The following is a 115343-nucleotide window of genomic DNA, read 5'->3' as shown; positions in this document are numbered from 1 at the left end:
GGTGCGTTTGAAGTCGCTGGCGGCGATATTGTTTTTCGCGAAGACGTAATAGCCAGGGACGAGATAGCCGGAGGTAGAGTTAGGATCGCCATTACCAAAGGTGAGATCTTTGCGTTTGGCGATCAGATCGTCGAGGTTGTTGATCGGGCTGTCCTTGTTGACGATCAGCACGCTCCAGTAACCCGGCGATCCATCGGCGGCGACGGTCTGGGCAAAGACCTGGCCGTTGGCGCGATCCACGGCTTCCATTGCTGACAGGTTACCGTACCAGGCGATGTCGACTTTATTAAAGCGCATACCCTGGATGATCCCGGCGTAGTCCGGCGCGAAGAAAGCGTTCACTTTCACGCCCAGTTTCTTCTCCATATCCTTCAGGAACGGGTCCCATTGGGGTTTCAGGTTTTGCTGTGATTCGGTCGAAATAATGCCAAAGTTCAGCGCTTTTTCCTGCTCTTCGGCAAAGGCGGGACTGAGCAGAGTACTGACGCTGAACATGCTGGTAAACGCCAGCGCGGCAACGGCCTTGTAATTCATGTTTTATCCTCACGTTGTTCCAGGCTATTTCACTTGCCAGCCTGAGTTCGGGCAGTGCTCAACATCCTCACGTACTATGTGTACGCTCCGTTTTTCCGCGCTGGCCGCCTCCAGTCTGTCTGCGCCAATAACGCCTGGTCTTTTTGAATTAAGCAGCCTGCGCGTTCTGTTCGACGCGGTTCATGCTGCGGTAGAGATGGTCAAATCTTTCGTTATCAAAGAGCTGGCTGCTGCCGTCGTAGAAAACGTGTCCCTGACGCAACGCGACAATCCGTTCGCAGTAGCGCAGGGCGTAATCCACCTGATGCAGCGTGACGACGACGGTAATACCGTCGGTCTGGTTGATGTCGCGCAGGGTGTCCATCACGATGCGCGCGGATTCCGGGTCCAGTGAGGCAATCGGCTCGTCGGCGAGGATCACTTTGGCCTGCTGCATCAGCGCCCGGGCAATGGCCACGCGCTGCTGCTGACCGCCGGAGAGCGTAGAGACGCGCTGGTACGCAAAGTGCGCCATCCCGACGCGGGTCAGTGCCTGGAGCGCGCGCTGTTTCTGCGCTGCGCTAAACCAGCTAAAACAGGTGCGCCAGAACGGCGTGCTGCCGAGCGCGCCAATCAGCACGTTCTCCAGCACTGTCAGGCGATTCACCAGATTGAACTGTTGGAAGATGTAACCGGTATGCGTGCGGCTTTTGCGGATATCGCGCGCCAGTCGACCTTCGTGTTGAACGGTGCGACGAAGGAGTTCGACGCGGCTACCTGCTGATTTATCGCCGGTAATCAAACCGCTCAGATGACGTAAAAGGGTGGATTTGCCGGAACCCGACGGCCCCAGCAGAGCGACCATTTCACCGGCACAGATGTTCAGATCAACCGCATGCAGCGCCTGATGCTGATTGAACGTTTTGGAGAGTTTTTCGACGCGAATGATCGTTTCCATGATGCGGCCTCTCTAAAAAAAGTGGCCCTATCGTGGCGGATCAATATGACGTTTGGGTTAAGGGGACGTTACCTGCCGATGAAGAGTTAAGGTGAGTTTGATGACAGAACGGGAGGCATGCCTCCCGTGAGGTTACTCGGTTGGCTGGGGTTGTTTGACGACGTTGATCATCCACGGTACGCCGTAGCGATCGCTGACTTTGCCAAAGCCATGCGCCCAGAAGGTTTCCTGCCAGTCCATTTCGATTTGACCCTCTGCGGCGAGATTGTCAAACCATTGCTTCCCTTCGTTGACATTTTGCGTGTCGAGGACCAGCGTGAAACCTGAATAGTGAGCGTTTCCTGTGGGAATGCTATCGCTCATCATGATGTCGCTATTGGCAATGCGCACGTTGGCATGAGCGATAGCGGTATCGGGGAATGTCATTCCGGACGGGCATCCGTCTTCGCTGTCCTGCGCCGGTTTGGGCATTTCACCGAAGCTGATTTTATAAAGGAGTTCTGCACCCAGCGTCTTTTGATAGTACGCGATGGCGTCGGCACAGTTTCCGGCAAAAGAGATGTAGGGACTTAACGACATAATCTTTACCTCAGGTAAGAGAAGCCAGTTAAGTGTAGTTATCGCAGGCCCGGTAAGCGAAGCGCCACCGGGCAATTTACATCAGTTCTTTTTCACGAATTCTGATTTCAGCTTCATCGGACCAAAGCCATCAATTTTGCAATCGATGTTGTGGTCGCCTTCCACCAGACGAATGTTTTTTACTTTCGTGCCGATTTTCAGCATTGAAGAGCTGCCTTTGACTTTCAGATCTTTCACGACGGTGACGCTGTCGCCGTCAGCCAGCAGATTGCCGTTGGCATCTTTAACGATCAGTTCGTCGCTGTCATGCGCTGGTTCTGCATCGTTCCATTCATGGGCGCATTCCGGGCAGATGTACATGCCGTTATCTTCGTAAGTGTATTCGGAGTTGCATTGTGGGCAGTGGGGTAATGACATGTCGATTTCCTCAAAAGTCAGCAAGGGCAAAAGCGCCCAAAAATGGCAGATTGCCGAAAAAGGACGCAATTATACACAAAATCCTTAACGTTGTCGGGACTACTCTGTTTTTAAGGTAAATACCGTACTGTGACCTAACCTGTCTGCCAGACAGAAAAAAAGCGCTATTATTTTTAAGGGAAATTGCTACCGTTTGTTATTTGAGATAAGGTGACGAGAAATATTCTAACTAATTGGCTGAGCGAGTTTTACTTAGGGTTCGTTTACCTCACCTTGCCCCTTATTTCTGGTAGGTAAAATTAACCAAAATTGGCCTGGGTTTTTATAAATCTGAACTACGATTTTTTACTTTCTTATGCCACTGAGTGTTATTCAAAAAAATAGCAATTAAAATAATAAATTCATTGATATCAATAGATTAATTAATAAATTCTTTTTTCCATACGTAATTATTAAAGCCGAGAATTCACTAATAAACGAAACGGCTAAATAAAAGCAATAAAAATTTGCGTTAAGGAAACATTTTTTATGTACACACAGACAATATATGAATTGAGCCAGGAAGCGGAACGCTTGCTGATGCTCTCTTTAGAACATCTTAAGACCGTAAAAAAAATGCCAACGGCCACTCTGGAGAGCACTTCATCATTAAAGAGTGAGGACGATCTCAACGTTCAGCCCATGCATTTCAGTACCCGGGGTGTCGAGGCCCAGCAGGCCACGCTGAACAATGAGTTGCGAAAAATCTCGCGACTGGAAATGGTGCTGGCGATTGTCGGCACCATGAAAGCGGGAAAATCGACGACGATCAATGCCATTGTCGGCACGGAGGTGCTGCCCAATCGCAACCGTCCAATGACCGCGCTGCCGACACTCATTCGCCATACGCCTGGTCAGAAAGAACCGGTGCTGCATTTTTCCCACGTTGCGCCCATCGATGCGCTGATGAAGACACTGCAAGAGAGCATGCGCGCCTGCGATCGGCAGAATCTGACGCAGGTGCTGGAAATTGATAAAGACATGAACGGCCTCATGCAGCGCATCGAAAGAGGGGAAGCGTTTGAGCGCCATTATCTTGGTGCACAGCCGATCTTTCACTGCCTGAAAAGCCTTAACGATTTGGTGCGCCTGTCGAAAGCGCTGGAGGTCGATTTTCCCTTTTCTGCCTATGCGGCGATTGAACATATTCCGGTGATTGAGGTGGAGTTTGTGCACCTGGCGGGACTGGAGAACTATCCGGGTCAACTGACGTTACTGGACACTCCCGGGCCAAATGAAGCCGGGCAGCCGCATCTGCAAAAAATGCTCAATGAGCAACTGGCTCGCGCCTCCGCCGTTCTGGCGGTGATGGACTATACGCAGTTGAAATCGATTTCCGATGAAGAGGTGCGTCAGGCCATTGCCGCAGTAGGAAAATCGGTGCCGTTGTATGCGTTGGTGAATAAATTCGACCAGAAAGATCGCAACAGCGATGATGAAGAACAGGTGAGGGCGTTGATTTCCGGTACCCTGATGAAGGGTTGTATTAACCCGGCGCAGATTTATCCGGTCTCCTCGATGTGGGGTTATCTGGCCAATCGGGCACGCCATGAGCTGGCAAACCACGGTCATCTCCCGGATCACGAAGAGCAGCGCTGGGTACAGGACTTTGCTGAAGCCGCGCTCGGTCGGCGCTGGCGAAGCGCCGATCTGGATGATATCGAACACCTGCGTCATGCGGCGGATTTGCTGTGGGAAGATTCGTTGTTTGAACAGCCGATTCAGACCTTAATTCATGCCGCCTATGCCAATGCGTCGCTGTATGCGCTGCGTTCCGCCTCGCATAAATTGCTGAATTACGCCCACAGCGCCCGCGAATATCTGGATTTCCGCTATCACTGTCTGACGGTGGCCTTTGACACGCTGCAGCAAAATATCATGCGTCTGGAAGCGGACATGCAGCAACTGAAAGTGAGCCAGGACAGCGTCAGCGACGAGATCCGCCATGAGGTCGGGCTGGCGCTGACGTCGGCCAACGACTTTCTCAACCAGCAGCAGGCCACGATCTTGCGCAACATCGGGACCTTTTTCAGCCGTGAACAGATCCTGAAACTGTCGTGTGGCGATAGCTGGTCGCCGCTGCCGCAGGCGGAGCTTGACGGAGAGGTGTTGGTGCTGCATGACGAAGCGCAGGCGCAGGTGATCCTCAGTAAACTACGTTCCACCTGTGAGGGCGTCCTGCTGGCGGCGCAGGAAAACATCAGCCGCGATCTGGCGATGCGTTTTGAACAACTGGAAGCCACGCTCAGCCGGTCACTGAATGAGGCGATGCGCCCTATCGAAATGCGGGTGAAAGAGGAGTTGAGTCATGCGGGGTTTCGCCCCCGAATCAGCTTTCCGGCCTTTCACGCCTCCATGTTTAACTTCACGACGCGCCAGCTATTCAGCGAGGCGATTGCCCAGCAGGACCGCGTCGAAAGTGACGAACCTCGCGTGAGCGGGGTGCGTGAAACCTTCTCTCGTTGGCTGAATCAGCCGAACTGGGGCTGGAATGATTATGTCGAAGCGAAGACACGCTATCTGATTGATATTAATGCGCTGCATCAGAGTCTGGCGGAGTACGTCAGCCACTTCTGCCAACAAATTCGTAAAGCTTTAGCCGCGCAGGTCGATGTTTCAGTTACGGCAGGTATGGCAACGTTTTTTGCCGATTTCTCATTGTGCCTGGCGGGATTACAGGAGAGCCTGCGCGAGAGTTTGCTGGTTCGTCAGCAGAATGAATCAGCTGTTCAGAGTCTGAGTCAGCAGTTGCAGCACAGTATTGCCACCACCGCCTGGATTTATGAAGACTCTCGCCTGCTCCGTGACGACATTCAAACCCTTTTTGTGGCCGAACACACATGACAAACGCGTTACTGGAAGGCCCCGGACGGACGCTGGAGTGTATCCACCCGAAGTTTATGGTCGATCTGGTTCAGGGAGAAGAACCGAAACGGGCTGACGGCACATTGCAACAGCAGCAGTTTCGCGAGCGCCTGACGCAGGAGATTCTGTCCCAGACGCAGTTGCGGGCGTGGGCGATGGCCGGGATGTTCAGCGAGCATCTGATGATGCGCCTGAAGCTGGTGGAAAAGCTGGCGGGTATGCTCGATCCGGGGCATCTGGCGCTGACGCGGATCGCTGCGCGACTGCAGGTCCTTCAACAGACGGATCTCTCTCGCGGACCGTCCGTCCCAGGACTGGTTCAGCAACTTACCACCCTCAGCGAGTGGTTTCGCCAGCGCAGTGCCTGGAAGGAGAAGGCGCTGAGCCAGCGTGGTCTCACGGTTCAGGCCGGGGAACACAGTGAACAGGTATTTACCCGATGGCTGGCGGGGGCGTATGAAGGATGGTCGCTGCCGGGGCGGTGTTTTATTGCGCTCGAAGAGTTGCGTTGGGGACCGTTTGGCGATGCCTGTCGTCTGGCGAATCCTGACGTGGCGGCGATGCTGAAAGATAATCTCCGGGCGATGGCGACAAACTATCTGGCCCACAGTATCAATGCCGCACCGACGACGCGTCACTATTATCATCAGTGGTTGAGTGCCACCGCGACCGCCGGTTCAGTTGAGTACAGCGACATGCTGAGCTGGTTGGGAGACTGGTGTGAGGCGGATAAACATCCGGTGTGCTGGTCTGTGACGCAGCGCTGGCAGCCGGTTGCGTTGGGTATGCCGCGACTCTGTTCGGCAAAGCGACTGGTGGATGCGATGGTTGAAGAGGTGTTTCCACCCTCTCCCCTCAGGTTTTGAGAGGAGAGGGCTGATGATTAGTGGTGTGCGGATTCCGCTGTCGTTTCTTCCACACCAGCAGGAGCCGGTAGCCTGGCGAAGCGTTTGGCGTAGAGCGCGGTAATAATCGGCACCAGAATCGCCGTGACCACTACGCTGGCAGCGACCAGCGCCGTCGCGGAGGCGGCAACCGGTTCAAACGCCGGGTTGATTTGCGCGATGATCACCGGGTTGGCAACGGCGGCACCTGCCGCAGAGGACGCCGCGACACCTGCAGTACCATTACCACCACCGATCACACGGTCCGCAATAATCAGTGGAATACCGGTGATGACAATGACCGCCACACCCAACAGGATACCCAACAGACCGGTATCAACAATCACACCCAGGTTAATGGTGTTACCCAGCGCAAAACCGAAGAACGGAATCAGTACCGGCGTTGCTTTGCTGAAGAACGCACGCAGATCGTGGTCAAGGTTGCCCAGCGTGAAGCCAATCAGGAACGGCAGTACTGCGCCGATAAAGTGATGCGGTTCAAAGGAGCCCAGACCCGCAGCGCCCAGAATCACCATTGTCATCAGCGGACCGGATTCCAGCGACATCAGAACGAACGCGCCGGACTCTTCTTTCGTACCGTACTGGTTCATCAGGCTGGCATACAGACCGCCGTTGGTCATATCCATCGCGGAAACAATCGCCAGTACGGAAAGACCGGCAAAGAAACCGGTCTGAATACCGGTATCCGGAATAAACGAGGCGGCAATCATTGCCACTACCCACGCCACGGCAATTTTGGTAATGACCAGCGTGCCGGATTTACGCAGAACCGTACCGGTTGCGCGTAAATCAATTGATGCACCAATACAGAAAAACCACACAGCAAGAATTGGTACCGTGCCGGTAATCATGCCTTTTGTAAAGGAACCAAAATAAGCACCGGTATTCGGTGCCAGGGTATTTACAACCGCACCCAGCAGCAATGGAATCAACATCATCCCACCAGGGATGCGTTCAATGGTGGCTTTAATTCTCATAAATGTCCTCACTTCTTGCCCGTGGAACATACGGGTAAGGTGGTAAAAAAAATATTAAAATTCAGAAGGTTGTATCTGAAAAGAAGGCAGGGGAAACCTACATTCTCTTTATGTTCTACGTAGCGATTGCACCGTGTATCGGCGTTTTTCGCTTCCCGGTGGTATTGCAACGACTATTATCTTGCATTCATTGGAATGTTGATTCAATCAAAACGAAACGCTGTTTTAGTTATCTTTGTCACATAATCAATGTAAACATTCCAGCGCGATCTGAATATTTAAAATTACCGTAAAGAAGTTGTGAAAAATGAGAGGGAATTGCCTGGCAGAATAATAATAACTGCAGTGACTTTTTATGAAGCAAGCACAACAAAATAGAGGTCGAAAACGTAAAAAAGAACAACTCTGTGCTTTAAAAAAAGAGACTCAGGATCACCTTATTTACCTCCGTTGACGAAACCTAAACATATATGTGAAGTTGATCACAATTTTAAACACTGGTAGGGTAGATAGCTCATTAACCGCCCAAATCAGGCGTCAACAGGTTCGGTTGTACAGACCTTAACCAGTCCGTGTAAGTAAACCTGCTACGCTTGTTACAGGAGTTGCGTCTGAGCAACCCCGCGCTCGACGGTGACGTTGCGCCCAGTGCGCCAGTGCAGTCGATATGCCGCGAGACAGGGCTTAGTCTACGAGGACAGCTATGCTGAAAAGGAAAAAAGTAAAACCGATTACGCTTCGTGATGTCACGATTATCGATGACGGTAAATTGCGAAAGGCGATTACCGCTGCTTCGTTGGGTAATGCGATGGAGTGGTTTGATTTTGGGGTTTATGGCTTTGTTGCTTACGCATTAGGTAAAGTGTTCTTCCCGGGGGCTGACCCCAGCGTGCAGATGATTGCCGCCCTTGCTACTTTCTCTGTTCCCTTTCTGATTCGTCCGCTCGGTGGTTTGTTCTTCGGTATGCTCGGCGATAAATATGGTCGCCAGAAGATTCTTGCCATCACCATCGTGATTATGTCGATCAGTACCTTCTGTATCGGTCTGATACCGTCCTACGCCTCGATAGGCATTTGGGCACCCATCCTGCTGCTGCTGTGTAAGATGGCGCAGGGCTTCTCCGTCGGCGGTGAGTACACCGGCGCGTCTATTTTTGTGGCCGAATATTCCCCGGACCGTAAACGCGGCTTTATGGGAAGCTGGCTGGACTTCGGCTCCATTGCCGGGTTCGTGCTGGGGGCGGGTGTGGTCGTCCTGATCTCGACGGTGGTCGGAGAAGAGAACTTCCTGGAATGGGGCTGGCGTATTCCGTTCTTTATCGCCCTGCCGTTAGGGATTATCGGACTCTATCTGCGTCATGCGCTGGAAGAGACCCCGGCGTTCCAGCAGCACGTCGATAAGCTGGAACAGGGCGACCGGGAAGGCTTGCAGGACGGACCAAAAGTGTCCTTTAAAGAGATCGCCACTAAGCACTGGCGCAGCCTGTTGGCCTGTATTGGCCTGGTGATTGCTACCAACGTCACCTACTACATGCTGTTGACCTATATGCCGAGCTATCTGTCGCATAACCTGCATTACTCTGAAGATCACGGCGTGCTGATTATCATCGCCATTATGATCGGGATGCTGTTTGTCCAGCCGGTGATGGGACTACTGAGTGACCGTTTTGGTCGTCGTCCATTCGTGATCATGGGTAGCATCGCGCTGTTTGCCCTGGCAATCCCGGCCTTTATTCTGATTAACAGTAATATTATCGGCCTGATTTTTGCCGGTCTGCTGATGCTGGCGGTGATCCTCAACTGCTTCACCGGGGTCATGGCGTCTTCACTGCCAGCTATGTTCCCGACACATATTCGTTACAGTGCGCTGGCGGCGGCATTTAATATTTCGGTACTGATTGCCGGTCTGACGCCAACGCTGGCGGCCTGGCTGGTGGAAAGCTCGCAGAATCTGATGATGCCTGCTTACTACCTGATGGTGATTGCGGTGATTGGTTTCATTACCGGTATCACCATGAAAGAGACCGCGAATCAGCCGCTGAAAGGGGCAACGCCCGCCGCCTCGGATATTCAGGAAGCGAAAGAAATTCTCGGTGAACACTACGATAATATCGAGCAGAAAATTGAGGATATCGATCAGGAGATTGCGGACCTGCAGGCGAAGCGTACGCGCCTGGTGCAGCAGCATCCGCGAATTGACGAGTAAAGCTTAAGGTTTGCTTAATCTCTGACTGGCACACTCTCTTCCATACCCTGGAGGAGAGTGTGATGAAACAGCGTATTTATGAAAGTGTCACGACCGTATTCAGCGTACTGATTGTCAGTAGCTTCCTGTACATTTGGGTCTCAACCTACTAAACCTTCTTCAACAGCACCGAGGCGCGGGTTCCGGTGGTTCCACTGCGATTTTGCAGGAAAAACTGCCCGTGGTGCAGCTGCGTAATGCGGCTGACGATGCTTAACCCCAGACCGATTCCACCGTAACGGCTGTCCATGCGGACGAAGGCTTTGCTGAGTTCGCCGCACTTGCTTTCATCGATCCCCGGTCCTTCATCTTCTACCGCCATTGTCATTGTTGCTTCGTCATCAACGTTCAGCGTAATGGCGATGGTGGTGCCTTCCGGACTGTAGCGATGGGCATTTTCGACCAGATTACGCAGCAGCATCCGCAGCAGCGTCGCGTCGCCCTGAACAGCCGCATCGTCCTGACTGTCAGGCAGCAGGAGTGTCTGTTCGCGCTGTTCCAGCATCGTGCTCAGCTCATCGTAAGACGGCAGGATCACATCTTCCAGCAATCTGACATGCTGATAATTTCCCGATGAAAAAGACTGACCCACGCGGGCGAGTTGTAAAAGCTGCGAGACGCTGTCCATCATTTGATCAAGACGACCCAGCAGCGGCGCGACATCCACGTGATGCGCTTTTGACAGCAGTTCCAGATGCAAACGGACGCCCGATAGCGGTGTTCGCAGTTCGTGCGCCACGTCGGCGGTAAACAGACGCTCGTTTTCGATGGTCGTGGTCAGTCGATTGACCAACTGGTTGAGCGCCGAAACGACCGCTTCAATTTCGACCGTTGAGCTGTGAATGTCGATAGGGGAGAGATTATCCGCCGTGCGGGTTTCTAATTCGTGTTGCAGGTTGGCGAGCGGACGGGTAATGCGGCGAACGGCCTGATAGCAGATGAACAGCGTTAACCCCACCATAAACAGGCTGGGGACGATCAGACTGGCGACCGCCTCGCGGATTTCATGCATGATGTGGCGATCGTTATTGCGGTTATCCCGCAGCGCCTGTTCAAACAGCTGGATCTGCTCAGTGCTTTCATGCCAGAGCCAGAAGGTGCTGATGAGCTGGAAAACCAGCAAAATCATGCCGATGGTGATCATCAGCCGCCGACGTAGGGTCATGGGCTGGCGTAGAAAACGCTTCAGATTCAATTAGCTTTCCTCAGTCGCGGTCGCCACCAGCATGTAGCCAAAGCCGCGCACGGTACGAATACGGGATTTGCCCACTTTATCGCGCAGGTTATGGATATGCACTTCCAGGGTATTGGTGGACGGTTCGTTATCCCAGTTATAGATGTCGTTATAGAGAATTTCCCGGTGCACCGGGCTTCCCGATTTCAGCATCAGACGCGACAGCAACGCGTACTCTTTAGGGGTAAGAATTAACTCCTCTCCCTCTTTCCACACCTGTCGACGGCCCATGTTCAGCGTTAGGTTGCCGACGACCAGTTCACTCTCGCCCTGGTTATTGTGACGACGCAGCAGCGCGCGGATTCGGGCGTGCAGCTCTTCCAGCGCGAAAGGTTTCACCAGATAATCGTCGGCCCCGACGTCCAGCCCGGAAATCTTATCGCCGAGCGTGTCCCGCGCAGTAAGGATCAGCACCGGCAGGGTATATTTTTTCTGCCGGATGCGAGCAAGAAAATGCAGGCCATCTTCGTCAGGCAGGCCGAGGTCCAGCACCACCAGACTGTAATGACCGGTTTCCAGACATTGCTCAGCCGCACGGGCGGTCGACACGCCATCGCAGGCGTACCCTTCGGTTTGTGCCGCCAGAATCAGGCCCTGCAAAAGCAGCGTATCGTCTTCAACAATCAGTATTTTCATTGCGTGGTTCTCCTGCAGGGCTGCAGAATATCATCTGCGGCCTGATATTGCGTGGTCTGTACGCCGGTCAGTCCCAGCATGGTCGAGAAAAGATTGTCCTGCGAGTAATCCTGAGTACGCGCCTGTTTTTGCAGGCAACTGGCATCAACCTGATAGCGCTGCTGATAATCCTCTGACAGCCACAGCAGCATCGGCACATGCTTCTGGGAGTCTGGCGCAATGGCATACGGCAGGCCGTGCAGATAAACGCCGTTTTCACCCAGCGACTCGCCGTGGTCGGAAAGATACACCAGGCTGGTGGTAAATTTATCCTGATGCGCTTTCAGAAGATTAATTGTTTTATCAACAATATAGTCGACATACAGCACGGTATTATCGTACGTGTTCACTAATTGTTCCTGTGAACAGGTCTGGATTTCATTGGTATCGCAGGTTGGGGTAAATTTCCTGAACTGCGGCGGGTAGCGGTTGTAGTAGGTCGGGCCGTGGCTGCCGATGGTATGCAGTACAATCACCCCGTCACCTTGCAGGTTGTTGATGTACTCTTCCAGACCGTGGAACAGAACCTCGTCATAGCATTCGCCGTCGATGCATTCCCCTTTCAGGTTTAACGCCGTCATATTCTGATGCGGCACGCGGTCGCAGGAGCCTTTACAGCCGCCATCGTTGTCATTCCACAGTACGTTAACGCCCGCGCGCTGGATAATATCGAGCATCCCTTCCTGATGCTGCGCCAGCTCTTCGTCGTAATGCTTACGCGGCATGTTAGAGAACATGCATGGTACAGAGACCGCCGTGGCGGTACCACACGACGTGGTGCGCGGGAAGTAAACCACATTATCTTTTGCCAATAGCGGATTGGTTTCGCGGGAGTAGCCGCCGAGCGAGTAGTTTTCGCCACGTGAGGTTTCACCGACGATCAGGATAGTCAGATTTTTGCGCTTCTCTTGCTGCATCACCGGATTACGATGGGCGTCTTCCCCGATGCGTACCAGCGGCAGGTGCGCGAGGCGCTGATGGGAGTACCATGACCAGCTGGCGACAATGCCGTTAGACGGGCTGAGAGCTTTGACCAGTTCTTTATTGTTGCGAAACAGTGAGGCGTAATCTTTATAGAAAAAGGCCGCCACCAGCACGATCAATAACACGGATACCAGCACGTTGGCAGCGCGATACAGCACGCTGCGCAGGACAGGCGTGGTCGGTTTGATTTTAATCCAGCAGGCAACGATGGCCGCCACAATGCCGCTAAGACCGAGCGTGAGCACCATTCGCGGCGTCATCAGGGCGAACGTTTCGGCAGGCGTCGTATCCACCATATTGGCAATCATTGAGCGGTCAATGATGATGCCGTAGGTCATGATGAAATACTGCGCCGACGCGGACATTAGAATAAACAGGCAGGCCAGCAGGCGGTTCAGCCACAGGAAAGAGGCCAGCGTCAGGACAATATTCATGACGCTGAACGCCACGACCGGCATCGACAAGAAGACCAGCACGTTACGCAGGGAATCCAGCGGCAGATCCTGCACAACCTGTTTGTAGAACGCGATGTTCAGACAAACAGACAAATAGAATGAAACCAGTAGTAACCAGGCCAGCAGGCTGAGAAGAGGTCTTTTGACAATGCGCTTTAACATGGTGGAGCTTCCGTAGACTAATTAGCGCAGATCCTCGCAAAGTAAAGTTAAGCCAACCTTAAGAACTTAAGGTTGGCTTCATCGTGTAAAAGAGGGGATTAACTGCGGTTAACCGGCGCATCCAGTGGGAAGGGGTTTTTGTGGATCCGGTTGTAGTTCAGGGCGTACAGCGCGGTGATGATCATCAGGGTCACGAATGACCACATCACCTCTTTCGCGCCGGACCCCACCACTGCCCAGATGCAGTAAATAAAGGCCACAAAGGTTACCAGCAGATAGAGCGGACGCGCTTTGCCGAAGTGTCCGTGACCGAGCAGCAGCAGCGCGGCACAGGTGTACAAATAGGGCACCAGCGTAAAGATGACGGACACTGAAGAGACGAGACCAAACTCTTTCGCGGCGTTCGGCGACATACTGCTGAACTGGAAGATAGTCATCAGAATCCCGACAATAATCAGCCCGGCAACCGGTGTGCCCGCCTTATTTACACGGGCAAAAATCGGTGGGAACAGACCGTCATCGGCGGCGGCTTTTGCAGTCTGTCCGGCCAGCAGCGTCCAGCCGCCCAGCGAACCTAAACAGCCTGCTGCCGCGCAGAAGGAGACAATCGCGCCGGCGGTGTTACCCAGCGCCATACGTGCCGCATCACCGAACGGTGAAGCGGAGACGCGCAGCGCGGCGTTAGGGATCATCCCCATGATGGCGGTGGTGGAGAGCACGTAGCACACAGCCGCGATCAGCACCCCGCCAATGGTGGCAATCGGCACATTGCGTTTCGGGTTTTTGACCACCCCTGCCGCTACCGAGGCACTTTCGACCCCGATGAATGACCACAGGGTGACGTTAAGGGTGCTCTGAATCGCGCCGAAGGTGTTCATGCCGCTCACGTTCCAGGCCGCCATGTAGGTTTCGCCACGGAACCAGAACCAGCCAAACACCGCGATACCGACGATGGGGACCAGCGCCAGCACGGTGGCGACGGCCTGAACGCGGGTGATCATTTTCGGACCGACAATATTGAGCAGAACGAAGATCCACAGCACCACCACGCAGGTCAGGGTCAGCACCAGCGGATCTTTCAGAATGGGGAAGAAGTAGCTCAGGTAACCGACGCCGATAACCACCATCGCGATGTTACCGATCCAGCAGGCCAGCCAGTACAGCACGTTGGTCTGGTAACCGAGGAACGGCCCAAAGCAACGACGAGCATACGCGTAAGAACCGCCGGGACTGGGATCTAAGGACGACATTTTTGCGTAGACCATCGACAGCGCCAGCGCGCCGATAATCGTGACTAACCATCCGTAGATTGCAATCCCGCCGGTGGCGGCCAGGTTCGCAGGGAGCAGGAAAACCCCTGAACCCATGATATTCCCCGACACCATTAAGGTGACGGGGATTAAGCCCACTTTGTGAGCATCAGCATCCGAGGACATAATTAATCTCCTGAAGGGAACAATAAATGATGTCTCATAATACGCCTTCAGGTGTCGGTTGAATTATGTGCGACGTGGGTTATCGCTAATGCTGATATTATCGTAGCTCATTACAAAATGCTCAAAAATCACGCTGCCGTACGGTCTTTAAACTGGCTGACATAATGTAGCGGGGTCATGCCATAATACTCTTTGAACACAGAGATAAAGTAAGATGTACTGTTATAACCACACAGTTCGGAGACCTGGGATATATTCTTGCCATCCATCAGAAGTTGATTAACGGCGTAGCGCATGCGGCAAGTGGTGATGATTTGACTGTAGCTGGTATTTTCGCTTTTGAGTTTCTTCTTTAGCAAACTCGGACTCAGACAGAGACAACGGGCGACCTGATTAAGATTCCACGCTTTATGAATGTCACTCTCGATAATATGGTAAACGCTGTCGCTGACGCGGTTTCGCAACATAAACATCAGCAGGGACAAAAACTTCTTACTGTCGAGAAAGCGGGATAACACGGCGAACAACAGGCAGCGTGTACGTTCTTCTTCGCCAGGGCTGTCGGTATGCGCAATGCTGTGTTGTGCTGCCACCCGGAAGACATCGGGGGTCACACATTCAGCGGTTAATACCGGTGAGGAACTCCGTTGCCAGAGTGGAATATTTGAAAGATCTTTATTTAAAAAGCGAAGATAATCTTTAATTATATCTCGGCTAATATGTGCGACCAGTGCGTTATTAATCGATGAGATATCGATGATATTGTTTTCACAGGCGATGAGTGCCATATGATTCGCTTTTAAATTGATAGCCTCTTTACCGTTTACTCGTAGCCAAACGTCTTTTTCGGTTAACACGACAATGCAAGGATTATTGCTGAAAATTCTCATACCCTAACTCCCGAATATGAACATAAAATATCCTTTCTCGCCAAAGGGGAGAGATAAAGCAGATATTTCGATTTGTATGACGAATGAAGTCCGCATTAAAATAATGGTTTTGTCTGGAAATACAATAGGCGACAGATAATTGCTATGTACAGAAACTTTTACGCGGTGGAAACCATGCATAAGGGATAAAAAAAGCGCGGGGAGCACCCGCGCAAAAAGGTATGACAATGGTAGTTTTTCTCAGCAATACTCAGGAAACGCTCGTCATAACCCTACGGCCTAAACCAGGCTGCGTCAGGGTGGCCATGTCATGACGCAGTCGTCGGAATTGATTTACACTTTCACGCACATTACGTGATAGACGCCATCAATGATTTCAGTGCCTTCGGTTTCATGTTCGAAACCAGGGAAGTGGTGATCCCAGGATTGCAGGGCGCGGAGATAGCCCACCTGCGGACTGTTTTCATCACCGAAGTTCTCGCCGGAAAGCAGCATCGGAATTCCCGGCGGATAAGGGATCACCGAGTTTGCTGCAATGCGATCCGGCAGTTTATCAATGGCCACCATTTCGATGTTGTCGTTAACGATAGCGTTATAGGCTTCACGCGGCGTCATTGCGGCAACCGGCAGGCCGGAATAGGCGGCGTTGAGTTTCGCGCCTGGGTTGTTTTCCCGCAACCAGGCGAACATCCGATCGCCCAGGTCGTGAATGCCCATATTGGCGTAGGTTTCAGGGTGTTCGTCGACCAGTTCCGGCATGACCTGCGCCAGTGGGGTGTTGGCATCGTAGTGATGTTTAAATGAGCACAGGGTGTTGATCAGAGTTCCCCATTTCCCACGGGTGATGCCCATCGAGAACAGGAACATGATCTGGAAATCGGTGGTGCGGGTTGGCACGATTCCGTGACGTCCAAGCCAGGCGGTGACCAGCGCGGCAGGCACCCCCGTCTCTTCCAGTTCGCCGTCGTCACCCATCCCCGGTGCGAGAATGCTGACCTTGATCGGGTCAAGCATGCTCCAGTTATCGGGTAAGTCTTTAAAGCCGTGCCAGGATTCGCCCGGACGCATCACCCAGCAGTTCTGGTCTGTTGCCAGCAGTTTCGCCGGTGCGTCAGCAAAATCGAATGTTTTCCCGGTCTGCGGATCGGTGACCACTTCTTTGTTCCACGGCTTGAAGAACCAGTCGCCGTCGGCGCTGAACTCTTTATACAGACGCGCCATGGCCTGGCGGAAGTCGATGGCTTCGTCGATCACTTCCTGAGTCAGCGACAGGCCGCTGTTGCCGTCCATCATGGACACCGCCACATCGTTGGATGCGCAGATGGCATACAACGGCGAGGTGGTGGCATGCATCATGTACGCCTGATTGAAGCGGGAAAAATTCACCGCGCCGCGACCTTCACGCACATGGATGTAAGACGCCTGAGAGAGGGCGTTCAGCAGTTTGTGCGTAGAGTGGGTGGCAAAAACGGTAGGACCACTGTGATCGCCCGGTTCACCGCGCATCGCATAGTGGTCGGCGTAAATCGGGTTAAAGCGGGCGTAGCCGTACCAGGCTTCGTCGAAGTGAATGCGGTCGGTAGTTTGCGCCAGTAACGCCTGTGCGGATTTCGCGTTATAGCAGACACCGTCGTAGGTACAGTTGGTCACCACGCTATAAGACGGTTTTTGTCCTGTCTTCTCTTTGGTCAGCGGGCTTTCGCTGATTTTTTTCTGTAAGGTTTCCGGCTGCATTTCCTGTGGGTAGATAGGGCCAATGATGCCGTAGCGGTTACGGCTGGGCACCATATACACCGGTTTCGCCCCGGTCAGGATCAACCCCTGTTCAATCGATTTATGGCAGTTACGGTCCAGCACCACCACATCGTTATCGGTCATACAGGCCTGCATGATGGTGCGGTTGGAGCCGGATGTCCCGACCACGACGGACCAGGAACGGTCTGCGCCAAAGACCCGTGCAGCATATTTTTCGCTTTCGCCAAAGGCCCCGGTGTGATCGAGCAGAGACCCCAGCGAAGCACGTTCAATCCCCATGTCGCTGCGGAACAGGTTTTCGCCGTAATAATCATGATAGAAGCGGCCGGCAGGCGTTTTGGTAAAACCAACGCCGCCCTGGTGGCCCGGTGCAGCCCAGGAGTATTCGTGGATATCGCTATATTTCATCAGCGCACTAAACAGCGGCGGCAGCAGTTGCTGACGATAACGGGTCATGGCGGCGACCGCGCGCCCCGCGATAAAGTCAGCGGTGTCTTCGAGGATCCAGGCGAACTCATCGACAAGCTCCAGCATATCGCGGTCCAGCGAGGCGGTGGCTTTCTCTCTGTCACCTAACAGAAAGACCGGCACATTTTGCTGGCGCTCATGAAGCTTACCGATCAGTTCTCTGACATTTTGATGTTCATCAGGCTGTTCCATTTGATAGCTGAACATCAGGCAATCAATGGCTTCGTTTGCCGACAGGATGGCGTAGCCGTCGTCGAAAGACGTGGACTTAATGACGGCAACATTTTGCCGACTTAAGGCGTCTGCCAGACGTTCCACGGCCTTGCCAACCCAGGTGTCCTGATGCAGAAATTCACTTTCAACAATTAATACTTTCATCATCTCTTACCCGGTTGTGGAGGAATCTGTGATGCGGGCAAGTATTATCCTGACTAAAAAAGGTGTAAAGAGGGCGCGAAACGACGGGGATTCATCAATAATTGTTTATAAACAATGGATTAAAGTGATTTGCCAGCCGTTTTTGGCGATGGTTTATCGACAGCTGAATTATTTTTTGAGCTGATAGTGATATCGCCGGAGCCTGTGTATGCCTCCGGCAGATAAATACGTTATGCGTCGGGGGGCGTTAATCCATAGCGCTGCAACTGACGGCTATGCACTCCCGCCAGCAACGTTACCGTAGTCAATGAACCCAGCAACGCGCAGAACATGTCTGACTGGGTATCCCACGGGTCGCCCTGCGTGCCAAGGAAATCGTCCGCGCCCTGTCCCATCGCCAGCGCGGCCCACCATTCAATTAACTCATAGGTGGCACTAATCGCCAGCGCCACGCAGCAAACCAGAAATGCCAGCATCTTACCGCTGCGAACACTCTTTGTGCGTAGCAGAATTTCGCGCGCCACCAGTGCCGGAACCAGGCCCTGGAAGAAATGGCCGAGCTTATCATACGGATTTCGGCTTAAGCCCAGCCACTCCTGCACTTCAAAGCCCACAGGGACTTTGGCATAGGTGTACATACCGCCCACCATCAGGATGATGGCGTGGAAAAAAATCAGGGTATAAAGCAGAGGAGTGAGCGGGTAGCGCTTTGCGGTTGTCAGCAGCAGCGGTATCACAATAATGACCGGCGTAACTTCCATCAGCCAGGTGGTTTTCTCACCTGCCGAGAAGCCAGTGTAGATCAGGATAAGCGTCAGGATCAGTGCGCCGATATTCAGCAGGGTGGGGTTTAATGTGCGGATCATGGTGATTTCGCAAGTGATGGAAAAGGCTACTATTCACCGAAGTGGTCGAAAATTCAATGCCAGCCATGACGGGAAAAGGTGGCCCGGGGGGATCACCGGACTGCCTTCAAACGTTGAGAGCAGTCCGGTGCCGGGCCGAAGAGGTTATTTCGTGCAGTTAGCGCACTGCTTGTTCACTATCTGCTGGAAGAAATCATTGCCTTTGTCATCGACCAGGATGAACGCCGGGAAATCTTCCACTTCAATTTTCCAGATCGCTTCCATACCCAGTTCCGGATACTCAACGCATTCCAGATGCTTGATACTCTGTTGCGCCAGGACCGCTGCCGGGCCGCCAATGCTGCCCAGATAGAAGCCGCCGTGTTTATGGCAGGCATCGGTCACCTGTTGGCTGCGATTGCCTTTTGCCAGCATGATCATGCTGCCGCCGTGCGATTGCAGTAGATCAACATAGGAGTCCATGCGGCCTGCGGTGGTCGGTCCTAATGAGCCTGACGGATAGCCCGCCGGTGTTTTTGCCGGACCGGCGTAGTAGATCGGATGATCTTTAATGTACTGCGGCAACCCTTCGCCAGAGTCGATACGTTCTTTCAGCTTCGCATGCGCAATATCACGACCGACGATAATGGTTCCGGTCAGCGACAGACGGGTGGAAACCGGGTACTGTGAAAGCTGTGCCAGGATCTCTTTCATCGGGCGGTTGAGGTCAACTTTCACCACTTCGCCTTCACCGGCCTGACGCAACGCTTCCGGGATGTACTGACCTGGGTTGTGCTCCAGTTTTTCGATCCAAATCCCTTCGCGGTTGATTTTGGCTTTGATGTTACGATCCGCCGAGCAGGAAACGCCCATGCCGACCGGACAGGAGGCACCGTGACGCGGCAGGCGGATCACGCGGATATCGTGGGCGAAATATTTACCGCCAAACTGCGCGCCAAGACCGAGTTTTTGTGCCTCTTCCAGCAGTTCCTGTTCCAGTTGTGTATCACGGAACGCCTGACCATGCTCGTTGCCTTCGGTCGGCAGCGCATCGTAGTAATGCGTGCTGGCGAGCTTCACGGTTTTCAGCGTGCTTTCTGCGGAAGTACCGCCAATCACAAAGGCGATATGGTACGGCGGGCAGGCTGCTGTTCCCAGCGTCCGCATCTTCTCAACGAGGAAGTTTTTCAGCTTGCCCGGGGTGAGCAACGCTTTGGTTTCCTGGTACAGGTAAGTTTTGTTGGCGGAACCGCCGCCTTTCGCTACGCACAGGAATTTATACTCATCACCATCGACGGTGTAGAGGTCGATCTGTGCCGGCAGGTTGGTACCGGTATTCACCTCTTTGTACATATCCAGCGCGGCGTTTTGCGAATAGCGCAGATTGTCTTCGATATAGGTGTTGTACACCCCTTTTGACAGCGCCGCTTCATCACCGCCACCAGTCCAGACACGCTGGCCTTTTTTCCCCATGATAATCGCCGTGCCGGTATCCTGACAGGTCGGCAGAATGCCTTTGGCGGCGATTTCAGAGTTTCTCAGGAATTGCAGGGCAACGTATTTATCGTTTTCGCTGGCTTCGGGGTCATGAAGAATGGAGGCGACTTGTTGCTGATGTTCGGGGCGGAGCATGAAGGAGGCATCGTGAAAGGCTTGTTGCGCCAGCAGCGTCAGGGCTTGCGGCTCAACCTTCAGTATGGACTCACCTTCAAACTCACTCACGCTGACATAATCGGAAGTGAGCAGGTAGTACTCTGTTTCGTCTTTCCCCATCGGGAAAGGTGCCTGATAGAAGAACGCTTTATTTGACATGTGCTTCCAGCCTATTGATTTCTTTTAATATCATAAGTGACGTGCCGCCCGGTGACGGACGGCACGCGGGAGACCTTTACAGGAATCCGTACATGGCAGCAAAGATCCAGCCAAAGACGCAGGAGACGCTCACGCCAATCAAACCCGGGAGAATAAAGCTGTGGTTGATGACGAAGCGACCAATGCGGGTGGTACCTGAACGGTCGAACTGAATGGCGGCCAGATCGCTCGGATAGGTCGGCAGAATGTAGTAGCCGTAGCACGCCGGGGCAGACGCCACGATGTAGGCCGGGTCAACGCCAATCGCCAGCGCGACCGGAACGATAGCCGCCAGCGCCGCTGCCTGAGAGTTAACGAATTTAGACACCAGCAGCAGAACAATCGCATAGGCCCACGGATACTCTTTCACCATGTTACCCAGCACACCTTCGATTTCTGTCATGTGCGCGCCGAACATGGTTTCCGCCATCCAGGCGATACCGTACACCGCCACAATCGCGATCATACCTGAACGGAAGACTTCGTTTTTAGAGATTGAAGCGGGATTGGTTTTGGTCAGAATAATAATCAACGCGCCGGTCAGCAGCATGAACATCTGGATAACCAGCACCATCGACAGCGCTTTGCCACCGAATGAAGGGCGAAGTTCAGAGAAGGCACCCAGGATAGCGACGACAGCAATGGCGGCAAGGAAGATCCACATCGCCAGCCAGTTGCTTTTCGGCAGTTTTTTGTCCAGCAGCGTAGCGGTATCGCCATACACGTAGTGATGGTTTTCCGGTACGGAGATGAATTTCTGGAAGTCTTCATCTTTATCCAGATCTTTACCACGGAACCAGCTGAAAATACCGATAGCCAGAATACCAATCAGCGTGGACGGGATAGTGATCGCCAGCAGGTCGAGGAATTCGAGGTGTTTGCCTTCAAACGTCACATTACCCAGCATGGCAACCAGAGAAACCACCGCCACCGATACCGGACTTGCAATGATCCCCATTTGCGCGCCGATGGAGCTGGCGGCCATCGGACGTTCCGGGCGGATGTTATTTTTAATCGCCACGTCGTAAATGATGGGCAGAATCGTGTAGACCACGTGGCCGGTACCGCACAGGATAGTCAGGGTACAGGTCACAAACGGGGCAACGATAGAGACATATTTCGGGTTGCGGCGCAGCAGTTTCTCTGCGATCTGCAACATCACATCCAGACCGCCTGAGGCCTGTAGCGTTGCTGAGGCCGCGACCACGGCGATGATCACCAGCATGACGTCAACCGGTGGTTTACCCGGCTGGAGGTGGAAAACGAACACCAGAATGACCAGGCCGATACCGCCTAACAAACCCAGCGCGATACCGCCCTTTCTGGCACCATAAAACAAACATATTAATATTATGAGAAGTTGTATACTAAATAGCATTTATTTACCCTCGCGATAAAACCAGTCAATTTTGATAAATGGATCACAGCCATGTTCTGTTTTTTGTGTAATGGGCGCAGAGCCTGGCTAATATTCGTTTCGTCTGAAAGTGCGATTAGTTTTTAAACATCGAATAACGTTATTCCTAAGGACAGGAAAACTCTTATCGTTTTTTTCAGGCTGTTTTCAGAGAGCACGACTCTCTGGCGATGGGCAGTGTTGAAAAAGAAGAGCAGAGGCAGGTTCGGGCTACTTTTTGTATCTTTATGAAAAACATGAACATATCATCTGCTCACAGAGTGTGCTTATCCTTAAGATGTAGCATGAGCTCCGTTGCTACCGTTTATCGTTTTTGTTAATCCGTCCGGTTATTTCCAGACTACTCCTTTGTGATTAAAAATACACACTCTGCGCAGGGGATAATACTTTATTAACTTTTGTTAGCGTTTTTGAAATTAAAAACAATGGCGTGTCGGATAATAATAACGCATTGAAAAATGTGGAATGATGCAATTATATTTGATCTGGCACAATTTCTGAATTTGCAGGAAGTAACCTTAACCTTTTTATTTTTTCATTATTGTAATAATTGTTACCAATATATAACGAAATAATGCAAGGTTAAGATTTATCTTCTACTGACAATATTGCTTAAGTAAAGAATAATGTTCTGCCTGAATACGGTAACGGTAAACCGGCCTGCCCGTAACGCCATAATGGATGCTGGTAACCAGAATATGACAGTTGACCAGCCAGATAAGATATTTGCGGCAGGAGACGCGAGAAATATTCACCGCATTTGCCAGTTCATCGGTTGAAAACTCATAATCCTGATGTGCATCGATCCACTGACACAGCGTGCGCAGCGTCTGCGGCGTCAACCCTTTCGGCAGGCGGCGGGTGTCCTGCTCACTGGACGCATTGCCGTGAATCAGTTGGTCCAGCTCTGACTGCTCATAATACTGGTGCTTATCCATGTCCCTTTTCTTTTGCAGCCAGCTGGTGAGGGCTTCCTCAAAGCGTGAGGCCTGAAACGGCTTGATTAAGTAATCTACAACGCCGTAGTGCAACGAATCCTTGATCGTCATGGCATCGGCGGCAGAAGAGATGACAATGACATCGCTTTTGCAGCCAGCGGCATGCAGAAGCGGTAGCAGGTCCAGCCCGTTCTCTTTCTGCATGTAAATATCCAGCAGAATCAGGTCAATCTGAACATCGCTATTAAAAATAACCTCTTTGGCTTTTTCCAGCGTTGAGGCGGTTCCGCAGCACTGAAAACCGGGGATCTGTGCGACATAGCGGCGGTTTAACTCCGCGACCATGGCGTCGTCATCGATAATAAAGACATTGATCATGTGCTGGCCCTCTCCCCATCCCAGGGTATTTGTACAAAAAATTGTGTGAAAACGCCAGGTTCGGATTCCACAAAAATATTGCCACCAAGACTTTCAACTTGTTGTTTAACAAGCGCTAAACCAACGCCGCGTTCAGTTCCTTTAGACGAGACGCCTTTATCAAAAATAGCGTCAAGGCGGTGCGGTTCAATGCCGGGACCATCGTCACTGACTTCACAATGTAGCCAACCATTGCGATAGTATAAGGAGACGCTGATCTCACCTCCTGACTGCTGTGCTAACGCGTCGATCGCGTTTTCAATCAGATTTCCGAGCGCGGTAATCAATACCGCAATTTGATCTTCATTGCCGCTGTCCGGTACCTGGCTGTCATGGCTAATCACCAGTTTGTGCCCTGAATCGGATGTGCGATTAATCTTACTAAGTAAAAAGCCAGCAATGACCGGCGATCTAATTTTGCCTAACAGTGAGCCGATCTCTTCCTGATAGTTGTTTGCCGTCTTAATAATATAGTCTTCAAGCTGCTTATAACTCTTCAGATGTAACAATCCCAGAATCACATGTAATTTATTCATGAATTCGTGGGATCGTTCACGGAGTGAGTCGGCATAGTTCACCATGCCATCCAGTCGCTGCATCAACTGGCGAACTTCCGTTTTGTCCCTGAAGGTGGAGATCGCGCCAATAATCTTGCCGTCGCTGCGAACCGGGACGGTATTAATGAGCAGCAACCGATCTTTGATGTTGATCTCTTCGTCGCGGTGCGACGTACCGTCGCGCAGCACTTCGCTGAGATCTACCACCTGCGACCATGCATGGCTGAGCGTGGAAAACTGGGGGTCATCCTGTGACTTACGGTAGTTCAGCAACTCCTGGGCGGCCTCGTTGATTAACGTCACTTCGCCTTTGTCGTCAACGGCGATGACCCCCTCTTTGATTGATTGCAGCATCGCCTGGCGCTGTTCAAACAGGGTAGAAATTTCATACGGTTCCAGGCCAAACAGGATGCGTTTGAGCACTTTCACCAGCACCCATGTTCCCAGCAGGCCAACCAGCACGCCAAAAAGTACGGACCAGAGGATGCTGCCGCGACTGTCGTTAATCTGTTCGGTCACCCGACTCAGTTCCAGGCCGATCGCCACCACCCCAATCTGGTGGTGATTGTCGTCATAAATGGGGGTGAAAACGCGCAGCGCCTGGGCGAGAAAGCCCCGGTTGATGGCGATATTCTCTTTGCCATCCAGTGCCAGCAAAATATCGTCGCCCTTAAACGGTTGTCCGATGCGCTGGGCTTCCGGATGAGAGTAACGCAGGCTTTTCATGTCGGTGACAACAATGAACAGCATATCGTTTCGCTTGCGCACCGCTTCGGCAATCGCCTGAATCCCGCTATCCTCGGGTTTTTTCATCAACCCCGCACGGATCTCCGGCGAGTCTGCCAGCGTCCGGGCAACGGCCAGCGCTTTGTCTGCTAACGCATCACGCGTCATGTGGCTGATTTGTGAGAAGTAGAACAGATGGACGACCAGCAAGACAGAAAACAACACGGCGCTGACCATCAGTATCACCGTCGTACCGAGTTTCATCGGCCGTTCACGTAGCTTGCGACAAGGCAGGGAGTGTCTCATGGTGGTCCCGGGTTCACAGTTCGTGTGGATATTATCCCTATTGGGACGCGTAATTCAAAGGTGGCAGGGAAATTCACTGGGGCAGGTGTCCCATTATCGGATCATTATTACGCAGGTCGGATCAGCAGCCTGCGGCAATATAATCGCCGTTGGCGCTAATCGGGATCACCGTTAAGAACAGAATTGTGGCAAACAGGATCAGCACCACACCGCCGACTATTTTCGCTGCAGGCGCAAGCCATTTCAGAGCGGGATGTCCTGTACCGAACCATGTGAGTGTCTGATTTCGGGCATAACGTACCGCCAGAGACAGTCCCATGATCGACAGCGCAGTGCCAAAGGACATGGTCATCACCGCTGCAATGCCCCAGGTGACGATACCGAGAGCATTGGAAAACAGCAGGATCATGATTGCCCCGCTGCATGGTCGGGCGCCGATGGCGAGAATCACCCCCAGCCGGGTTTTCCAGTTACCGTCCACCAGCGTCTGCCCGACGCCGTGATGTCCGCAGCCGCACTTCTCGTCATGGCTGTGCAAGGGAGTAAATCGGGTGAAGGTTATCGGGCGTATGGATTTAAGTGCCTGATAAATGAGAAACGCGCCGAATCCGGCGATCAGCGCAGCGCTGATTTTTTCAACGTACCATCGGCTGGTGCTTAAATCGCCGGCTGCCAGGTTAAAGCCAATCGCGAGGATAAACACAAACAGGATCGCACTGACTCCTTGCATCATGCTGCCAATAAAAGGCACGACCCGAGCAGCCAGCAGGCTTTCCTTATTGGTACTCAGATAGGTCGTCACGATGAACTTTCCGTGTCCCGGTCCGATGGCATGCAGTACGCCGTACAGAAACGCCCCCGTCAGTAACCAGAAACCGCCGCTGTACTGATGATTATTCAACTGAAGCAGATACATCACCAGATAGCGATGCAGGGTGATTTGCGTCGCCAGACACCACTGAATAAACGCCCCCCAGTGCAGATGTAGTGTATAGCCGATCCCAAACAGTGTCAGCGTCAGGAGTCCTGCCAGCGACAGGCGCAGAGAGGGATGGCGTCCGGATACGATCATGATTCAGTCTGGCTATGGGGATGATGAAACAGTATAGCCCGTTTACGGTAAGAACTCAGTTCACGCAGAAGGCTTTCTTCTTTTTGTATAACAAAAAATCATATTATTGCTAAATTAGCATAAAAAGTAATATGTTCCTGAACGCCAGGAATATTCATTTTGACCAGGAATACTCTTTTTGGCATACGTTCCAAAAATAAGAATTTTGTTGCGCTTGCCTGACGGAATATATAAGCGCAATATAATTAACTATACAATGATTATGCTGTTGTTCTGTTTTTATCTCTTATATGTTTACAAAAATGTCATCTTCAGTTAAATCACTGCTTTTTATCAGATAAAAAATGATAAGAGTGTCATGGTTTTACCACTTTATTTTTCCATAAAAGCGCGTTTGATCATAATCAACCATCAGCCGTGTTTAGCCCTATATGATTACTTATTAATAATAACTATGGATGCAATGTGAGAAAAAAAGATGGAAATAAAAAAGTGGCTAAACACAACGCTGTCCCGACGGGATGCGGTGACAGGTACCGCAAAAATAGGTGCCGCTGTTGCACTCAGTAACGCGATTACGTTGCCTTTCTCTACCACCGCGCAGGCTGAAACGACCGACGCTCCTGCGCAAGGCGGCAATGGCGAAACCGTTCGCCACAGTGCCTGCCTGGTCAACTGTGGCAGCCGTTGCCCGCTGAAAGTGATCGTTAAAGATGACCGCATCGTGCGTATTGAACCGGAAGACGCAAAAGACGACGCGGTATTTGGCGAACATCAGATTCGTCCGTGTTTGCGCGGTCGTTCCAGTCGCTGGCGGGTATATAGTCCGGACCGGATTAAATATCCGATGAAACGCGTAGGTAAACGTGGCGAAGGGAAATTCAAACGTATTTCCTGGGATGAAGCGACAGCATTTATCGCTGCAGAATTAAAACGCGTGACGGAAAAATATGGCCGTGAGGCAATTTATTATAATTATCAGTCGGGCGCTTATTATCATACCCAGGGCACGCCTGCCTGGAAACGTCTGCTAAATCTTACCGGCGGCTATTTAAATTATCATAACACCTATTCCACGGCGCAAATTGCCACCGCAACGCCCTATACTCACGGCGTGTATGTCGGAAGTCACTTTACGCAAATTGCGCATTCCGATCTGGTGGTGCTGTTTGGTCTGAATTTGTCTGAAACGCGCATGTCTGGCGGCGGACAGGTGGAAGAGTTACGTCGTGCGCTGGAAGCCTCGAAAGCGCGGGTGATTATTATCGATCCGCGTTATACCGACTCGGTAGTTACCGAGCATGCCGAGTGGCTGCCGATTCGCCCGACGACCGATGCCGCGTTGGTGGCTGGTATCGCCCATACGTTGATTACCGAACAGTTGATCAATGAAGCCGAGGTGAATAAGTACTGCGTGGGCTATGACAGCAGCACGCTGCCTGAAGGCGCTGCGCCGAATGCCAGCTATAAAGACTACGTGATTGGTAAAGGTGATGACGGTATCGCTAAAACGCCGGAATGGGCGGCGGAGATCACGGGGCTTCCGGCGACGCGCATTCGCCAACTGGCGCGCGAAATCGCTTCGGCTCGTGCCTGTTACATTTGTCAGGGCTGGGGGCCGCAGCGTCACGCTAACGGCGAGCAAACCGTGCGCGCCATTCAGACGTTACCCGCACTGACCGGCCACTTTGGCCTGCCGGGCACCAATAACGGTAACTGGCCTTATGGCACCCCGTATGGCGTACCGCTGTTACCGATTTTGACCAACCCGATCAAGACCTCCATTCCGTGCTATCTCTGGACGGATGCGATTCAACGCCCGGAAATGATGACGGCCACCACGATGGGGGTGAAGGGGGCGGATAAACTGAAAACCGGCATCAAGCTGTTCTTCAACCAGGCCGGTAACACGCTGCTGAATCAGCACGGTGAAACCAACCGCACGCGCAAAATTCTCGCGGATGAAAGCTTGTGCGAAACCATTATCGTCATTGAAAACCACATGACGCCGAGCGCGAAGTACGCCGATCTCCTGCTGCCGGAAACCAGCTATCTCGAAGCGGAAGATCTGGTGGACAGCTCTTATGCCACGGGGTCTCACAACTTCATGATCGCCTTGCAGAAAACGGTCACGCCGATGTGGGAAGTACGTAGCACCTACGATATTTGTGCTGATATCGCCGGGCATCTGGGGCTGCGTGAGCAGTACACCGAAGGGCGGACACAGGCGCAGTGGGCAGAAATGCACTATCAGCAGATCCGCGAGAAACGTCCGTACCTGCCGGAATGGTCGGTGGCGAAAGAGATGGGGGTCATTGACCAGCGCATCGCAACCGACAAACAGAGCCTGGCGTTTGCTGATTTCCGTGCCGATGCCGTGGCCAATCCGCTGACCACGCCATCCGGCAAGATTGAGATCTACTCGCAGGCGCTGGCCGATCTCGCGAAAGCGTGGACGCTGCCGGAAGGCGATCGCATCCCGGCGGTACCGGAGTTCTGCGCGGTGACAGAGTCGCATCTGAACAAAGCGCTGACCGCGAAGTATCCGCTGCAGTTAAGCGGTTTTCACACCAAAGGCCATACCCACTCAACCTATACCAACGTGTTGATGCTGCATGAAGCGGTACCGGATGAAGTGTGGATCAACCCAATAGATGCCAGCGCACGCCAGTTGAACTCTGGCGATCTGGTGCATGTGTTCAACGATCGCGGCGTGGTGGCGATTCCCTGCAAGGTGACCCAGCGGATTCTGCCGGGTGTGGTGGCGATGCCACAGGGGGCGTGGACCCGTCTGGATAGCAACGGTGTGGACGTTGGCGGGTGCATCAATACCCTGACCAGTCATCTGCCGTCGCCGTTGGCGAAAGGGAACCCGCAGCATACCAACCTGGTTGAAATCAAACGCGCTTAAGGAGTGATCCGCAATGAAACAGTATGGCTTTTATGTTGACTCCTCGCGCTGCTCAGGCTGTAAAACCTGCCAGGTAAGCTGTAAGGATAATAAAGATCTGGACGTCGGCCCGAAATTCCGCCGGGTCTATGAATACGGCGGCGGAAGCTGGGTGAAAGAAGGAGAAAGCTGGCACAACGACACCTTTACCTACTACCTCTCTATCGCCTGTAACCACTGTGATGAGCCAGTCTGCGTATCAGGCTGCCCGACCGGCGCGATGCACAAGCGTGAAGAAGACGGTCTGGTGCTGGTCGATGACAGTATCTGCGTGGGCTGCCGCTATTGCGAGATGCGCTGCCCGTATGGCGCGCCGCAGTTTGATGCTAAGGCCAAAGTCATGCGTAAATGCGACGGCTGTCTCGACCGACTGGAGCAGAATCTGCGCCCTATCTGTGTGGATTCTTGCCCACAGCGAGCGCTGGATTTCGGCCCAATCGATGAACTGCGCGCGAAATACGGTAGCGAGAACGACATTGCGCCACTACCCGCCGCGTCGTTTACCCATCCTAACCTCATCATTAAGCCGCATCCGAAGGCCAAACCTACGGGCGATAAGGAAGGGGCCATTATGAACATGGGGGAGGTGCGCCATGCATGAGTTACCGCTGGTCTTTTTTACCGTCTTTACCCAAAGCGCAGTGGGGGCATTTATTCTGCTGCTGATTGGCGGCACCCTGGGGCAGATCGAGGCGCGGCGGATGGCCGTCGGCCTGTTCTGTGTCATGTGTCTGTTTGGGGTTGGGGTGCTGCTGGGGGTAATCCACGTCGGACAACCGCTGCGTGCGCTGAATATGCTGCTGCGCGTGGGTCATTCGCCGATGAGCAACGAAATTGTACTGTCGGCAGTGTTTGCCACGCTTGGCGGGCTGGGTTCTCTCGGTCTGCTGCTTAACCGTGGCGCGACTGCGCTGTGTAAAGCGCTGGTATGGCTGGCGGCGGTGGTGGGCGTGGTCTTTATTCTGGCGATCCCGCAAATCTACCAGTTGCCGACGGTGGTTACCTGGCGCACCTCGTATACGACGGTGATGATGGTGCTGACGCCGCTGATTGGCGGCGGCATTCTGGCCGGGCTGTTCGGGCTGCGTCTGGGCCTGTTGGTGAGCGTACTGGCGATACTCGTAAGTTTCTGCCTGCGACCGGGGTATGTGTCGACGCTGATGAGTGCGGACGACGCGTTAACGGCGGCGCAAACCAGTTGGTTTACCGCACAAGCGGCGCTGCTGGCGCTAGGCATTGTTGGGGTGGTGACCTGGGCGCGGTTGAAGTCCAGTGTCACGGTTCTGGCGATGACCGCCGTGGTCGTCATCGTGGCTGAGCTAGTGGGCAGGATTGCGTTCTACAATCTGTGGACGTTACCGATGTAACCTGTGAGCGGCTTCGGCCGCTCTGTTTTCAGGAGGAGCCAGAGATGACCCCCGATGCTGTATTACCGAGGATCCTCGGTGCACTGTTTTATTACTCTCCCGGACGACCGGAGGTGAAAGCGCTGTTCGACAGTCTGCCCATGCTGCCCGATCTGTATCCGTGGCGCGATCCGGTGCAGATTGCCAGGCTGTGTGCTGACTGGCCGCTGCCGGATGATGAAGAACTGGCGTGGCAATTTTCCGTGCTGTTCGAAGGGCAAGGGGATATGCCCGCGCCGCCATGGGGTTCCGTCTGGCTGGAGCGCGATAATCTGCTGATGGGCGATACCACCGCGGAATACCGCGCGTTTTTACAGTCGCAGGGAATGGCATTTGACTCGCGCCAGAGCGAACCCGAAGATCAGTTTGGCCTGATGCTGTTAGCCAGTAGTGCGCTGCTGGAGGCCGGTAAAGACGCGGCGGTAAATCAATTATTCGCAGTGCATCTGCTGCCGTGGGGATATCGCTATCTGGAACGCGTGCAGGACAGCGCGGTGAGCCCGTTCTATGCGCGTCTTGCCGCCGTAACGGCGTGTTATCTGCAGGAGATGGAGCAGCAACGCGCGCTACAACCTGCGGTGAAACGGCTGTACTTCGGATGAACAAGTCAGAGAAATATTATCAGGCGCTGATGACGCATCGGCACGTCAGTCGGCGTGGGCTATTTCGCGCGTTTGTCAGTGCGGCAAAGCACACTGCGCCGGAGGGGGTATCGGTGCCTCAACTTGCGCATTCGTTGCCACCGGGAGCCGTGCCTGATGCGCAGTTCATCGCGCAATGTACCCGATGCAACCAGTGTATCGATGCATGCCCGATGGGGATTCTGACCCGTCACGAAGACGGCTACCCGCAACTGGCTATTGATTATGCCAGTTGCGATGGCTGTGGGGCGTGCATTGCCGCATGCCCGAGTGACGCGCTGTGCGTACAGGCGCGTTTTGATACAGGCCTGCGGCCAACGTTCAGCGCTGCCTGCGTTAATCCAGTGCGCTCGTGTAACCAGTGTGTTGAGGCATGCCCCGAACTGGCCTGTACCCTCGGCGCGACGGGGATCCCTGTGCTGGACAGCGAGCGTTGTACCGGCTGCGGTGAATGCCGGGTACAGTGTCATGTTGATGCCGTCAGTCTGAAATAATCCTTCCGCCCGAATTTGCGAGACGGCTTCCCGTTTTGATCTTTTCCTCCTTTATAGGCTTTGAATCCTCTGTCATTGCGAGTTTCTGAGTGTAACGTTCAGCTCCGTGAGTTCTTTGCTAACAATGCAACTACATTGCAATGCGTTTGCATTGTTTTTCTGGCGAGCCTACAATGCGTTTAAAATTTGTACACAGTAACGCAAAGGGATAAATATGTTCGCCTATGTTCGATCTGAAGACATTGCCATTGAAGCGGATTCTAAATTGACGGAACGACATCAAACGACTATCCCTGCGTCGATCAGGGACGCTTTACATCTTCGCAGTGGTGATCGTATTCATTACACATTGCTTTCCACGGGTGAAGTACTGCTTTCAAAATACAGTGAAGCAACGGAGGACGGTGTGATGCGATCATTCCTGGACTTCTTATCACAGGATGTGGCGAATAACCCACAAACGCTGAAGAAGCTGGATTTATCCCGTGGCTATGAACTGGTTGATGGTATCGACGTCAATCTTGATGATGAAATCAGCGACGAAGACTGAAAAAATGGATTTTCCCACATGGCTGAACGGGTGGACGATCTACGCTCATCCCTGTTTTATCGATCAATACAACGCGCTGGTCGCACGTGTTGAAGACCTTAAGCACAGGTTTCCAGATCCCATTGTTTTCCAGAAGAAGAAAGAGACCAAGGTGCTGGCGCATTTATTGAAATCCATTGCCAACATTACCCACGAACCCCGAGCTTCTGTTTACCGGCCTGGTGACAGTATAGGGAAAGCTTATACAGACTGGTCGAGAGCGAAGTTTGGTGGAGGACGGTATCGCTTATTTTTCCGTTATAGTCTCGAGAGTAAGATCATTGTCATCGCATGGGTGAATGATGAAGGGCCATTGCGCACCTACGGCAGCAAGACCGATGCCTATAAGATTTTCGGGAAAATGCTTGATGAGGGGAATCCACCCGACGACTGGCTAAGTTTGCTTCAGGCTTGTCAAAACGACGGGAAGGAACATCTTTGAGCTCTACTGTTGATATTTTCACCTTAACTATTCCAATAATTTACTGAATCATTATTTTATTTCCGGTATTATCGGGAATTATCCTAATCTCTTCTCCGCTTTTGAATTCTATATCCGCTAAAACCCGTCATGTATTTCGGATTTATCACACCACTTCGCGAGATATAAATCCACCTTTCCTTTCTCTGCGAGTTAACAATGCGTATCTATCCCGCAGCAAATGTAGTGCTTTGTGTGGAAATTTTGATTTGGTAGCATTTTCATCAGTTCAAAGGAGTGGTGGTAATTAATATTATTGCATTTTTAATTATTGCCAGGACATTTCCAGAACAAAACCAAGAGTTGATTACAGCAGGACGAAATAACGAATGCGACGTGATGACTCTTTATTTCTCAGGATATTGGTACAAACAGGAAATTGTTATGAAAATGAATAAAGTTGCTATGGCTGTTGCGTTCAGCGCCGCTCTGGGTTCTATGTCTGTTTTAGCTGACACAACGAACGGTGTGATTGAATTCCAGGGTGAACTGGTAAATACCGCCTGTGGTCTGGCACCAGGTTCAAGCCCGGTGACCGTTGATTTTGGTCAGATTCCTGTTTCTGCACTGGCTAACGGTGCTCGCGCCGGAAACGTACACCAGAACATCGAACTGCAGCACTGCGACATCACGGTAGCGCAAACTGCAGAAGTGACTTACACCCCGACCAGCACCAACCCAACTGACGCCACTCTGGCGGCCTTTACTTCAGGCACCGCGTCTGGTGCGGGTATCGGCCTGCGTGACAGCGCCAGCCAGGATGTGGTGTGGGGCACTGCAACAACACCTGTCCAGCTGGTTAATGGCACCAACACCATTCCGTTTGTGGCCTATGTGAAAGCAGAAAGCGCAAGCGCAACCGTGGCTGCTGGTTCCTTCCAGTCCACCGTGAACTTCGAGATTGCGTACCAGTAATTGACCTGAAGTGATGAGTGCGGGGCGTGTTCCCGCACTTTCTCCATCGTAGACCAGGGAGGGACAAAGTGAAAATAAACAATACGCTCCTCATTGCCGTCTATTTTTGCGCTCTGGTCGGGTCGGCTTCGGTTTCAGCATCCACCGTCACGCCGGGTAAATTAGCCATGAGCGGTGAACTGATTGAGGCGGCATGCAGCCTTGACCCGAACAGTCGGGATATAGAGGTTGAGTTTGGTAATGTTTCTGCCAGCCTGATTAATCGTAATGATGAAGGCAATATTACGCGGCCAGTGTTGATACGCCTGACAGGATGTTCCGTGGTGAAACGAGGCAACGATGGTTCACTTTATCCTTATGCTTCGGTCACTTTTATGGGCAATGCGGCGGCATCCGATCCCACCACATTATTAGTCAGTGGTGACGCCGATGGCTTTGGTATTCGTCTACGTGACAGTCAGGGTGAAATATTAACGCTGGGTCAACCCTCTCAGGAATATGAACTGAGCGAGACCGATAACGTTTTAAAATTTTCCGCATCGCTGGTACCGGTTCAAAAATATATAAAAGCGGGCGAGTTTACTGCCGTTGCGCAGTTTTTTATGGATTACCACTAACAGCATAACAATAACCTGGCAGGAAGCAGGACGTTTTTAACGGATTTATTCGGGATGAAAATCATGTCGGTAAAAATAAAAACCCCTATAACGATGATTGCTCTTCTGGTAATGAATAGCTGCTATGCAGCGACAACCAGTGCTGAGGAGAGCGTTGAGTTTAATACCGATGTCCTGGATGCAGCGGAGCGCACGCAGATTGATCTGTCGCGTTTTGCAACCGACAACTATGTCACGCCTGGTGATTATTTGTTGGATATCCGTATTAACGGTCAGCCGGTCGGTCAGGAGAAAATTCGTTATATCGAGGCTCCTGAAGGCAAGCGCACGTTGCCGTGCATCAGCGGCGACCTGCTGGACAAACTGGCGCTGAAAGATGAGGCCCGCGCGCAAGTCACCCAGCTCTATGAGAACTGCTATTCCCTGCAAAGTCTGCCAGGGGCGAAATTAAGCAACTATGCTGGCGTGCTTGAAATTACCGTGCCGCAGGCGTGGATGAAGTATAACGATCCGAACTGGACGCCGCCTGAGCGCTGGGATGAAGGGATCGCGGGTCTTCTGTTTGATTACAGCCTCAACGGGCAACTTACCCGCCAGTTTAACGGCCAGGAAAACTACAGCGCGGTTTCAGGCTATGGTCAGGCGGGCGCGAACATCGGCGGCTGGCGTGTGCGCGGTGAATATCAGACCAGCTATTACAGCCAGAACCATCAATTCGATTTCGACTGGAATCAGATCTACGCCTACCGTCCTTTGCCGATGATGGCGGCGAAACTGACGCTGGGTGAGATCTACCTGAATTCGCAGGTTTTCGATACCGTGCGTTTTACCGGGGTCAACCTTGCCAGCGATGAGCGGATGCTGCCACCGGCGTTACAGGGCTATGCCCCTGAAATTCATGGTATCGCCCGTACCAACGCCAAAGTGACCGTCAGCCAGAGTGGGCGCGTCATCTATGAAACGACCGTACCCGCCGGGCCGTTCAACATTCAGGATTTGCGCAGTTCAGTGCGCGGCACGCTCGATGTACGCGTCGAAGAACAGGACGGCTCGGTCTCCACTTTCCAGGTGAACACCGCCAATATTCCGTATCTCACGCGTCCGGGCTACGTTCGTTACAACATCTCAGGCGGTACGCCGTCCCGTTACAACCATAAAATGCAGGGCCCAACGTTCCTTTCCGGCGATTTCTCCTGGGGGGTCAGTAACGCGTGGTCGCTGTATGGCGGCTTACAGTCTTCAGGTGAAGAGTACACCGCGGCGTCGTTGGGTATCGGGCGCGATCTCTATGCGTTTGGCGCTATTTCCATTGACGCCACCGAGTCGTGGAGCCGTGAGCCAGACGGCAACCGGCTGAAAGGAACCTCTTACAAGCTGAGCTACGCAAAAACCTTCGACGAATACAACAGCTCCATTACCTTTGCGGGCTACCGCTTCTCGCAGGAAGACTTCCGCACAATGGCGCAGTATCTCGATGAACGCTATCAGGGATACGACCACATCGGGCGCGAAAAAGAGCTCTATACCATCACCGGGAATAAAACCTTCTGGGCTGGCGAAGCAGGGAAGGCGACGACCGTCTTCCTGACCTGGACGCACCAGAACTACTGGGATAAGCGTAGCCAGGATCGTTACGGCATGTCGGTGGGGCGCGCCTTCCGCATTGGCGACATCAACGGTATCACCGCCAACCTTTCCGCTTACCGTACCGATTACAAAGGGCGCAAAGACGATTCGATCTCCTTCTCGCTGTCGGTGCCGATTGGCGACAACAAATGGGCGGGTCTGGATATCCAGACCAACAACGGCAAAACCAGTCCGATGGCGTCCTACACCGACAACAGTGATTACAACAACTTGTGGCGTATTCGTGCCGGTGCCAGCCAGAGCGGTAACGCCAGCGTTGACGGTTATTACCAGCATCGTTCGCAACTGGCGGAAATCAATACCAATGCCAGCTATCAGCAGAGCCAGTATATGGCGCTGAGCACGACACTGCGCGGTGGCTTCACGGCAACCCGCCACGGTGCCGCGATGCATAACAGCGGCGCAACGATCAACACGGCGCGCGTTATGGTGGATACCAATGGCATTGGCGGCGTGCCGCTTAACGGCAAGAAGTCGCGGACTAACGGCTACGGCATTGCCGTGGTGCCGGATGTGGTGAGCTACAACAGTTTTGACACCCGCGTGGACGTGGATGCGATGGACAGCGACATCGAACCGTCAAAAGCCATCAGCACGACAACCCTGACGGAAGGCGCGATTGGCTATCAGGCCTTCGGTATGGCGAAGGGGATGAAGATGATGGGGACGCTACGCCTCACGGATGGCAGCGTCCCGCCATTCGGCGCGGAAATTTACAACACCGATGGCGTAAGCGTCGCGATGGTGCTGGAAGACGGGCAAGCCTGGCTTGCGGGAGTCAATGCGAACGAAACGCTGAACGTGATGTGGGGCGGTAAACAGCAATGTCAGGTGACGATCCCGCCAGGCGCAAACAACGGATCGGCGAACACGCTTCTGCCGTGTCGTTAATCCCGACAGAACGAGTTATCTCACTGTAATAAAAGGCCAAAAATGAGCAAGAAAAGACATAACGGATATCTGATGGCGGCGTGGGCGCTGAGCATGATTGGCGGCTACGCGCAGGCGGGGGTCTCTCTGGATCGGACCCGCGTCATTATTACGGAGAAAGAGGCCTCATCGAGCGCCAATCTGTCCAATACCAGCCCGGATATTCCCTTCCTCGCCCAGTCGTGGGTCGAGGATGAAAAGGGCAACAAGATTACCTCGCCGCTGATTGTGTTACCGCCGCTACAGCGAATCAACGGAGGGCAGAAAGGGATCGCGCGCGTCACCAAAACCGCCGGGATCGAAAAGCTGCCGCAGGACAGAGAAAGCCTGTTCTACCTCAATGTCCGGGAGATCCCGCCGAAGCCGGATAAACCGAATACGCTGCAACTGGCCATGCAGTCGCGCATCAAGCTGTTTTACCGCCCGGCGGCGGTGATCCCGAAGACCCGGAGTGAAATCTGGCAGGACCAGGTGGTGTTCCAGAAAAACGGCAACCAGATGACGGTACAGAATCCAACGCCTTACTACGTCACGATCCTTGGGTTGTCCAAAGGGGCCGGACAGAAGATCACCCAATTCCCGGGGATCATGATCGCGCCCAAATCGAGCCAGCAGTTTGCGGTAACGGACGGAAATGTCAGCCAGTTTTCCATGATGTACGTGAACGACTATGGCGGACACCCGGAGCTGAAGTTTCGTTGCGATGGCAACACCTGCAAAGCGCTTCCACCGGCGCAGCAGGGCTAACCAGGAGGAACCTGACAATGCAAAATCCTTTATTCACGGTGGCCCTCCTTGCGATGGGCGTGGCGTTTCAGTGCGGGGCGGATGTGCCCGCGCAGCCACAGCATAGCGCTCAGGAACATGTCAGCGAAGATAGCGGCATTGTCCGGTTTCACGGCACCGTGTTTGCCTCTCCCTGTGTGCTGATGACACAAGGGCGTATTCAGGATGTCGAGATGGGCGAGATCAGCGCGCAGAATTTTCGCCAGGCGGGCGATCGCAGTGAGCCGGTACGCTTCAAATTGTATCTGAAGGACTGCCTGAAAGGGGCGTCGCAGTCGCGAGGGAGTCTGGCGTCCAGAACCACCGGGAATGACTGGCGTGCCTACAGCACCGGGGAGCAGGTGGTGCAACTGACGTTCGTTGGTGAATCCGATCTTAATAACGGCCAGCTATTACGCACCAGCGGTACGACCCAGGGAGCCGGCGTGCGCCTGCTCGATAAAAACGGGAATGCGCTGGATGTCGGGCAGACCCATGCGCCCTGGCTGGTGAACTCTGGTGATAGTGAACTGAATTTTATGGCGGCGCTGGAATCCACGGGGTTGCATGTGAGCGCGGGTGACTTTAGCAGCCTAGTCCGCCTGAAGATGGAGTACTTGTAATGAAACTGTCAGGCCTGTTCCGCCGCAAATGGCCGGTCTTACTGGCACTCAGCACGCTCGGCTTACCGGGCGCGGCGTGGTCCGCACTGGACGGTGAAATTGAACCGGTGAATGGGACCTATGACTATCTGATTAATATCAGCAATCATGATATTACCTCCAACCAGGCAGGGGCGACCATTACTGACGAGTTTAATCTGGCAGGGATGTTCCAGGGGCGTGCGTACTGTACACAGTCAATGGTGGATCAGCCGGTGTATTACATGTCTCAGGCGACGTTGACGCAGTCCGGAATGACGCCGGGTTACCTCAAACTTAATGACTATATGGACGTTAAAATTGAGATCTACATCGGCGGGAATCTGCAAGATTATAAAACAGTACCGTTTGATAACATCTCAAACGACGCCAATCAGAACTACTGTAACCCGCCCAGCACGATCCTTGACAACCAGTTTACCTCCGGTGCAAAGGGGAAAGTGACCTTTATGATCACCAAACCGATTATCAACGGGGTGAACCTGCAAGGATCTGAGATTGCAAAACTCTTTGGTCGCCTGGGGCCGGGCGCAATGGGGCAAACGCCGCTTTCCCGCATCACCATCGCTTCCGGTGTCATCACCGTGCCGGATAAATGTATCGTCAATCAGGGGACGCCGATCGTCGTTGACTTCGGCAACATACCGGGGATCGGTAGCCGACTGAATGGCATCAATTACAGCAAAAACGTACCGATTCATGTGAAGTGCGAGGGCGGCAGTTTTGCCCAGGGGGCACTGAATATCAAATTGGGGATCCAGCAGGCTAATCCTGCGTTTGACGATGGTAAATACCTGAGTACGCAGGGGACAACGGATCGTTCCGAGCTGGGCATTGCGCTGCGCGATCGTCAGGGCAACCCGGTGGCACCCAATACCTTCTATAACGTGCCGGGGTTTGCCAATAACGAAGGCGACTGGAACCTGACTGCCGCGCCGGTGGCGAAATATACCACCTCCGTCATTCCGGAAGGTGAGTTCCATGCATCTGCAACGGTTGTGGCTGAATTCCAGTAAGGAGGGAATATGCATCGCATAACAATGGTCTTTGCCGGTTTATTGACGGCGCTCGCTCCGGCCCCGGTGTGGGCGCTGGGGGAGTTGCTGGGTGGCGATCTCAGTTTCACCGGCGTGGTGATGGCCTACCCGTGCAGCATTGCGCCTGATTCAGAGCGGGTGCCAGTCGATTTCGGGAAAGTATCGACCAAATCACTGTATATCAACGGAAAAACAGTGCCGGTTCCGTTCACGATCAAATTAGAGGATTGCACGCCGAGCGTCTTTGATTCCGTGACGGTGACGTTCAGCGGTACTGCCAATGGCAATCTGGCGGACCGACTGGCGATCAGCGCCACATCACCGGGTAACGCGGGTGGCGTGGGGATCGGTCTTCTGGAGGAAGACGATACGCCTGTGCGCCTGAATGTGGCGACCCGTCCGGCCGCGATCAGCGACACCACTTTACGGCTTAACTTCCAGGCATTTGTGGAGGCTGAACCGGATGCCTTAGCAAACGGCACCCTGACCACCGGACCTTTTACCGCCACAGCGAATTACACATTGAACTATCAGTAGCGTCATCAAAAGGATATTGAGGCATGGTGTATCAGTGTTTTCTTTACAACAAAGATCTCTTTTTTTCGCAAGGAATCAAAACAGTGATTGCCAGTTTGCTTGCGGAGAAAACGGATGTTTTATATTCCTTAACGGATGATTACACGCAATTGATTAAGCAGTTACAGACTCGCGTGAATGATGACTGCTGCCTGTGGATCCTCTGCGATTTGGACAGCCTGCCGAGTGAGCGGATTCGCGCGCTGCAGCTCATGAATAATTTCTATCAGCGTGAAAACAAGAATCTGATCATTTTATTAAGCGAGCACAACATGCCGCTGTTTTTCACGTTATATGAGCTGTTGCCAAACGCGCACTGGTTATTGAAAAGCGAGAATCTCGCCAATATCCCCCCTTTTTTTCAGGAATTATTGGACCAACGACGCCAGGGATGCTGCTTTAGCTATTCATTAGTGAATTACACCCGCAGAAGACTGCACCACCGGGAAATGAATTATACGATTTCCGGCAATGAATGGTGGCTGATGGAAGAGATATTCAAAGGGAAATCGCTGTCGCAAATTTCCGGTGAAGTGAATATTGATGTCCGACGCCTGAGCTATATCAAACGGCACTTAATGAAACGACTGAATATTAGAAACAACATTGCGTTATTCACGGTGTTCAAGGGAATTATGCCGTGTGACCCGTGAACTGTCTTTTCGGCAGTGGTATTTGCCGAGCGATCGGTGCAAGTGATTGCACCCCATTAAACCCTAAGTAAGGAAAACAGAGATGAAAAAATTAACTGCGATCGAAGTGGCTAACGTGGTGGGCGGAACCTGTAAAACCTGCGAAACCACGTATCAGAACGTCACTATTGGTGGTGTGACCTCCTGTAAGGAACTGACAACCTGCACGGATAAGCACGGTACGACCACGTCAATGAAAGATGCGAACGCCAGCAAGTGTGGTGGGGTTCCGAACCGCTAATCATTGGCTATGACCTGGAGGTACCCGCGCCTCCAGGTTTATCTTTTCCGCTGCGAGAATACTATGGCGACCCAATTTAAACGCATCACTATTATCAGCTATTCGCTGTGTTTGATCGTCATCTCTTCGTTGATGACGGTGCTTTGTTATCACATTTTTGTCTTTAATACCTTTGCCACGGATAACTCACAAACACAGGCTTTTCGTGAAGTCAGCACAGAACAAATTGCTCAGAGTCCGATTAAAGACGCGCGCAGTATTATCGAGGTGATGTCTTACGGTTGCCATTATTGTGCGGCTAACGAAGAAAATCTGGCGGAATTTTCCCGGACCCTGCCGCCGGGCAGTGTATTTACCGCGATTCATATTACCAGTGAAGACAGCGGTCTTGCTGCTTACGCGCCGATTTTCGCCACGCTGGAAGAGATGGGGATTGAAAAGAACGTTCGCGACAGCGCCTATAACGCCGTTATTACCCGTAATGTCGACCTCACCGATGAGAAGGCATTGAATGCCTGGCTGGTCAAAAACAATATTGATGTGGATAAATTTAATACTCTGCGTCAGAGCGATGCGGTTAAAAACCGTCTCAGCACGATGGCGGCCATTACCGCGCATTATGATATTAACGCGACGCCGATGTTTATTATCAATAAACGCTACGTGGTCGCCCAGGACAGTGAATTTCCTCAATTTGCGCAGCGCATGCTGCAATTGCTGAAAGAGGATAAATAACCGCGGTGGTCAGATTTTTTATTATCTGGAGCGTATTTAGTTTTAAAAACAGTGCGGGTTGGCTGTATGACGCGAAGCGTAATTTTTCTCAGGGAACACTGATTCTGTTGCGAAAAATGGTGCGTTATCTACCGCTGCCCGCATTACTGACCGTGGCGAAAGGACTCTGCGCGCTGCGGTTGCTGGGGCGCTCTTATCGCTTACGCAATGCGGTGGCAAACGAAAACACCCGCTGCCTGATCGGGCAAACCGGCCGGGTGAACGCGGCCTGGATCGCGGTGCGTCGCCGCCTGCTGGAAGAGGCCGCAACATGGGGACAAAACCCGGCGCTACTCCAGCAGATCCGTGCCTGTGCGGCAGAACTTGATGCCGTAGTCGCACCGCTGCATCAGCAGAACATTCCTTACATTCTGGCGCCGTTACATACGGTGTCGGACGTGCTGGCGGCGATGGTCGGTGCCTGCGTCACGCCGGGTAAAGCCTGCGTGGTGGTCTCTTCCAGCGCCGAACTCTACAACGCGCAGACCCGTGCCCTGGGCGGTATCGACCTCTCCTATTGCTCCATCCATCAGCAGAACAAAACGCTGGCCGGCAGCCTGATGGAGCTCATCACCGATGTCGCTACCGGACGGCAGAACATGATTATTTTTCCCGATATCTCGCCGGACTACACCCTACAGGCCGAAGGGGCGCTGGCGGCGAAACTGCCGTGTCGTTTATTCGGCCGTAGCGCGAAGTTACACAATGGCGTGGTGCGCCTTTCCGGAGTGATTACGGCGCAGGTGGTGTTTTATCACCTCAGCTACCACAACGGTCTGCACATTCATATTCGTCCGCCGGTGAGCAGTCAGAATGTCGCCCGCGAACTGCCTGACATTATTGAATCCACGCTGCGCGAATATCCGCAGGAGTGGCTCCTTTGGCACAGCCATTCTCTCTTCTTTATTAATCACTGATGATAAAAATGACGACCACGATCCCGAATCTGATCTTTCAGGAAGAGACCAACGAGTGCGGCCTGGCGTGCGTGGCAATGCTGGCACAGACGCAGGGGCAGCCTGTTTCGCTGGCCACATTGCGCGAGTGGTTTCCGGCCTCTGACCACGGAACCTCACTGGATACGCTGATGAGCATTCTGGCGCGGCTGGGTATTGCGACGACGCCGGTCCTGTTTGAGCACGATGAGCTGAGCGACCTGCCGCTGCCGGCCATTTTGCATTATGGTGCAAGTCACTATGTCCTGCTGGCCTGGCGCAAAGGCAACCACGTGTGCGTGATGAACCCGGCGATTGGTGAGCAGTGGTTACCGTTTGCCGCGCTTAAGCAGGAGATCAGCGGCTATGCCCTGATTGTCGAACCTGAGCAGGCCGTTGCCGCAGACCCTGATTTGCCGTTGTCGACAACCGCGCAGAGCGCGCCGCGCGCGATGAGCATGCAGGAAACTGCGGCGGTACCGGGGATCTATCGGCTGATGCTGCTGACCTTCCTCGTCTCGCTGACGCTATTTCTGATGCCGACGATGGTGAGCAACGCCATCAACCAGGCCTTCTCCAGCGTGGAGAGCAGCGACTTTCCCTACGGCTGGTTTATCCTGGCGTTTGTCGCCTCCTCACTGATGGCGCTGGGCGTGCGGGTGATTAGCGAACGCTTTATCAAACGCTTTGTGCTGATTCACAGCGGTGTGGGGTTTTCCCGCCTGCTCCACAACCCACTGCGTTTTTTCGAAAAACGGGCGCCGGGGGAGATCTTCAGCCGCTTCACGGCCTGGCAGATTGGCCTGTTGCAAAAGATTGAGCTGGATAACGGCCTGCGCTCCGACTGGGTGATCTGTACGATCGCGCTGGCGATCATGTTCTGGATTGCGCCCGTGCTGGCGGCGATCTCCGCCGTCGGCGTTACGGTAATGGGGGGCATCAGCGTCTGGGCGGTGATCCGTGACCGCTGGTTCACCCAGCAATTGCAGCTGAAAAGCGCCACCCTGAATGATTTTTTCATGGAGACCATTCAGGGCATTTTGACCGTCAAAACTGCCGGACTGGAAGGGCAGCGCCAGGGACAATTCGCCGGTTTCAGTCGCGATCTGTTTTCGTGTCTGCAACGCCAGAAGGTCTATCAGCAGGTGAAAGAGGGGCTGTATCAACTCACCGGAAGCCTGGAGATGGTGGTGTTTATGCTGGTGGTTCTGCCGATGGTGCACAGCAAACTGATCTCGCTGGGCGATTTTTTTGCCTATAGCTTCCTGCGGCAAATATTCACCTCCTACGTCACGCGGATCTTCTACGCCATCATTCAGAAATCGCAATTGAACGTGATCGACACCCGCGCCCATGCGCTGTTTGCGCCACGAGACGAGGCGAAGCCCGCTTCGTTTGCGATGCAACTTCCCACCGATACCGCGCCGGATCTGACGTTTGCGTCGTTGTGCTATGGCTACGATCCCGCCAGGCCGGTGCTGTCGTCGGTTTCGCTGTCGCTACGCGCGGGCGATCAGATTGCAATTGTCGGTGAATCTGGTGCGGGTAAGAGCACTTTACTCCGTCTGATTGCCGGCCTGTTTTCTCCGCAGGCGGGGGGCTGTTATGCCGCAGATGCGGCACTCCCTTCGCAACAACTGGCGCAGTTTGTCTGCCTGCAAAGTCAGGAGGATATTCTGTTTAACGCCTCGGTTCGCGAAAACATTACGTTGTTCGACGCGCACTACCGCGAACGCGACCGTGGGCGGATTGAGGCATTGCTGGAATCCCTCGCGCTGGGTGAGGTGGTACGCGGATTACCGGGCGGTATCGACGCCCTGATCCGCGAAAGCCATGCGGCGCTGTCGCTCGGCCAGCGTCAGCGGTTATTGCTGGCGCGTGCGCTGTACAGCTCACGTCCGGTGTTGTTGCTTGACGAACCGACCGCCAATCTTGACGACGACACCGCGGCCATTGTCATGGAGACGATTCACGCTCATTGCCAGAAAGCCGGTAAGTCACTGATTGTGGTCACCCACAGCGACGCGATTCTGTCGCGGTTCCAGCGGGTTTATCAACTGAACGACGGCACGCTCAGCCCACTGGAGGTCAACGTATGACGCCGAAATCGCGTTGGCTGCTGATCGGCGGTGCAGTAGCGCTGGCCGTTGCGATCGGTGTCACCTGGGCGTCGCTGGCTTCGACCTCGCCGCAGGAGAGTTTACCGCTGGAGACCATTGGCACGGGCGATATCGAAAAGGTGGTGCTGGTGACGGGGGTTCTGAAACCGGCGGTGCAGGTTAACGTTGGTGCGCAGGTCAACGGACAATTGCGCAAGCTGTATGTGCGCCAGGGCGAGAAGGTGCAAAAAGGACAACTGCTGGCGGAAATTGACCCCACGTTGCAGGAGTCGGATCTCAACAACACGCGCGCGCAACTGGCCAGCGCTAAAGCGCAAAAGCTGTCGGCGCAGGCGACGCTGTTACGTTATCGCCAGGAACTGAACCGCCAGCGCATGATGCTGCGTGACGGCTCTGCCGTGCGCAGTGAATACGAGCAGGCGAAGGCGCAATACGATGCGCAGGTGCAGCAAATTGACGTGAGCGATGCGCAGATTGTGCAGGCGGAGATGGCGGTGAAAACGGCGCAGGCCAATCTCAGCTATACCCGCATTGTGGCGCCCATCGACGGCGAAGTGCTGGGTATCGTCACCCGGGAAGGGCAGACCATCGTCTCCTCGCAAACGGCGCCGACCATTCTGGTGCTGGCGAACCTCGACACCATGCAGGTGCAAACGCGTATCTCCGAAGCCGACGTGCAAAAAATCCGTCCCGGTCAGCCGCTGCGCTTTTATGTCATCGCCAATCCGGATAAACGCTACGTCAGTACGATGGGCTTCGTGCAGCCTGCGCCGCAGGAAGCGCTGGAAGCGCCCGGCGAGAACGGCATGGGCGGTAATCAACAGGCGATGGCGGTGTACTACACCGGTACCTTTGAAGTGCCTAACGCTGAGCGCGAGCTCAAAACGTCGATGACGGCGCAGGTCTTTATTCAGATTGCCGAAGCAAAAAACGTATTGCGCGTGCCGGTCGCGGCGCTCGGGCAGGCGCTGGATACCGAGCGTTACACCATCACGACCGTTGAAAACGGGAAAACGCGCACCCGCACCATCCGCATTGGGATAAATGACCGGCAATACGCCGAAGTGCTGGAGGGATTGCAGGTCGGCGATCGCGTGGTGCTGGCGCAGGACACGGTGCGAGGATAGCGGATGGAACCGATTATCGTCTTACGCCAGGTTTGCCGGACATTCCGCGCGGGAAGCGAGACGCTTGCGGTGCTGAGCGACATTTCACTGACCCTCCACAGCGGTGAGATGGTGGCGATTGTGGGCGCTTCGGGTTCGGGGAAGTCCACGCTGATGAACATCATCGGTTGCCTGGACAAACCTTCTTCCGGCGAGGTGTTGATCAACGGAACGCCGGTACATGATGCCGACAGCCTGCACCTGGCCGATCTGCGCAGTCGTTATCTGGGGTTTATATTTCAGCGCTATCACCTGATGCCGTATCTGACGGCGGAAGAGAACATCGCCATTCCCGCGCTGTACACCGCAATGTCAGCGCAAGAGCGCAATGCACGCACCCAGCGTCTTGCACGTCAGCTTGGCCTGGAAAACCGACTCCAGCACCGCCCCGCCCAGCTTTCGGGGGGGCAACAGCAGCGCGTGAGCATCTGCCGGGCGCTGATCAACGGTGCGCATATCATCCTCGCGGATGAGCCCACCGGCGCACTCGATAGCGTCAGCGGCAAGGCGCTAATGGACGTGCTGCATCAGCTGCATGCGGCTGGGCACACGGTCATCATCGTCACCCACGACCGCGACGTTGCCCGGCAGGCGCAGCGAATGATTGAGATCAGCGACGGGCGAATTATTCGCGACGTTCAGCACGCCGCCGTTCGTCGGCCGATTACGCTGCCGGAGCAGGATAACGGACGCGCCTCGCTGGGCCGCCGTCTTCATGAAGCGGTCCGCATGGCCTGGCGTTCGCTGCTCGGACACCGGATGCGCGCGTTTCTCTCCATGTTGGGGATCATCATCGGCATTGCGTCGGTGGTGTCGTCGATGGCGGTAGGCGAAGGCGCACGGCAGGCGATCATGAGCGAGATTGGCAAACTGGGAAGTACCACGCTGGAGATCCATCCCGGCACAGGGTGGGGCAGCAAGCGCCCGGATATGGAGCGCGCATTGTCGATGGACGATGTGCGCAGTTTACAGGCGTTGCCGTGGATCATGGGCGTCTCGCCGGTGGTCAGCAGCACAACGCTCGCGGTTCGCAAAGGGCTCGACTCCTCCATGATGCTCTCCGGCGTGTCACAGGACTTTTTTGCCCTGCAAGGGCTGCGCTTTGTGCAGGGAAATGGCTTTACCGCACGCGACGTCGCGGAAGGCGAACCGGTGTTGATTCTCGATGAGACCGGGCGCGATACGCTGTTCCCCGGTGGCGAAAATCCGCTTGACGAGATAGTCCAGATTGGCGGCGCGCCGTGGCGGGTGATCGGCGTGGCGATACGACCCGGCCCGAAAGTGGTGGGCGGGTTTATGACCGCCTGGGTTCCGCATACGTCATTACAGCAGCGACTCACCGGCGAAAAACCGCTGGAATCGTTGATTCTGCGTTTTCAACCGCGGCTGGAACCGCATGAGGCGGCGCTGCGGGCGGAACGTCATCTGCTGCGGGAACATGGCCGGAAGGACTTTTTTATCCAGACCGACGATCAGCTGGCGAATGCGTTGCAAAAGACCTCTGACTCGATGTCGTTGTTGATTACCGCCATTGCGGCGATCTCCCTGCTGGTGGGCGGCGTCGGAGTGATGAACATCATGCTGGTGTCGGTGACAGAGCGGACGCATGAAATCGGCATCCGCTTGTCGGTGGGGGCGCGTCCCTCGGACATCATGAACCAGTTTCTGATTGAGGCCGTGATGATCTGCGCCCTCGGCGGCCTGTTGGGCGTGTTCGGTTCGTGGGTGGCGGGGCATCTTTTCGCCCTTGCGACCGATGCGTTCTCAATGGTGTTCACTGCGTTTCCAGTGCTGATGGCCTGTGGGTTTTCTGCCCTGATCGGCCTGACGTTTGGCTATTTTCCGGCGCGCAGGGCGGCTCGCCTCAACCCAACCGAGGCGCTGGCCCGCGAATGAAAAGACTGCTTGTGTTGCTCGCACTTTTATTGCTCGCGGGTTGTGGCTCACTGACCCGCAGCGACTACCAGCGTCCGCTGTTGTCTTTGCCCACCCAATGGGGGCCTGCTACCGACACGGTGTCGGAATACGGTTGGCAGCGTTTTGGCGATCCCCGACTGTCGCGGGTGATTGAACAGGTGCTGGAAAGCAATAACGATCTCGCGGCGGCGGCCATCACCGTGCAACAGGCGCGTGTGGCGGCAGGGTTAACTGACACCAATATGACCCCCGATGTGGCGGTCAGCGGTTCTGCCAGTAACAGCAAAAACACACGCCGGGGAACATCCGCGCAGGAAAACTACAGCAGCGGCATCACCATCGGCTGGGAACTGGATCTGTGGGGAAAACTGGCGCGGGCCCGTGAGCAAAGCGAGTGGGAAGCGGTGGCGAGCGAGCAGGATTATCACGCGACGGTACTCACCACGATGGGCACCACCGCCCAGTTGTACTGGCGTATCGCACTGTATAACCAGCAGATTCGCAATCAGCGTGACGGTCTGGCGATTTCGCAACAGACCGTGCAGCAGGTGACGTCATGGTTTAACGCCGGGAAGGTCGGCCAGCTCGATGTGTTGCAGGCGCAGCAGGCCCTGCTGGAACGAGAGAATCAGTGGCGAACGCTGGTTCAGCAACGTCAGAATACGCGCAATGCGCTGGCGCTGTTGCTCAACAGACCGGCAGAACAGCATGCCGATGAATCACCCGCGCTGGATGCAAACCAGCAGGTGCCGATTGCGCAAAAAACACCGCTACGGGTGATTGCGCAGCGGCCGGACATTCAGGCAGCGGAGTCGCGTCTGCGCGCGGCCCTTGCGGGTTACGACGCCTCAAGGCTGCAGTTTTATCCCGCACTTTCGCTTGATGCCTCACTGAATGCCGGCAGTCAGATCTTCAGCCAATGGTTCAGCGATCCGATCCGCACGATTGGCGGCACGCTGGCGTTGCCGTTTATCCAGTGGAACACCCAACAACTCACCGTGAAGCAAGCGGATCTTGCGGTTAAACAGGCGGCAATCGCCTTTCGCTCGACGGCCTACGCCGCGCTCGCCGAAGTGGATGAGGCGATGGAAAACCGCCTGAGTGCTGATGAACAGCGCGCACGACTTCACCAGTCGCTGATCCTCAGTCAGCGGCGTTTAACCCTGACGGAAAGCCGCTATCGCGCGGGCGCCGTGGATTTTCAGACGTTGTTGAACGCGCAGGACGATCTGTTGACGTTAGAGAACGCCCTCGCACAAACCCAATACGACTACCTCTACGCCACGTTGCAGCTCTGGCTGGCGCAAGGGGGTGGCGAAACGCAATACAGGATGATGCAACATGAAGCCGAATAATGAATTTAAGCGGGTCGTCGTTACCGGGTATGGCGCCGTGACCCCACTTGGCGCGACGGCTGATGAGAGCTGGCAGGCGATGATGGATAACCGTCTGGGCTATCGCTACGTCGATAAAACGGCGCAGAATATCAACACCCATTTTCTCGGGCTGGTGGATAACGAGCCGAGCCTGGCAGGTGTTCCTGCAGTGATTCGTCGTCGGCTGCCACGCTTTGCCCGGCTGACCGTTGGCGCGGCACGTCAGGCTATGACGATGGCCTTTGGCGTCAGGCCGCCGCAGGAATACTACTGCACGCTCGACTGCGGCGTGATCATGGGAACCGGCTGGGGAGGACTGGACGAAAGCTACGACGCACAAAGTGAGTTTGCGGCCGCGGGCGTCGCTTCACCGTTTAACTGTTTTTACTCGATGCCCAGCGTCACCACCGCAGCATGCAGCCAGTTCTGGGGACTCAATGGTTACCAGAATACGGTGGTTGCCGCCTGCGCGACGGGGACGATCGCTATTGGCGACGCTTACGAGGTGATCCGCAGCGGCAGGGCAAAGATGATGCTGGCCGGCGCCGGAGAATCTCTCACCAGCCACTGCGCGGTGTGGAACATTGACGTGCTGGGCGCACTGAGTAAGGAGGCGTCGGATCCGCAGCGCGCCAGCTGTCCGTTCAGCGCCCATCGTAGCGGTTTTGTGTTATCGGAAGGGGCGGCGGTGCTGTGTCTGGAAGAGCGCGAAGGGGCACTGGCACGCGGCGCGACGATCCTCGGCGAGATTACCGGCTACGCCAACTTCTCCGACGCCTGGGATTTCACCTCGCCGGCGGAAGACTGTCTTGCCCGCGTGCAAACCATCACCCATGCGCTGCAACAGGCGGAGCTGGAACCGGAGCAACTCGACTACATCAACGCGCACGGTACCTCGACGCCGCTGAACGATATCAATGAAACGCAGTCGCTAAAAATGGCGCTGGGGGACGCGGTGTGGTCCATTCCGGTTTCCAGTACGAAATCGTACTCCGGGCACTTAATTTCCGCGGCGGGCACCTTCGAGAGCATTGTCTGTCTGCAAGCTATCGCCAACGGCATCATTCCCGCGACGGCCAATTTCCAGCAAGCGGATGAATGCTGCGATCTGGATTATGTGGTTGAGGGCCATCGTGCGGGCAATGTCCGTCGCACGCTAAACCTGAGCTTCGGCTTTGGTGGCGCGAATGCGGCGTTGATTCTGGAGAAGCACGTATGATGCCGCTTCATTATGGTCAACAGGATGCCCGGCGCTGGGCCGCGTTTTCGGGCGATTACAACCCGGTACACTTTGACGAGGCGTGGGTGAAAGCGCGGGGCGGAAGCGGACTCAGCGTACATGGCATGCGCGCCTTGCTGGACGTAAAGCGGTTTATCAGTCCGCCGGTCGATGACGCCCCGTTTCTGAAATGTACCGTGCGTCTGCGTCGGCCGCTGTGGCGGGATACCGCCTATCGACTGACGCGCGATGCGACTAAGCGGGTTGCGGCGTCGGTGCGGGAGTTTTCTGCCGAAGAGACCTGCCTTTCTTGCCAGATCACGCCGGAGAACCACCTGCCACTCGTCGATGGCGAAAGCCAATGGGTTCTGGATTCGTCGGCGCTGGCCGCGCTGCACCGGACGTTTCTGCCGCTGTTGCCCGACGCTCAGCAATGGCATTTTCTCGACGCCCTGTTGTTTCGTCATCTTCTCCTGGATACCGCGCTGTTATGCCAGCAGGCGATTGCCGACATACTGCCGACGTGTCGGACGCTGGATGCGCTGTTTTCTCACTTTCCTGTTGTACAGACCCATCAGGAAGTCATTTTCGACAGTCATCTGCTGGCCCCCTGGCGAGCAGAGTCGCTACCGGAACATCTAGAGATCGACACCTTGCCGGCCCTGGTGGTTGGCGACCTTGCGAATGGCGCGGTGGTGGTGCGAATCGCCGCGCGAACCTGTTATCAACATCACTACATTAGCAATGCCGTAACGCTTAAAGTCGGCGCGCTGACAAAAGGAAAATCAAATGAGCCAGCATGAAATGATCTACGACAAAATCAGTGAAATGATCTGTGACGCCAAAGACCTGGCGCCGGAGGCGCTGACACCAGAGACGACGCTGCCTGAGCTGGAGCTGGACAGTCTCGACTACGTTGAACTGATGGTACTGGCGAAGCGTGAATTTAACGTCACGCTCAACCCTGAAATGTTTATGAAAAATCCAACCATGACGCTTCGCGAACTCAGCCAGCGTATTGCGCAGGAAATGGCAGATTGATATGGCAAAGAAATGGATGCTCATCACCGGCGGTAGCCGGGGAATCGGCCAGGCGCTGGTGAGTCACCTGTTGCCTGAATGGAACATTGTCTTTACCGGTCGCAATGAGGCCGGGATCGCCCGCACGCTGGACATCGCGCAAAGCCAGAGTACGTCGACCTGGGTGAAGGGCATTCGCTGCGACGGCAGCGATGAAGCCTGCGTCGAGCAGTTAGCCATGTCTCTGCTCGAGGCGCATGGCGCGCCTGCCGCTATCATCCATAACGCCGGTATGACCAATGACGCGCTGCACATCCACCAGAACGCGCGAGACTGGCAGGAGGTGCTGGGAAACAATCTGGTCGCGGTGGTGAACTGGAATCGCATCCTGCTGCCCGCCATGATGACCCAGGGCAGTGGCTCGATTGTGTTTATGTCATCCGTGACGGCCATAAAAGGCAACAGCGGGCAGACGGCCTATGCCGCCAGCAAGGCGGCGATGATTGGCCTGACGCATTCGCTGGCGCGAGAAGTGGGGCGTTTTGGCATTCGGGTGAATTGTCTGGCTCCGGGGTTGATTGAAGGTGAGATGGTTCAGGCTATTCCGGAAGCCCGATTGAAAACCATGCGGCAGAATATTCCTCTGCGTCGCCTCGGACGCACGCAGGACGTCGCCCGCGCGGTTGCGTTTCTGACCGGGGAAGGGAGTAGCTATCTTACCGGTCAGACGCTGGTGCTGGACGGTGGTTTGTCCGCCTGATAAGCAAGAACCGCGAGAATAGCATCTCGCGGTTCAGGTCAGGCCTAGCTGGTTAATTCTCTGGACCAGGGCGCGTCGCTCTTTGACCGACTCCTGAAAAATTTGCAGTAAAACCTCGCTATTTTGCCGCACAATGTCCGCCAGTTCAGGGGCGATTTCTGCAGTTTCCCCGACGCGTACTTTAAATTCCGATGACAGCGTGACGCCCTGCAGCAACGACGCCAGCCAGATGCTGGCCTTCAGAATCCTCACTTCAAGAGGATGGGTGGCTTGTGCAACCCCTGTCTTTTGAATTTGACACCAGCGGGCAATATCCCGAATGGCTTCAATTGGATAGAGTTCACCCCAGATAGCATTATCTTCCCCGGTATGTGCCGGAGCGGCGCACAGCGCCAGAGACGTCAGATTATGCAACAAGCCACCTATTTCGATTTTCAGGCACTGGACCGGGGGGATTCCCATTTCTCGAGCCAGGTAACCGGAGATACGGCCGACAACCAGGGAGTGCTGGACGCCGTTCTGGCTGAACCCATCAATAATAAACGCCAGCATGTTGGCGATATCGCGAAAGTTATGCAAAGAGATGGAGTCGTTATGGATGCGGGGGATGTCCTGGATATAATCGTCGAACTCTGTGGATTTAATTTTTAACCAGAAGTGTTCGCAATTTGCTACTTTTCTGAAAGCATTGATAAATTCGGGGTTATATAAAATATGTTCGCCGCCAACAATGATATTAATAATTTCCTCTTTTGCCGATAATATATCGCTAGCACGGTAAAGGGCGATTAAAACATCCAGACGATCCGCCAGATAAACGACATGGCTCTCTCTGGGCACTTTTTCACCGTTAACGTAGTCGCCTTTTCCATTGTCCCAGTGGGTGTGGTGATAGCGAACAATCGAACTTAACGGATTCAGTAAAGGAACGCTCGCCAGTAATTCAGCACCAACGGCCGCATGGTTATTGAGTTCATTATCGTAATAGCTGAGGGGTTGAAGGCGCGATTCCTCGTTCAGCCCTCCAATATCATGAAGCAGGGCCGCCAGCAGCGTTTTCCTGCACTGTGCAGGTGTGAACCGCGATTCCCTGGCCAGGTGCCAGGCGATGAATGCCGTTCTGACATGATGCAGGTTAAGCCTGGGGTTAATCATGTCTATTATTTTTGAGATGCAAGCCAGTGATTCTATTAATTTTATATTCATATAATGAGACATTTAACTTTCGCTGTGCTTCGTTAAAGAAAACCACGCTAATTAATCTCGTTTGCAACCATATTGCGGGAATACGTGGTTACCAAATAGTATGACATTATTATTGACTTTTTTTAGGAAAATTATTTTGTCGTCAGGACCTTTGCCAAACAACAAACTATTAGCAATCTCATCATCAACATTATCAGTATTATCATGTATGGTTTTGACACTCATTATCTTATACAGATGCGCATTGGCATTGTATGTTTCATATTTCATTTTGAGCGTGCGCGAGATTAAATACTTTTTTTCATTATGTGTGAGCAGCCCGTCAATATTGATAAGAAGTTGATCATCCGTCATGTGGACAAAAATTAGCCCTTCGGCGCGAATGTTGTCGCTGTTGATACTCTGGATAACAGAAAACTGTGACTCGCATGAGAAAACCGGGGGCCGGGTAAAACAGTAAACCGCGCCGATCAATAACAGGCCGACACCGATCAAAAGAAAAATGGCTTGTTTAGGCATTATTTTTTTCTCTGTAATAAAAACTCATGCAGCTGTCTTTATCACATTTAATGAGTAACAATTGCACAATATCACCCAGGTCTCCTTGTACCTGTTGCTTGTAAACGTACAACTCCTTTTGCTCTGAGCAATCGAATGGTTGTGGGACAAAATCAAAGCTCTTTGTCACCTCTCGTAATGAGAGTGAGGAGGGCATAAAAATGACGCACTGACCCTCAACCAGTTTTTGTATATCGGTGTCGGCTCTGAATGAACCTGGATTTATTATGAGCAGAAGGAAGGCAATTGCCAGAGCGATAATGCGGGTAAAGCGCTTAAGACAGCGTTTCTGTGGTTCAACTGGCGGAGCCTCCGGCTCCTTTTCTTCAAGGAATGGCGTGCGATACTCACGATCGTTATTGATAATGGCATCTTCCGCTATTTTGAAACCAATACGAGGAACCGTGACAATGATTTCTTTTGCGATACCCAGATCGCTCAGGTTTCTGCGCAATGTGGAGATATATTGATTTAGATTACTATTTGACGCTCTGGCGCCATATTTATCAAAAACCGTCTGAAAGATTTCATTTCTCGAAAGGATATCGCCTTGATGATTGAGCAATTCAGCCAACAAGCGTGTAGAGGTTTGGGATAATTCAACGCAATCCCCAGTCAACAGGTTAACGAGAGACGCATCCTCTGTGTCAAAAGTGATAAATCCCTCAATGTCGAACCTCATGTTCATCTCCACCCTAGACCCTGCTTTCCTCTAACATACAGTCATCTCTCAATAAAACGACATGAATATTAGATAAAAATCCTGTATTTGCGTTCATTTCAAGCTAATGTTGCTGGTTGAATCAGGTGGACGCATACTGCTAACACCTTCAAAATCCAGGAGTCTGCAATGAAACTCTCGCTGCGTTCATATAACCCGGGTACAGCACATCCAGGCTACAACGTACCTCATGACAATCTGCAGATGTTAGCGGCGGAAATGGGAATAAGTGACCTGCCGATGATCAGGGGGCCGGAACAATTTTTTATTCTCAATCTATTAAAAGATCACAGTACTCAGGGCCTGTCGACCAGAGAACTTGCCGATCTGTGTGGCATTTCAATTTATAAAGTCAGACACTTACTTCTTCCGCTGGAGAAATATGGCCAGGTTATAAGAAATAAAATGCAAAAGCACCATCAGTGGTTTTTGTCAAAGGACTCTACAGATATTGATTGGCATTCTAACAAGGGGTATTTTCATTTGCAACAATGAGTGAAAAGTCAATTAGATAGTCCTGATAATATGAAAAATACTGGGTATTATCTCGCGAACCATTAGGAAAAATCCCAATAAAATATTAATGTTCGCATGCTGTCACTATTGCCTTTTGTCCATTTTGTTTATACTTGTGCAGAGTGGACGCTTGATCCGTATTTACCAGTAAGTACAAGCGTAGCACTAAGCACTTTTTAAGCCGCATTACATTTTTGAATGGTTTGCTTATCAGTTGCCCTTGAAATCTGGTTTCAATGGGCAACTATTTCTCGTTAATGATCTTTATATCCTGCCAGAGATTATTGCATCTGACTCTACTGGTATCCGGCCTTTGTCCTGATGAGTTTGTACACACTAGCGATCATGGTTAGCATGTTTTTTCACGAGGAACCGCGCATACCGTTGTAGATATATTCTCTTTTGTCTTTTTTGTTCTGGCCTGAAATAAAACGGAAGGTGACAATCACCTCTGTATTAACCATGAGATTGGTTGCTTAGGTGAGATCGTTCGGTGGCTGGCACGAAATTAAACGGTATCATCGCATCTCTATCTTAATGAGATCAGCGTTACGCGTGCTTAATACTTTATGCCCATCGCTACAGAGGAGGACAACACCCTGTCGGGCGCGGACGGTCTGTCGGGGATACACGAAATCCTTAATCTGCGCATTAAAACTCGCTGAGCAGGTGTGCGGCAAAAAACAGACTGATTTTATCCCGGAAGCAATCCGCACTGCTGTCGGAGAAGCGCTGATCGAGAAGCGTATCATTACGGCTGATCCGCAGACCGATCAGGCATTTCGCACTCGCCTGGATCAGGCACCTGATTCGCCTCACGTCGGTAATATTTGTACTCCGTTCTGCTGCGGTGTGGATTTTATAGATAACCGGTTGAAATTGCTGTGAATGAAAAAATCAGGTTACCGGTGTCTCCCGTACTTTGATTTGTTGCGTCGGCGATTCGAAGGTAATGGTTTACCACTCGCTGGCCTCAAGCGTGGTGATGACGAACATCCATCTGGCCGCTTTCGCCGTAATGCGATCGATACGATCCCTGTTGTGGTATTGGCAAGGGTTAGGGAAGATCAATCTCTGCGTTCTCTGGGAATCGGGTCAACGTTGGTGGGTAATGCCGGACTGTAGGTGATTCATGTAGAAGAAACTATAAGGATCTGCGGGATACAAGTTTATGACGTATACTGGGAGAGTCCATTACACCCCATTGAAGTTATGACCCAGAAATTCAGTGAAAAGTTTATCGTTTTTCATAAGTGCGACATCGTGCGCAGTGCGTTTATTAGAAGGTTTATTTGTAATGGTCAGATATTTGAATAGGTTATCGAAATAGTCATTGCACATGAGCATCCCGTTTAATACGAAAAATATCTAGAATTTCTTCGGTAGAGAGTTAACTTCGAGTAACACTCCCTTTATTATTTTTATATATCCACCGGCTTTCAACTGCTTGAGGATATACATTACTCGACTGCGAGACAGCCCAGTGCGGTCGATAATAAATGTCGACGTTACAATTCCAACCCGCTGTTCTAACGTGTACTTGATTAATTCCTGTAGTTGTTTGCTGATGAGTTCATAAGCATCTTTTCCTAGTATGGATTTGTCCCTATAAGAGTAATAGCCAATACGTCTTGAAAGCAGTTCAGCAACAGACTCCCACAAATTAAGCTCACTAATTAGTGCTCGAACTTTGTCATTAGGCAGCACATAGGCTACTGTTTTCCCACTCCCTTTAATAACGATATCAATGGGGTTAAACATCAGAGCAAAACCAAACATGAAAGGGGCATTTATCACTCCGACAACAATGTTATCTCCTTTTCGAAACACATTGATGGTTCCTTCGGTGACGTAATAGATATTCTTATCATTCGTTGCATCAACAACAAACTGTGCCCGATTATACAACCGCTTTTCACCATGACGTATCATTAACTCAAAAAGTGGGTTTGAATGCTTATCATTAGCGGGCGAAGTATTCATGTTTACTCCAGTCAAAAACATAGCGTCATAAACATGGTTCCCATGTTTTCATATCGAGTTTAGTGTAATAAAAAAAAAGATTCCATAGTCATTGTTTAGTTGATATGACAGGAGGCGTTCGGGTTTGCATATCTTACTCAGGGATATAAAATGGTAAACTCAACGACCGCCGACAGAGTGCCTGATGTGAGCGTCCCGTCTAAAGGTACAATCTTTGCTTTCATCGGAAACGATGCTCTGCCTGTTTCGGGATCAACGACCTGGCTTAAAACACGCCCGTTACTGATCAAAGTATCATCAGTTTTGCTTCTTATTTCTACCGCAACATTTGCAGCTGTCCCTTTGTTTTATATGTATTGGTTATTCGTACCTGCGGCTTCGCCAGCGAATTGTAGGGAAACACTCGGCATCCCTACATTACAATTCAGATCGATACTAAATTCCTGTGCAGGTGTTGAGTTTACCTGCTTCGCATCGACTTCGCTAAAGTCAACATAGATATCTTTATCACCAATAACAGTGCAGCCGTTCTGATATAACCTGACATGAAAATTAAGGTTGAATGAGCCTACTGCATATACGTATGCAGAACACAGCAGCAGCAAAGCAACCAAATATTTATAAATAAACATATAGCTCCCGCTAGTTATAAAAAACTGATACCGTCACCGTTGGACTATATTCCCCTGGCGTAAGTACACTGCCATCAAAATAAAGCTCTACTGAAAAGGGTAACGTAACACTGAGCACATTAGTCAGATTTGCAAAGTCAACCAATTGAAACATATCAGAGAAATTGATATAACCGTTGCGAGTTTTATCTAAAATTTTCAGATACATCCCATTAAATCTCACTTTGTCACCATCAGTTTCCGCAGTGGTGGTATAAAGGGCCGTCAGATTGAATGGGTCGTTACAACTACGCGAAACGGTGATTGAAAAATCTTTTTTATCTTTAAATTGATCCGGCGAGGTCGTATCGGGCAAAAGGATATTACCGAAATCGATAATTGTTGGCGTGACATTTATATTTGCACTGCAGCCTATAAAGCGAATTTTTCTCAATCCTGTGATTTGAAAACGATAGTTACCACTGACGTTCAAACCACCGACGCCATCAAGCTGAAAAACATTGAATGTGTCACTCCCTTGATAGGTTCCTGAAGCAGATCCCTTTTTCCTGACCTTGACATAATAATCGATTGTATAAAAGCTACTGTGGTTGGCTTTACATTCAGATGTCGTGCCACCGCCCGGGCAGCTAACCGTCCAGCCCGGTATATGCCACTTGCTTCCCTGGCTTATATCGTCAAAATCCTGGCCATTAACCACGACCCCCAGCTGTATACCTGCGCCGACAGTCGATTTTAGTGGGTTAGTATATAAATAAACGTCTTCATCGTGATCGCCGTTATCTGACCAGCATTGAATTTGTAAATGAAAGAGTGGTGAACGCCATGCCATACTACCATCAGGGTCAGTTTTAGGTATTGCCACAGACCCTACCGCCTTGCTTGCAGTCTGGCTTTGTGATGCCGCATCCACACATTTTATGGCCAAAGCCTCTCTGGACATTATCAACAATAAGAACGAGAAAACGATAAGTAGTAGTCGATAATATTTTAAGTTATTCATGTAGTTATTACTCACACGTTGCAGTTATCTTGTACATATTTCCGGCGGAAGGTTGACCGACCAGATTGTAATGAGACTTGCAGTTATTTTTTGCATCATTGCCCCATCTCACTAACAAACTTCCTTTTTCGCTTTTCAAACCACTGATATAAACCTGCCCAAGATCCCCAACAATAAAACTCTGTTCATCGGAATTATCGCTCCCGACTAAATTTACCATTGCGCCAAATGGCACATACCCTGAGCTATTTTTCAAAGTTACTAATGCCTTATAGCCATAATGAGAATTAAACCTGGCTTTGACAACAGCACCTTTGGTTGGCGTGACGGTAACACCATTATCTTCAACTTCAACATTATCCGAGAAAGTGCCTGGATCGAGAGAAATATCATTTTTACGATATGGACTAAGGCTATTCATTACCGCATAACCAAACCGATCAATTCCAGAACCGGCCTGATTATAAATACCAGCACCCTTAGCTCCTTTCGCTTCAACAATAGCAATAGTTTCACCCAGCGGTTGAGATAAAGTCACACCGCCACTGTGGATTACCACACCACCCGATATACCGTAATTTATTTGCTGTGAGTCCGGGCTATAGTTATAACCCAGATTTGTTTCCGCCAACGCGCCTCTGTAATCGGCCATGAAGCTTCCAGAATAACTTTCCCGGTCTTTTGTTTGTTGTATATTCCAGGTAAGGTTTTTTCTTCCAATGCAGAACCGCTAAGACCTATAGTCTGTGTTGCGCCGCCATGCTCGCTGTTATTTAAGTTATAACTTGCCCATGTATCAGGCAAAAATCTTGACAACGGGATATTAACATTGAGCATCAATGAGTTTTCGTTATACGTCGTTCCGTCGCCGTTATTGGCTGTAGTATTTTTGTTTAAGCTATAGACTATAGAATAAGTAACGCCTGAGAATGAATTATTATAACTGAATGAATATGATTTAAGTTTTTCATCATTATTCCAGTATTTTTCTTGTACCGCGTTGCCTGTTATACTGCCAAGATTCTCTCCCAAGGATTGTGTTAAGCTGATTTCAGCTCGGTCACGGCGGCGATTCGGCATTGCATCTTCATTGCCATATGACTCAAGCACTTCTTGCAAATTATAAAAACCTTCCGTCGAGTAGCGGTAACCGGCAATGGCAAAGTTGGTGCCTGTATCGACAAAATCCTTACTGTAACGCACACGGAATGACCGTCCGGATTCACTACGTGAGTCATTTAGTTCTGATTTTGCAGCAATAACATCTACTGAAATAGCACCAATGATTCCTAAATTACGCCCAAGGCCGATTGCAAGAGAATTATAATATTTCGCATTCTGCACACCACCGTATATAGTTATTCCCCACGGCAAACCATAAATTGCAGTCCCTTGCACGAACGGTGTTTTTTCTACATCAGAATTAGATGGACGGTATTGTCCAGCGGTAACACTGTATTTCAAGCTTTTTTCACGTTGCAACAGGGGCAAAGATGCATAAGGAACAACAAATTCCTGTGTGCTCCCGTCCTGCTCTTTCACTGTCACAGTCAGATCGCCCCCCTGTCCTGTCGGATAGAGATCGTTAATTTCAAATGATCCCGCAGGAACATAACTTTGATAAATAATGTATCCATTTTGCTTGATCATAACCTGAGCATTACTTTTCGCGATGCCGCGCACAACGGGGGCATATCCACGCAAGGAATCAGGTTTCATATCTTCATCTGTTGCCAATTGCGTCCCGCGAAATGCGACACTATCAAATATATCGGATGGGGTGTTGCTATCGCCCATAGTCAATTGGCTACTAAGAAACTTTATATCACGCTGAACATAGGTATAAACACTATCAACCTGAGTCCCATTGACATCATCATGATTTATAGAACTGTAATTTCTGAAACGCCATGGGCCGATATTTATTCCAGGTAGAATGCGTGCATACTGACTGTTCGTTGTGCCACCGGCATCATTTTTCGTCTCATCGCCAGAAATACTGTAATTCAATAAAAAGGCAGGAATACCTTCATCCCATAATGAGGGGTCTACAAATCCGCGCACTTTTTGAGACAATGCAGCCTGAGGAATACTCAACTGTAATTCCTGGCTTGATAAATCATAGTTAGCTGAAGCTTGAGATATGACCTTAAAATTTACACAACCATCAGTTTCTTTTAGTTCTGGAAAATTTGCGACAAGGACACCTAAATTTTTTAGAAAGTCCATGCTCAGGCAAGGCGTTAGTTCCCCATCTTCGCCATTGGAAAAATTAATATCTTTTGAGGCAAAGAAATCATTATTCAAAATGATATCAACGCGATACTTCCCTGCGCGTTGCATTCCATTTTCAAATGATGACAAATCAACCCCTTTGATCTCTGGTCTATTATTTTCTAATAGCGCAGAATTAAAGTGGTCGCGAGGCAAAACATTAAATGGATAACCTAATGATACTAAGGCAACCAACAATGCCAACCTCTTCATTCGAGGGCTAGATCCTTGCAAGCAGTTCATTAGATAGTCCATTATTATATTTTGGAATTAAATTCTTTACTCAGGCCGCCATAATCATTTATTAATTTAAACGATATAGCGCCATTTTTCATTGGACCAGGAAGCGTAAAGTTTGCGCTAGAGTTTGGTGCAACATATGATGCTGATTTGATCGCGCTACCATTGAGCTTAATCTCTCCAAAGTTCATATAAAATGGAGATGGATTTTTTACACTTAATTGATTCCCACTGATATTCCATTGCAGATTTTCAGCAAAACTTTCAGGCTCTATACCTTTTAATTTTTGGGGTCGGTAAATCAATTTCATTTTACTTTTAACAACAACCTGTAACACATTACTGGACGTTTCCGATGATGAAGGTATTGCTTTTACATTGAAATAAAACATTGATTCCTGATTTTCAGGCAAGGAACTTTCTGTATAGACAATCCGCATCATGCTTTTCTTGCCAGCATTCAGTCGATACAGGGGCGGTGTGACAATAAAAGGCACTTCCTTTGTGACATTCTCTACATTATCCACCCAGGTCTGAATCAAATAAGGATGATTGTCAGGATTGGATACAGTAATGGACGCATCTTTTTTTGTCGCATCATAAATGATACGAGTACCGCCTATAACAACCCCAGCATGAGCAGAGGAAGCCAGGAAATAGCCACCTAAAATAGCTATGATAGAGATAATTGAACGATTCATAATGATATCTTATATAATATTATAAATAGCACGTGAAAATTACTCCACGTGCTAATTAGTCAATACTCCACCAATTAGTTGTAGTTAAGAGTAAATTGAACACTGGAGTTTGCCGGACCGGCAGTAACAGCTGCGGCCACCTGCTTATAACGAGCATACATCGGCATGGTAAGCTCAGTTTTACCCGCCTCTAAAGCGTATGAATCGCTATCGGCAAACAGTGGAACGGCGTTTTTACTCTTATCTAACAGCTCAATCGCAATGCCTGTTGCAACGCCGTCTTCCTCGGTAAGAGCAAGAACACTATTATCGCCAGCGTACGCAGTACCATCAAACTTAACGGTAATGCCATTTATACCAGTTGCAGGACAGTCCTTCACTTTTAAGTCAAACTCAGTCGCTGAAGCGTATGTACCCGTTCCGGTAAAAACAGTTTTACTCACTTTACCGAGATCAACATTCATTGTGTTATTTGCGCCGATATCAACCGTACAGGCTGTACCAATAATTTCACCGGTGAAATTAACAGTACCATCGTTGTTAGCCTGGGCTGTTGACATCCCCATAACAACAGACATACTCATAACCGCAACTGCAAAAAACTTATTACTCATTTTTAAATCCTTCTATCCTTAGACGCATGTCTTTTATTAACCTTTTAAAACCACTTTGCTGAGCCCAGAAGGTTAGCTGGAGTAATATTAATTCTATGTGGCTCTAATCCGAATAGTAAATGTGTCCTAATTAGTATGCCCACTCCTATATAGGACTTCATTAATTAGTTATTCGTATGCTAAAAAGACTAATCGCAATAAAATTATATCATTGAACAATTCATCTGTAGTCGTTGCGCCGAGCTACAATCCGCACCACCAGGGGCAATCCCCCCTCGTTAGCGAGGCTTTTTGTCTCTAAGCAACCAATACTTAAGTCATACTAACGTATAAATGTGATGTATTAATTTTTATTTGCAAAGTCTTTGGATATAGGCAGAAAATGCGATTTCGTCACTTCAAAGCGGTCATTTAGTAAGCTTTTTTTATTGTGAGTAACAATGGCTGTTGCATGTCATTATTTTCAGAAAACTGAAACTGTCCGAAAAATGGTGTGGAAAAAATAGAGGAGTCAGTTATCATTGTCAGGTCTGCTTTTTCTCATTTCAGAGAATCTATCTCTACAATACATATAGACAGGGCGTTATAGATAATAGTGTCGCCAGCGGACACTCCTTCAGGAAATTAGTCTGACTTTTATTATCAATGAGTTGGATAGTTGGGACATGAAGTTCAGCCAGAAAAGCATCTTATTGGTATGATATTCACGCAGAATCTTGAATGTCATAATCTGAATTTACGTATAATTATTACATTAATCCTGTTTGATTTTGAGTTAGTGCAGAACAAAATATAACTTTATATGCGTCCAGATAATCTGGATGGGTCATTATTCTTTTTATTGCGTTTTCCCCATGATTGATCTTTTGATTACGATTTTCACCCGACATTACTCTATAGCTCAAGATGGTATAAAAACGCCACAAAGAAAAGTAATATTAATATCGTCATCACTCAGCGATTTATTATAACCCCCGATCTGCAAAACCAGTCGTTATTGCGCTGTCAGCGTATAGCGCTCGCGCAGGATTTGGCCGGGAATTCAAAAAATGCATGGAACTAAAGCGGGTTTGTTTACAGGCTTATCAGAGAGTATGGATGTCTTTGACAGCAAAGAACATTTGCAGAAATGGCGTGAAATCCAGCAAACAAATAACGTGTTGCAACGACCAGAAATCTACCGTAGCCAGAAAAGAAAAAAGCCCCGCTTTTCAGCGAGGCCTTATGAATAGTGGTGCCCGGACTCGGAATCGAACCAAGGACACGGGGATTTTCAATCCCCTGCTCTACCGACTGAGCTATCCGGGCAACGGGGCGCATTAAACCGTAATCATGCACGACAGTCAACCTAATTTAGGGAAAAGCTGTTCAACTGCTTAAGTTTGCGGCAATCTGTGCGTTTCTGCGTTCAGTTTGCACAAATCTTCCAGACAGATGCGTTCTGAACAGGCAATGCTGGCAGCGAGAGGAGGGCAGTATGGCAAACGACTGGCTTGAGCTGCGACAACATGCCGATACCGGTATTGAGACAATCAAAGCCCATTTTGAAGGGCATGCATTTGACCCGCACTGGCACGATAGCTTTCTGGTCGGTATTACCCTTTCCGGTACGCAGCAATTTCACTGTCGGCGTGAGCGTCACCACAGCCAACCAGGTGATGCTTTTTTGCTGGAGCCGGGTGAGATTCATGATGGCGATGCGCCGGTGGCCGGTGGGTTTACCTATCTCACCTTTTATCTGGATGAGCAGTGGCTGACAAAAACGTTGCAGGGCCTTTATGACACCACGCCGGACAGCTATTCCCTGCATTTCAGCCGGACGTTGTCGCGTGAGCCGCAGCTGGTGCGCGCCATTGGCGAAACGTTTAACGCCTTGCATACCGAAGAGCTGCGTATTGTGCAACAAAGTACGATGGATCATCTTCTTTCACAGCTCACCACCCATTGCCACTGGCGAAAGCGCCTCCCTTCGCAGATACAGAGCGCGGCGATCGCCCATCGCGCCCGGGATTATCTGCATGCGCATATGGGTGACAACATTGGCCTTTCCGATCTGGCGCGTGAGACCGGAACGGATCGTTTTACGCTGACGCGCAGCTTTAAACGCGAGTTTCACCTCGCTCCACACGCATGGTTGATTCAGCTACGGCTGGCAAAGGCACGTCAGATGCTGGCGAAGGGCGCGCTGCCGGTTAATGTCGCAGCAGCGTTGGGATTTGCCGATCAAAGCCATCTGGGGCGCTGGTTCCAGCGTGCGTATCGTATTTCGCCTGCGCATTACCGTCGCTTGTGCACATACCTTCCAGACGTTTACAGGAAATAGCGTCACAGTCAGAAGCTCAACTAAAAAGGAGTCTGCCTGTGAGTATCGCGCCGTTTTTGCTGTTTGCGTTTGTCGCCTCTATCACCCCCGGTCCCACCAATATCCTCATCCTGGCGAACAGTCAGCATCATGGCGTGAAAGCGACACTACCTGCGTTGGTCAGCGGTTGTGTGGCGGCGAGCATGATTGTGTTGATTTCTGGGGCCGGGGCTGGGGAGATATTGCATCAACATCCGCTGGTGCGGCAGGTGATGAGCTGGGCAGGCGTAGCGTGGCTAAGCTGGATGAGCTGGCAGTTATTCAGCGCTCCGGCTACGAATCTGTCCGGAAAACCATCTCATCGCTTTACCGCGCGCGCCGCGGCGCTGCTGCAGATAGTAAACCCGAAAACGTGGATGATGGCGTTGGCGGTGGTGAGTCTGTTTGCGCCGACCGGGAGTCACGCACTGCGCGATATTGCATTGATGGCGCTGTGGTTTTTGCTCATCTCTATCGGATGTTTACTGTGTTGGGCGTGGCTGGGAAAGGCGGTAAACCGAGTGTTTCGCACCACCGTGGCGATGGTGCGTTTTCAGCGTGTGATGGCGTTGTGTTTGTTGATCTCTGCGTGGGTGGGAGTGTTTGCTTAGGTCAGCGCCCCGCCCTGGCGGCACTGGGCAAAGCGCAGAATGTCTTCTGCCAGACGATGCGCAGTCTCCACATCCGCATGGCTGCGATTGACCAGCATACGGCTCAGACAGCCTTCCAGCACCAGTTCCATCTGTTTAGCCACCATTGCCGGATCGTCAATCTCCAGCGTGGTCAGCAGTTCGTGAGTGAAATCGTGCGCCGCGCTTTTTTGCTGATCTGCCAGTTGATGAATGGGGTGCGACGGATCGGGATAAAACGTACAGGCGGCGATAAACAGGCAGCCCGGGTAACGATTGTTACTCACGCACTCTGCCAGCGCCGTGTAGCGGGCCAGCAGCTTTTGCTCGGCACTCAGGGTGTCATCCAGCAATAGCTGGCGACGCCAGATATCCACCTGTTGGCTGAGATAGCGCAGCGCGTCATACAGAATGGCCTCTTTGTCCGGCCAGAAACGCTGCATTTCATCGAGCGGATAATCTACGCGCTCGGCCACCATCTCCAGTGTGGTGTTCGCAATCCCATGGATCTCGAGTAATTTTAGGGCTTCTCCCAGGACATCTTCACGTTGCACGGTCATTCCTCCGTCTTTACCTCTGAAAGTGTCGCTCACGGTTGGCGATCGCGCAAATGCGCACTAAACGTCGCCGCATCCATAAAGCCCGTCACCCGTGCCTGCGGGTGTTCCTGACCTTGCGTATCGAAGAACAGGATGGTTGGCAGTCCTAATACCTGCAAATGCTTCAACAGCGCCACATCCTGTGCGTTATTGGCGGTGACGTTAGCCTGTAACAGTACCGTATCGCCCAGCGCCTGTTTTACCTGTGGATGGCTGAAGGTGTACTTTTCAAACTCTTTACAGGCGACGCACCAGTCGGCGTACAGGTCCAGCATCACCGGTTTGCCTTTCGCCTCGGCCAGCGCCTGTTTGAGTTCCTCAACGCTTGCCACCGGTTTGAAGTCCAGATGTGCCTGTGTCTGGGTCACCGTCGTGCCAAACGCCCAGTCCTGGAGCGGACGCACGCTGACCAGCGCCGCCGCCAGCAGGATTATCTGCACGATGCGCATCCAGCTACGCGTTGCTTGCAGGCTGGTAATGAACGCCCAGCCAAAGAAGGCCACGCCCAACAGCGACCACAGGCGTAAGCCCCACGTATCGCCGATGATGCGCTCCAGCAAAAAGACCGGCAGCGCGAGAATAACAAAGCCAAACGCCGTTTTGACCTGCGCCATCCACGGGCCGCTTTTCGGCAGCAGACGGTTACCAAAGACGGTGACCAGCATCAGCGGCAGCCCCATCCCTAGTGCATAGAGATACAGCGTACCGCCGCCGAGCCACAGATTCCCGCTCTGAGCGATATACAACAAAATGGCGCTCAGCGGTGCGGTGGTACACGGCGAACAAATCAGCCCGGCAATCGCGCCCATCACAAACACGCCACCCGCAGAACCGCCTTGCTGACGGTTACTCATCAGCGTGAGGCGCGTTTGCAGCGACGATGGCAGTTGCAGGGTGAACAGGCCGAACATCGACAGGGCGAGCAGGGTAAAGACCACTGCCAGGCCGATTAAGACATACGGATGCTGAAGAGCCGCCTGGAACTGCAATCCGGCGGCGGCCACCACCAGCCCCAGCGCGGTATAGGTCAGCGCCATCCCCTGTACGTAGATGAATGTCAGCAGCAGTGCGCGTCCGGTGGAAAGACGCTGTTTACCGCCCAGTACGATGCCGGAAATCAGTGGATACATCGGCAGTACGCAGGGGGTAAAAGCGATGCCAATACCGATCAGCAGCGCCCACAGGGCGGAGAAGGGGAGCTGGGCTGGCGCTTGCTCCGGCTGCGGCGGTTGCTGTATTGCTGCTGGCGCCACTGGTTTCGGCTTCGCGCTGGCGGTCACTTCACTTAGCGGCACGGTTTTGCTTTCCGGCGGATAACAGAAACCCGCATCGGCACAGCCCTGATACGTGACCGTTAGCGTGGCGCCAGACTGCGCCTGGTTGACGGTAACCGGAATGGTGAGCGTATTGCGATAGATTTCGCTTTTCCCGTAGAACTCATCTTCATGCCAGACGCCCGCTGGCAGCGTCACTTCCGCGATTTCCGCCCGTGCAGGGGTAATACTGATCTGCTTGCGATACAGGTAATACCCGTCTTTCACCTGCCAGGTGAGATTAAGATCGTGTTGGTTTTGCTGAAAGTCAAAGGCAAAGGCCTGGTCAGCAGGGACAAAATTCGAGCGACCCGGCGCGTCGAAAAGTCCGGCAAAAGTCGATGTGCTGCAAAAAAGCAGGATCAGCGTAAGGATGCGTTGAGCCATGAGAGGTAATCACTGTCTCCGTGGGTAACGGGTAAAACCAGAAGCTCGGGCGTTTGATACGGGTGATGAGACTTCAGGCAATCGAGTAAGGCGTCCTGGTGTGCCACCGAGGTTTTTAAGATCATCTGGACTTCGTATTCCTGCTCCAGTTTTCCTTCCCAGTAATACAGCGAGGTGGCACCGGGAATAATCGTGGCGCAGGCCGCCAGTTTTTCTGCCAGCACTTTGGCCGCCAGATCCTGGGCGGTGGCTTCATCCGGCGCGGTACAGAGTACAACAACGGCATCGGAGAGGGCGATATCCTGACGACTCACATCATGCATAAACACCTCGAATGAACAGAATGACCGGCAAAAGAGTGGTCACTATACAACGGACGAGGGAAGGATGTTAGATAAAGGGGAGGGAAATGCGGGGCGTGAACACGCCCCGCAGGTAACACTTACAGCATGAAACTGCCCAGCAGGAAGCCGAAGCAAACCGCCAGTAACACACCCAGCGTACCAGGGATGAAGAACGGGTGGTTAAAGACAAATTTACCGATACGCGTTGTCCCGGTGTCATCCATCTGTACCGCCGCAACCAGCGTTGGGTAAGTAGGCAGAATGAACAGACCAGAAACCGCAGCGAAAGACGCAACGGCAGTCAGCGGAGAAACGTTCAGCGCCAGCGCCATCGGCATCAGTGCTTTAGCGGTTGCTGCCTGAGAGTACAGCAGTGCAGAAGCAAAGAAGAAGATGACAGCCAGCAGCCACGGATGGCCCTGAATCACTTCACCTGCAGTGTCTTTGATCCAGTCAATGTTGTGAGACACGAACGTGTCACCCAGCCATGCAACGCCCAGAATACAAATACAGGCGCTCATACCGGCTTTGAAGGTGCTGGAGTTGAGGATGGCGTCGGTTTCCACTTTGCACATGATCGTGGTCAGCGTCGCGACGCTCAGCATGATGATCAGGATAGCGTTGGTGGTGTTCATCAGCGGTTTCTCAACCAGACCGAGGCTCGGGCTGTTGATGATCGCATAAACCACTACGCACACTACGCCCAGCAGGAACAGCCAGACGGAGTTCTTCGCCATAGGTTTGATTTCGATCTGCTTCTCACCGCGCAGCTCAATCAAACCCTCTTCCAGACGTTTACGGTATACCGGATCGTCAGAGAGCCTGGAGTTGAACAGCATGGTCACGAGGAAGGACATTACCAGCACCGCCAGCAGCGTGGACGGAATGACCACAGACAGCAGGTGGATGTAGCTAATGCCATGGCCTTCCATGACCGAAGACATGTAGACGACCGCAGCAGAGATAGGCGATGCAGTGATCGCTATCTGAGCGGAAACCACCGCGGTGGAGAGCGGACGGCAAGGCTTGATGCCCTGTTCCTTCGCCACTTCAGCGATAACCGGCAGCGTTGCCAGGGAGATGTTCCCGGTGCCTGCAAAAATAGTCAGGAAATAGGTCACGATCGGTGCAAGGATCGTGATGTATTTCGGATTCCGACGCAGCAGTTTTTCTGTCTGGTTAACCAGATAGTCCAGACCGCCCGCAACCTGCATCGCGGAGATAGCAGCGATAACCGCCATGATGATGGAAATCACATCGAACGGAATGTTACCCGGTTTCACGCCGATAGCGGCAAGAACCAGAACACCCAGTCCACCTGCAAATCCAATCCCGATGCCCCCAAGTCTGGCGCCCAAAAAGATTGCCAGCAAAACAATGATAAGTTCGACAACTATCATATTAGCCTTCCTTGTTGTTTAACAAGTTGATATTAAATTGTTGTTATTTAGTAACTTCTTATAAGAAAAAAGGCACGTCATCTGACGTGCCCTCCATGGTACTACCCTGTACGATTACTGTTCGTTTTCATCAGTATAGCGTTTTGCTTTATAAGCCGGGTGCATCAGGTTCTGTGCGGAGAAAATATCGTCCAGCTCAGCTTCAGTCAACAGACCGCGCTCCAGCACCACTTCACGTACGCTCTTACCGGTTTCGGCACAAATCTTACCGACGATGTCGCCGTTGTGGTGGCCGATGAACGGGTTGAGGTAGGTGACGATGCCGATAGAGTTGTAGACATACCCTTCGCACACTTCTTTGTTAGCGGTAATACCGTTAACACATTTCTCCAGCAGGTTGTAGCAGGCGTTGCTCAGGATGTGAATCGATTCAAACATCGCCTGACCAATCACTGGCTCCATCACGTTCAGCTGCAGCTGACCGGCTTCAGACGCCATGGTGACGGTGATGTCGTTACCGATGACTTTGAAGCACACCTGGTTGACGACTTCCGGTACAACCGGGTTCACTTTCGCTGGCATGATAGAAGAGCCCGCCTGCAGTTCCGGCAGGTTGATCTCATTCAGGCCGGCACGTGGGCCAGAGGAGAGCAAGCGCAGGTCGTTACAGATTTTGGACATCTTCACCGCCAGGCGTTTCAGCGCGCCGTGTACCATCACGTAAGCGCCGCAGTCAGAGGTCGCTTCGATCAGGTCTTCAGCAGGAACGCAGGCAAAGCCAGTGACTTCCGCCAGTTTCTGTACTGCCAGCGGAGAGTACTCTTTCGGGGTATTCAGACCGGTACCGATAGCCGTTGCGCCGAGGTTAACCTCCAGCAGCAGTTCAGCGGTACGCTCGATGTTTTTCACTTCTTCTTTCAGCAGTACGCTGAAAGCACGGAATTCCTGACCCAGGGTCATCGGAACTGCATCCTGCAACTGGGTACGACCCATTTTCAGGATGTCCTGGAATTCGACAGCTTTACGCTCAAAGCCTTCACGCAGTTGGTTGATAGCATCGACCAGTTTTACGATAGAAGCGTAAACGGCGATGCGGAAACCGGTTGGGTAGGCGTCGTTAGTAGACTGACATTTGTTCACGTGGTCGTTCGGGTTCAGGTACTGATATTCACCTTTCTGGTGACCCATCAGCTCCAGCCCGATATTGGCCAGCACTTCGTTGGTATTCATGTTGACGGAGGTGCCTGCACCGCCCTGGTAAACGTCTACCGGGAACTGGTCCATGCATTTGCCGTTATTCAGGACTTCATCACATGCAGCAATGATGGCGTTCGCTACACTTTTAGGGATGGTCTGCAACTCTTTGTTTGCCAGAGCAGCGGCCTTCTTAACCATTACCATGCCGCGCACAAATTCAGGGATATCACTGATTTTGTTGTTGCTGATGTAGAAGTTTTCAATCGCTCTCAGAGTGTGAACACCATAGTAGGCTTCGGCTGGAACTTCCCTGGTACCCAACAGATCTTCTTCGATACGAATGTTGTTTAACATGTGAACCTTCTTTATTTAAAGCTGCCAATGAATGCACTAAACACACAGAATATATGTGGTTTCGATTGTTTCTTGACCGACGATTATCCCCTACATCGGTCTGGTCAACGAGATCATATTCTGCTTCAGAAATTGTGCCGTAATCTGGATCACTTTAAGTGTGGTAAATTACTCCTTAATTATTATTTTGTGAAATAGGTCACCGCTTTAGGATTATCTCTAAAAATAAGTGTACAAATAGCTTGAAATTTTGCGAACTACCCCTACATCCGACTAATGCGAATCGCAACTATTTTCGGGCTGACGTGGGCATCACGGCGGTCGTTTGAGGAGAATCCTTTTGCGCTGGATACCGTTACTTGCAGTCTTTCTCTATGTTTATATTGAGATTTCTATCTTTATTCAGGTTGCCCATGTGATGGGTGTACTGATGACGCTCATACTGGTGATTTTCACCTCGGTCATCGGGATGTCGCTGGTACGCAACCAGGGATTTAAGAACTTTTTGCTGATGCAGCAGAAAATGGCGGCAGGAGAGAGCCCGGCTGAAGAGATGATCAAGAGTGTTTCGCTGATCATCGCGGGTCTGTTGCTGTTGTTGCCCGGCTTTTTCACCGACTTCCTCGGCCTTCTTCTTTTATTACCACCGGTGCAGAAGCATCTGACGATGAAGCTGATGCCGCATTTGCGTTTTTCCCGGATGCCGGATGGCGGCTTTAGCGCCGGAACCGGCGGTGGCGACACCTTTGACGGTGAGTTCCAGCGCAAAGATGAAGAACGTGACCGTATCGAACACAAGGATGATCGTCGCGACTGATTCCCGTAGGCCCGGTAAGCGTAAGCGCCACCGGGCATTTTCGTGGAACCGGCCTATAAGTGATGTTCAACCTTTTTTCGTTGTGGCAAAAACAGCCACAGTATCGCCAACATAATCAGCGCATACAGACTCTTCCAGCCGACCATTGCCAGTAACAGAAGGCATAGTAATCCGCCCACCATTGCCAGCGCGCGATACCGCCCTTTCAACAGGCGACACCCTGCCAGCATGCACAACAGATAGATCATGATAAAGATGCCGTTGGCATAGACGATGAGCGCATCGAGATTGATCTCTAACGCATAAATGCACAGCGTACTGACTACGCAGCAGCCCAGCACGGCATTGAGCGCGTTGCGTGGAATATGACGGGAGGAGAGGCGGGCCAGATAATGGTCCGGTTTATATTGCGCCTGTGACCACACCAGACGGGCAAAACTCTGAATATAAATATTGAGGCTGGCAAAGCAGGCCAGATAACCGATCACACAGGCTACCCACAGCGCCTGAACGCCAAACAATTGCACGACAATTTCCGGTAATGAGGCCGCCGCTGCCATCGTTTCGCCATAGGCATCAAAGTGCAGAACCACAACGGTGCAGGCCCAATAGACCGAACCGGCCAGCAGCAGACCCATCATCAGTGCGCGAGGGAAATCCCGTTCGGGGTCTTTGAATTCTGAGGCCAGATGGGCGAACGCTTCCAGACCGACGAAGCACCAGAACATCACCGACAGCGCGGAGAATAACCCCGACATTTCAATATCGGCTGGCGCAGGGAAAGGGATTTCTGCTGGTGTGAGATCGCCAGCCCACCAGATAGCGACAATCAGCGCCACGATCAGACCGGCAATCACCGTTTGCAGGTTTGCGCTGGAGCTCGCGCCGCGTGAACCGATAAACCACACCAGCGCCAGTGTACCCAGTTCGGCCAGCAATAGTTGCCAGCCGTGCCAGCCAAACATCGCCTGACCAAACCCGGCGGCAATGTGCAGCGCAGCAGGAAGACCCACGGGAATGACGGACAAAAACAGCCAGCCGGTGACCCGTTCAAGATGTGGGCCAAACGCCATGCCGACGAAATGTGCGACGCCGCCTGCGCTGGGGTAATGTCGGCCTAGCAGGGCAAACACAATCGCAACGGGAAACACCAGCACAATCAAAACTGGCCAGGCCCACAGGCTGTTGTTGCCTGCTACCAGTGCCGCCAGGGCCGGGACGGCAAACACGCCTGTTCCCAATAATGATGTCGACAACAGGCCAATACCCTGAGCCAATCCAAGCTCTTGTTTCAGTCCACTCATGAGTTGTTATCCGTTTGCGCCTGAATGCCAGGCCACTGCGCAGGTTTTCGATGTTATCACAATCAGATTTGCTTATGACGCCAGCGATTAAATAGGCGAGAAATGTGAGGTAAGTAGGGTTTTTACAGGATTTTTTGCTGATCAGAATTTTTTTTCACATTGCCCCTTGAAGGGGCAAAAACCCATCCCCATCTCTCTGGTCACTAGCCGGGAACCTTAGCGGGCCGGCGTCACCCATAACTGATAATGACTTTCTCAAAGGAGAGCTATCAATGAGTATTCGTCCGTTACATGATCGCGTGATCGTTAAACGTAAAGAAGTTGAGTCCAAATCTGCTGGCGGCATCGTTCTGACCGGTTCTGCAGCGGGTAAATCAACTCGTGGCGAAATCATCGCTGTCGGTAAGGGTCGCATCCTGGATAACGGTACCGTGCAACCGCTGGACGTGAAAGTCGGCGACATCGTGATTTTCAACGATGGTTACGGTGTGAAATCTGAGAAGATCGACAATGAAGAAGTGTTGATCATGTCTGAAAGCGACATCCTGGCAATTGTTGAAGCGTAATCCGCGAACGACACTGAACATACGAATTTAAGGGAAAGAGAAAATGGCAGCTAAAGACGTAAAATTCGGTAACGACGCTCGTGTGAAAATGCTGCGCGGCGTAAACGTACTGGCAGACGCAGTGAAAGTCACCCTCGGTCCGAAAGGCCGTAACGTCGTTCTGGACAAATCCTTCGGTGCACCGACCATCACTAAAGATGGTGTTTCCGTAGCACGTGAAATCGAACTGGAAGACAAGTTCGAAAACATGGGCGCGCAGATGGTGAAAGAAGTCGCCTCTAAAGCGAATGACGCAGCAGGCGACGGTACCACCACTGCGACCGTACTGGCTCAGTCCATCATCACCGAAGGGCTGAAAGCCGTTGCTGCGGGTATGAACCCGATGGACCTGAAGCGTGGTATCGACAAAGCGGTTGCGGCTGCGGTTGAAGAACTGAAAGCGCTGTCCGTACCGTGCTCCGACTCTAAAGCCATTGCTCAGGTGGGTACCATCTCTGCTAACTCCGACGAAACCGTAGGTAAACTGATCGCAGAAGCGATGGACAAAGTCGGTAAAGAAGGCGTGATTACCGTGGAAGACGGTACCGGTCTGCAGGACGAACTGGACGTCGTTGAAGGTATGCAGTTCGACCGTGGCTACCTGTCACCGTACTTCATCAACAAGCCGGAAACTGGTGCAGTAGAACTGGAAAGCCCGTTCATCCTGCTGGCTGACAAGAAAATCTCCAACATCCGCGAAATGCTGCCGGTTCTGGAAGCCGTTGCGAAAGCAGGCAAACCGCTGCTGATCATCGCTGAAGATGTGGAAGGCGAAGCGCTGGCAACGCTGGTGGTTAACACCATGCGCGGCATCGTGAAAGTGGCTGCGGTTAAAGCTCCTGGTTTCGGCGATCGTCGTAAAGCGATGCTGCAGGATATCGCGACTCTGACTGGCGGTACCGTGATCTCTGAAGAGATCGGTATGGAGCTGGAAAAAGCAACGCTGGAAGACCTGGGTCAGGCAAAACGCGTTGTGATCAACAAAGACACCACCACCATCATCGATGGCGTGGGTGACGAAGCGGCAATCCAGGGTCGTGTGACTCAGATTCGTCAGCAGATCGAAGAAGCCACCTCCGACTACGACCGCGAAAAACTGCAGGAGCGCGTAGCGAAACTGGCAGGCGGCGTGGCAGTCATCAAAGTTGGTGCTGCGACTGAAGTTGAAATGAAAGAGAAAAAAGCCCGCGTTGAAGATGCCCTGCACGCGACCCGTGCTGCGGTAGAAGAAGGCGTGGTTGCCGGTGGTGGCGTGGCGCTGATTCGCGTAGCCTCCAAAATCGCTGGCCTGAAAGGTCAGAACGAAGATCAGAACGTCGGTATCAAAGTTGCGCTGCGCGCAATGGAATCTCCGCTGCGTCAGATCGTTCTGAACTGCGGCGAAGAACCGTCTGTTGTCGCTAACACCGTGAAAGCGGGTGATGGCAACTACGGTTACAACGCAGCGACCGAAGAATACGGCAACATGATCGATATGGGTATCCTGGATCCAACCAAAGTCACCCGTTCTGCTCTGCAGTACGCGGCTTCTGTGGCTGGCCTGATGATTACCACCGAGTGCATGGTAACCGACCTGCCGAAAGGCGACGCGCCTGACTTAGGTGCTGCTGGTGGTATGGGCGGCATGGGTGGTATGGGCGGCATGATGTAATCGCCTACACCCTGCATCCTTCAGGCTGCAGGGTGTTAATCTCCCAGAAATGAGAAACCCTCGGGCAGAAATGCTCGGGGGTTTTTCTTTTGGTCATCTTTTTAGTATAAGATTCAGTGACGGACAAAACGTCCAGCTCATTGATTATGGGGAATAACATGCACGTGAAATATTTAGCAGGGATCGTCGGTGCCGCGCTACTGATGGCGGGTTGTAGCTCCAGCAACGAACTGAGTTCCGCAGGGCAAAGTGTTCGCTTTGTGGAAGAGAAGCCAGGCGCTGAATGTCAGTTGATTGGCACGGCCACCGGGAAGCAAAGCAACTGGCTTTCAGGTCAGCACGGTGAAGAAGGCGGTTCTATGCGTGGTGCGGCAAATGACCTGCGCAACCAGGCAGCAGCGATGGGCGGCAACGTGATTTATGGCGTCAGCAGCCCGAGCCAGGGCATGTTATCCAGCTTTGTCCCGACGGCCAGTGAGATGATTGGCCAGGTTTATAAGTGCCCTAATTGATTACACTTCATCCTTCAACCAGCCTCTTTGTTGGCTGCGCTGTGAAACCCCAGTCACATAGTTATCTATGCTCCTGGGGATTTCTTCGCTTGCCGCCGCGATTCTGATTGAATGATTTTGTGTAATGACTCGAAGTTATGTCGTAGGCCTGATAAGCGCAGCGCCATCAGGCGTGCTGTGTTGCGGCGTTAACGGACTGAATCCGTAAATGATGTAGCGCGCGCAGGCATTGCTCCTGGGTCAGCGTCTGCGCTTTATCCGCCGTCAGCGTTCTGACAAAAGCCTGACACGATTTACCTGCCAGTTTTTTCAGCCTCGGGCTAAAGTCGAGTACACGACGGGAAATGGCTTCCGCCTCTTTACTACCCGATGGAACGCGGGTTTTCACGACAGCGCCGCAGAACCGTTCCTTTCCTGTTTCATCCGTAAAACGATAAAGTACCGCAAGATAATGCGTGAAAAGCGCGTGTTTCCACTCTGACTGCGTGTAGGCGTCGTATTCCAGTCGCTCATGGTCCAGACAGTCCGCATCGTACAGCGGCAAAAAATCCAGCAACGAGGAGATCCTCAGTGCCAGTTCCCGCATACCCGCGTTCTCTATCGCCCGAATAATGGCATACACCAAAGTATCAATCTGCAATTCGTTCACCCGCAGGTCGCAGGTTGTGCCATCGTGAAGTGTGAAGGTCAGTGTGATGTTGTCACCACTCGCGTCAGTTAAGGCGACGGCGGTGACACGGCGATGAATATCCGCATGTCGAAGTTCGTTTTCCACCATCGCGGGAATGTTTTCCTGCATTTTCTTGCTGATAGCATCGCGCGTTTTTTCGTAGTGCTGACGTTCGGCAGCGTTCAGTTGCTGTTTCTGGTACAGACGACTTTCCACGGCAATCAGCAGATCGCGTAATTCCAGCGCAGGTAGAAAAAACAGCGATTCCTTGTTCCTTAGCTCTTTAATTTTCAGCGCCAGCGCGATGAATTCGTTCGCTTTACGAATAACACCCGTATTCACTCCTTTGATACTGATAGCCATAACGGTTCTCCCTCACCAATAATAAATTCAGCGATTAGTTGCGACTTATACATATGATTTTTAAATATATAGTTCGCAAGGTATCGCTAAAATAGCATACAGAATGGGGGAATCCGGGGTTTTGGTGACAGGTGTCCGGATACGGACACCTGATTGCGAGGTTATTGTTGACGCAGTTGTAAATCCAGTGGCGTTTTACTCGGTTCGCCGCCAATTTCCCGCGCCAGTTTGGGCACCATATAACCCGAGACCAGGGTGAGCAGTTCACGCACAATCTGGCGCGCGTCATCATCCGTCACCATGAAATGCGCCGCCCCTTGCACTTTATCCAGCACGTGCAGGTAATAGGGCATGACGCCCGCATCAAACAGCGCATTACTGAGGGTCGCCAGCGTCTGCGCGTTATCATTGACGCCACGCAACAGGACGCTCTGATTGAGCAGCGTAACGCCTGCGATGCGTAGTTTCGCCATTGCTTGTCGAAACGCGTCATCCACCTCGTTAGCGTGGTTAATGTGATTCACCAGCAGGATCTGCAGCGAAGAACGGGTGAAGCGGGCAACCAGCCCCTCCGTAATCCTCGCAGGGATGACGATGGGCAGGCGACTGTGAATACGCAGACGTTTGATATGGGGAATGGCTTCCAGTTGTGTGAGCAGCCAGTCCAGCTCATGATCTTTGGCCATCAGCGGATCGCCGCCGGAGAAAATGATCTCATCCAGCTCGGTATGCGCGCTAATGTAGTCCAGCGCCGTCTGCCAGTTTCGCTTATTTCCCTGATTTTCGGCGTACGGAAAGTGGCGACGGAAGCAATAGCGACAATTTACCGCACAGCCGCCTTTCACCAGCAGCAGCGCCCGGTTACGGTATTTATGCAGCAGTCCCGGTACGACGCTATGCTGTTCTTCCAGCGGATCGGTGGAGAAACCCGGCGCGGTAATAAACTCATCTTCGGAGGTAAGTACCTGACGTAAAAGCGGATCGTCAGGATTGCCTTTTTCCATACGTGCGATAAATGCACGCGGCACGCGCAGGGCGAACAGCCGTTTGGCGTCGCGTCCAGCCAACAGTTTTTCATCTGCGTCTATATTCAAAAGACGCAGGAGTTCATCGGGATTGGTCACAACATCGGCAAGTTGCGATAACCAATCTTCTCTGGATGGGGTATTTAGGGTTACAATATGCGCCATTTTGTGGCTTAGCTACCAGTTAACAATTTTCAGAGGGCCTTATGGCAACGTACTATAGCAACGATTTTCGTGCTGGTCTTAAAATCATGTTGGACGGCGAACCTTATGCGGTTGAAGCCAGCGAATTCGTTAAACCAGGTAAAGGTCAGGCTTTTGCTCGCGTGAAACTGCGTCGTCTGCTGACCGGTACTCGCGTTGAGAAAACCTTCAAGTCGACTGACTCTGCTGAAGGCGCTGACGTTGTAGATATGAACCTGACTTACCTGTACAACGACGGCGAGTTCTGGCACTTCATGAACAACGAAACCTTCGAGCAGCTTTCCGCAGATGCTAAAGCGATTGGCGATAGCGGAAAATGGTTGCTGGATCAGGCTGAGTGCATCGTGACCCTGTGGAACGGTCAGCCTATCTCCGTGACGCCGCCGAACTTTGTTGAACTGGAAATCGTTGATACCGATCCGGGTCTGAAAGGCGATACCGCTGGTACAGGTGGCAAGCCGGCAACGCTGTCTACTGGCGCCGTAGTTAAAGTGCCTCTGTTCGTTCAGATTGGCGAAGTGATTAAAGTGGATACGCGTTCAGGCGAATACGTTTCCCGCGTTAAATAATCCGCGCGTTTAGCTCATTATGGTGCAGCAGCTTTGCTGCGCCATTGTTTATCCAGGGCAGGAATGATGAAACGTCTTCTCGGTCTTGTAACACTGATTCTTCTCACCACCTCGTTGCTGGCGGGCTGCAATACCGCGCGCGGCTTTGGTGAGGATATTAAGCACCTCGGCAATTCCATTTCTCACGCGGCCAGTTAATTTTCTTCTCATCGTCCTAAAAAGCGTCTATCTCCCGGCATTGTTCGGGATCTTGTCTATGATTAAGTGGCACTACACAAATAACATTGGCTAGAAAAGGAAGACGTTATGGTTAAAAAGACAATTGCAGCGATCTTTTCTGTGTTAGTACTTTCCTCCGTGTTGACTGCGTGTAACACCACACGTGGTGTGGGCGAAGACATCTCCGACGGCGGCAACGCTATTTCAGGCGCAGCAACCAAAGCTCAGCAGTAACGGTGAAAACGGTACGGCAGTGTTGTCGTGCCGTTAATTTTTCAGCTCGGCTGGCGCAAGAAACGGCGAAAAGCGATTATCCATGTGTAACTTCATGCGGATATTGCGTTTGTAGGTGTACACCGTTTTGCCATGAATACTGAGCGCACAGGCAATCGCGTTGTTACTCGCCCCCTCCATCCACATCGTCAGTACTTTCTCTTCCTGTGGTGTAAGCAGCGTCGAGGCATTGCCGGGCGCTTCCGATACCGAGCCGCTCAGCAGGGCGTTGTGGATATTTTCAGCCAGTATCGCCAGAGAGACCTGCTTGGTTAATGACGCACAGACAGGATAGCGCTGCGTCTCTACCATCACGCCTCCTGACTCCAGTAATATCAACGGACTGCTGCCGCAGGCGAGGAAAAATGGGGCAATGGACTCGGCCGACAGGGTGTCGTTGAGAAACCCGTATAAGTCCGCAATAACCAGGTGAGGTTTCCACTGTTGGATGTGCTCTTTAACCAGTAAGAGATTATTGAGCCCAGAGACCAGAAACGACGTATTAAAGAGTTCGGAATGATTAAGCCATGCCTCGATCCCTGTGCGGGTGAAGTGGCAACGGTCAATCACTAATATTTTCAACATAGCGTTTTCGCATTCAGAAGTAAGGCAAATGGCTTCCTGACTTCAGAAAGCGTCCCATCATAGAGAAGTCGGATGAGTGCTGAATGCGCAAAATACGCAGCGAAATGCGCCTAATTCAAGCTTTTAGGTGCGGAAAGATAAAAATGTTGAAATTCACCGCCGCTCGGGCAAGAATGTTTTTTCCACCTTCAGCTTTGCAGGACGACCTGCGAACGCTTCTTTCATCGGGGACGGCCCCATTTCTCTGGAGCCTGATATGTCCTGGATAATCTTATTAATCGCCGGTCTGCTTGAAGTCGTTTGGGCGGTGGGGCTGAAATATACCCACGGTTTTAGTCGCCTGACACCGAGTATCATCACCATTGCCGCGATGATCGTCAGTATGGCGCTCCTTGCGTGGGCGATGAAAACGCTACCCGTGGGTACCGCGTATGCCGTGTGGACAGGGATTGGCGCCGTCGGTGCCGCCATCACAGGTATTCTGCTGCTGGGCGAATCGGCCAATCCCATGCGTCTGGCAAGTCTGGCGTTAATCGTTGTCGGTATTATTGGTCTGAAATTAAGCACCCACTAACCGCCGGGCTGCTTCACCCAGATAAGTTTATTGACATCAAACCCTTCCCGGGTCGCGACGGCCAGCATCTGCTGCTTCATTTCGTCAGAAATGGTTGGCGTGCGGGCGAGTATCCACAAGTAGTCGCGATCCGGGCCGCAGACCAGCGCGTGTCGGTACTCTCTGTCGAGCGCGATAACGTTATACCCGCCGTAGAAAGGCCCAAAGAACGAAACCTTCAGCGCTGCGCGGCTTGGGTCACCGGTAAAATAGGCTTTTCCTTCACTTTGCTGCCATCTGTTCCTGTCCGGATTCCAGCCTTTATTGATGACAGTAAGGCCACCGTCATCGCGCTGGCTATAAGTCGCCGTGACCTTCTCCAGTCCGCGTTCAAAGCGATGATCAAAGCGGGCAATTTCGTACCAGGTTCCGAGGTAGCGTTTGGCATCGAAGTTATTCACCACGGTAACGCCCTGTGGCGGGGTTGGGGTACTACAGGAGACCACCAGAAACGCAGCGGTTACAGCGGCAACGATGGGGAGCAGGCGCATAGTTTTATCCTTAGGGTGTTTTTTCCTAAGTGTAGAACCTGGTGGGGGAAATAATGGCGGGAATGATAAAAACGCCCTCTTATCAGCAGACAAGAGGGCGGATGACGTTAGACGGACAGAATGCCAATCGCCGTGACGACGGTCAGGATGGCTGCCAGACCGTAGAACACCCATTTGCCAGCCGGCACATGGATTTTCAGGTCATGCATCGCGTGGTGCATACGGTGTAAGCCACACCACAGCGGCAGGACAATCATCAGGAACAGGAAAGCACGGCCGATAAAGCTCTGAGCAAACGCCAGAACACGCTCATAGCTCAGGGCATCGCCCGGGAACAGACCCAGCGGCAGCAGAATCCCCACCAGCAGAACCATCACTGGCGCGATAATCGCACCCCACATACCGCCTGCGCCAAACAGACCCCAGAATACGGGTTCGTCAGAACGTTTTGGATTTGGATTAATCATCCCGGACTCCTTACCAGAACAGGGCAACAAACAGTATGACTACGGTCGCCACCACAGTAACTGCCCAGAGACCTTTGATGATCGGCTCTGGCCCCATTTTTTCGTCTTTTACGATGATGTTGGCGGCTTTCGGCGCCAGCTCAAACCAGGTTTTGGTGTGCAGCAGTGCTGCCGCCAGGGCGATCACGTTGAGGATCACCACCACCGGGTTTTGCAGAAAACCGACGAAGCCCGCCCAGGATTCGACACCATGCTTCAGTGCGAACAGGCCGAAAATCAGCTCAATGCTGAACCAGACTGCCGGAACGGCTGTGCCTTCGCGCAGCATGTAAAAGCGATAAAACGGCAATTTTTTCCACCAGGTGGACGTCATCGGCCGCACATAGGGTTTGCGTTTAGTCGTCATGTTGCACTCCTTAGCGTGGTTTCAGGGTAGCGATAAGAAAGTCTTTCGAGCTTTCTACTTTACCCTGCTGAATGGCAGCCGCCGGATCGACGTGCTTCGGACAAACTTCGGAGCAGTAGCCCACGAAAGTACAGGTCCATACGCCGTTCGGGCTGTTCAACTGTGCCATACGCTCCTTCTTACCGTGGTCGCGGCTATCTTCGTTGTAACGATGCGCCAGGGTAATTGCAGCCGGTCCGATGAACTCAGGGTTCAGGCCGAACTGCGGACATGCGGCATAGCACAGACCACAGTTGATGCAACCAGAGAACTGGTGATACTTCGCCATCTGCGCCGGGCTCTGGATATTTGGTCCCTGATCCGGCGTACGCGGGTTACCGATGATGTACGGCTTAATTGCTTCCAGACTTTCGATAAAGTGCGTCATATCGACGACCAGATCGCGCTCAATCGGGAAGTTACCCAGCGCTTCCACCTTAATACCGTTGGTGTAATCACGCAGGAAGGTTTTGCACGCCAGTTTCGGCACGTTGTTGACCATCATGCCGCAGGAGCCGCAGATCGCCATACGGCAGGACCAGCGATAGCTCAGGTCTGGTGCCAGGTTATCTTTGATGTAGCCCAGCGCATCCAGCAGTGACGTGGTTTCATCATAAGGCACTTCATAGAAAGCACTGTGCGGCGCGGTGTCGGTCTCAGGGTTATAACGCACCACCTCAACTTTCAGGTTTTTCATCTCAGCCATTAGCCTTCTCCTTCTTATCGGCTGCTTCCGCTTCGCCACCGTAAACACGTTTTGCCGGCGGCAGCGTGGTGATTTTCACGTCGCTATAGTCGAGGCGAGTCGTGCCATCAGCATCGCGGAAGGCGAGAGTATGTTTGAGGAAGTTGACGTCGTCACGTTCGGTGCAACCTTCGTCCAGACGTTGGTGTGCGCCGCGTGATTCCTTACGCGCCAGCGCGGAATGCGCCATACACTCAGCGACGTTCAGGCCGTGACCCAGCTCGATGGTGTACAGCAGATCGGTATTGAATACGCTGGAGGTGTCAGTGATGCGAACGCGCTTGAAGCGCTCCTGCAGTTCGGCCAGCTTATCCACGGTTTTCTGCATGAGTTCCGGTGTACGGTAAATACCGCAACCTTCTTCCATCGAAAGCCCCATTTCGTCGCGGATCTTCGACCAGTTCTCGTTACCTTCCTGGTTGACCAGGTCTTTCAGACGTTGTTCAACGCCAGCAACCTGTGCGTCAAGGGCGGCGTCGTTAGCAGTGCCCGCCGTTGCTGCACGCTCCATCGCCTGCTCGCCTGCCAGACGACCAAAGACCACCAGCTCAGCCAGAGAGTTAGAGCCCAGACGGTTCGCGCCGTGCAGACCCACAGAAGAACATTCGCCGACGGCAAACAGACCTTTGATGCGGGTTTCGCAGTTCTGATCGGTTTCGATACCGCCCATGGTGTAGTGCGCGGTCGGACGCACCGGAATCGGTTCTTTCACTGGATCGACGCCCACATAAGCTTTCGCCAGTTCACAGATGAACGGCAGACGTTCCAGCAGTTTCTTCTCGCCCAGATGACGCAGGTCGAGATGTACAACATCGCCACGCGGCGTGGAGATGGTGTTGCCTTTACGCCATTCGTGCCAGAAAGCCTGAGAAACTTTGTCGCGCGGACCGAGTTCCATATATTTGTTTTTCGGCTCGCCCAGCGGAGTTTCCGGACCCATGCCGTAATCCTGCAGATAACGGTAGCCGTTTTTGTTGACCAGAATACCGCCTTCACCACGACAGCCTTCCGTCATCAGAATACCGGAGCCCGGCAGACCGGTCGGGTGATACTGAACAAATTCCATGTCACGCAGTGGAACGCCGTGGCTCAGCGCCATGCCCATGCCGTCACCGGTCACGATGCCGCCGTTGGTGTTATAGCGATACACACGGCCTGCGCCGCCTGTCGCCATTACTACCGCGTTAGCACGAATCTGTACCAGCGTGCCTTCCATCATGTTCATCGCCACCAGGCCGCGAGCATGACCATCATCGACCAGGATATCCAGGACGAAGTGTTCGTCAAAGCGTTGGATCTGCGGGAACTGCAGAGAAGTCTGGAACAGGGTATGCAGCATATGGAAGCCGGTTTTATCCGCAGCAAACCAGGTACGCTCAATTTTCATCCCGCCAAAGCGACGAACGTTGACGCTGCCGTCTTCGCGACGACTCCACGGGCAGCCCCATTGTTCCAGTTGGGTCATTTCGGTAGGACAGTGGTGGACAAAATAATCCACGACATCCTGTTCACACAGCCAGTCTCCGCCCGCTACCGTATCGTGAAAATGGTAGTCGAAGCTGTCATGATCCTGGGCGACAGCAGCTGAGCCCCCTTCAGCAGCCACGGTGTGACTGCGCATTGGGTACACTTTTGAAATCAGTGCGATTTTTGCATTAGGATTTGCCTGCGCTGCGGCAATTGCAGCGCGTAATCCCGCGCCACCGGCGCCTATAATGGCAAGATCGGCTTGAAAGGTTTGCACGACATTCCTCCAGATTATTGTAATTTCGCCACCACATATTTCGGGTAAAACCCCTGAAACAGGTGGGGTGCGAATGCGTTTCCACTGCTCCTTTATAGGTACAACAGTATAGTCTCTGCGATGAGTGGGAAATTTGACGTGTTCGATTTTTTTAGCGTGTCAGAGGCCGGAATTATCAGTGATCTTGATTAATTTAATTACTAAACCATCGCTTTACGGTTTTTTAACTCTTCAGCCGTGTCGGAGTATTCCTGAGCAAAATTTGTTTCATTGCCGCGTTACGAGTAGACTTCGTGCCCTTGTCTTAAACTGGAGAAAGAACCATGAGCGAAACGGCAACCTGGCAGCCGAGCGCGTCCATACCTAACCTGTTAAAACGCGCGGCAATTATGACGGAAATTCGTCGTTTCTTTGCCGATCGCGGCGTGCTGGAGGTTGAGACGCCCTGCATGAGCCAGGCGACGGTCACAGACATTCATCTGTTCCCGTTCGAAACGCGTTTCGTCGGCCCCGGTCACTCTCAAGGGATGAACCTCTATTTAATGACCAGCCCGGAATATCACATGAAGCGTCTGCTGGTGGCAGGGTGTGGTCCGGTCTTTCAGCTGTGCCGTAGCTTCCGTAATGAAGAGATGGGGCGTCATCACAACCCCGAATTTACTATGCTCGAGTGGTATCGTCCCCATTACGACATGTACCGGTTGATGAACGAAGTGGATGATTTGCTGCAGCAGGTGCTGGAATGCCCGGCGGCGGAGAGCCTCTCTTATCAGCAAGCGTTCCAGCGTCATCTGGAGATTGATCCGCTGTCTGCGGATAAAACGCAGCTGCGTGAAGTTGCCGCAAAGCTGGATTTAAGCAACATTGCCGATACGGAAGAAGATCGCGATACCTTACTGCAACTGCTGTTTGCGATGGGCGTTGAACCGCACATTGGTAAAGAGAAACCGACGTTTGTGTATCACTTCCCGGCAAGCCAGGCATCACTGGCGCAGATCAGTACGGAAGATCACCGTGTAGCGGAACGTTTCGAGGTCTACTTCAAAGGTATTGAGCTGGCGAATGGTTTCCATGAGTTGACGGATGCGCGTGAACAGCAGCAACGTTTTGAACAGGATAACCGTAAGCGTGCCGCGCGCGGACTGCCGCAGCAGCCGATCGATAACAATCTGATTGAGGCGTTGAAAGTTGGCATGCCGGACTGTTCTGGCGTCGCACTGGGTGTGGATCGTCTGGTTATGCTGGCGCTGGGCGCAGAAAGCCTCGCGGAAGTGATCGCGTTTACTGTTGATCGCGCATAACTTGTTCAATCAAAAAAGCAAAGCGGCGTGTTTTTTCTCGCCGCTTTAAAGAATGCTTTTCAGTTAATATTTAACGCCCACATTTTATTTTTGTAACTTCTACCTTAAGGTTTCAACGTTAAGTCGCTGTAGATGGTTAGTATGAACGACTTCATCATATATTTATTTTGCACGAGATATTTATTTAACCATTAGATGGATATTAATTGCAGAAGCTATATTTTTCTTTATATATAACGCGCTGTGTGAATATATAAACGGCATTATATATTTTATTGTTTTTATAGATGGTTTGAATTTTTTATTGGAATAATATTGTGTTAGGCTGACATGCGTTTTTATAATTGTGATGTCTATCTCATCCTGAGCAGTGACGAAAGAGTTATTGTCTTTTCAATAGTGAGGTCTATCATGGGATTGTTATCGTGATCAGTTCGCCTCCTTTTTGTGATATTGATGAATATGGTTTCCCTCATTGGAATGGTTGGGATTTTTTCCGTTGGTATGCGTTGCCTACTAATTGGCATTTTATGACAGGAAAAGCATATCTTTGGTATTACAAAACAGCCTGGTTAGTACATCATCGGAATAAAATTAAACAATATGCTTATGAAGCGCGAATACCTGAATTACTCCTTGCGGGTGTTGCGGTTGCTGAAGTAGGGGGAACTCCGGAGAGATTCAAAGGTGTTGGCGTTCTGCAATTCAGACAAGTAATTGAAGAGATCCTGGGAAAGAACAACAATGAGTTGTCCAATGCAACATCTATTGGTTCTATCGCGATCCAGATAGGCGTCGCTGCCAGAACAATCGGTATTCACCCAAACACGCTTTCGCATTTTCAGCAATCTAAGTTATCACAATGCTTACTCGATGACAGTTTTAACATTCGTGTTGTAGCATTCCATTTACATGACCTTATTCTCTATGATAATCCAGATACTGATACTCTTCACCTGACTGATGAGCAAATTATATTAGCGAGGTCCAGATATAATCGCGGAATTATACGGGCCAAAGAAGATATTATTCTCTCGATTAGAAAATCACCGGGCTCTGCAGAACGTGAATATAGTGAATGTGGCCGACGAATTATGGAAAAGAAAGATATTCTACAAAAGATTTTGCGAGGAAATTAAATGAACTGGAAAGCTTTTGTTTTGAATTTTATAGGAGGCATGGTTTGTATTTTATTGATAACCATGTTATCAACGCAAAGTAAGGAATGGTTTATCGATGGAAGGGGAATTAAAAACATCTGTGATGTCATGATGTATATTGAAAATGACGACATTGGCGCAGCTGGAATGATAATAACACTACCCATCTTTATCCCTATCCTCTATGTGATTATATGGAAAAAACATCGCAGTATTTGGCAATATTTTGTTGTGTTAACTCTGCTGAGTTTTTGGTTATGGCGTTTTATTATTCGATATCATTTATGCCTCTAAAAAGTAGAGATTGGCTGATGGAATACAACCAACCTCTGCTGATACACGTACAAACGATTTACAAACTCCCCGCCGGACGACTTCTTCTGCCGGCAGAACTGAGCGTTTTTCCTGTTTGTCGGCCATTCAAACTTTCCAGACGCATCTGGAATGGCGGGAACGGCATATCGATACCGTGCTCGCGGAAGCCTGCCAGAATCAACTGGTGGATTTCATGGCGCAGCGGCATGCGATGACCCATCTCGGCGGCATAGATACGCAGTTCGAAGATCTGAATCCCCTGTTGTAAGTCCACAAGGAAGACTTCTGGCGCCGGGTTATCGATGACTAACGAGCAGCGGTGTGCGGCGGTTAGCAGGATTTGCGTCACCTCTTCGCTGTTCACATCGGATGGGGCCGGAATGGTCAGCACCACGCGTGTCACGGAATCAGACAGCGACCAGTTGATGAACTGCTCGGTGATAAACGCTTTGTTCGGCACGATGATCTCTTTGCGGTCCCAGTCGCTGATGGTCGTCGCGCGGGTATTGATCTTCGTTACGCTGCCTGTCAGATCGCGAATGGTCACGGTGTCACCAATACGAATCGGCTTTTCAAACAGGATGATCAGGCCGGAGATAAAGTTGGCGAAAATTTCCTGCAAACCAAAGCCCAGACCGACGCCGAGTGCCGCCACCAGCCATTGCAGTTTCGCCCACTCAATCCCGATCATCGAGAAGCCCACCAGACCGCCAATTAACATCAACAGGTACTTGGTGATGGTGGTAATGGCATAGCCGGTACCCGGCGTGAGATCGAGGTGTTGGAGCAACGCCAGCTCGAGAAGCGCAGGCAGATTACGCACCAGTTGGGTGGTGATGATAAACACCAGAATCGCGATCAGCACCGCGCCCAGCGTAATGGGTTCTAAACTTTCAACCCCTTGCACCGTCGAGGTGACGTCCCACAGCGAGATGTTTTCGAGGAAGCCGAATGCGGAGTGAATTTCCGACCACAGCACAATGACCGACAGCAGGGCGATCAGCATCAGGATGGAGCGCACCAGACGGAGCGACTGGGCGCTGATAGCATCAAGATCGACTTCGCTCTCATCAACGTCGATGGTCCCTTCCAGACTGGTTGAATGAGCCGGCTCTTCTTCGCCACGGGCGCGCTGGGCCAGCATTTCCGCACGGCGGTGCTTGGCACGGTCAAAGGCCAGTCTGCGACGCTGAATCAGCATCCAGCGGCGAATGACGTGATAAATCACCAACAGCAGGAACCAGATGGCGACGGAGGTTTCCAGTCGCGCCAGCAGCGCCTGTGACGTCGCCAGATAGCCCACGGCGGCAGCCAGTATCGCCACCACCGGCGCGCCTATCATCAGGTTCCACAGCATGCTGTTCACGATATTGTCGCCGCTGCCTTCTTTATCGAGATAGAGCGGGATCCCGGCTTTTTTCAGGCTCAGGGTGACCAGTGCCAGCGCGCCGCAAATCAGCATAAAGCACAGGCGACCGAGCGAGCCAGAAAACTCCCGATCGTTGAGGTTATCAAACATGATGAGCGCCATAATCAGCGGCACGATAAGCCCGATACTCATCAGATAATAACGCATCGCACGTGACACGCGTTCGCGCGGCCAGCCAAAGTGGGCGATAAACAGGCCATTGGGCCGGGCAAATGTCGCGCAAATCATCACGACCCACAGCAGCGGCACCGTCGCCGTGACGCCATCGCCTATCGCGACGGCAAGCGGATAAGGCCAGGCCTCGCGCAGTCCGTATCCCAGCGTCATCCACAGTACTGGCAGCGGCGAGGCCACCAGTATCGACCAGAATACGGTACGCAGCGTCAGCCAGAAGTGATCCTGCGTCACCTTGCCCACTCGGGCGGCAGAACGCTCCAGAAAACGGGTAAAGTGGCGACGCGAGTAAATGCTGAACCCGACCAGAATCAACGCGCCAAACAGCGGCAGCAGGGTATCTCTGCTGGTCAGCATCATCACGCTGGCCTGACCTAACTGGCTGAAGGTGTCGAGTGAGATCAGCCGACGCAGATCCTGCACGATATCTATCGGCCAGGAGAATGACATTGGACGAACGTCTGAGGTCCAGAACAGATAGCGGTGGGTCGCTTCGTTCACCTCTTTCAACGCATCTTCAAGCTGGCTATTGGAGACCTTCAGCTTGGTCAGTTCAAGGATCAGCGTGTCGCCGCCCTGTAACAGCGAATTCAGCAGCTCACGTTGGGTGCGCAGTTGCGCCTCAAGAATACGGTTTTGTTCGGCGGTGAGCGGCTGCCCGTCCGCCTGATGGAGCTGGCGCAGCTGAGGCTGCTTATTGAGCTGATCTTCATAGCGCAGACGCTGGACGCGCAGTTGCGCCATTTCAGTATCCAACTGCTGGGGTTTGGGCATTTCCGGCAGACGTGCCACCTGGGCGCGTAACGCTTCACCCAACAGGTTAGACGAGCCTAACCATTGCGACTGTTCACGCAGCGTCGTCAACGCCTGACGTACCTGCTGAGTCTGGCTGGCGGCCTGACGTTGCTGAGAGGCGACGAGATCCATGCGCTGCGCCTGCTGATTCAGCGCGGCTGACAGTTCCCGGTTCACTTTGAACTGGGCGACAATATCCGGCGGTAAATCAGCGCTGTTCTCCGCCAGTAACTCGGTACTTTCCAGCGCCCGTTCGGCTTCACGCTGGCGCTGGCTGTTGAGCTGATTGCGCAGTGCCTGTAAATACGCATCCAGTTGCTGGCTCTGTTTTTCCGCCAGTTCCGAGCGCATACGAGCCAGTTCCTGACGGTTGTTGGCCGACAACTGCGCCAGCTCCAGCTCATCAACCAGCGCTTTCAGGCGAGCGGATTCAGCCTGCATGCTGAAATTTTGCGCCTGGTTGAGCGGGGTGTTGCCGGTGGCGCTGCCAATACGGCGTTCAATTTCGTTGAGCTGTCGGCGGGCATCGGTTTGCTGCTGAGGCAGTTGGCTTAATGAGTCGGCAATCTCACGGGCGCGTTCCTGCTCCTGCTGGGCCTGACGGCTTTTTTCCAGCAACTGGCTACTGACCTGGAGAATTTCCTGATTCAGCGCATCAGTCGTCATGCCCGGCGATACGCTGCGGGGTTCATCGCGCAGATTGGTTAACTGCGCGCGCAGGCTGGCGGACATTTTCGGGAAATTATCGATAACCTGCTGATATTGCTGAGCCCGCTCGAGAGAACCTTTACGTTCCTCGAGCGCGTTCAACGCAGACTGAAGGGCTTCAACAACATCAGGCTGAGCAGGCTTTGCGGATTTCGCCTGCTCCAGTTCCTGAGTGATTTGTTTGGCGTCGGGGGCGGTTGCAGCGTACGCCCCCTGGCTGAGGCACCAGGCCATCAGAAACGCGATAATCAGGCGCACAGCAACGTCCTTCTACTATTAGGTTTCGTCTTTCTTATCGTCGACCAGCGGACTGGCGTCGTGTTCAGCTTTGATCTCTTCATCTGGTAATGGTGCAGGCTCGGCGTCGACTGGCACAACGAATGTCTCTGTGGAGATCGCCAGCGGCTGACCAATTTTGGTCACAGAGAGGCTCTCAAGCTGCTCGACCAGATTCACTTTACCTGGCGCAAACAGGTTGATCACCGTGGAGCCCAGTTTAAAGCGACCCATTTCCTGACCCTTCAGCAGCGCCACGGAGCCTTCGCTTTCTCCGGCAGGCCAGGTCCAGCGTTTGATCACGCCCTCGCGCGGCGGCGTGATGGTTCCCGCCCAGACGGTTTCGATACTGCCAACAATCGTAGCACCGACCAGAATTTGCGCCATTGGGCCAAACTCCGTATCGAACAGGCAGATAACACGCTCATTACGGGCAAACAGGTTCGGGACGTTCTGGGCCGTCAGATGATTAACCGAGAACAGATCGCCCGGAACATAAATCATCTCACGCAGAATGCCGTTACATGGCATGTGCACGCGGTGGTAATCACGCGGTGACAGATAGGTGGTCACAAACGACCCGTTACGGAAAAGATCCGCCATCAGGTAGTTACCAGCCAGCAGGGCTTCCAGGCTGTAGTTGTGGCCTTTGGCCTGCAGGATCTTATCTTCTTCGATAGCGCCTAACTGGCTGATGACACCGTCAGCCGGCATGACCAGTACGTTCGGATCGGTATTCAACGGGCGAACGTCGTCACGCAGTGGGCGGACAAAGAAATCATTGAATGAGCGGTAGCTGGCGGTATCTGGCTTCTGCGCTTCTTTCATATCGACCTTGTAGTACTTCACGAACAGATCGATAACCAGCTTAGTCAGCCATCCCGCTCGTTTGCTCGCGCCCCAGCCCGCCAGGCGAGTGAGCCATAGTTTCGGCAGAATGTATTGTAGCGAAAGTTTAAATGAGTTTAACAAGGTAGCCTCCAGGCTATTGTTTTATCGTTCCTGACCCGGCGTTGATGCCGGATCCTGAAAAAGGGGGACGATTCTAGCGATGCTTAGCTTAGTTGTCAGTCATCGGTATCAGAAAAGTTTTTACGCGTTTTTACCTGCGACATGCTTTCGAGAATACGGTGATAATTTTCGAAACGGGTTTCCGCAATTTTCCCGTCCTCTACGGCGGCACGAATGGCGCAGCCTGGGTCAGTGTCGTGCTTACAGTCACGATATTTGCACAGCCCCAGATAGTCATGAAATTCGACAAAGCCATGGGTGATTTGTTCCGGCTCCAGGTGCCACAGGCCGAATTCACGCACGCCAGGGGAATCGATGACGTCGCCGCCATGTGGGAAGTGGTAGAGGCGGGCCGCGGTGGTAGTGTGCTGTCCCAGACCGGAGTTGTCAGAGACATCGTTGGTGAGAATGGCTTCCTGCAGACCGAGCAATGCGTTGAGCAGGCTGGATTTGCCAACGCCGGACTGACCGGCAAAGATGCTGATGCGCCCGGTCAACGCTTCTTCCAGCGGTTTCAGACCATCCTGAGTGTGGCTGGAGACCATCAGCACGCGATAACCGATATGACGATAGATATCCATCTGCTCATTCACAAACGCCATGCTTTCGTCATCCAGCAGATCGATTTTGTTGAGCACGATGATCGGCTCAACCTGCAATGTCTCACAGGCCACCAGATACCTGTCGATAATATTGAGTGACAGCTCCGGTAAAATTGCGGAGACAATGACAATCTGGTCGATATTGGCGGCAATGGGTTTTACGCCATCGTAGAAGTCCGGGCGCGTCAATACCGAGGTACGTTCATGCACCGCCTCGACGATGCCTTTGACGTTGACCCCTTCCGCAGCCGCTTTGCCGGGACGCCAGACCACACGGTCGCCGGTCACTAGCGAGCGTATCGTCCGGCGAATGTTGCAGCGGTGAATTTCACCGTCGGCAGATTCGACGTCGGCATGCATGCCAAAACGGCTAATGACGATCCCTTCAGCGGTCTCGCCAAACAGGATGTCATCGTAGTCTGGCTTCTCCTTAGACGTTTTAAGACGACGCTGGTGATTAGCGTTCACGCGGCGCTGTTGGCCTTTGGAGAGTTTATTTTTACTCAATCGTACTGGCTCCTGGTCGCCCATGTTGGGCAAAACATCTATGATACACACAATTCTAGTTGAGAGTAGTCACACAGAATGTGACGTATGAAGGGTGGAAAATAGCATGAGTGCCAATGAAAACAACTTGATTTGGATTGATCTGGAGATGACCGGTCTGGATCCCGAGCGCGATCGCATAATTGAAATCGCCACACTGGTCACCGATGCCAACCTGAATATTCTGGCTGAAGGGCCAACGATTGCTGTTCATCAGTCTGATGAACAGCTGGCGCTGATGGATGACTGGAACGTGCGTACCCATACCGGGAGCGGGCTGGTGGAGCGAGTGAAGGCGAGCACAATGGGTGAACGTGAAGCGGAACTGGCGACGATTGAATTTTTGCAAGCGTGGGTGCCAGCGGGTAAGTCGCCAATCTGCGGGAACAGCATCGGACAGGATCGCCGTTTTTTGTTTAAGTACATGCCAGAACTGGAAGCGTATTTCCATTACCGCTACCTGGATGTCAGCACGCTGAAAGAGCTGGCTCGTCGCTGGAAACCCGAAATTCTGGACGGTTTGAGCAAGGAAGGAACGCACAAGGCGATGGATGATATCCGCGAGTCGGTGGCGGAACTGGCTTACTATCGTGAGAATTTTATTAAGCTTTAAAAGGTGGCTATGCCGGGTGGCGGCTTTACCTTACCCGGCCTACAGTTTACATCCGGGAAGCTTGCGTATACCGAAGATTGCCGCTAAATTACTCGCTTTGCTGATAAAATCGTCACTCAAACAAAATTCACAAAAAATTGCGTTTGAAGGGGTTGCAGGAGAAAGGATTTCTCGTATAATGCGCCTCCCGTAACGACAGAGAATTATGCGTTACGGCAGCAACAAATTTTAATCAAAGCATTTCATGTTGCAGCAAGGCAGCCAACACAGCAGCAACATGAATGACGAAGATTAAGCGGGAATAGCTCAGTTGGTAGAGCACGACCTTGCCAAGGTCGGGGTCGCGAGTTCGAGTCTCGTTTCCCGCTCCAAAATTTGAAAGTGCTTCTTAGCACAGACCACCCAATCGCAGAATTTCGAAGTGCGACAGCAGTTTGAAAGACGAAGATTAAGCGGGAATAGCTCAGTTGGTAGAGCACGACCTTGCCAAGGTCGGGGTCGCGAGTTCGAGTCTCGTTTCCCGCTCCAAAATTTGAAAGTGTTTCTTAGCACAGACCACCCAATCGCAGGATTTCGAATTGCGACAGCAGTTTGAAAGACGAAGATTAAGCGGGAATAGCTCAGTTGGTAGAGCACGACCTTGCCAAGGTCGGGGTCGCGAGTTCGAGTCTCGTTTCCCGCTCCAAATTCTTATCTTCAGAAAATCAACCACAGTGCGTTTATGCGTTGGGGTCGTTTCGTTTTGTATCTGTCATACTCTTGTGAACAGAGTTATCCACAGCTTCGGATTTTTCTACGGAATATTCAAATACTTCGCTAAGTGAATAGTTTCTTTATAACTATCTGAAATCAAAGTTTAAATTAAGATTACAAATTGTTAATGCGATCACTTGACGATTTTTTCGTTCTTGAATAGCAATGTGTTTTTATTTTTATGCACAGCCTGTGGACGATTCAGGCGTCCCGTGGAAGTCCCTTTTCGATAGCATTAACCAGTCGCCTTTGCTTTGGTGATTGCACCTCGATCACGTCGGCGTTTCGCTTCGCGATCTGCTGCGCGACGGCCCACTCAATGTGTTCATCAAGAAGTGGGTGCTCACTCCGGCGGCTTTCCAGTGCGGAAAGGGCGGCGTCACTCCAGGGCGCATTACCGAGTGCTACCGCAATATTACGCAGCCAGCGCAGATGACCAATACGACGAATGGCTGACCCTTCTGTGACTTTTAAAAACCAGGCTTCATTTCTGGCGAACAGCTCAATCAACTCGGGCGCATGAAGCGGCTTACGGGGACTGAAATCGTCTTCGTCAGTCAGCTGCGAGTAGCGATTCCATGGGCAAATCAACTGGCAGTCATCACAACCGTAGATCCGGTTGCCCATCAATGGTCGCAATGCTTCAGGGATTACGCCTTCCAGTTCGATGGTGAGGTAGGAGATGCAGCGACGTGCATCCACCGTGTAGGGGGCGACAATCGCCCCGGTCGGACAGGTGGTGATGCAGGCGACGCACTTTCCGCATCCTTCCTCCACGGGAGCATCAACCGGCAGGGGCAAATCAATCAGTAACTCACCAAGAAAGAAAAACGACCCGGCCTCACGGTTGAGGATTAGTGAGTGCTTACCTGTCCATCCCAGACCGGCTTTTTCTGCCAGCGGGCGCTCAAGTATGGGCGCAGAGTCGACAAAAGGTCTAAAATTCAGCGAGACACAGTGCTGCTGAATCCTCTCACCCAGCTTTTTGAGGCGGTTGCGTAAAAGCTTATGGTAGTCGCGGCCCAGGGCATAGCGACTGATGTAACCCTGCGAGGGATTTTTCAGCGTCCGGGCAAACGCGGCGTGGGCGGGAAGATAGTTCATGCGCACGCTGATGACGCGAAGTGTGCCAGGCAGTAGCTCATGAGGACGCGCGCGCATCATGCCGTGGCGCGCCATCCAGTCCATTTCGCCGTGGTATTGTTTGTCCAGCCACGCCTGCAGTTTGGGTTCGGACTCGCTCAGGTCAGTATCGGTAATACCGACCTGCTGAAAGCCCAGTTCCAGCCCCCACTGCTTAATATTTTGCGTTAACTGATTGAGATTGAGGGGCTCTGACATGACGGACCATACAATGAAGAAAAACCCCATCAGTATACCACACTCCATCTGGCCCGCCGATGACATCAAACGGCTGGAGCGAGAAGCTGCTGACACGCTGGGGCTCACGTTGTTCGAACTGATGTTGCGAGCGGGCGAGGCGGTGTTTGACGTGGCGCGCGAGTCCCGGCCTTATGCCCGACGCTGGTTGGTGCTCTGCGGTCACGGTAACAATGGTGGCGATGGCTATGTGGTGGCGAGGCTGGCGAAAGCAGCAGGGATTCTGGTCACCCTGGTAGCGCTGGAAAGCGATAAGCCGCTGCCCGAGGAGGCCGCACAGGCGCGGGAAGCCTGGCTGAATGCAGGAGGTGTGATCCATTCCCCGGCGATTGCCTGGCCGGAAAATATCGACCTGATTATTGATGCGCTTCTGGGGATCGGGTTAACCCAGGCGCCGCGCGAGCCGTTGTCTGAATTAATCGAACGGGCAAACGCCCACCCTGCGCCTGTTGTCTCAATAGACATTCCTTCCGGGTTGCTGGCACAAACGGGCGCGACGCCCGGTGCGGTCATCCGGGCCGAACGCACGGTCACCTTTATCGTCCTGAAACCCGGTCTGCTGACGGGGAAAGCCCGGGATGTGACCGGGCGCCTTCATTTTAATTCGCTGGGACTGGACGACTGGCTGACAGGGCAGGACGCGCCGATTCAACGCTTTGACGCCTCACAACTTGCGCACTGGCTCTCTCCGCGTCGTGCAACGTCGCATAAAGGCGATCACGGTCGACTGGTGGTGATCGGCGGCGATCACGGCACGGCGGGGGCGATTCGACTGGCCGGTGAAGCGGCGCTGCGCGCCGGAGCGGGGCTGGTACGCGTGCTGACGCGCAGCGAAAATATCGCCCCACTGCTGACCGCTCGTCCCGAACTGATGGTGCATGAACTGACGCCGCAGTCCCTTGACGAAAGCCTCGCATGGGCGGATGTCATCATCATTGGCCCTGGGCTCGGGCAGGCGGAGTGGGGGAAGAAAGCGCTGCAAAAAGTCGAGAATTTCCGTAAACCGATGGTCTGGGACGCCGATGCGTTGAACCTGCTGGCAATCAATCCCGATAAACGTCACAATCGCGTCATCACACCGCATCCGGGAGAAGCCGCGCGGTTACTGGGGTGTTCTGTCGCAGAAATTGAAAGTGATCGCTTACATTCTGCACAGCGTCTGGTAAAACGTTACGGAGGCGTTGCGGTGTTGAAAGGGGCGGGAACGGTGGTTGCCGCACAACCGGAGGCGTTGGGAATTGCTGATGTCGGCAACGCAGGCATGGCCAGCGGCGGCATGGGCGATGTGCTTTCCGGTATTATTGGCGCATTGCTCGGACAGAAGTTTACCCCGTATGATGCAGCCTGTGCTGGCTGCGTGGCTCACGGTGCGGCGGCCGATGTTCTGGCGGCGCGTGCCGGTATGCGCGGCATGTTGGCAACCGATCTTTTTTCCACGCTACAGCGTATTGTTAACCCTGATGTGATTGACGTTTATCATGATGAATCGAGTAATTCCGCTACCTGACGAACAGGCAACATTAGACCTGGGACAACGGGTAGCCAAGGCCTGCAACGGCGCGACCGTGATCTATCTCTACGGTGATTTAGGCGCGGGTAAAACCACCTTTAGTCGGGGATTCCTGCAGGCGTTAGGCCATTCCGGTAATGTAAAAAGTCCAACCTATACGCTGGTCGAACCCTATTCTCTCGATAACCTGATGGTCTATCACTTCGATCTGTATCGTCTTGCCGATCCCGAGGAGCTCGAATTTATGGGGATCCGCGATTATTTTGCCAACGATGCCATTTGCCTGGTGGAATGGCCGCAACAGGGTAAAGGTGTACTCCCGGACCCGGATGTCGAAATACACATAGATTACCAGGCGCAAGGTCGTGAGGCGCGCATCCGTGCTGTCTCCTCATCAGGTGATTCGTTGCTGGCGCGTTTAGCCGGTTAACCTTAAAGGTGGCGGGATGATTTATCGTATCAGAAATGGGTTGGTGGCCATGCTGGTTCTGCTGTGCGCGCAGGCCGGAGCCGCCAGCCTCTCCGATATCCAGGTCTCCAACGGCGATCGACAGGCGCGTATTACGCTCAGTTTTATTGGCGATCCCGATTATGCCTTTTCCCATGAAGGCAAACGTACCGTTGCGCTGGATATTAAGCAAACGGGGGTCATTCAGGGTCTTCCGCTGATGTTCAGCGGTAATAACCTGGTGAAGACCATTCGTTCCGGCACGGCGAAAGATCCACAGTCACTACGACTGATGGTGGATTTAACCGAAAACGGGAAAACCGAGGCGGTAAAACGGCAGAATGGCGGAAACTACACGGTAGTCTTTACCATTAACGCCGATACGCCTCCGCCACCTCCCCCCGCTCCAGTCGTTGCTAAACGCGTCGAAACGCCGGTGGTGGCGCCGCGTCCGACTGAACCTGCGCGAAATCCGTTTAAAACCAGCAACGATCGCACCACCGCCGTGATCAGCAGCAATACGGCGACGCGCCCGGCGGCCAGAGCGACATCCAGCAATGGTGACAAAGTGGTGATCGCCATTGATGCCGGGCACGGTGGGCAGGATCCCGGCGCGATCGGCCCCGGCGGTACGCGAGAGAAAAATGTCACTATCGCGGTGGCCCGTAAACTGCGCACGCTGCTTAATGATGATCCGATGTTTAAAGGCGTGTTAACCCGTGACGGGGATTATTTTATCTCTGTGATGGGGCGCTCTGACGTGGCGCGTAAGCAAAACGCCAACTTCCTGGTGTCGATTCACGCCGATGCCGCGCCCAACCGCAGCGCTACGGGTGCCTCCGTGTGGGTGCTGTCGAACCGGCGCGCCAACAGCGAAATGGCGAACTGGCTTGAAGAACATGAAAAACAGTCGGAGCTGTTGGGCGGCGCGGGGGATGTGCTGGCAAACAGCCAGGCCGATCCGTACCTAAGTCAGGCGGTGCTGGATTTGCAGTTCGGCCATTCCCAACGCGTAGGGTATGATGTGGCAACCAACATGTTAGGCCAGCTCGAACGGATTGGGTCACTGCATAAACGGCGGCCAGAACATGCCAGCCTGGGCGTTCTGCGTTCGCCAGATATTCCCTCGGTGCTGGTGGAAACCGGGTTTATCAGTAATCACAGTGAAGAACGTCTGTTGGCGAGCGATGCGTATCAGCAACAACTGGCCGATGCGATTTACAAAGGGCTGCGTAACTACTTCCAGGCGCATCCGATGCAGTCGGCCCCGCAGGGAAGTGCGGCGCAAACCGCGAGCGCTGCTACGCCGGGTGAGTCGTTGATCAACTAAGGAATTTGCATGCCGATTCAGGTGTTACCGCCACAACTGGCGAACCAGATTGCCGCAGGTGAGGTGGTTGAGCGACCTGCATCGGTGGTCAAAGAGCTGGTGGAAAACAGCCTTGATGCCGGGGCAACGCGTATCGATATTGATATCGAGCGCGGCGGCGCGAAGCTGATCCGTATCCGTGACAATGGTTGCGGGATCAGGAAAGACGAACTGGCGCTGGCGCTGGCGCGGCACGCCACCAGTAAAATTGCCTCTCTTGACGATCTGGAAGCGATCATTAGCCTGGGTTTTCGCGGCGAAGCGCTGGCGAGTATCAGCTCGGTATCTCGCCTGACTCTCACGTCACGCACCGCAGAGCAACAGGAAGCCTGGCAAGCCTACGCCGAAGGGCGCGACATGGAGGTAACAGTCAAACCGGCCGCGCATCCGGTAGGCACCACGCTGGAAGTCCTCGATCTGTTCTACAACACCCCGGCCCGGCGCAAGTTTATGCGCACCGAGAAAACCGAATTCAATCATATTGACGAGATCATCCGGCGCATTGCGCTGGCGCGTTTTGATGTGACGATCAATTTGTCGCACAACGGCAAAATGGTACGTCAGTACCGCGCGGTGGCGAAAGAGGGGCCGCAAGAGCGTCGTCTGGGCGCCATTTGTGGTACGCCGTTTCTTGAGCATGCGCTGGCGATTGAGTGGCAGCATGGCGATCTGACCTTACGCGGCTGGGTCGCCGATCCCAATCACACCACGACGGCGCTGGCGGAAATACAGTACTGCTACGTCAACGGACGCATGATGCGCGACAGGTTGATCAACCACGCTATTCGTCAGGCCTGTGAAGATAAGCTGGGCGCCGATCAACAGCCCGCATTTGTGCTGTACCTTGAGATTGACCCGCATCAGGTGGATGTCAACGTGCACCCGGCCAAGCATGAAGTGCGTTTTCATCAGTCGCGCCTGGTCCATGACTTTATCTACCAGGGCGTGCTGAGCGTGCTGCAACAGCAGCTTGAATCGCCATTGCCGCTGGAAGCAGAAGGCGAACCCGCGCCCCGGCACGTTCCGGAAAACCGTGTGGCCGCAGGGCGTAACCATTTTGCTGAGCCGGCGCAGGCCCGCGAACCTACGGCACCGCGCTACGCTTCCACACCGACAGCGGGCAGCAGCGCGCCGCGCCCAACGGCGGCAAGCTGGCCGCATGCCCAGCCGGGCTACCAGAAACAGCAGGGCGAGGTGTATCGCCAGCTCCTGCAAACGCCGACACATGCGACAAAATCATCGCCTGCGCCGGAGCCAGCTGTGTCAGCACTGTCGGGACACAGTCAGAGCTTTGGCCGTGTGCTCACGATTGTGGGCAACGACTGCGCGCTGCTGGAGCGCGATGGGAGTATTCACCTGCTGGCGCTGCCCGTGGCAGAACGCTGGCTGCGTCAGGCGCAGCTTTCGCTGGGAGAGGGGCAGGTTTGCGCTCAGCCGTTGCTGATCCCGCTGCGGCTAAAAGTGTCTGCAGAGGAAAAGGCCGCGCTGGAAAATGCGCAGGGCGCACTGGTGGAATTGGGGATTGAATTTCAGGCAGATGCCCAGCATGTGACCATTCGGGCGGTGCCTTTACCCTTACGCCAACAAAATTTACAAATCTTGATTCCTGAACTGATAGGCTACCTGACGCAACAGTCAGCGCGTGAACCTGGTAATCTGGCGCAGTGGATTGCGCGTAATTTGATGAGTGAGCATACGCAGTGGACAATGGCTCAGGCCATTACCCTGCTGGCTGATGTGGAGCGGCTTTGCCCGCAGCTCGTGAAGGCACCGCCGGGTGGTCTGTTACAACCTGTTGATTTACATACGGCGATGAATGCCCTGAAACATGAGTGATATCAGTAAGGCGAGCCTGCCAAAGGCAATTTTTTTGATGGGGCCTACGGCCTCGGGTAAAACGGCGCTAGCGATTGAATTGCGTAAAGTTTTGCCAGTAGAGTTGATAAGCGTCGATTCCGCCCTTATTTACAAAGGGATGGATATCGGGACGGCGAAGCCGGACGCTGAAGAGTTAAAGGCGGCTCCGCACCGATTGCTGGATATTCGCGATCCGTCGCAGGCGTATTCTGCTGCGGATTTCCGCCGCGATGCGCTGGCGGAGATGAGCGAGATCACTGCGGCGGGGCGTATTCCGCTGTTAGTGGGCGGTACGATGTTGTATTTCAAGGCATTGCTGGAAGGTCTTTCGCCGTTACCGTCGGCAGACCCGCAGGTCAGGGCCAGAATTGAGCAACAGGCGGCAGAGCAAGGGTGGGATGCGTTGCACCAACAGCTTCAGACAATCGATCCGGTTGCGGCTGCGCGTATTCATCCAAATGATCCGCAAAGACTTTCCCGGGCACTGGAAGTTTTTTTCATTTCGGGTAAAACTTTAACGGAACTGACGCAAACGTCAGGTGATGCTTTACCGTACCAGGTGCATCAGTTTGCCATCGCCCCAGCGAGCCGTGAGCTGTTGCATCAACGCATCGAGCAGCGTTTTCATCAGATGTTGGCTTCAGGATTTGAAGCAGAAGTTCGGGCGCTTTTTGCCCGTGGAGATTTGCATACGGACTTGCCTTCCATTCGTTGTGTGGGATACCGCCAGATGTGGTCATACCTTGAAGGCGAAATATCATACGATGAAATGGTTTATAGAGGTGTTTGCGCCACGAGGCAGTTGGCAAAGCGCCAGGTAACCTGGTTACGCGGTTGGGAAGGAGTGCACTGGCTTGACAGTGAGAAACCTGAGCAGGCGCGGAAAGAAGTATTACAGGTTGTTGGTGCTATCGCGAACTGAATGTGTACAATTAAGGCGTATCGTGCGCAATTTTCAGAATCGAAAGATTCAAAGTACAAATAAGCATATAAGGAAAAGAGAGAATGGCTAAGGGGCAATCTTTACAAGATCCGTTCCTGAACGCACTGCGTCGGGAACGTGTTCCAGTTTCTATTTATTTGGTGAATGGTATTAAGCTGCAAGGTCAAATCGAGTCTTTTGATCAGTTTGTGATCCTGTTGAAAAACACGGTCAGTCAGATGGTTTATAAGCACGCGATTTCTACTGTTGTCCCGTCTCGCCCGGTTTCTCATCATAGTAACAATGCCGGTGGCGGTACCAGCAGTAACTATCATCACGGTAGCGGCGCGCAGGGTTCTGCGACGCAACAGGACAGCGAAGAGACCGAATAAGGTTTTTGGCTGTTTTACACACGGGGAGCCAGAATTTCTGCGTTCCCCGCTGATCTATATCGAGGGGTTGACGCTTGTTTGACCGTTATGACGCCGGTGAGCAGGCGGTACTGGTACACATCTATTTTTCGCAAGACAAAGATATGGAAGACCTCCAGGAGTTTGAATCTCTGGTCTCTTCCGCCGGTGTCGAAGCAATGCAGGTGATTACCGGTAGCCGTAAAGCACCGCACCCGAAGTACTTTGTTGGTGAAGGTAAAGCCGTTGAAATTGCGGAAGCCGTAAAAGCGACAGGCGCTGCCGTCGTATTATTCGATCATGCATTGAGCCCGGCCCAGGAACGTAACCTGGAGCGCCTGTGTGAGTGTCGTGTTATCGACCGCACTGGCCTTATCTTAGATATTTTTGCGCAGCGTGCACGTACCCATGAGGGGAAATTGCAGGTTGAACTGGCGCAGTTGCGCCATCTGGCTACGCGTCTTGTCCGTGGCTGGACCCACCTTGAAAGACAGAAAGGCGGGATTGGTTTGCGCGGTCCGGGTGAAACCCAACTCGAAACCGACCGCCGTTTATTGCGAAACCGTATATTGCAGATCCAGTCGCGCCTGGAAAAAGTTGAAAAGCAACGTGAGCAGGGGCGACAGTCGCGCATTAAGGCGGATGTCCCGACCGTCTCGCTGGTGGGATATACCAACGCCGGAAAATCCACCCTTTTCAATCAGATAACCGAAGCCAGGGTCTATGCGGCAGATCAACTGTTTGCGACCCTGGATCCGACGCTGCGTCGCATTGACGTGGCGGATGTCGGGGAGACCGTGCTGGCGGATACCGTTGGGTTTATCCGTCATCTTCCGCACGATCTGGTTGCGGCGTTTAAAGCGACCCTCCAGGAAACGCGTCAGGCGACACTGTTGCTGCATGTGGTTGATGCAGCGGATGTGCGCGTGCAGGAAAACATCGACGCAGTGGATACGGTTCTCGAAGAGATCGATGCTCACGAGATCCCGTCCCTGATGGTGATGAACAAGATCGATATGCTGGATGACTTTGAACCGCGTATCGACCGGGATGAAGAGAACAAACCGATTCGTGTCTGGCTTTCCGCGCAGACAGGGGTTGGGATACCACAGCTTTTTCAGGCTTTGACGGAGCGACTTTCCGGCGAGGTGGCGCAGCATACGTTGCGTTTGCCGCCGCAGGAAGGGCGTCTGAGAAGCCGTTTTTATCAGCTTCAGGCAATAGAAAAAGAGTGGATGGAGGATGACGGTAGCGTAAGTCTGCAAGTTCGCCTGCCGATCGTTGACTGGCGTCGCCTCTGTAAACAAGAACCGACTTTGGAAGACTATGTTGTCTGATCTGACGGATATGGCCTGAAGATTTTTTCGCCTCTGTACCTTGTGGAGGTTGAGCGGCAGGAAGGCGGCAAGTCCTGAAATTCTCTGGAGCATAGTCAACTATGTGACGGGAGCTGAGGGATGTAGCCAACGCATCTGCCGCGCAAAAAACACAGGTATAGCATCGCATAACAAATATGGAGCACAAACATGGCGTGGAATCAGCCCGGTAATAACGGACAAGACCGCGACCCGTGGGGAAGCAGCAAACCAGGCGGCAACTCTGAGGGAAATGGAAACAAAGGTGGTCGCGAGCAGGGGCCACCTGATCTCGATGACATCTTTCGCAAGCTGAGTAAAAAACTCGGTGGACTGGGAGGCGGTAAAGGTACTGGCTCTGGTGGCGGAAGCTCATCACAAGGCCCGCGCCCGCATCTGGGCGGACGTGTCGTCTCCATCGCGGCGGCAGCTATCGTCATTATCTGGGCGGCGAGCGGTTTCTACACCATCAAAGAAGCAGAGCGCGGCGTGGTGACACGCTTTGGTAAGTTCAGCCATCTGGTTGAACCGGGCCTGAACTGGAAGCCGACGTTTATCGACGAGGTGACGCCGGTGAACGTGGAAGCCGTCCGCGAACTGGCCGCTTCCGGTGTGATGCTGACGTCAGATGAGAACGTGGTGCGCGTTGAGATGAACGTGCAGTACCGCATCACCGATCCGCAAAAATATCTGTTTAGCGTAACCAGCGCGGATGACAGTCTGCGTCAGGCGACCGACAGCGCCCTGCGCGGCGTGATCGGTAAATACACCATGGACCGTATCCTGACCGAAGGGCGTACCGTTATTCGTAGCGATACCCAGCGTGAACTGGAAGAGACCATTCGTCCGTATAACATGGGTATTACCCTGCTGGACGTCAACTTCCAGGCTGCACGTCCGCCGGAAGAGGTGAAAGCGGCGTTTGACGATGCCATTGCTGCCCGTGAGAACGAACAGCAGTACATCCGTGAAGCGGAAGCGTATACCAACGAAGTTCAGCCGCGTGCGAACGGTCAGGCACAGCGTATCCTTGAAGAGGCGCGTGCTTACAGAACGCAAACCATCCTGGAAGCGCAGGGTGAAGTGGCGCGCTTTGCGAAAATCCTTCCGGAATATAAAGCGGCGCCAGAGATTACCCGCGAGCGTCTGTATATCGAGACGATGGAAAAAGTGTTGAGCCATACCCGTAAAGTGTTGGTTAACGACAAAGGTGGCAATCTGATGGTTCTGCCATTGGATCAGATGCTGAAAGGCGCGAGCGCGCCGGCGGCAAAGAGCGATAGCGGTTCGAACCTGCTGCGTCTGCCCTCCACGTCATCTTCCAGCAGCAGCGGAGCAAGCAACACCTCGTCCACCAGTCAGGGCGATATTATGGACCAACGCCGCGCTAACGCGCAGCGTAACGACTACCAGCGTCAGGGGGAATAACGATGCGTAAGTCAGTTATTGCGATTATCATCATCGTGCTGGTAGTGCTGTACACCTCAATTTTCGTGGTGAAAGAAGGCGAGCGCGGAATTAAGTTCCAGTTCAGCAGCGTCGTGCGTGATGCCGACAAAAAACCATTGATTTATGAGCCGGGTCTGCACTTTAAGGTACCGTTTATTCAGTCGGTGAAAATGCTCGACGCGCGTATCCAGACGATGGATAACCAGGCCGATCGCTTTGTCACCAAAGAGAAGAAAGACCTGATTGTCGACTCTTACATCAAATGGCGCATCAGCGATTTCAGCCGTTACTTCCTGGCGACAGGCGGCGGCGATATTTCTCAGGCTGAAGTTCTGTTGAAACGTAAGTTCTCTGACCGTTTGCGTTCTGAGATTGGTCGTCTGGATGTGAAAGACATTGTGACCGACTCCCGTGGTCGTCTGACCCTGGAAGTGCGTGACGCCCTGAACTCTGGCTCTGCCGGAACCGAAGACGAAGTGGCGACCCCGGCAGCGGATAACGCGATTGCCGAAGCCGCTGAACGTGTTCAGGCTGAAACCAACGGCAATGTGCCGGTGATCAACCCGAACAGTATGGCCGCATTGGGTATCGAAGTGGTCGACGTGCGGATCAAGCAGATCAACCTGCCGACCGAAGTGTCTGAAGCGATCTATAACCGTATGCGCGCTGAGCGTGAAGCGGTAGCGCGTCGTCACCGTTCACAAGGTCAGGAAGAAGCGGAAAAACTGCGCGCGACAGCCGACTATGAAGTGACCAAAACGCTGGCGGAAGCTGAGCGTCAGGGGCGTATCATGCGCGGTGAAGGGGATGCAGAAGCGGCGAAGCTGTTTGCCGATGCGTTCAGCCAGGATCCTGACTTCTACGCCTTTATTCGTAGCCTGCGTGCTTACGAGAAGAGCTTCGAAGGCAATCAGGATGTCATGGTCATGAGCCCGGACAGCGATTTCTTCCGCTACATGAAGACACCGAATACCGCAACGCGATAATATCGTCGCAACGGTTTTAGGTTAGACGCATAAAACCACCGCATCCCTGAGGATGCCGGTGGTTTTCTTTTTATAAAGGACGTCCGATGAACTCAACAATCTGGCTCGCGCTTGCGCTGGTTTTAGTGCTTGAAGGTTTAGGTCCGATGCTTTACCCGCGAGCATGGAAGAAGATGATTTCTGCCATGACGCAGTTGCCTGAAAATACTTTACGTCGTTTTGGTGGTGGACTTGTGGTTGCGGGCATTGTGGTCTACTACATGTTGAGGAAAACGATTGGCTGATCAAAAAACGTGCGAATTTAGCTAATTTTTGCATGCAAAAAGTGCTGTATATCTGAAAAAGCGATGGTAGAATCCATTTTTAAGCAAACGGTGATTTTGAAAAATGGGTAACAACGTCGTCGTACTGGGCACCCAATGGGGTGACGAAGGTAAAGGAAAGATCGTCGATCTTCTGACTGAACGGGCTAAATATGTTGTACGCTACCAGGGCGGTCACAACGCAGGCCATACTCTCGTAATCAACGGTGAAAAAACCGTCCTCCATCTTATTCCATCAGGTATTCTCCGCGAGAACGTCATCAGCATCATCGGTAACGGTGTTGTGCTGTCTCCGGCTGCGCTGATGAAAGAGATGAAAGGACTGGAAGATCGTGGTGTTCCTGTTCGCGAGCGTCTGCTGTTGTCTGAAGCATGCCCGCTGATTCTGGACTACCACGTTGCGCTAGATAACGCGCGTGAGAAAGCACGTGGCGCGAAAGCGATCGGGACTACCGGTCGTGGTATCGGGCCGGCTTACGAAGACAAAGTCGCCCGTCGCGGTCTGCGCGTTGGCGATCTGTTCGACAAAGCCACCTTCGCTGAAAAACTGAAAGAAGTGATGGAATATCACAACTTCCAGCTGGTTAACTTCTACAAAGTTGACGCGGTTGACTACCAGAAAGTGCTGGATGATGTGATGGCGATTGCCGACATCCTGACCTCGATGGTTGTTGATGTGTCCGATCTGCTGGACCAGGCGCGCAAGCGTGGCGATTTCGTCATGTTCGAAGGCGCGCAGGGTACGCTGCTGGATATTGACCACGGTACCTATCCGTACGTAACGTCCTCTAACACCACTGCGGGTGGTGTGGCAACAGGTTCTGGCCTGGGGCCGCGTTATGTGGATTACGTGCTGGGTATCATCAAGGCTTACTCCACGCGTGTGGGTGCGGGTCCGTTCCCGACTGAGCTGTTTGATGACATCGGTGAGTTCCTGTGCAAACAGGGTAACGAATACGGTGCTACCACGGGGCGTCGTCGTCGTACTGGCTGGCTGGACTCCGTTGCTGTGCGTCGTGCAGTACAGATCAACTCCCTGTCGGGCTTCTGCCTGACCAAACTGGACGTACTGGACGGTTTGAAAGAGGTGAAAATCTGTGTCGCTTATCGTATGCCGGATGGCCGTGAAGTGACCACAACACCGCTGGCGGCTGACGATTGGGAAGGTATCGAGCCGATTTACGAAACCATGCCGGGCTGGTCTGAGTCCACCTTCGGCGTGAAAGAGCGTAGCGGTTTGCCACAGGCAGCGCTGAACTACATTAAGCGTATCGAAGAACTGACCGGTGTGCCGATTGATATTATTTCGACTGGCCCGGATCGTACTGAGACCATGATTCTGCGTGACCCGTTCGACGCATAATTTTGGTTCGTGGCGCAGTGCCTGATGGCGCTGCGCTTATCAGGCCTACAAAGTGTAGTTGGCCGGACAAGATGCCAGGCGTCGTCATCCGGCTTAATCGTGCGTTAAATCCTCGCTTTTTTCCTTCCGAACTGAAATAAATTAGCGGCCTGGCTAGTGGCTGGTTTATCATCAATATAAATAAGATGTATCCCGATTCCCCCTTTTCCCTGAGGTTGATGTGCAGTTAACGAGTTTCACCGATTACGGACTACGAGCGCTAATCTATATGGCATCACTCCCGGAAGGTCGCATGACCAGTATTTCGGAAGTGACAGACGTCTACGGCGTTTCCCGTAATCATATGGTCAAAATAATCAATCAACTTAGTCGGGCGGGCTTTGTAACTGCTATTCGGGGAAAAAATGGCGGGATCCGTTTAGGCAAAGCCGCGAATACCATTCGAATTGGCGATGTCGTGCGCGAACTCGAACCGCTGTCGCTGGTGAATTGTAGCAGCGAGTTTTGCCACATCACCCCTGCCTGTCGACTCAAACAGGCGCTTTCTAAGGCCGTGCAAAGTTTTCTAACGGAGCTGGATAACTACACGCTGGCCGATTTGGTTGAAGAGAATCAACCGCTTTATAAATTATTGCTGGTGGAATAGTGAAGTCCAAAGCATTTCGCGTCGTATCGCGGCGGCAACTGAGTGACAAATTCGTCAGGAACGAATTTGAACAGCCGCAGGCTGGCCTTCGGTGAGAGACTGGGATGTCTCTCATAAATCCCCAGGAGCTTACAAAAGTAAGCGACTGGGGAGAGCAAAGGCAGCCAACAAAGAGACGGCGTGAAAGACGACGGAATTCCACCGGAGCTGACAATGGAGGAACCTCAATGTCACAAGATCCTTTCCAGGAACGCGAAGCTGAAAAGTACGAAAATCCTATCCCAAGCCGGGAATTTATCCTCGAACATTTAACTAAACGCGAAAAACCGGCCAGCCGCGATGAGCTGGCTGTGGAACTGAACATAAAAGGCGAAGAGCAGCAGGAAGCCCTGCGTCGCCGCCTGCGCGCGATGGAGCGTGACGGACAACTGGTCTTCACCCGTCGGCAGTGTTATGCGCTGCCGGAACGCCTCGATCTGCTGAAAGGTACCGTTATTGGCCACCGTGATGGCTATGGCTTTCTGCGCGTCGAAGGGCGTAAAGACGATTTGTATCTCTCCAGCGAGCAGATGAAAACCTGCATTCATGGCGATCAGGTATTGGCGCAACCGCTGGGCGCGGATCGTAAAGGCCGCCGTGAAGCGCGTATTGTGCGCGTTCTGGTGCCAAAAACCAGCCAGATTGTCGGTCGTTACTTTACTGAAGCGGGCGTGGGTTTTGTGGTTCCTGACGACAGCCGTCTGAGCTTCGATATTCTGATCCCGCCTGAAGATATCATGGGCGCGCGCATGGGCTTTGTGGTGGTGGTTGAACTCACCCAGCGCCCGACCCGCCGCACCAAAGCGGTAGGGAAAATCGTCGAAGTGCTGGGCGACAACATGGGAACCGGTATGGCCGTCGATATGGCGCTGCGAACCCATGAAATCCCGTATATCTGGCCAGCCGCCGTTGAGAAACAAGTTGCCGGTCTGAAAGAAGAGGTGCCTGAAGAGGCAAAAGTCGGGCGTGTGGATTTACGCGATTTGCCGCTGGTCACCATCGACGGCGAAGATGCCCGCGACTTTGACGATGCGGTCTATTGCGAGAAGAAACGCGGTGGCGGCTGGCGTTTATGGGTGGCGATTGCTGACGTGAGCTATTACGTGCGTCCGCCGACGCCGCTGGATCAGGAAGCGCGTAATCGCGGGACGTCCGTGTACTTCCCGTCGCAGGTGGTACCGATGCTACCGGAGGTGCTCTCCAACGGCCTGTGCTCACTGAACCCGCAGGTTGACCGCCTGTGCATGGTCTGCGAAATGACCATCTCTACCAAAGGCCGTCTGACGGGATATAAATTCTACGAAGCGGTGATGAGCTCACATGCGCGTCTGACCTACACCAAGGTCTGGCACATGTTGCAGGGCGATCAGGAGTTGCGCGAGCAGTATGCGCCGCTGGTTAAGCATATCGAAGAGTTACACAACCTCTACAAAGTGTTGGATAAAGCTCGTGAAGAGCGCGGCGGCATCTCGTTTGAGAGTGAAGAAGCGAAGTTCATTTTCAACGCGGAACGCCGTATTGAGCGAATTGAGCAGACCCAGCGTAACGATGCGCACAAGCTGATCGAAGAGTGCATGATTCTGGCGAATATCTCGGCGGCGCGTTTCGTTGAGAAAGCTCAGGAGCCTGCGCTGTTCCGTATACACGACAAACCGACGACTGAGGCGATCACTTCCTTCCGTTCTGTTCTGGCGGAGCTGGGGCTGGAACTGCCTGGCGGTAATAAGCCGGAGCCGCGCGATTACGCGGAACTGCTGGAATCGGTTGCCGATCGCCCTGACGCCGAAATGCTGCAAACGATGCTGCTGCGTTCGATGAAGCAGGCGATTTACGATCCGGAAAACCGCGGTCACTTTGGTCTGGCGCTGCAGTCGTATGCGCACTTTACCTCGCCGATCCGTCGTTACCCGGATCTCTCCCTGCACCGCGCCATTAAGTATCTGTTGGCGAAAGAGCAGGGCCATAAAGGTAACACCACCGAAACGGGTGGCTACCATTATTCGATGGAAGAGATGCTGCAACTGGGTCAGCACTGTTCGATGGCTGAGCGCCGTGCGGATGAAGCAACCCGTGACGTCGCTGACTGGCTGAAGTGCGACTTCATGCTGGATCAGGTCGGCAACGTCTTTAAAGGCGTGATTGCCAGCGTCACCGGCTTTGGCTTCTTTGTGCGTCTGGACGAACTGTTCATCGATGGCCTGGTCCACGTTTCTTCGCTCGACAACGACTACTACCGTTTTGACCAGGTTGGGCAGCGCCTGACCGGCGAATCCAGCGGCCAGACTTATCGTCTTGGCGATCGCGTGGAAGTGAAAGTCGAAGCTGTAAATATGGATGAGCGCAAGATTGATTTCAGCCTGATTTCCAGCGAGCGTGCGCCGCGTAACGAAGGTAAAACGGCGCGTGAAAGAGCGAAGAAAGGCGATGCGGGTAAAAAAACCGGCCGCCGTCGTCAGGTTGGTAAGAAAGCCAATTTCGAGCCTGACAGCGCTTTCCGTGGCGAGAAGAAACAAAAACCAAAGGCGGCGAAGAAAGAGGCCAGAAAAGCGAAAAAGCCTTCTGAGAAAACGCAAAAAATAGCGGCGGCGACAAAAGCAAAGCGTGCCGCTAAAAAGAAAACGGCACAGTAAGCCGGACAGTGTAAGCCGGGGAAGCATTGCGTCACCCGGCATGATTAACTATTAACGAGTGATTTCATGAGTGAAATGATTTACGGCATCCATGCGGTGCAGGCCCTGCTGGAGCGTGCTCCTGAACGTTTTCAGGATGTCTTTATTCTCAAAGGCCGTGAAGATAAACGCCTGCTGCCGCTGATCCATGCTCTGGAAGCACAGGGCGTGGTCATCCAACTGGCAAACCGTCAGTTTCTGGATGAGAAAAGCGAAGGAGCCGTCCATCAGGGCATTATCGCTCGCGTGAAGCCGGGTCGTCAGTATCAGGAAAACGATCTACCGGATCTGATTGCTTCGCTGGATCAACCGTTCCTGCTGATCCTTGATGGCGTGACCGATCCGCATAACCTCGGTGCCTGTCTGCGTAGCGCCGATGCCGCTGGCGTTAATGCGGTGATCGTGCCGAAAGATCGTTCTGCGCAGTTGAATGCCACGGCGAAGAAAGTCGCCTGCGGTGCAGCGGAAAGCGTCCCGTTGATTCGGGTGACTAACCTGGCGCGTACCATGCGTATGTTGCAGGAAGAGAATATCTGGATTGTCGGCACGGCGGGTGAAGCTGACCATACTCTCTATCAGAGCAAAATGACCGGCCGTATGGCGCTGGTGATGGGGGCGGAAGGTGAGGGGATGCGTCGCCTGACGCGTGAACATTGCGATGAGCTGATCAGCATTCCAATGGCCGGAAGCGTCTCTTCGCTCAACGTTTCTGTCGCGACAGGCATCTGTCTGTTCGAGGCTGTGCGGCAGCGCAGCTAATAGACGATTTCTGAAGCCATCCAGCAGGATGGCTTTTTTGTGCCCTCCTTTCCAGGCATTCTCCCCTCAGACTGACCATACTTATTGAGATGCCATTGAAGGAGGGAAACACAATGCACAGGCAAACTCACACCGTTTTTAATCAGCCGTTACCCCTGAATAACAGCAATCTGTTCCTGTCTGATGGCGCGCTCTGCGAGGCCGTAGCGCGTGAGGGGGCAGGCTGGGACAGCGAACTTCTCGCCAGTATCGGTCAACAACTTGGCACTGCGGAATCGCTGGAGCTGGGACGGCTGGCGAATACCTGGCCGCCAGAATTGCTACGTTACGATCCCCAGGGGCAGCGTCTGGACGACGTTCGCTTCCATCCCGCGTGGCATCTGTTGATGCAGGGACTGTGTGCCAACCGTATCCACAATCTGCCCTGGGTAGAGGCGGCGCGAGACGGATCGTTTGTCGCCCGGGCAGCCCGCTTTGTCCTGCATGCGCAGGTGGAGGCCGGCACGTTATGCCCCATCACCATGACTTTTGCCGCGACACCGCTATTGCAGCAAATGTTGCCCGCCGTATTTGCCGACTGGCAAACGCCGCTACACAGCGATCGCTATGATTCGCATCTTGCGCCGGGGGGCCAAAAACGTGGCCTGTTGATCGGCATGGGGATGACGGAAAAACAGGGCGGTTCTGATGTATTGAGCAACACCACCCGCGCCGAGCGTCTGGCGGATGGGTCGTACCGGCTGGTGGGGCATAAATGGTTTTTCTCTGTGCCGCAAAGTGATGCCCATCTGGTGCTGGCACAGGCAAAAGGTGGCCTCTCCTGTTTCTTCGTCCCGCGCTTTTTACCTGACGGCCAGCGCAATGCGATCCGCCTTGAACGGCTGAAAGACAAGCTGGGGAATCGTTCCAATGCCAGCGCGGAAGTCGAGTTTCAGGATGCCATCGGCTGGCTTCTTGGTGATGAGGGAGAGGGCGTTCGTCATATCCTGAAGATGGGTGGTCTGACGCGTTTTGACTGTGCGCTCGGCAGTCACGGACTGATGCGCCGCGCCTTCTCGGTGGCGATTTACCACGCGCACCAGCGTCAGGTGTCCGGCAAGCCGCTGATTGAGCAACCGATGATGCGTCAGGTGCTTAGTCGTATGGCGCTCCAGTTGGAAGGACAAACCGCATTATTGTTTCGTCTGGCCCATGCCTGGGATCGGCGTAGCGATGCCAAAGAGCGACTCTGGGCGCGTCTGTTCACGCCTGCGGCAAAATTTGCTGTTTGTAAAGGCGGCATTCCGTTCGTGGCGGAGGCAATGGAAGTGCTTGGCGGCGTAGGGTATTGCGAAGAGAGCGAACTGCCGCGACTGTACCGGGAAATGCCGGTCAATAGTATCTGGGAGGGATCCGGTAACGTCATGTGTCTCGACGTCTTGCGGGTTATCAACAAGCAAGCCGGGGTCGATGAGATGCTGAGTGAGGCATTCTCTGAGGTCAGGGGGCAGGACAGGCATTTTGATCGCGCGGTACGCCAGCTTTTGCCGCGACTTCGCAAACCTTCCGAAGAACTGGGTCGTGAGATCACCCAGCAGATTTTCCTGTTGGGATGCGGAATGGAAATGTTACGGCACGCATCACCGCCTGTTGCCCAGGCCTGGTGTCAGATGATGCTGGATACGCGCGGCGGAATGCGGTTATCAGAACGGGTACAGGACGCGTTGCTGCTGCGGGCGACGGGGGGATTGCGCTGATACGTTGCCGGATGCGTTTACGCCATCCGGCAATCTGTTATGCGTAGAGTATGGCTTGTACGCGCCAGTTATCGGGCTGCTGCTCTTCATACATCTGAATAATGCGATACCACGATGCGCCTTGTTCATCGGCTTTTAACGCGACAATACGCTCCACATCCTGTGGGTTTCCGGAAATATTACTGACAGAGATCAGGCCAATTTCATTGAGGCCAGTCACGCAATCCGCACTCGCGAATTCAGCAGACTGCGCCGTCGTACTCACCAGTCCGGCAGTTAACAGCAGTGAGGATAAGGCAAGAGATTGTTTCATCGTCAGCTCCATTTTACGTTTCCCCGCAATGCGCAGGGCATTCCATCGCCGAAATAAACGTCCAGCCTCCTGCTGTCGGTTTATTGTGCACAGGTAAACGTATAGAGGCGTAAAGCTACGTGAAATTGGCTTAAATTCCATCAATGATTATTTACGATATAAGACGGCCTGTGAGTACCACTGACCCGTCACGATAGTTTCATCAACCATGACAATAACGTAATAATCGGCTTTCGCTGCGGCGGCTTTCGCTCTGACTTCATCAACTGCATCATCCGGAGAGCCTCTGACCAGAGAGGTCACGGTTCCCATTCGCTGCAACCCTTGTGTCTGGTCGCGACGAATTTCCTGCGGATGATCGGCGACGGGCGGTGCTGGCTGTGGCGTTCCCTGAAGAATGCTACATCCACTTAACAGCATCACCAACATCAAAGAGGTAAACCGACGCATCACTCTATCTCGTTTCCTGATAGCCATAGTGTAGTGCCTTATTAATTTCCCTTTGGGGGAATGTTCCCAAAATGTTACCTTCCGCGCGATTTTCGAATGAAAATGTCGTGAAAGCGTAATCCAGTTCTCAACATTATGAATCGTTGTTGAATACGTCACCTTGTTTAATAATGTGACCTATAGCATACCCGCGCCAAAAGAGGTGCAAATGATTGAAATTGAAACATGTCAACTGGCGGAACATCATCTGCTTCACGCCTTTCCTTCGGGGCAACGCAGTACACTTTTGCCGTGTATTGTTTTCTACCACGGGTTTACCTCTTCCAGCCTGGTCTACAGCTATTTTGCCGTGGCGCTGGCGCAGGCCGGATTTCGGGTCATTATGCCAGACGCCGCCGGGCATGGGGCGCGTTTCAATGGTGACGAACAGGCGAGAATGGGCCACTTCTGGCAGATTTTGCAGCAGAGCATGCAGGAGTTTACGGCGTTACGTGCGGCACTGCGTGCAGAAAACTGGCTGCTGGAGGAACGTCTTGCGGTTGGCGGCGCATCGATGGGGGCAATGACTGCGCTGGGGATCATGACTCAGCATCCGGAGGTCAAATGTGTCGCCAGCCTGATGGGCTCGGGTTATTTCACCCGTCTGGCGCGAACGCTGTTTCCCCCTTGTGCCCTGGACACGCCCGCCCGTCAGGAGGAATTCACGCATATCATTGCGCCGTTGGCGAAGTGGGATGTGTCGCAGCAGCTCGCCCGACTGGCCGACAGACCGCTGCTGTTATGGCATGGCCAGGACGATGATGTGGTGCCAGCGGCGGAAAGTTTCCGTTTACAGCAGGCAATGATTCAGGCCGGCCTGGACCACAATTTGACCTGTCAGTGGCAAGCAGGCGTACGCCATCGCATTACGCCCGAAGCCCTGGCCGCAACGGTGTCGTTTTTCCGTCAGCATCTCTGACGCAGGCGCTAGCTAGCCATACGTCATCATGCAAAAAAAAGCCCCCTGAACAGGGGGCAAGTCAAGCTATGGCTTTCTTTTCGTTGGACTTTCCTGGTGCTAGCGATAAATATCCGCGCTGGCGTGGATGTTGCCGTTACTACCGGGTTCCCGCATCAGGATCACGTGGTAGTACGTTGCGCCCTGCGCATCGGTCTCTTCATTCAGGGCCCTTTCTGCATCACTTTCAGTGGCGAAGTTATGATTGATGTAAATGACGCCTAAGCTCTGCACATCATCCATGTTTCGGGCTTGCTGGTGGTCTATTTCAATGGCGGCGAATGTATTTGCACTGAGCAACAGTCCCGCCAGAAGGGTGACAAAACGGATTCGCATACCTACCTCCTCGACAGCTGACTCTGATTAGCGAT

General features: G+C 52.7%; 109 protein-coding genes and 4 tRNA genes (1 of these 113 only partly in view). 64 read left to right on the top strand and 49 right to left on the bottom strand.

Features of this window, described 5'->3' with window-relative positions; all coding sequences use genetic code 11:
• The 4 genes from phnD to HVX64_RS20930 all read right to left on the bottom strand — a co-directional run.
• On the bottom strand, positions 1–534 hold the 5' portion of the coding sequence (phnD, locus tag HVX64_RS20945; RefSeq protein WP_042999084.1) for a phosphonate ABC transporter substrate-binding protein. The gene continues 483 nt to the left of window position 1, outside the view; the window shows 534 of its 1017 coding nt (coding positions 1–534); the start codon lies at positions 532–534; its stop codon lies beyond the left edge, outside the window.
• A gap of 148 nt (positions 535–682) precedes the next feature.
• Positions 683–1471 (bottom strand): phosphonate ABC transporter ATP-binding protein, encoded by a 789-nt coding sequence (gene phnC, locus HVX64_RS20940; protein WP_044257324.1) that lies wholly within the window; start codon positions 1469–1471, stop codon positions 683–685.
• A 132-nt stretch (positions 1472–1603) separates the two neighbouring features.
• On the bottom strand, positions 1604–2050 hold the full coding sequence (gene yjdN / locus HVX64_RS20935) for a VOC family metalloprotein YjdN (protein WP_044257322.1): 447 nt from the start codon (positions 2048–2050) through the stop codon (positions 1604–1606).
• An 81-nt stretch (positions 2051–2131) separates the two neighbouring features.
• Positions 2132–2467, bottom strand: coding sequence for a zinc ribbon domain-containing protein YjdM (locus HVX64_RS20930; RefSeq protein ID WP_042999087.1), 336 nt, complete (start codon positions 2465–2467; stop codon positions 2132–2134).
• A gap of 528 nt (positions 2468–2995) precedes the next feature.
• On the opposite strand from HVX64_RS20930, the gene crfC reads away from it, so the two are divergent.
• Together crfC and HVX64_RS20920 are read left to right on the top strand one after the other, a co-directional pair.
• On the top strand, positions 2996–5350 hold the full coding sequence (gene crfC, locus HVX64_RS20925) for a clamp-binding protein CrfC (RefSeq protein ID WP_042999088.1): 2355 nt from the start codon (positions 2996–2998) through the stop codon (positions 5348–5350).
• A complete protein-coding gene (locus HVX64_RS20920; protein WP_044257320.1) occupies positions 5347–6237 on the top strand; it encodes a diguanylate cyclase regulator RdcB family protein in 891 nt (296 codons plus the stop codon). The genes crfC and HVX64_RS20920 overlap by 4 nt, the downstream gene beginning before the upstream one ends.
• A gap of 17 nt (positions 6238–6254) precedes the next feature.
• Here HVX64_RS20920 and kdgT read toward each other — a convergent pair whose 3' ends face one another.
• A complete protein-coding gene (gene kdgT / locus HVX64_RS20915) occupies positions 6255–7253 on the bottom strand; it encodes a 2-keto-3-deoxygluconate transporter (RefSeq protein ID WP_042999090.1) in 999 nt (332 codons plus the stop codon).
• Positions 7254–7956: 703 nt separating this feature from the next.
• On the opposite strand from kdgT, the gene proP reads away from it, so the two are divergent.
• Both proP and pmrR read left to right on the top strand, forming a co-directional pair.
• On the top strand, positions 7957–9459 hold the full coding sequence (gene proP / locus HVX64_RS20910; RefSeq protein WP_042321219.1) for a glycine betaine/L-proline transporter ProP: 1503 nt from the start codon (positions 7957–7959) through the stop codon (positions 9457–9459).
• 62 nt (positions 9460–9521) lie between these two features.
• Positions 9522–9611, top strand: coding sequence for an LpxT activity modulator PmrR (pmrR, locus tag HVX64_RS20905; protein WP_042999091.1), 90 nt, complete (start codon positions 9522–9524; stop codon positions 9609–9611).
• On the opposite strand, the gene pmrB is transcribed toward pmrR, so the two are convergent.
• The 12 genes from pmrB to HVX64_RS20845 form a co-directional block, all read right to left on the bottom strand.
• Entirely contained in the window at positions 9608–10693 is a 1086-nt protein-coding gene (pmrB, locus tag HVX64_RS20900) for a two-component system sensor histidine kinase PmrB (protein ID WP_042999092.1), read from the bottom strand. The genes pmrR and pmrB overlap by 4 nt on opposite strands.
• Entirely contained in the window at positions 10694–11368 is a 675-nt protein-coding gene (gene basR, locus HVX64_RS20895) for a two-component system response regulator BasR (protein WP_042999093.1), read from the bottom strand.
• Positions 11365–13008 (bottom strand): phosphoethanolamine transferase EptA, encoded by a 1644-nt coding sequence (eptA, locus tag HVX64_RS20890; protein ID WP_044257318.1) that lies wholly within the window; start codon positions 13006–13008, stop codon positions 11365–11367. Before eptA ends, basR begins: the two co-directional genes overlap by 4 nt.
• Before the next feature lie 98 nt (positions 13009–13106).
• Positions 13107–14444, bottom strand: coding sequence for an arginine/agmatine antiporter (gene adiC, locus HVX64_RS20885; protein ID WP_042999095.1), 1338 nt, complete (start codon positions 14442–14444; stop codon positions 13107–13109).
• 128 nt (positions 14445–14572) lie between these two features.
• Complete coding sequence (locus HVX64_RS20880; RefSeq protein ID WP_042999096.1) at positions 14573–15334, bottom strand: AraC family transcriptional regulator; 762 nt, start codon at positions 15332–15334, stop codon at positions 14573–14575.
• A gap of 333 nt (positions 15335–15667) precedes the next feature.
• The gene (adiA, locus tag HVX64_RS20875; protein ID WP_156135246.1) at positions 15668–17935 is read right to left on the bottom strand and encodes an arginine decarboxylase; all 2268 of its coding nucleotides are present in this window, start codon (positions 17933–17935) and stop codon (positions 15668–15670) included.
• Between the two features lie 230 nt (positions 17936–18165).
• Positions 18166–18801 (bottom strand): DUF2238 domain-containing protein, encoded by a 636-nt coding sequence (locus tag HVX64_RS20870; protein WP_042999098.1) that lies wholly within the window; start codon positions 18799–18801, stop codon positions 18166–18168.
• Positions 18802–18945: 144 nt separating this feature from the next.
• Positions 18946–20592, bottom strand: a complete 1647-nt coding sequence (fumB, locus tag HVX64_RS20865; protein ID WP_042999099.1) for a class I fumarate hydratase — start codon at positions 20590–20592, stop codon at positions 18946–18948.
• Between the two features lie 76 nt (positions 20593–20668).
• Entirely contained in the window at positions 20669–22009 is a 1341-nt protein-coding gene (gene dcuB / locus HVX64_RS20860; RefSeq protein ID WP_042999100.1) for an anaerobic C4-dicarboxylate transporter DcuB, read from the bottom strand.
• 635 nt (positions 22010–22644) lie between these two features.
• Positions 22645–23364 carry a two-component system response regulator DcuR gene (gene dcuR / locus HVX64_RS20855; RefSeq protein WP_042999101.1) on the bottom strand — a complete coding sequence of 240 codons (720 nt, stop codon included), beginning with the start codon at positions 23362–23364 and terminating at the stop codon, positions 22645–22647.
• Entirely contained in the window at positions 23361–24992 is a 1632-nt protein-coding gene (locus HVX64_RS20850) for a sensor histidine kinase (RefSeq protein ID WP_044257312.1), read from the bottom strand. Before HVX64_RS20850 ends, dcuR begins: the two co-directional genes overlap by 4 nt.
• Before the next feature lie 121 nt (positions 24993–25113).
• A complete protein-coding gene (locus tag HVX64_RS20845) occupies positions 25114–26064 on the bottom strand; it encodes a nickel/cobalt transporter (protein ID WP_044257310.1) in 951 nt (316 codons plus the stop codon).
• Positions 26065–26542: 478 nt separating this feature from the next.
• On the opposite strand from HVX64_RS20845, the gene HVX64_RS20840 reads away from it, so the two are divergent.
• The 26 genes from HVX64_RS20840 to HVX64_RS20715 all read left to right on the top strand — a co-directional run bounded on the left by HVX64_RS20840 (position 26543) and on the right by HVX64_RS20715 (position 51994).
• On the top strand, positions 26543–28975 hold the full coding sequence (locus HVX64_RS20840; RefSeq protein WP_044257305.1) for a DMSO/selenate family reductase complex A subunit: 2433 nt from the start codon (positions 26543–26545) through the stop codon (positions 28973–28975).
• A 13-nt stretch (positions 28976–28988) separates the two neighbouring features.
• The gene (locus HVX64_RS20835) at positions 28989–29615 is read left to right on the top strand and encodes a DMSO/selenate family reductase complex B subunit (protein WP_044257304.1); all 627 of its coding nucleotides are present in this window, start codon (positions 28989–28991) and stop codon (positions 29613–29615) included.
• A complete protein-coding gene (locus HVX64_RS20830) occupies positions 29608–30381 on the top strand; it encodes a DmsC/YnfH family molybdoenzyme membrane anchor subunit (RefSeq protein WP_044257303.1) in 774 nt (257 codons plus the stop codon). The genes HVX64_RS20835 and HVX64_RS20830 overlap by 8 nt, the downstream gene beginning before the upstream one ends.
• 44 nt (positions 30382–30425) lie before the next feature.
• Positions 30426–31022: a molecular chaperone gene (locus HVX64_RS20825; RefSeq protein ID WP_042999106.1), complete on the top strand. Its 597-nt coding sequence runs from the start codon at positions 30426–30428 to the stop codon at positions 31020–31022.
• Positions 31019–31555 (top strand): ferredoxin-type protein NapF, encoded by a 537-nt coding sequence (gene napF / locus HVX64_RS20820; protein WP_042999107.1) that lies wholly within the window; start codon positions 31019–31021, stop codon positions 31553–31555. Before HVX64_RS20825 ends, napF begins: the two co-directional genes overlap by 4 nt.
• 214 nt (positions 31556–31769) lie before the next feature.
• Entirely contained in the window at positions 31770–32105 is a 336-nt protein-coding gene (locus HVX64_RS20815; protein ID WP_042999108.1) for a type II toxin-antitoxin system PrlF family antitoxin, read from the top strand.
• A gap of 4 nt (positions 32106–32109) precedes the next feature.
• Positions 32110–32586, top strand: coding sequence for a type II toxin-antitoxin system YhaV family toxin (locus tag HVX64_RS20810; RefSeq protein ID WP_042999109.1), 477 nt, complete (start codon positions 32110–32112; stop codon positions 32584–32586).
• A gap of 423 nt (positions 32587–33009) precedes the next feature.
• A complete protein-coding gene (locus HVX64_RS20805; RefSeq protein WP_042999110.1) occupies positions 33010–33540 on the top strand; it encodes a fimbrial protein in 531 nt (176 codons plus the stop codon).
• 68 nt (positions 33541–33608) lie between these two features.
• Positions 33609–34157: a fimbrial protein gene (locus tag HVX64_RS20800; RefSeq protein ID WP_052443907.1), complete on the top strand. Its 549-nt coding sequence runs from the start codon at positions 33609–33611 to the stop codon at positions 34155–34157.
• 93 nt (positions 34158–34250) lie between these two features.
• The gene (locus HVX64_RS20795) at positions 34251–36695 is read left to right on the top strand and encodes a fimbria/pilus outer membrane usher protein (RefSeq protein ID WP_224267598.1); all 2445 of its coding nucleotides are present in this window, start codon (positions 34251–34253) and stop codon (positions 36693–36695) included.
• A 42-nt stretch (positions 36696–36737) separates the two neighbouring features.
• Positions 36738–37481 carry a molecular chaperone gene (locus HVX64_RS20790; protein ID WP_044257300.1) on the top strand — a complete coding sequence of 248 codons (744 nt, stop codon included), beginning with the start codon at positions 36738–36740 and terminating at the stop codon, positions 37479–37481.
• A 17-nt stretch (positions 37482–37498) separates the two neighbouring features.
• On the top strand, positions 37499–38122 hold the full coding sequence (locus HVX64_RS20785; protein ID WP_052443906.1) for a fimbrial protein: 624 nt from the start codon (positions 37499–37501) through the stop codon (positions 38120–38122).
• Entirely contained in the window at positions 38122–39177 is a 1056-nt protein-coding gene (locus tag HVX64_RS20780; protein ID WP_044257299.1) for a fimbrial protein, read from the top strand. Before HVX64_RS20785 ends, HVX64_RS20780 begins: the two co-directional genes overlap by 1 nt.
• Before the next feature lie 9 nt (positions 39178–39186).
• Entirely contained in the window at positions 39187–39735 is a 549-nt protein-coding gene (locus HVX64_RS20775; protein WP_044257297.1) for a fimbrial protein, read from the top strand.
• An 83-nt stretch (positions 39736–39818) separates the two neighbouring features.
• Positions 39819–40427: a DNA-binding response regulator gene (locus HVX64_RS20770; protein ID WP_249418888.1), complete on the top strand. Its 609-nt coding sequence runs from the start codon at positions 39819–39821 to the stop codon at positions 40425–40427.
• Positions 40428–40509: 82 nt separating this feature from the next.
• The gene (locus tag HVX64_RS20765; RefSeq protein ID WP_044257294.1) at positions 40510–40707 is read left to right on the top strand and encodes a DUF4762 family protein; all 198 of its coding nucleotides are present in this window, start codon (positions 40510–40512) and stop codon (positions 40705–40707) included.
• Positions 40708–40770: 63 nt separating this feature from the next.
• Entirely contained in the window at positions 40771–41442 is a 672-nt protein-coding gene (locus HVX64_RS20760) for a DsbA family protein (RefSeq protein WP_044257291.1), read from the top strand.
• Between the two features lie 5 nt (positions 41443–41447).
• Positions 41448–42398 (top strand): ABC transporter, encoded by a 951-nt coding sequence (locus tag HVX64_RS20755; RefSeq protein ID WP_044257288.1) that lies wholly within the window; start codon positions 41448–41450, stop codon positions 42396–42398.
• A gap of 8 nt (positions 42399–42406) precedes the next feature.
• Positions 42407–44515: a cysteine peptidase family C39 domain-containing protein gene (locus HVX64_RS20750; protein WP_044257287.1), complete on the top strand. Its 2109-nt coding sequence runs from the start codon at positions 42407–42409 to the stop codon at positions 44513–44515.
• A complete protein-coding gene (locus tag HVX64_RS20745) occupies positions 44512–45663 on the top strand; it encodes an efflux RND transporter periplasmic adaptor subunit (protein ID WP_052443905.1) in 1152 nt (383 codons plus the stop codon). Before HVX64_RS20750 ends, HVX64_RS20745 begins: the two co-directional genes overlap by 4 nt.
• A 3-nt stretch (positions 45664–45666) precedes the next feature.
• The gene (locus HVX64_RS20740) at positions 45667–47598 is read left to right on the top strand and encodes a MacB family efflux pump subunit (RefSeq protein WP_044257285.1); all 1932 of its coding nucleotides are present in this window, start codon (positions 45667–45669) and stop codon (positions 47596–47598) included.
• Entirely contained in the window at positions 47595–48974 is a 1380-nt protein-coding gene (locus HVX64_RS20735) for a TolC family protein (RefSeq protein WP_044257283.1), read from the top strand. The genes HVX64_RS20740 and HVX64_RS20735 overlap by 4 nt, the downstream gene beginning before the upstream one ends.
• Positions 48961–50214: a beta-ketoacyl-[acyl-carrier-protein] synthase family protein gene (locus HVX64_RS20730; protein WP_044257281.1), complete on the top strand. Its 1254-nt coding sequence runs from the start codon at positions 48961–48963 to the stop codon at positions 50212–50214. The genes HVX64_RS20735 and HVX64_RS20730 overlap by 14 nt, the downstream gene beginning before the upstream one ends.
• Positions 50211–51017, top strand: coding sequence for a MaoC/PaaZ C-terminal domain-containing protein (locus tag HVX64_RS20725; protein WP_044257279.1), 807 nt, complete (start codon positions 50211–50213; stop codon positions 51015–51017). Before HVX64_RS20730 ends, HVX64_RS20725 begins: the two co-directional genes overlap by 4 nt.
• Positions 51004–51255 carry an acyl carrier protein gene (locus HVX64_RS20720; RefSeq protein WP_044257277.1) on the top strand — a complete coding sequence of 84 codons (252 nt, stop codon included), beginning with the start codon at positions 51004–51006 and terminating at the stop codon, positions 51253–51255. The genes HVX64_RS20725 and HVX64_RS20720 overlap by 14 nt, the downstream gene beginning before the upstream one ends.
• A gap of 1 nt (position 51256) precedes the next feature.
• Positions 51257–51994, top strand: coding sequence for an SDR family oxidoreductase (locus HVX64_RS20715; protein WP_044257274.1), 738 nt, complete (start codon positions 51257–51259; stop codon positions 51992–51994).
• 33 nt (positions 51995–52027) lie between these two features.
• Here HVX64_RS20715 and HVX64_RS20710 read toward each other — a convergent pair whose 3' ends face one another.
• The 3 genes from HVX64_RS20710 to HVX64_RS20700 are packed head-to-tail and all read right to left on the bottom strand — an operon-like array spanning position 52028 to position 54440.
• Positions 52028–53212 (bottom strand): HD domain-containing protein, encoded by a 1185-nt coding sequence (locus HVX64_RS20710; RefSeq protein WP_229745345.1) that lies wholly within the window; start codon positions 53210–53212, stop codon positions 52028–52030.
• 39 nt (positions 53213–53251) lie between these two features.
• The gene (locus HVX64_RS20705; RefSeq protein WP_044257272.1) at positions 53252–53719 is read right to left on the bottom strand and encodes a FidL-like protein; all 468 of its coding nucleotides are present in this window, start codon (positions 53717–53719) and stop codon (positions 53252–53254) included.
• Positions 53712–54440: a winged helix-turn-helix domain-containing protein gene (locus HVX64_RS20700; RefSeq protein WP_044257270.1), complete on the bottom strand. Its 729-nt coding sequence runs from the start codon at positions 54438–54440 to the stop codon at positions 53712–53714. The genes HVX64_RS20705 and HVX64_RS20700 overlap by 8 nt, the downstream gene beginning before the upstream one ends.
• Before the next feature lie 168 nt (positions 54441–54608).
• Between HVX64_RS20700 and HVX64_RS20695 the strand changes: the two genes are divergently transcribed.
• A complete protein-coding gene (locus HVX64_RS20695; RefSeq protein WP_044257268.1) occupies positions 54609–54974 on the top strand; it encodes a FaeA/PapI family transcriptional regulator in 366 nt (121 codons plus the stop codon).
• A gap of 1389 nt (positions 54975–56363) precedes the next feature.
• Here the strand turns inward: HVX64_RS20695 and HVX64_RS20690 are convergent.
• From HVX64_RS20690 to HVX64_RS20660, 8 genes are all read right to left on the bottom strand, one after another.
• Positions 56364–56978, bottom strand: a complete 615-nt coding sequence (locus HVX64_RS20690; RefSeq protein WP_044257266.1) for a helix-turn-helix domain-containing protein — start codon at positions 56976–56978, stop codon at positions 56364–56366.
• Positions 56979–57325: 347 nt separating this feature from the next.
• Positions 57326–57610 carry a type 1 fimbrial protein gene (locus HVX64_RS20685; RefSeq protein ID WP_181825155.1) on the bottom strand — a complete coding sequence of 95 codons (285 nt, stop codon included), beginning with the start codon at positions 57608–57610 and terminating at the stop codon, positions 57326–57328.
• Positions 57611–57620: 10 nt separating this feature from the next.
• Entirely contained in the window at positions 57621–58613 is a 993-nt protein-coding gene (locus tag HVX64_RS20680; protein WP_156595829.1) for a hypothetical protein, read from the bottom strand.
• A 7-nt stretch (positions 58614–58620) separates the two neighbouring features.
• Positions 58621–59307 carry a fimbria/pilus outer membrane usher protein gene (locus HVX64_RS24245; protein WP_256434247.1) on the bottom strand — a complete coding sequence of 229 codons (687 nt, stop codon included), beginning with the start codon at positions 59305–59307 and terminating at the stop codon, positions 58621–58623.
• Entirely contained in the window at positions 59193–61100 is a 1908-nt protein-coding gene (locus tag HVX64_RS20675) for a fimbria/pilus outer membrane usher protein (RefSeq protein ID WP_256434242.1), read from the bottom strand. The genes HVX64_RS24245 and HVX64_RS20675 overlap by 115 nt, the downstream gene beginning before the upstream one ends.
• A gap of 44 nt (positions 61101–61144) precedes the next feature.
• Positions 61145–61828: a molecular chaperone gene (locus tag HVX64_RS20670; protein WP_181825154.1), complete on the bottom strand. Its 684-nt coding sequence runs from the start codon at positions 61826–61828 to the stop codon at positions 61145–61147.
• Between the two features lie 74 nt (positions 61829–61902).
• Positions 61903–62442, bottom strand: coding sequence for a fimbrial protein (locus HVX64_RS20665; protein ID WP_044257259.1), 540 nt, complete (start codon positions 62440–62442; stop codon positions 61903–61905).
• Positions 62443–63674: 1232 nt separating this feature from the next.
• Positions 63675–63750: transfer RNA gene (locus HVX64_RS20660), tRNA-Phe, on the bottom strand.
• A gap of 169 nt (positions 63751–63919) precedes the next feature.
• On the opposite strand from HVX64_RS20660, the gene HVX64_RS20655 reads away from it, so the two are divergent.
• Together HVX64_RS20655 and HVX64_RS20650 are read left to right on the top strand one after the other, a co-directional pair.
• Positions 63920–64765 carry an AraC family transcriptional regulator gene (locus HVX64_RS20655; RefSeq protein WP_044257257.1) on the top strand — a complete coding sequence of 282 codons (846 nt, stop codon included), beginning with the start codon at positions 63920–63922 and terminating at the stop codon, positions 64763–64765.
• Positions 64766–64803: 38 nt separating this feature from the next.
• Positions 64804–65394, top strand: a complete 591-nt coding sequence (locus tag HVX64_RS20650; RefSeq protein WP_044257255.1) for a LysE family translocator — start codon at positions 64804–64806, stop codon at positions 65392–65394.
• Here HVX64_RS20650 and HVX64_RS20645 read toward each other — a convergent pair.
• The 5 genes from HVX64_RS20645 to aspA form a co-directional block, all read right to left on the bottom strand.
• Entirely contained in the window at positions 65391–65966 is a 576-nt protein-coding gene (locus tag HVX64_RS20645) for a transcriptional regulator (protein WP_043001810.1), read from the bottom strand. The two genes, HVX64_RS20650 and HVX64_RS20645, sit on opposite strands and share 4 nt — an antisense overlap.
• Before the next feature lie 35 nt (positions 65967–66001).
• A complete protein-coding gene (locus HVX64_RS20640; RefSeq protein ID WP_042999155.1) occupies positions 66002–67711 on the bottom strand; it encodes a protein-disulfide reductase DsbD in 1710 nt (569 codons plus the stop codon).
• A complete protein-coding gene (cutA, locus tag HVX64_RS20635) occupies positions 67687–68034 on the bottom strand; it encodes a divalent cation tolerance protein CutA (protein WP_044257253.1) in 348 nt (115 codons plus the stop codon). Before cutA ends, HVX64_RS20640 begins: the two co-directional genes overlap by 25 nt.
• 119 nt (positions 68035–68153) lie before the next feature.
• The gene (gene dcuA / locus HVX64_RS20630) at positions 68154–69455 is read right to left on the bottom strand and encodes an anaerobic C4-dicarboxylate transporter DcuA (RefSeq protein ID WP_042999157.1); all 1302 of its coding nucleotides are present in this window, start codon (positions 69453–69455) and stop codon (positions 68154–68156) included.
• A gap of 114 nt (positions 69456–69569) precedes the next feature.
• Complete coding sequence (gene aspA, locus HVX64_RS20625; RefSeq protein ID WP_042999158.1) at positions 69570–71006, bottom strand: aspartate ammonia-lyase; 1437 nt, start codon at positions 71004–71006, stop codon at positions 69570–69572.
• 340 nt (positions 71007–71346) lie between these two features.
• On the opposite strand from aspA, the gene HVX64_RS20620 reads away from it, so the two are divergent.
• Positions 71347–71823: an FxsA family protein gene (locus HVX64_RS20620; protein ID WP_181825153.1), complete on the top strand. Its 477-nt coding sequence runs from the start codon at positions 71347–71349 to the stop codon at positions 71821–71823.
• A 53-nt stretch (positions 71824–71876) separates the two neighbouring features.
• On the opposite strand, the gene yjeH is transcribed toward HVX64_RS20620, so the two are convergent.
• Positions 71877–73127 (bottom strand): L-methionine/branched-chain amino acid transporter, encoded by a 1251-nt coding sequence (yjeH, locus tag HVX64_RS20615; RefSeq protein WP_042999160.1) that lies wholly within the window; start codon positions 73125–73127, stop codon positions 71877–71879.
• Positions 73128–73399: 272 nt separating this feature from the next.
• Between yjeH and HVX64_RS20610 the strand changes: the two genes are divergently transcribed.
• The 3 genes from HVX64_RS20610 to HVX64_RS20600 all read left to right on the top strand — a co-directional run bounded on the left by HVX64_RS20610 (position 73400) and on the right by HVX64_RS20600 (position 75895).
• Entirely contained in the window at positions 73400–73693 is a 294-nt protein-coding gene (locus tag HVX64_RS20610; RefSeq protein ID WP_000027827.1) for a co-chaperone GroES, read from the top strand.
• A 43-nt stretch (positions 73694–73736) separates the two neighbouring features.
• Positions 73737–75383: a chaperonin GroEL gene (gene groL, locus HVX64_RS20605; RefSeq protein ID WP_003025464.1), complete on the top strand. Its 1647-nt coding sequence runs from the start codon at positions 73737–73739 to the stop codon at positions 75381–75383.
• Between the two features lie 158 nt (positions 75384–75541).
• Complete coding sequence (locus HVX64_RS20600) at positions 75542–75895, top strand: DUF4156 domain-containing protein (RefSeq protein ID WP_042999161.1); 354 nt, start codon at positions 75542–75544, stop codon at positions 75893–75895.
• 166 nt (positions 75896–76061) lie between these two features.
• Here HVX64_RS20600 and yjeJ read toward each other — a convergent pair whose 3' ends face one another.
• The gene (yjeJ, locus tag HVX64_RS20595) at positions 76062–76928 is read right to left on the bottom strand and encodes a YjeJ family protein (RefSeq protein WP_042999162.1); all 867 of its coding nucleotides are present in this window, start codon (positions 76926–76928) and stop codon (positions 76062–76064) included.
• Between the two features lie 161 nt (positions 76929–77089).
• Positions 77090–78118, bottom strand: a complete 1029-nt coding sequence (gene epmB, locus HVX64_RS20590; RefSeq protein WP_044257246.1) for an EF-P beta-lysylation protein EpmB — start codon at positions 78116–78118, stop codon at positions 77090–77092.
• Positions 78119–78159: 41 nt separating this feature from the next.
• Between epmB and efp the strand changes: the two genes are divergently transcribed.
• From efp to ecnB, 3 genes are all read left to right on the top strand, one after another.
• Positions 78160–78726: an elongation factor P gene (gene efp, locus HVX64_RS20585; protein WP_042999164.1), complete on the top strand. Its 567-nt coding sequence runs from the start codon at positions 78160–78162 to the stop codon at positions 78724–78726.
• A gap of 63 nt (positions 78727–78789) precedes the next feature.
• Positions 78790–78924 carry an entericidin A/B family lipoprotein gene (locus tag HVX64_RS20580; RefSeq protein ID WP_042999165.1) on the top strand — a complete coding sequence of 45 codons (135 nt, stop codon included), beginning with the start codon at positions 78790–78792 and terminating at the stop codon, positions 78922–78924.
• Between the two features lie 108 nt (positions 78925–79032).
• Positions 79033–79179: a lipoprotein toxin entericidin B gene (ecnB, locus tag HVX64_RS20575; protein ID WP_042999166.1), complete on the top strand. Its 147-nt coding sequence runs from the start codon at positions 79033–79035 to the stop codon at positions 79177–79179.
• A 33-nt stretch (positions 79180–79212) separates the two neighbouring features.
• Here the strand turns inward: ecnB and HVX64_RS20570 are convergent, their stop codons facing one another.
• Positions 79213–79803 (bottom strand): LuxR C-terminal-related transcriptional regulator, encoded by a 591-nt coding sequence (locus tag HVX64_RS20570; RefSeq protein WP_042999167.1) that lies wholly within the window; start codon positions 79801–79803, stop codon positions 79213–79215.
• Between the two features lie 256 nt (positions 79804–80059).
• On the opposite strand from HVX64_RS20570, the gene sugE reads away from it, so the two are divergent.
• Complete coding sequence (gene sugE / locus HVX64_RS20565; RefSeq protein WP_042321373.1) at positions 80060–80377, top strand: quaternary ammonium compound efflux SMR transporter SugE; 318 nt, start codon at positions 80060–80062, stop codon at positions 80375–80377.
• Here sugE and HVX64_RS20560 read toward each other — a convergent pair.
• The 5 genes from HVX64_RS20560 to frdA form a co-directional block, all read right to left on the bottom strand.
• The gene (locus HVX64_RS20560; RefSeq protein ID WP_044257244.1) at positions 80374–80907 is read right to left on the bottom strand and encodes a lipocalin family protein; all 534 of its coding nucleotides are present in this window, start codon (positions 80905–80907) and stop codon (positions 80374–80376) included. The genes sugE and HVX64_RS20560 overlap by 4 nt on opposite strands.
• A gap of 107 nt (positions 80908–81014) precedes the next feature.
• Positions 81015–81374, bottom strand: coding sequence for a fumarate reductase subunit FrdD (gene frdD / locus HVX64_RS20555; protein WP_042999169.1), 360 nt, complete (start codon positions 81372–81374; stop codon positions 81015–81017).
• Positions 81375–81384: 10 nt separating this feature from the next.
• The gene (gene frdC, locus HVX64_RS20550) at positions 81385–81780 is read right to left on the bottom strand and encodes a fumarate reductase subunit FrdC (RefSeq protein ID WP_042321376.1); all 396 of its coding nucleotides are present in this window, start codon (positions 81778–81780) and stop codon (positions 81385–81387) included.
• Between the two features lie 10 nt (positions 81781–81790).
• Positions 81791–82525 carry a fumarate reductase iron-sulfur protein gene (gene frdB, locus HVX64_RS20545; protein WP_042999170.1) on the bottom strand — a complete coding sequence of 245 codons (735 nt, stop codon included), beginning with the start codon at positions 82523–82525 and terminating at the stop codon, positions 81791–81793.
• The gene (frdA, locus tag HVX64_RS20540) at positions 82518–84308 is read right to left on the bottom strand and encodes a fumarate reductase (quinol) flavoprotein subunit (protein WP_042999171.1); all 1791 of its coding nucleotides are present in this window, start codon (positions 84306–84308) and stop codon (positions 82518–82520) included. The genes frdB and frdA overlap by 8 nt, the downstream gene beginning before the upstream one ends.
• Positions 84309–84631: 323 nt before the next feature.
• Here frdA and epmA point away from each other — a divergent pair, with 323 nt between their 5' ends.
• The 3 genes from epmA to HVX64_RS20525 all read left to right on the top strand — a co-directional run bounded on the left by epmA (position 84632) and on the right by HVX64_RS20525 (position 87063).
• The gene (gene epmA / locus HVX64_RS20535; protein ID WP_042999172.1) at positions 84632–85609 is read left to right on the top strand and encodes an elongation factor P--(R)-beta-lysine ligase; all 978 of its coding nucleotides are present in this window, start codon (positions 84632–84634) and stop codon (positions 85607–85609) included.
• A 428-nt stretch (positions 85610–86037) separates the two neighbouring features.
• Positions 86038–86748: a hypothetical protein gene (locus HVX64_RS20530; protein WP_044257380.1), complete on the top strand. Its 711-nt coding sequence runs from the start codon at positions 86038–86040 to the stop codon at positions 86746–86748.
• Positions 86749–87063, top strand: a complete 315-nt coding sequence (locus HVX64_RS20525; protein ID WP_044257242.1) for a YjeO family protein — start codon at positions 86749–86751, stop codon at positions 87061–87063. It begins immediately after the preceding gene.
• 58 nt (positions 87064–87121) lie between these two features.
• Here the strand turns inward: HVX64_RS20525 and mscM are convergent, their stop codons facing one another.
• The 3 genes from mscM to rsgA all read right to left on the bottom strand — a co-directional run bounded on the left by mscM (position 87122) and on the right by rsgA (position 92586).
• Positions 87122–90448, bottom strand: a complete 3327-nt coding sequence (gene mscM / locus HVX64_RS20520; RefSeq protein WP_042999174.1) for a miniconductance mechanosensitive channel MscM — start codon at positions 90446–90448, stop codon at positions 87122–87124.
• A gap of 18 nt (positions 90449–90466) precedes the next feature.
• Positions 90467–91438 carry an archaetidylserine decarboxylase gene (asd, locus tag HVX64_RS20515; protein WP_044257238.1) on the bottom strand — a complete coding sequence of 324 codons (972 nt, stop codon included), beginning with the start codon at positions 91436–91438 and terminating at the stop codon, positions 90467–90469.
• Positions 91439–91533: 95 nt separating this feature from the next.
• Complete coding sequence (gene rsgA, locus HVX64_RS20510; RefSeq protein WP_181825152.1) at positions 91534–92586, bottom strand: small ribosomal subunit biogenesis GTPase RsgA; 1053 nt, start codon at positions 92584–92586, stop codon at positions 91534–91536.
• A 106-nt stretch (positions 92587–92692) separates the two neighbouring features.
• Here rsgA and orn point away from each other — a divergent pair, with 106 nt between their 5' ends.
• From orn to HVX64_RS20490, 4 genes are all read left to right on the top strand, one after another.
• Entirely contained in the window at positions 92693–93238 is a 546-nt protein-coding gene (gene orn / locus HVX64_RS20505) for an oligoribonuclease (RefSeq protein WP_042999177.1), read from the top strand.
• A 295-nt stretch (positions 93239–93533) separates the two neighbouring features.
• Positions 93534–93609: transfer RNA gene (locus HVX64_RS20500), tRNA-Gly, on the top strand.
• An 81-nt stretch (positions 93610–93690) separates the two neighbouring features.
• Positions 93691–93766 (top strand) — tRNA-Gly (locus HVX64_RS20495).
• Between the two features lie 81 nt (positions 93767–93847).
• Positions 93848–93923, top strand: a tRNA-Gly gene (locus HVX64_RS20490).
• 269 nt (positions 93924–94192) lie between these two features.
• On the opposite strand, the gene queG is transcribed toward HVX64_RS20490, so the two are convergent.
• Positions 94193–95332, bottom strand: a complete 1140-nt coding sequence (gene queG / locus HVX64_RS20485; RefSeq protein ID WP_044257234.1) for a tRNA epoxyqueuosine(34) reductase QueG — start codon at positions 95330–95332, stop codon at positions 94193–94195.
• Between queG and nnr the strand changes: the two genes are divergently transcribed.
• The 15 genes from nnr to HVX64_RS20410 all read left to right on the top strand — a co-directional run bounded on the left by nnr (position 95331) and on the right by HVX64_RS20410 (position 113212).
• Entirely contained in the window at positions 95331–96878 is a 1548-nt protein-coding gene (gene nnr, locus HVX64_RS20480) for a bifunctional ADP-dependent NAD(P)H-hydrate dehydratase/NAD(P)H-hydrate epimerase (RefSeq protein ID WP_044328470.1), read from the top strand. The genes queG and nnr overlap by 2 nt on opposite strands.
• Complete coding sequence (tsaE, locus tag HVX64_RS20475) at positions 96850–97311, top strand: tRNA (adenosine(37)-N6)-threonylcarbamoyltransferase complex ATPase subunit type 1 TsaE (RefSeq protein ID WP_042999180.1); 462 nt, start codon at positions 96850–96852, stop codon at positions 97309–97311. Before nnr ends, tsaE begins: the two co-directional genes overlap by 29 nt.
• A 16-nt stretch (positions 97312–97327) precedes the next feature.
• Positions 97328–98659, top strand: coding sequence for an N-acetylmuramoyl-L-alanine amidase AmiB (gene amiB, locus HVX64_RS20470; protein ID WP_044257230.1), 1332 nt, complete (start codon positions 97328–97330; stop codon positions 98657–98659).
• Between the two features lie 9 nt (positions 98660–98668).
• Positions 98669–100534, top strand: coding sequence for a DNA mismatch repair endonuclease MutL (gene mutL / locus HVX64_RS20465; RefSeq protein WP_044257228.1), 1866 nt, complete (start codon positions 98669–98671; stop codon positions 100532–100534).
• A complete protein-coding gene (gene miaA, locus HVX64_RS20460) occupies positions 100527–101477 on the top strand; it encodes a tRNA (adenosine(37)-N6)-dimethylallyltransferase MiaA (RefSeq protein ID WP_044257226.1) in 951 nt (316 codons plus the stop codon). The genes mutL and miaA overlap by 8 nt, the downstream gene beginning before the upstream one ends.
• A gap of 83 nt (positions 101478–101560) precedes the next feature.
• On the top strand, positions 101561–101869 hold the full coding sequence (gene hfq / locus HVX64_RS20455) for an RNA chaperone Hfq (protein ID WP_042999184.1): 309 nt from the start codon (positions 101561–101563) through the stop codon (positions 101867–101869).
• 74 nt (positions 101870–101943) lie between these two features.
• Complete coding sequence (gene hflX / locus HVX64_RS20450; protein ID WP_044257224.1) at positions 101944–103224, top strand: ribosome rescue GTPase HflX; 1281 nt, start codon at positions 101944–101946, stop codon at positions 103222–103224.
• A 189-nt stretch (positions 103225–103413) separates the two neighbouring features.
• Positions 103414–104670, top strand: a complete 1257-nt coding sequence (gene hflK, locus HVX64_RS20445; protein WP_042999185.1) for an FtsH protease activity modulator HflK — start codon at positions 103414–103416, stop codon at positions 104668–104670.
• A gap of 2 nt (positions 104671–104672) precedes the next feature.
• Entirely contained in the window at positions 104673–105677 is a 1005-nt protein-coding gene (gene hflC, locus HVX64_RS20440) for a protease modulator HflC (protein ID WP_042321433.1), read from the top strand.
• A gap of 86 nt (positions 105678–105763) precedes the next feature.
• Complete coding sequence (locus HVX64_RS20435) at positions 105764–105961, top strand: DUF2065 domain-containing protein (protein ID WP_042321436.1); 198 nt, start codon at positions 105764–105766, stop codon at positions 105959–105961.
• A gap of 103 nt (positions 105962–106064) precedes the next feature.
• Positions 106065–107363: an adenylosuccinate synthase gene (purA, locus tag HVX64_RS20430; RefSeq protein WP_042321439.1), complete on the top strand. Its 1299-nt coding sequence runs from the start codon at positions 106065–106067 to the stop codon at positions 107361–107363.
• 220 nt (positions 107364–107583) lie between these two features.
• A complete protein-coding gene (gene nsrR / locus HVX64_RS20425) occupies positions 107584–108009 on the top strand; it encodes a nitric oxide-sensing transcriptional repressor NsrR (protein ID WP_042321442.1) in 426 nt (141 codons plus the stop codon).
• Positions 108010–108236: 227 nt separating this feature from the next.
• Positions 108237–110678 (top strand): ribonuclease R, encoded by a 2442-nt coding sequence (gene rnr / locus HVX64_RS20420; protein ID WP_044257223.1) that lies wholly within the window; start codon positions 108237–108239, stop codon positions 110676–110678.
• Between the two features lie 66 nt (positions 110679–110744).
• A complete protein-coding gene (gene rlmB, locus HVX64_RS20415) occupies positions 110745–111476 on the top strand; it encodes a 23S rRNA (guanosine(2251)-2'-O)-methyltransferase RlmB (RefSeq protein ID WP_042321448.1) in 732 nt (243 codons plus the stop codon).
• 113 nt (positions 111477–111589) lie between these two features.
• Positions 111590–113212, top strand: coding sequence for an isovaleryl-CoA dehydrogenase (locus tag HVX64_RS20410; RefSeq protein WP_181825151.1), 1623 nt, complete (start codon positions 111590–111592; stop codon positions 113210–113212).
• Between the two features lie 37 nt (positions 113213–113249).
• Here HVX64_RS20410 and yjfN read toward each other — a convergent pair whose 3' ends face one another.
• Both yjfN and bsmA read right to left on the bottom strand, forming a co-directional pair.
• Positions 113250–113525, bottom strand: a complete 276-nt coding sequence (gene yjfN / locus HVX64_RS20405) for a DUF1471 family protease activator YjfN (RefSeq protein ID WP_072140690.1) — start codon at positions 113523–113525, stop codon at positions 113250–113252.
• 147 nt (positions 113526–113672) lie between these two features.
• Positions 113673–114002, bottom strand: a complete 330-nt coding sequence (gene bsmA / locus HVX64_RS20400; RefSeq protein WP_042999188.1) for a biofilm peroxide resistance protein BsmA — start codon at positions 114000–114002, stop codon at positions 113673–113675.
• Between the two features lie 181 nt (positions 114003–114183).
• Between bsmA and yjfP the strand changes: the two genes are divergently transcribed.
• The gene (gene yjfP, locus HVX64_RS20395; RefSeq protein ID WP_042999189.1) at positions 114184–114933 is read left to right on the top strand and encodes an esterase; all 750 of its coding nucleotides are present in this window, start codon (positions 114184–114186) and stop codon (positions 114931–114933) included.
• A 99-nt stretch (positions 114934–115032) separates the two neighbouring features.
• On the opposite strand, the gene yjfY is transcribed toward yjfP, so the two are convergent.
• Positions 115033–115308, bottom strand: a complete 276-nt coding sequence (gene yjfY, locus HVX64_RS20390) for a DUF1471 family protein YjfY (protein ID WP_044257220.1) — start codon at positions 115306–115308, stop codon at positions 115033–115035.
• Positions 115309–115343 lie beyond the last annotated feature (35 nt).

The organism is Citrobacter sp. RHB20-C16 (assembly GCF_013890155.1).
Classification (GTDB): domain Bacteria; phylum Pseudomonadota; class Gammaproteobacteria; order Enterobacterales; family Enterobacteriaceae; genus Citrobacter_A; species Citrobacter_A amalonaticus.
This window is presented reverse-complemented; position numbering and strand designations above follow the sequence as displayed.

Coding starts and splice junctions, on each gene's coding strand:
- HVX64_RS20840 (WP_044257305.1), top strand. CDS start 26,543: ATGGAAATAAAAAAGTGGCTAAACACAACGCTGTCCCGACGGGATGCG.
- yjfP (WP_042999189.1), top strand. CDS start 114,184: ATGATTGAAATTGAAACATGTCAACTGGCGGAACATCATCTGCTTCAC.
- HVX64_RS20930 (WP_042999087.1), bottom strand. CDS start 2,467: ATGTCATTACCCCACTGCCCACAATGCAACTCCGAATACACTTACGAA.
- HVX64_RS20780 (WP_044257299.1), top strand. CDS start 38,122: ATGAAACTGTCAGGCCTGTTCCGCCGCAAATGGCCGGTCTTACTGGCA.
- HVX64_RS20740 (WP_044257285.1), top strand. CDS start 45,667: ATGGAACCGATTATCGTCTTACGCCAGGTTTGCCGGACATTCCGCGCG.
- napF (WP_042999107.1), top strand. CDS start 31,019: ATGAACAAGTCAGAGAAATATTATCAGGCGCTGATGACGCATCGGCAC.
- sugE (WP_042321373.1), top strand. CDS start 80,060: ATGTCCTGGATAATCTTATTAATCGCCGGTCTGCTTGAAGTCGTTTGG.
- adiA (WP_156135246.1), bottom strand. CDS start 17,935: ATGAAAGTATTAATTGTTGAAAGTGAATTTCTGCATCAGGACACCTGG.
- HVX64_RS20410 (WP_181825151.1), top strand. CDS start 111,590: ATGCACAGGCAAACTCACACCGTTTTTAATCAGCCGTTACCCCTGAAT.
- HVX64_RS20610 (WP_000027827.1), top strand. CDS start 73,400: ATGAGTATTCGTCCGTTACATGATCGCGTGATCGTTAAACGTAAAGAA.
- ecnB (WP_042999166.1), top strand. CDS start 79,033: ATGGTTAAAAAGACAATTGCAGCGATCTTTTCTGTGTTAGTACTTTCC.
- adiC (WP_042999095.1), bottom strand. CDS start 14,444: ATGTCCTCGGATGCTGATGCTCACAAAGTGGGCTTAATCCCCGTCACC.
- HVX64_RS20920 (WP_044257320.1), top strand. CDS start 5,347: ATGACAAACGCGTTACTGGAAGGCCCCGGACGGACGCTGGAGTGTATC.
- HVX64_RS20570 (WP_042999167.1), bottom strand. CDS start 79,803: ATGTTGAAAATATTAGTGATTGACCGTTGCCACTTCACCCGCACAGGG.
- HVX64_RS20720 (WP_044257277.1), top strand. CDS start 51,004: ATGAGCCAGCATGAAATGATCTACGACAAAATCAGTGAAATGATCTGT.
- HVX64_RS20435 (WP_042321436.1), top strand. CDS start 105,764: ATGAACTCAACAATCTGGCTCGCGCTTGCGCTGGTTTTAGTGCTTGAA.
- HVX64_RS20795 (WP_224267598.1), top strand. CDS start 34,251: ATGATTGCTCTTCTGGTAATGAATAGCTGCTATGCAGCGACAACCAGT.
- HVX64_RS20675 (WP_256434242.1), bottom strand. CDS start 61,100: ATGAAGAGGTTGGCATTGTTGGTTGCCTTAGTATCATTAGGTTATCCA.
- HVX64_RS20560 (WP_044257244.1), bottom strand. CDS start 80,907: ATGCGCCTGCTCCCCATCGTTGCCGCTGTAACCGCTGCGTTTCTGGTG.
- dcuA (WP_042999157.1), bottom strand. CDS start 69,455: ATGATAGTTGTCGAACTTATCATTGTTTTGCTGGCAATCTTTTTGGGC.
- mutL (WP_044257228.1), top strand. CDS start 98,669: ATGCCGATTCAGGTGTTACCGCCACAACTGGCGAACCAGATTGCCGCA.
- pmrR (WP_042999091.1), top strand. CDS start 9,522: ATGAAACAGCGTATTTATGAAAGTGTCACGACCGTATTCAGCGTACTG.
- dcuB (WP_042999100.1), bottom strand. CDS start 22,009: ATGCTATTTAGTATACAACTTCTCATAATATTAATATGTTTGTTTTAT.
- HVX64_RS20665 (WP_044257259.1), bottom strand. CDS start 62,442: ATGAGTAATAAGTTTTTTGCAGTTGCGGTTATGAGTATGTCTGTTGTT.
- HVX64_RS20880 (WP_042999096.1), bottom strand. CDS start 15,334: ATGAGAATTTTCAGCAATAATCCTTGCATTGTCGTGTTAACCGAAAAA.
- HVX64_RS20580 (WP_042999165.1), top strand. CDS start 78,790: ATGATGAAACGTCTTCTCGGTCTTGTAACACTGATTCTTCTCACCACC.
- hflC (WP_042321433.1), top strand. CDS start 104,673: ATGCGTAAGTCAGTTATTGCGATTATCATCATCGTGCTGGTAGTGCTG.
- HVX64_RS20825 (WP_042999106.1), top strand. CDS start 30,426: ATGACCCCCGATGCTGTATTACCGAGGATCCTCGGTGCACTGTTTTAT.
- HVX64_RS20730 (WP_044257281.1), top strand. CDS start 48,961: ATGAAGCCGAATAATGAATTTAAGCGGGTCGTCGTTACCGGGTATGGC.
- HVX64_RS20775 (WP_044257297.1), top strand. CDS start 39,187: ATGCATCGCATAACAATGGTCTTTGCCGGTTTATTGACGGCGCTCGCT.
- yjeH (WP_042999160.1), bottom strand. CDS start 73,127: ATGAGTGGACTGAAACAAGAGCTTGGATTGGCTCAGGGTATTGGCCTG.
- HVX64_RS20670 (WP_181825154.1), bottom strand. CDS start 61,828: ATGAATCGTTCAATTATCTCTATCATAGCTATTTTAGGTGGCTATTTC.
- dcuR (WP_042999101.1), bottom strand. CDS start 23,364: ATGATCAATGTCTTTATTATCGATGACGACGCCATGGTCGCGGAGTTA.
- efp (WP_042999164.1), top strand. CDS start 78,160: ATGGCAACGTACTATAGCAACGATTTTCGTGCTGGTCTTAAAATCATG.
- cutA (WP_044257253.1), bottom strand. CDS start 68,034: ATGCATGATGTGAGTCGTCAGGATATCGCCCTCTCCGATGCCGTTGTT.
- groL (WP_003025464.1), top strand. CDS start 73,737: ATGGCAGCTAAAGACGTAAAATTCGGTAACGACGCTCGTGTGAAAATG.
- fumB (WP_042999099.1), bottom strand. CDS start 20,592: ATGTCAAATAAAGCGTTCTTCTATCAGGCACCTTTCCCGATGGGGAAA.
- HVX64_RS20745 (WP_052443905.1), top strand. CDS start 44,512: ATGACGCCGAAATCGCGTTGGCTGCTGATCGGCGGTGCAGTAGCGCTG.
- HVX64_RS20790 (WP_044257300.1), top strand. CDS start 36,738: ATGAGCAAGAAAAGACATAACGGATATCTGATGGCGGCGTGGGCGCTG.
- miaA (WP_044257226.1), top strand. CDS start 100,527: ATGAGTGATATCAGTAAGGCGAGCCTGCCAAAGGCAATTTTTTTGATG.
- frdB (WP_042999170.1), bottom strand. CDS start 82,525: ATGGCTGAGATGAAAAACCTGAAAGTTGAGGTGGTGCGTTATAACCCT.
- HVX64_RS20525 (WP_044257242.1), top strand. CDS start 86,749: ATGAACTGGAAAGCTTTTGTTTTGAATTTTATAGGAGGCATGGTTTGT.
- hflK (WP_042999185.1), top strand. CDS start 103,414: ATGGCGTGGAATCAGCCCGGTAATAACGGACAAGACCGCGACCCGTGG.
- basR (WP_042999093.1), bottom strand. CDS start 11,368: ATGAAAATACTGATTGTTGAAGACGATACGCTGCTTTTGCAGGGCCTG.
- HVX64_RS20735 (WP_044257283.1), top strand. CDS start 47,595: ATGAAAAGACTGCTTGTGTTGCTCGCACTTTTATTGCTCGCGGGTTGT.
- yjfN (WP_072140690.1), bottom strand. CDS start 113,525: ATGAAACAATCTCTTGCCTTATCCTCACTGCTGTTAACTGCCGGACTG.
- HVX64_RS20695 (WP_044257268.1), top strand. CDS start 54,609: ATGAAACTCTCGCTGCGTTCATATAACCCGGGTACAGCACATCCAGGC.
- kdgT (WP_042999090.1), bottom strand. CDS start 7,253: ATGAGAATTAAAGCCACCATTGAACGCATCCCTGGTGGGATGATGTTG.
- HVX64_RS20805 (WP_042999110.1), top strand. CDS start 33,010: ATGAAAATGAATAAAGTTGCTATGGCTGTTGCGTTCAGCGCCGCTCTG.
- crfC (WP_042999088.1), top strand. CDS start 2,996: ATGTACACACAGACAATATATGAATTGAGCCAGGAAGCGGAACGCTTG.
- frdC (WP_042321376.1), bottom strand. CDS start 81,780: ATGACGACTAAACGCAAACCCTATGTGCGGCCGATGACGTCCACCTGG.
- hfq (WP_042999184.1), top strand. CDS start 101,561: ATGGCTAAGGGGCAATCTTTACAAGATCCGTTCCTGAACGCACTGCGT.
- HVX64_RS20640 (WP_042999155.1), bottom strand. CDS start 67,711: ATGGCTCAACGCATCCTTACGCTGATCCTGCTTTTTTGCAGCACATCG.
- amiB (WP_044257230.1), top strand. CDS start 97,328: ATGATTTATCGTATCAGAAATGGGTTGGTGGCCATGCTGGTTCTGCTG.
- frdD (WP_042999169.1), bottom strand. CDS start 81,374: ATGATTAATCCAAATCCAAAACGTTCTGACGAACCCGTATTCTGGGGT.
- yjeJ (WP_042999162.1), bottom strand. CDS start 76,928: ATGGCTATCAGTATCAAAGGAGTGAATACGGGTGTTATTCGTAAAGCG.
- HVX64_RS20710 (WP_229745345.1), bottom strand. CDS start 53,212: ATGTCTCATTATATGAATATAAAATTAATAGAATCACTGGCTTGCATC.
- rnr (WP_044257223.1), top strand. CDS start 108,237: ATGTCACAAGATCCTTTCCAGGAACGCGAAGCTGAAAAGTACGAAAAT.
- HVX64_RS20765 (WP_044257294.1), top strand. CDS start 40,510: ATGAAAAAATTAACTGCGATCGAAGTGGCTAACGTGGTGGGCGGAACC.
- HVX64_RS20870 (WP_042999098.1), bottom strand. CDS start 18,801: ATGATCCGCACATTAAACCCCACCCTGCTGAATATCGGCGCACTGATC.
- epmA (WP_042999172.1), top strand. CDS start 84,632: ATGAGCGAAACGGCAACCTGGCAGCCGAGCGCGTCCATACCTAACCTG.
- HVX64_RS20705 (WP_044257272.1), bottom strand. CDS start 53,719: ATGCCTAAACAAGCCATTTTTCTTTTGATCGGTGTCGGCCTGTTATTG.
- epmB (WP_044257246.1), bottom strand. CDS start 78,118: ATGGCGCATATTGTAACCCTAAATACCCCATCCAGAGAAGATTGGTTA.
- HVX64_RS20655 (WP_044257257.1), top strand. CDS start 63,920: ATGGCAAACGACTGGCTTGAGCTGCGACAACATGCCGATACCGGTATT.
- HVX64_RS20690 (WP_044257266.1), bottom strand. CDS start 56,978: ATGAATACTTCGCCCGCTAATGATAAGCATTCAAACCCACTTTTTGAG.
- HVX64_RS20725 (WP_044257279.1), top strand. CDS start 50,211: ATGATGCCGCTTCATTATGGTCAACAGGATGCCCGGCGCTGGGCCGCG.
- HVX64_RS20715 (WP_044257274.1), top strand. CDS start 51,257: ATGGCAAAGAAATGGATGCTCATCACCGGCGGTAGCCGGGGAATCGGC.
- HVX64_RS20850 (WP_044257312.1), bottom strand. CDS start 24,992: ATGAGACACTCCCTGCCTTGTCGCAAGCTACGTGAACGGCCGATGAAA.
- HVX64_RS20685 (WP_181825155.1), bottom strand. CDS start 57,610: ATGTTTATTTATAAATATTTGGTTGCTTTGCTGCTGCTGTGTTCTGCA.
- yjfY (WP_044257220.1), bottom strand. CDS start 115,308: ATGCGAATCCGTTTTGTCACCCTTCTGGCGGGACTGTTGCTCAGTGCA.
- HVX64_RS20600 (WP_042999161.1), top strand. CDS start 75,542: ATGCACGTGAAATATTTAGCAGGGATCGTCGGTGCCGCGCTACTGATG.
- rlmB (WP_042321448.1), top strand. CDS start 110,745: ATGAGTGAAATGATTTACGGCATCCATGCGGTGCAGGCCCTGCTGGAG.
- HVX64_RS20830 (WP_044257303.1), top strand. CDS start 29,608: ATGCATGAGTTACCGCTGGTCTTTTTTACCGTCTTTACCCAAAGCGCA.
- HVX64_RS20785 (WP_052443906.1), top strand. CDS start 37,499: ATGCAAAATCCTTTATTCACGGTGGCCCTCCTTGCGATGGGCGTGGCG.
- queG (WP_044257234.1), bottom strand. CDS start 95,332: ATGTCAGAGCCCCTCAATCTCAATCAGTTAACGCAAAATATTAAGCAG.
- HVX64_RS20760 (WP_044257291.1), top strand. CDS start 40,771: ATGGCGACCCAATTTAAACGCATCACTATTATCAGCTATTCGCTGTGT.
- proP (WP_042321219.1), top strand. CDS start 7,957: ATGCTGAAAAGGAAAAAAGTAAAACCGATTACGCTTCGTGATGTCACG.
- bsmA (WP_042999188.1), bottom strand. CDS start 114,002: ATGGCTATCAGGAAACGAGATAGAGTGATGCGTCGGTTTACCTCTTTG.
- HVX64_RS20835 (WP_044257304.1), top strand. CDS start 28,989: ATGAAACAGTATGGCTTTTATGTTGACTCCTCGCGCTGCTCAGGCTGT.
- HVX64_RS20810 (WP_042999109.1), top strand. CDS start 32,110: ATGGATTTTCCCACATGGCTGAACGGGTGGACGATCTACGCTCATCCC.
- HVX64_RS20845 (WP_044257310.1), bottom strand. CDS start 26,064: ATGATCGTATCCGGACGCCATCCCTCTCTGCGCCTGTCGCTGGCAGGA.
- aspA (WP_042999158.1), bottom strand. CDS start 71,006: ATGTTAAACAACATTCGTATCGAAGAAGATCTGTTGGGTACCAGGGAA.
- eptA (WP_044257318.1), bottom strand. CDS start 13,008: ATGTTAAAGCGCATTGTCAAAAGACCTCTTCTCAGCCTGCTGGCCTGG.
- tsaE (WP_042999180.1), top strand. CDS start 96,850: ATGATGAATCGAGTAATTCCGCTACCTGACGAACAGGCAACATTAGAC.
- orn (WP_042999177.1), top strand. CDS start 92,693: ATGAGTGCCAATGAAAACAACTTGATTTGGATTGATCTGGAGATGACC.
- purA (WP_042321439.1), top strand. CDS start 106,065: ATGGGTAACAACGTCGTCGTACTGGGCACCCAATGGGGTGACGAAGGT.
- HVX64_RS20700 (WP_044257270.1), bottom strand. CDS start 54,440: ATGAGGTTCGACATTGAGGGATTTATCACTTTTGACACAGAGGATGCG.
- phnC (WP_044257324.1), bottom strand. CDS start 1,471: ATGGAAACGATCATTCGCGTCGAAAAACTCTCCAAAACGTTCAATCAG.
- nnr (WP_044328470.1), top strand. CDS start 95,331: ATGACGGACCATACAATGAAGAAAAACCCCATCAGTATACCACACTCC.
- HVX64_RS20680 (WP_156595829.1), bottom strand. CDS start 58,613: ATGAATAACTTAAAATATTATCGACTACTACTTATCGTTTTCTCGTTC.
- HVX64_RS20815 (WP_042999108.1), top strand. CDS start 31,770: ATGTTCGCCTATGTTCGATCTGAAGACATTGCCATTGAAGCGGATTCT.
- yjdN (WP_044257322.1), bottom strand. CDS start 2,050: ATGTCGTTAAGTCCCTACATCTCTTTTGCCGGAAACTGTGCCGACGCC.
- HVX64_RS20750 (WP_044257287.1), top strand. CDS start 42,407: ATGACGACCACGATCCCGAATCTGATCTTTCAGGAAGAGACCAACGAG.